The organism is Chiayiivirga flava (assembly GCF_014202825.1).
GTDB classification, from domain to species: domain Bacteria; phylum Pseudomonadota; class Gammaproteobacteria; order Xanthomonadales; family Xanthomonadaceae; genus Chiayiivirga; species Chiayiivirga flava.
This window is the reverse complement of the sequence record NZ_JACHHP010000004.1, coordinates 286,391-401,733: the sequence shown is the minus strand read 5'-3', so window position 1 is coordinate 401,733 and position 115,343 is coordinate 286,391. Positions and strand designations below refer to the sequence as shown.

Genomic DNA, 115,343 nt, shown 5'->3' with positions numbered 1-115,343 from the left:
GCCTTGCGACTACAACACTGTCCCAAGCGTTTGTGTGGACGAGCAAGCGATCGATCGTCCAACAGGCGTACGAAAACCGCCCACAGTCCCTTCGCGCCAGACAAGAGCGCGCTCTGTGGGCTCTGAGCGCTTATCGCGCGCCAGAAGCTCTGGAAATATTCGCCAACATCGCCAACAGTGAACGACCAAGAGAACGGCTGCTCGGCAGTCTCGATCAGTTCTCAGTGCAATGTGTGCTCGGGACGGGAGCGGACGCTCGCTTGCTTTCCACCGTGCGCCAACACGCTCCAGAGAGGCTTACCGTCGCAGAAGCCCAGAGCGCGATGATGCTGTACGACATGAGCGATGCGGGTCGTTGCCGTGTTCCGGACGAGGACTTGGCGGCGACCATCGACAGTCTCGTAGGCGCCGCAGCTAATCAGGACAACCGAGCCCCGCCAAAGAACGACATGCTGTTCCTTGCAAGCAAGTTCCACGCGCGTGCCGGACAATGGGATGCGGCCGCACCCCTCGCAGTGGCATCATACCGCTCAATTCCCCGATTGCCGGTAGGGCAGGCCGCAGTTCGCTACCTTGAACGGTCCGGTCAGATTGAGGCAGCGCAGGCATTGAGGAAAGAGATGCGGGAGCGCGGACCAGCATAGACGTCGCGCGCCCCACCACACTCCATCCGCCAGAGTCTCGAGGCGACAAACATTACCATCCGCAAATCACGGCAACGCTGGACGAACGAGTTGGGCCCAGTCTGGCCCGAGTCGGGCTGGATACCGATGCCACGATATCTTCTTCGCCGCGATCGAGTGATGCGGTATCTGAGCACAAAGCCATGCGGACGGCTGTTGGAGATAGGCTGTGGCGCAGCGGCGCTGTTGCATGAGCTCAGTCACCTCGGATACGACTGTGAGGGCTTTGACAGCTCCGCATCCGCAATGGAACTGGCTCGACGAATCGCGACCGCGAATCCTGAGACTGCCCCCCGACTCCTCAGTCGGACTCCACCGCGGTCAGCCACCGTCGATTACCTCCTGGCTCTCGAAGTGCTCGAACACATTGAAGATGACGCCGGGGCCGTTCGCGATTGGGCTCAATGGCTACGTCCCGGCGGAGAGCTGATTCTGTCGGTTCCAGCACATATGCGCAGATGGGGGCCTGCGGACGAATGGGCTGGACACGTGCGACGGTACGAGAAAAAGCAGATTGTGCAGGTGCTGCAAGCAGGCGGCTTCGCGGTGCATAACATCGAATGCTACGGTTTTCCAGCAGCCAATCTTATGGACCTGATGTCTCGTCATACATACTTTTCCTCGACCCTTCGCCGCGCAGATGGCACACCGGACCGGGAGGCGAACAATGAGCGAAGTGGCATCGATCGACGGGCTGGCACACGAGCGTTTGCCGTTATGAGCACAGCGTCCGGACGACTACTGCTAAAATTTGCAACGATAGGCCAAGTGCTATTCCTGCGGAGCAATCTAGGCACGGGTTTTTTGGTCGTGGCTCGCAAGAAGTGATTCCATACCGGACACTTCGACTTCTTGGTATCGCGCTAGCGACCTCCGCTTGCGTCTTCTTCGCACTTCAGCTGTGGGAGCAGTGGGATGCCATATGTTCACTGTTCTCGCGAAGGCCGTCAGTGCTGCCTGAGTTTCTCCTGAGTTCTGCGTGCTTTGCACTGATTTATCCGCTGACCGGAACTGTTCATGCCAGGATACTTGGAGATCTAGGCGCGAGGATCCCCGTCTCGATCTCGATCCACACGCTGTGTATCAGCCAGATTGCCCGCTACATACCAGGCAATCTCGCGCAGCACTTGCTCCGTGGTGGCATGCTTGTGCGAGCCGGAGTTCCTGGAAAAATTGCAACCACGAGTTTGCTAGCCGAAGCATGCATTGCGCTGGGGATCGCGGCAGCCATGTCCGCGCTGGCACTCTTGATCGATTTTTCGGATATCGGTGCTCGGTCAATCGTACCGCTGATTTTAATCTGTATTCTGTTGGCTGTACTCGCCGCACGCGTAAGGGCAAGGTTTGCGACGGATTCGCCCAACGCTGGCCTCGGGACATTGTGGACATTGATACGGCCCAGTACTGCCTTAGTGTGTGCGGCGGTCTACGCAATCAACTATATTGTTATTGGCATCGGGCTTTACGCGCTGGTCGGATCGGATTCGCGAAATCCGGGACTGCTATATTTAACCGGTAGTTTTTCCGTAGCGTGGACAGCTGGATTTCTTGCACCCGGCCTGCCCGCCGGAATCGGGGCCAGAGAAGGGGTTCTCTTACTATTGCTCTCCCCTTATCTAGGAATGCCCGCAGCGGTAACCCTGACCGCTGCGCACCGCCTATCCACTTTGGCGGGTGACGTATTTGCGTTAGTTCTCGGTCTGGCCCTGCAACGCATGATGAAGAATCGGTAACGAGTATGACTAATAGTATACAACTGGAGCCAACCAGCGAGCGCCTGATAGAAGAGGACTATCGGCGCTCTGACGCAGCATACGCAATATATATCTTTCATCTCGCCACGTATGCATTGGCTGAAGCACATGCCGCGTCAAAACTTGTTCTGGACTTAGGATGCGGAAGCGGTTATGGCAGCCGCCGCCTAGCTGATCGAGCCAAGCATGTCGTCGCGGTAGACGTCGCCGCGGACGCGATCTCCTACGCCAGAGAACGATATGGAGCGCCGAACCTAGACTTTTCCTGCATCGACCCGGAGAAGCCACTTCCCTTTGAAGATAATCATTTCGACCTTGTTTGTTCCTTCCAGGTCATCGAACACGTGAAAGATGTCGAGCGCTACCTGCGTGAAATGCGCCGAGTAATGCGACCTGATGGCCTTGCTGTGATCGTGACGCCCGACCGGCGGCATCGGCTGTTCAGGTTTCAGAAACCATGGAACCCATGGCATCTAACCGAATATTCCAAAGAGTCATTAGAGAAGGTTATTTCTCGAACGTTTGGACGCGTCGAAGTCCACACGATGGGCGGATCGTCAAAAATAATGGACCCTGAGCTCTCACGGTGCCGACGGATCCGCAATCTTACGCTTCCATTGACGCTCAAGTTCGTCCCCGAAAGGATTCGCATCTGGGCTCTTCGAAAAGCCATTGCTTGGCGTGCGTCGCGCGCCCGACCCAGCCCGACTTCCGCCACTCTTGAGCTTTCAGCCGCACTTGATGTTACCGTCGGGCCCAATACGGAGCCCGCAGTAAACCTCGTCGCGTACGTTCGGAAGTGACCATCCTAATCCACGTTACGGGATGTTAGGACGCGCTCCCAGCCGCGAAGGACAGCCTCATGCGATAGATACGCGTCAAAATATCGCCGCCCCTCCGCATGCAGCCAAAAGCGCTTATCAAGCGCTCCTCTCAATGTACGAATGGCTTCCGCCAGCGCCGAGGCTTCCGGCTGCACCGCGACCACTGGAGGTGCGGGAGCTCGCGCCGGCACGGAAAAGTCTCGCTGGGTGACAACTGGCACTCCGACCGCCAAGGCCATGTAAACCTTAAAGGGCAGAACTCGTGAAGCTTTTCCCTTCCCACCGAATACACCCAGACTTACATCCGCATCTGCCATCGCGACAGCGACCTTATCGGTATCTATCCACTCGCGATGCCACACAATGGACAGGTCGGGACGATCAGTTATCAGTTTCCTTAACGTGTGAGCCTCTTGGCCGTCTCCGACAAAAACAAACTCAAACGGCTCGCCAGACCTAAACAGGCGGATCGCTTCACAGATTACTTCTAGACCGTGCAAACGGATGAGAGTGCCAACAAACAACACTCGGAAACTGTTCCCAGCTTTGACGCTGTGTCTGACACCGCGCCAGGCCGACTCTTCTACAGCAAGGGGAATGCTCGTCACCGACTCACGCCCAACGCCCAACTGCTGAGCGACAAAATCTGCATTCGCTTCCGTGTCAACGATGACCCTCCATGCAGCACGGAGCGAGCGGGACTCCATATAACGCACGAGTTGCGCCCGAACACCCCGCCGTCCACGTCCGCGGTCGTTGAACATACTGTCCCAGACCGGGATGAATGCCTCCACGACACATCGCGGCCGGACTTTCCGGGGGAAAAGTGAAATAAAGGACATGAAGAAGACGGAAGGATATCTTACATAGACAAGATCCTGGACTCCCGGCTTGGCGACAGCCACGCGCAGCGCGCTTCTGGCGTTAAGGACAATGCACTGCACAACAAGGGAAAACGCATGCACTAGCCCTGCCTTTCCGATTTTCCACAACTCCAAGCCCTGGGACATCGGATATCCGAGATCGACGACTTCGAGCCCGGGGACAGCGGAGAGAATTGCTTGGGTCATCCTGCCGTTGGGATAGCCAGGACCGTTTGCATAAAAACCAGCGACCAGAAGACGCATGGTTCGGCTCAGGACTCACGGCGGTAGGTCAAGGCGGCGATTTGCTCGGACACCAGACCGACGAGAAAAATAATAACAGAGGCACTAAACAACAGCGCACTCATATTCGTGAATCGCCCTTGGCTGATAAACGTGTGTATATAATAACCAGAAGCCAAAAGAAAAAATCCAGCGGCGGCCGGAACAAATAGCTTCAAGGGAGAATATAGCGTCGCAACCTTGAAAATAATCAGAAGGAAGCGCAATCCGTCTCTTAGCGGACGCAAATGACTGCGACCAACCCGCCTTGCCACTGGCACATCATGATACGCAACAGCATAAGCGCTTCTAAAGAAGGCCATGGTGATGGTCGTGGGGTAAGAAAAACCGTTCGGCAGCAGGTGCAGGAACTCTCGGAATTTGTCGGCGCGTACGACGCGGAATCCGGAGGTCAGATCCCTGACTTCGAATCCGGTCATCCAGCTTGCCAAGCGATTGTAGAGGGCGTTCGCGAGACCTCGCGATCTGCTCGCCTGGCCAGCGGCGCTGCGCGCTCCAACAACCATGTCGTACCCTTCTTCCAGTTTCTCAACCAGTGTGGGGATCAAGGATGGATCATGCTGGCCATCCGCATCCATGAATGCGATGAGAGCGCCGGTCGCGGCACGCGCTCCGCGCTTGATAGCCGCACCATTCCCCATCGAGTACGGAGACGACAGCACCTTCGCCCCCATGCCGAGGGCGATCTCGGCGGTGCGGTCCGTCGATCCGTCATCGATCACCAGAATCTCCGCATCAGGCAGCAGTGCCCTTGCCTTCATCAGCACGGCAGCGATGCCCTGCTCCTCGTTCTTCGCGGGTAGCACGACGCTTAGCGTGCCCAAAGAACGATCCAACCCGCGCTTCTTCGCAACTGAGTTCGCCATGTGCTTTGGGTCCATGCCACGAGCATAAAGCGAGAAGCGGGCCGGCGCGAGAGTCTCGAAGCCCCGCCGTGAGCCTCAAGAGCTACGCACCGTGGGAGGTCACCATCCACATCGGCTAGCCGGACATGGGGATAGGTGCAACAGCCGGCGGCGCGGTTGATGCAACCTGTCAGAAGTTTGCTGTAAAGTTCCAGCGTCAAAGCGTAAGGGGAGTCCGGCAGATGAGTTCGCAACCATCGGCCAGCAATCTGATCGGCATCACTGGCATCGCACGGCGACTCGTGCTTGACGGTCAACTTGCGGAAGTCGACGCTCGCCGAGCCCTCGATGAGGCCGCGAAGGAGCGCAAGCCGATCTTCCAGTGGCTGCTGGACCGGAAACTTGCGACCTCTGCACAGATCGCTGCAGCCAATGCAGTCGAGTTCGGCATGCCCTTGCTCGACTTGAGCTGCCTCGATTTCGCCCAGCTACCTGTAAAGCTGGTAGACGAGGCATTGATCAACAAGCATCACGCGCTTCCATTGCTAAAGCGCGGGAACAGGCTGTGTGTAGCGATATCGGACCCTACCAACACGAGAGGTCTTGACGAAATCAAGTTCCACGCGAACTTGACGGTCGAGGCGATCCTTGCGGACGACGACCAGCTGCGTAGAGGCATTGAGAGCGCGCTCAGCGCGGCAGACGCCCTGGGCAGCAGCATGGGCGACGACGAGGGCTTAGAAAACCTCGAAGCTAGCGGAGGTGACGAGGAACTGGATACCGGCGGGGGAGTGGATGCAAAGGGCGACGACACGCCGGTTGTTAAGTTCATCAACAAGGTCCTTATCGACGCCATCAAACGCGGCGCATCCGACATCCACTTTGAACCATACGAAACGGAGTACCGCGTGCGTCTGCGCATGGACGGCATCCTGCGCACGGTGGCCAAGCCACCGGTCAAGCTGACCCCGCGCATTGCCTCGCGTCTGAAGGTGATGTCGGCGCTCGACATCGCCGAGCGCCGCGTGCCGCAGGATGGTCGCATCAAGCTCAACCTGTCCAAGACCAAGTCGATGGACTTCCGCGTCAGCACCTGCCCCACGCTGTTCGGGGAAAAGATCGTGCTGCGCATCCTCGACGGCAGCGCGGCCAAACTCGGCATCGACAAGCTCGGATACGAGGACGAGCAGAAGAAGCTCTTCCTCGACGCTATCGAGAAGCCGTACGGCATGGTGCTGGTCACCGGTCCGACCGGCTCGGGCAAGACAGTGTCACTCTACACCGCGCTCAACATCCTCAACACCGACGGCCGCAACATCTCCACAGCGGAAGACCCGGTCGAAATCCGCGTCCCAGGCATCAATCAGGTGCAACAGAACAACAAGCGCGGAATGACCTTCGCGGCCGCGCTGCGAAGCTTCCTGCGCCAAGACCCGGACGTGATCATGGTTGGCGAGATTCGCGACCTCGAGACGGCCGAGATCGCCGTGAAGGCCGCGCAGACGGGGCACATGGTGCTATCGACGCTGCACACCAACGATGCGCCGCAGACCATCGCGCGCTTGATGAACATGGGCATCGCGCCGTTCAACATCATCTCGTCGGTGACGCTGGTCATCGCCCAACGCCTGGCGCGACGGCTGCACGACTGCAAGAAGCCCATTTCTCTTCCCCGACACGCACTAGAAGCCGAGGGATTTACCGCTGACCAGATTGACACGATGACGATCTACGATGCCGTCGGCTGTAGCGACTGCAACGAGGGCTATAAGGGCCGGACTGGCATTTATCAAGTGATGCCAATGACAGAAGAGATCCAACGTATCGTGTTGCAGGGAGGTAACGCTATGCAGATCGCGGAGGAGGCGGCGCGTATCGGCATATCTGATCTGCGCAGATCGGCCTTGCGTAAAGCCGCGGCCGGCGTCATCAGCCTGTCCGAAATGAACCGCGTGACGAAGGATTGACCTTCGGGGAGATTTTCTCCGTAATGTGAGATAGTTGCAGTGTTTTCCTGTTGACTAACATGATACCGGCGCAGGGGGCTACGCCGGTGAGCCAAGCAGATGCCCTTCGCCTGGGCAACGATGCCAACCCGCAAGGACTAGAGAGTCGAGGGGAGTTCCGCCATGGCCGCCACCCGAGCCGCAGTCAAAACCGCTCCGCGCAATCCCAACCCGCTGCAACCGTTCGTCTGGAGCGGGCTGGACAAGCGTGGCACCAAGATGAAGGGAGAATCGTTGGCGAAGAACGCCAACCTGCTCAAGGCGGAGCTGCGCAAGCAGGGCATCACGCCGAACATGGTGAAGCCTAAGCCGAAGCCCCTTTTTGGTGCAGCGGGCAAGACCATTTCGGCTAAGGACATCGCTGTCTTTAGCCGCATGATTGCAACGATGATGCAATCCGGCGTACCGCTTGTCACGGCCTTCGAGATTATCTCTGGCGGACAAAAAAATCCTCGGATGAAGGTAATGCTGGATGACATCAAAGCCAGCATTGAAGGCGGATCGACGCTGCACGAAGCTATCGGAAAACACCCGGTCCAGTTCGACGAACTATATCGAAACCTGGTAAAAGCTGGTGAAGGCGCTGGCGTGCTCGATACGGTACTGCATACCATCGCAAACTACAAAGAAAATATCGAAACGTTAAAGGGAAAGATCAAAAAGGCGCTCTTCTATCCCGCGATGGTGATCGCAGTCGCTATTCTTGTAAGCGCCGTCCTTTTGATCTTTGTCGTTCCGCAGTTCCAGAATGTCTTTAAAAGTTTCGGCGCGGATCTGCCGGCCTTCACGCTCATGATCGTCGCCGCATCAGAGTTCATGGTCGCGTACTGGTGGTTGATACTGTTCGTCGTCGTAGGTGCTATATTCGCGTTTGTTCAAGCAAAAAAACGGTCTCCGGCCTTCGCGCACTTTCTTGACCGCATGATTCTCAAGCTCCCCGTTATTGGTCAGATCATGCATAATTCGGCAATCGCGCGCTTCGCTCGCACGCTTGCTGTGACGTTCAAGGCTGGTGTTCCGCTTGTTGAAGCGCTCGACACGGTCGCTGGTGCGACGGGCAATATTCTTTACGAAAAGGCAGTGTTACGCATCAAAGATGATGTTGCAGTAGGTTACCAGCTCAATATTGCGATGCGCCAAGTCGATCTTTTTCCACACATGGTTGTCCAAATGACCGCGATCGGCGAAGAAGCCGGCGCGCTCGACGTGATGCTGATCAAGGTGGCAGAGTTCTATGAGCAGGAAGTCAACAATGCGGTTGACGCACTTGCCAGTCTGATCGAGCCCTTCATTATGATATTTATTGGCATCGTGGTGGGCGGGATGGTGATTGGTATGTACTTGCCAATCTTCAAGATTGCTGCAACTTTTTGATTCCATGACACATCTTCTCGTTGCATACCCGGCGCTGGCGATTGCCAGCGCCGTTTTTTTTGGCGCCCTCGTCGGGAGTTTCCTCAATGTCGTGATCCTGCGGTTGCCGCTGCGGATGCAGTGGCATTGGGAGCGGGACAGTCGCGAGACGTTGGGGATCGAGCCGGGCGCGGACGTGGCGCCGGCGCCGCCGGGCATCGTGGTGGAGCGGTCGCATTGCCCCAAGTGCGGGCACAAACTCGCCGCGTGGGAGAACGTTCCGATCCTGAGTTTCGCGCTGCTGCGCGGGAGATGCCGCGCGTGCAAGGCACCGATCTCGTGGCAGTACCCGGCCGTGGAAGCGATCACGGCGCTGCTGTTCGGGCTGATCGTGTGGCGTTACGGTGTGACGATGCAGGCGGGGTGGATGCTGGTGGCCACGGGGTTTCTGGTGGCCATGTCCGGCATCGACATGCGCACCACGCTGCTGCCGGACAGCCTCACCCTGCCCTTGTTGTGGCTGGGTCTGCTGCTGAGCCTGGTGCCGGTGTTCGTGCCGCCGCCGCAGGCGATCCTCGGCGCGGCGGTGGGGTATCTGAGCCTGTGGTCGGTGTACTGGGCGTTCAAGCTGCTCACCGGCAAGGAAGGCATGGGCTACGGGGATTTCAAGCTGCTGGCGGCCGTCGGGGCGTTCTGCGGCTGGAAGGCGATCCTGCCGGTGCTGCTGATGTCGTCGCTGATCGGGGCGATCGTGGGTTCGATCATGCTGGCGGTGCAGGGGCGCGATCGCGCCACGCCGATTCCGTTCGGGCCGTATCTGGCCGCGGCCGGGTGGGTGCAGCTGTTCTGGGGCGAGGATCTGCTCGGGGTGTATCTGCGTTGGGCGGGGATGTAGCGCGGTCTCCTGCGGAGAGTTCGATGCGCCGACTGTTGGTGTTGCTGGCGCTGGTGGGCGTCGGGCTCGTGATCCACGGGGAGTGGGTGGAGCGGCAGGGGCGGTTGGTGATCCACAACGACAACGGCGCCGTGACGGTGGAGCGTGCTCGCGCATCTGCGCCGGTGTCTGCGCCTGAGTGGTATCCGCCTGCGCGTGCGGAGGCCGGGCGCGGTGTGCAGGCGACGGGACAATCGCTGTCTCAGTGCGACGGGCGGACGCGGTGTCCGCAGATGACGTCGTGTGATGAAGCGGTGTATTTCCTGCGGCACTGCCCCGGGGTGCAGATGGATGGCGACCATGATGGGGTGCCTTGCGAGGATCAGTGGTGTCGGTGAGAGTGGGTTGCTGATTGTCTTGGGGGTAGGCGCTTTCGCGGGGCTCAACCCCCTTCCGCCTGCCGGCACCTTCCCCCGCTTTGCGGGAGAAGGATTCCTTCGATGGAAGTGGTCGAGAGGCTGGCGCGGCCGGAGCTGCCGGGGCACCGGGATTGCACGGGTTCGCGTGTCGCGAACCGCAAGTGCTACACCACAAGCGAAAAGCCACAAGCGAAAAGCGAAAAGACGCGAGTTGCACGCCGCAAGGCCCAAGCCGTACGCCGCAAGGCGCAAGGCGCAAGGCGCAAGGCGCAAGCCGCAAGCCGCAAGCGCATCCACGAAGCATCCCTTCTCCCGCAGCGCGGGGGAAGGTGCCGGCAGGCGGAAGGGGGTCGCTTCTCGCCCACGCCGCCCCGCGCCGCCGCGATAGCACCCCGCCAGACCCGGGCGTTATCCTGCGGCATGCCTCCCACCCTCCCCCCGCCGCTCAGGATCGCCGTCACCGGCGGCATCGCGTCGGGCAAGACCGCCGTCACGCAGCGCTTCGAAGCGCTGGGCGTACGCGTGATCGATGCCGACATCGTCTCGCGCGAGTTGGTCGAACCCGGACAGGCCGCGCTGACAGACATCGAGGCGCGCTTCGGTGCGCACGTGCTGCAGGCCGACGGTCGACTCGACCGGCGCACGCTGCGCGAGATCGTCTTCTCCGATGCCCAGGCGCGGCGCGATCTCGAAGCCATCCTGCATTCGCGCGTCCGCGCCCGCCTGCGCGCCGACGCCGAGGCCGCCACGGGCCCGTACGTGCTGCTCGCGATCCCGCTGCTCGCCGAATCCACGTATCCGTACGACTGGCTCGACCGCGTGCTGGTGGTGGACGTGCCGCGCGAGGTGCAGATCGCGCGCGTGATGCGGCGCGACGGCGTGACGCGCGCCGAGGCCGAACTCTCGCTTGCGGCGCAGGCCTCGCGTGCCGCGCGGCTGGCGCTGGCGGACGATGTCATCATCAACGACGGGGCCGTCGACGCGCTAGACGCCATCGTCGCGCGCCTGCACCTGCACTATCTCGGCCTTGCCGCGCACGCTGCCGCGCCGGCGCCGGCGCCGGCGCCGCGCAGCTTGCGTTCGTGACGCGCGCGAGGCCCTTCAGCAGGCGTTGATGCATACTCCGGGCCCCGCGTGTATCCTACGCGGCCGCTTTTTGATCCTTTCATCCGAATCAAAGGATATTTCCCTCGATGAGCAACTACCTTTTCACCTCCGAGTCGGTGTCCGAAGGCCATCCGGACAAGGTTGCCGACCAGATTTCCGACGCGGTGCTCGATGCGATCCTCGCGCAGGACACCCGCGCGCGTGTCGCGTGCGAAACCATGGTGAAGACGGGCGTGGCCATCGTCGCGGGCGAGATCACCACCAGCGCGTGGATCGACCTGGAAGCGCTGACGCGCAAGGTGATCCTCGACATCGGTTACGACAGCAGCGAAGTCGGTTTCGACGGCGCCACCTGCGGCGTGCTGAACCTGATCGGCAAGCAGTCGCCGGACATCAACCAGGGCGTGGATCGCAAGAAGCCCGAGGAACAGGGCGCAGGCGACCAGGGCCTGATGTTCGGTTACGCGACGAACGAGACGAAGGATTACATGCCGGCGGCGATCCATCTGTCGCATCGCCTCGTCGAGCAGCAGGCCAAGGTGCGCAAGAAGGGCAAGCTCAAGTGGCTGCGTCCGGATGCGAAGTCGCAGGTGACGCTGCGCTACGAGAACGGTGTCGCCACCGCGATCGACGCCGTGGTGCTGTCGACGCAGCACGATCCGGGCGTGAAGCAGAAGGATCTGATCGAGGGCGTGCGCGAGCTGATCCTGAAACCTGTCTTGCCGGCCAAGTGGCTGCACAAGGGCACCAAGTTCCATATCAACCCGACCGGCAAGTTCGTCATCGGCGGGCCGGTGGGCGACTGCGGGCTCACGGGCCGCAAGATCATCGTCGACACCTACGGCGGCTGGGCGCGCCACGGCGGTGGTGCGTTCTCGGGCAAGGATCCGTCGAAGGTGGATCGCTCGGCGGCGTATGCGGCGCGTTACGTGGCGAAGAACATCGTGGCGGCGGGCCTGGCGGATCGCTGCGAGATCCAGGTGTCGTACGCCATCGGCGTGGCCGAGCCGACGTCGATTTCGGTGACCACGTTCGGCACCGGCAAGATCTCCGACGAGAAGATCGAGAAGCTGGTGCGCAAGCATTTCGACCTGCGTCCGTACGGCATCATCAAGATGCTGGACCTGATCCATCCGATGTACCAGCAGACCGCGGCCTACGGCCACTTCGGCCGCGTGCCGGAGACGGTGAAGGCGGCGGACGGTTCGACGTATTCCACGTTCTCGTGGGAGAAGACGGACCGGGCCGAGCAGCTGCGCAAGGATGCCGGGCTGAAGTGATGCATCGACCTCGCGCGTTGCATGCGCGGGGTTGATCGATCGCGATGCAGGGGAAACGGGCCGCTTGATGCGGCCCGTTTTCGTTTGCGGCGTGAGTGCGTGGCCGAATTCACGGCGAAGCCCGACGCTGCCCAGGGAAGGTCGGGCGCGACGCGCTTGCCTTGGTGCCGAAGCACTCGGACACCCGGCGAAGCGGGCAACCACCCGTCCCCGTCCGTCGCCCCGGCGAAAGCCGGGGCCCAGTGACGTTGCTTGGTGTTCCGCGCCTCTCAAGTCAAAAACAAGAAACGTCACTGGGTCCCGGCGTTCGCCGGGACGACGGTGGGGGATTTTCGGGAGCCCATTTGCGGCCGTTGCGTTGCGCGAAAGCGCGAAAGCTCGGCATCGTGCGTGCCCGCCGTCGCAGGTGTACTGTCCCCTGCCATGTGTTTTCCGCGTTGCTACCGGAAATCGTCCCGGGAGTTGCCATGACTGGTCGCCGTTTCGCGCTGTGCCTTGTGCTGCTGGTCGCCGCGCGCGTGCAGGCCGCGGATTTCGCCGCCACCCGCTTCGACGATCCGCTGCCGGACGGCTGCGCGCCGGCCGACTGCTCGCTGCGCGAAGCCGTGATCGCCGCGCAATCGGCACCGGGCACCGATCGCGTGCTGTTGCCGGCCGGCACCTTCCTGCTCGAATACGACGAAGACCTGCCGCTCGACAACAACAACACCGGGCCGCTGCTGATCGATACGCCGATGCAGATCGTCGGTGCCGGCCGCACGGCGACCACGATCACCGCCGCGATCAACCTGCCGCTGGTGATCGGCGTGAGTCTGGAGGGACCGGCGGCAACGCTGGAGTTGTCGGATCTGACCATTGCCGATGCGGCCGCCGCATCGCTGTTCGGTCCGGTGTTCGTGGGCGAAGTGGGCACGCTGGATGCGCGCCGCGTCGGCATGCGCGGCAACGCCGGTTCCGCGGGCGCCATCTTCGCCGCGGGACGACTGACCGTCGCCGACTCGGTGTTCGAACAGAACACCGCGACGGCCGGCGGCACCGGCGCCGTGGTGCTGGCAGCGCGTGGCCCGCTCTCGATCACCGGCACGCAGTTCATCGACAACACCAGCACCAACGGCGCGCTGGTGGTGGCGAATTATCTGGTCGAAGCGCCGCTCGGCGAGATCGTGCTGCGCAACAACGTGTATCGCGGCAACCTGGCGTCGGAATCCGCCGCCGCGCTCACCGTGCTGGTGGCGAACGGGCTCAATCGCATCGACGTGAGCGACAGCGTGTTCGAGGACAACCACACGGCCGCGAGCGGCGGCGCCGCACACTTCGGTTACATGGACGACGCGCTCGACACCACGCGCCTGGAGGTGACCGCCGACGGCACGCGCTTCAGCGGCAACAGCGCCGACGAGGCCTGCGGCGCGCTCAACCTGCAGTCCGATCTCGCGCTGAACCTGATCGAACAGCCGACGTTGACGATGGACCTGGCACGCTTCGACGGCAACACCGCCGACGCGTTCGGCGGGGCACTGTGCACCGCCGCCGACACCACGATCACGCGCACCACCTTCGCCGGCAACACCGCGGCATCGCAGGGCGGCGCCATCGTGTCGACCGGACCGACGCTGCGGATCGAACGCTCCACGCTGTCGGACAACGAGTCGGGTTCGGTCGGCGGTGCGATCTTCTCGTTCAGCGCGCTGACGCTCGACCACTCCACCGTGCACGGCAACCGCGCGGCCACCGGCGCCGGCGGCGTGCTGGTGTCCGGCACCGACGAAAGCACGATCCGGCGCAGCACCATTGCGGGCAACACCTCGGGCGGCGTCGCCAGTTCGGTGCGGCTGGCAAGCTCGGTGCAGTTCCCGGCCACGCTGCGGCTCTCGGCCAGCATCCTCCAGGGCGCGTGCACGTTTTCCGATCCGGCCGCACAGCCGACCAGCAGCTACACCATCGAATCCCCCGGCAACACCTGCCGGCTCGCGACGAGCCCCGGCGGCTTCAACCAGCGCAACGTGAGCAGCGCCGACCTGGCACTCGGCGCGCTGGCCGACAACGGCGGCCCCACGCTGACGCGCATGCCCGGCGACGACAGCGTGGCGCGCGATCCGGGCCTGTCGAGCGGCACGCCGTGTTCGCGCGTCGACCAGCGCGGCTACGTGTCCGTCGACACGCGCTGCGACGCGGGCTCGGTGGAGGTGGCCGGCATTCCGGCCGAACCGCTGCCGCCGGACGTCTTCGCGGACGGCTTCGAATAAGCCGTCCGCGGGCGCACGTCAGTCCTCGAAACCGTCGCCGAAGATGCGGTTCAGCAGGTCGGAATCCACCAGCAGGAAGATGTCGGTGCGCTCGTTCGTGTCGTCCGGATCCAGATTGGTCGCGTCGGATTCGAATGCCATCGACAGGCCCGAGGCATCCACCGCGAGCGAGTAGCCGGACTGGCCGTTGCCCGGCACGCTGCCGGGGCCCGTGCTCACCAGCAACGGGGAACCGGCGACGCCGGGAACGTGCAGGTACACATTGGTGGTCGGATTGGTCGAACACTCCATCAGCACCGTGCCGGCATCGGACACGTCGGACTGGTAGCAACTGCCCAGGCCGCTGACCGCGGGCGCCGGGATCGACACCGTCGTCTGCGTCGCGCGGTCGCGCATGTAGATGCCGCTGTGCGTGTCGGGATCGCCGCCGAGGCCGCCATACGTCGGGTTCTGGAACACCACGAAACGTCCACTCGGCGATATCGCGGCGCGATTGGAAAACGCCGTCGAGGGCGCGCCGTTGGCGCCGCTGGCGCGGCTGATCACTTCGGTGGTGTTCGCCACGAGGTCACGCACGTAGGTCTGCCATGTACCCGCACCCGGCACCAGCGCGTTGTTGCAGAGCAAGACGATGAAACGCCCGTCGTCGGAGAGGGCGTTCGGGTAGATTGCGCAGCCGTTCGGACTGGCACCTCCCGTGCTCGATTCCGACGCCAGTTCGACGGCACCCGTGTCCATGTCCTTGACGAAGATCTGCGTGCTCCCATCGGGCACGGGGTAACCGAAAATCTGCGCGGCCGATTCGAACGCGACGTAGCGGCCGTTGCCCGAGATCGACACGGTGTCGTCGTCGTTGCCGTTGCCGGTGACGGGATCGCCCGCCTGGTTCGCGGTGACGAGCGCGAGGACGCCCGTGAGGCGATCCTTGCGCACGACCTGCCAGTTCGACGTCGGAAACCCGAGATCGAGGTTCTGCGCATAGTTGAGGAAGGCGACGTAACGCCCGTCGCGCGACACCGCGGGGCTCTCCCCGCGCAGCACCGCACCAGCCGTGGTGCGCGACACGACCTCGATCAGGCCCGTGTCGAGGTCGACGGCGATGGCCTTGTTGTTGAGTTCGGTGTCCGGCAGCCAGTTCGTCGCCTCGCTGGAAAACACGACGGTCTTGCCGTCGTTGGAGACGTTCACGGAGCCGGAATGGCCATCGGCCTGGATGCTGGGTGCCTGCGGCATCAGGCGACCGTAGATCCATTCGGCGCGCGCCGGTGCGGCGACACAGAGGCCTGCGGCGAGCGCGCCGGCCAGGACGATCGGGGGACGGAGGAACACGGACATGGCAACTCCTGATTCGGGAACGAAATCGAAAGCGTCGCAGGCCCCTGTGCACTGCGCAGCGGAAGGACGGAGGGACATCCTTGCCCGCCGCCGCCGCCCGATCGCTCGGATCGGGTGGCGCACGGTCTGACGCAGTTCGCCCGTGCCGAATGTCATGGTCGGCGCGGAGCCGCTGCCGCCGGAACGCGTCGCGGACGGTGTCGAATGCACCGTCCGCGCGCGCCTCAGTCCTCGAACCCGTCGCGGAAGATGCCGTCGATGACGCTGGATTCGACCAGCAGGAACACATCGGCGCTGTTGTTGGTGTCGGCCGGATCGATGTTGCTCGCGATCGATTCGAACACCATCGACAGGCCCGAGGCGTCGATGCCGAGCGAGTTGCCGGAACTTGCATTGGCGGGGTTGCCGCCGGCGTCGGTGGACACGAGGAGCGGATCGGAGCCCGGCACCCACAGGAACACCTGTCCGGTTGAACCGCACTGGATCAGCACCGTGCCCGCGTCCGAGACATCGCCGCCGAAACACGACGAGCCGGCCGGCAACGCGCTCGGCGACGGAATCGACACCGTGGCGTGCGTGACGCGGTCGCGCAGAAAGGCACCGCTCGCGTTCGGGAAGCTGCCGAGGCCGCCGTACGCCTGGAACACGACGAAGCGCCCGCTCGGCGACAGCGCCGGCCGATTGGCGCCGGTGGTGCCGGGCTGGCCGTTGGCCCCGTCGCGGCGGCTGACCAGCTCGGTGGTGTTGGCCACCGTGTCGCGCACGTACACCTGCCCGGTGGCGGTCACGCCCGGCAGCAGCGGGCCGGGCGAGATGAAGGCGACATAGCGCCCGTCGTCGCTGACCGCATGCGAGTACATCACCGCATCGCCTGCCGCGCCGGGTGCGGCGCCGCTGGCGTCCACCGATACATGCTCCACGGTGCCGGTCTGCATGTCCTTGAGGAACACCTGGTCGGTGCTGACACCCAGGTCCGGCGAGCGCGACACGAACGCCACGTAACGGCCGTCGCCCGAGATGGCGGTGACGTCGTCCTGGTTGACGTTGGGGCCGAGCGGTGCCCCGGCGCCTGTGGCCGTGACAAGTTCCAGCGCACCGGTGACGCGGTCCTTGCGCAGCACCTGCCAGCCGGACAGGGTGCCGCCGTCGTACGGGCCGCCCAGAGCGAGGAAGGCCACATAGCGGCCATCGCGCGACACCGACGGGCTGACACCGCTGGTGAAGGTGTCGGTGGAAGTGATCGAGATCACTTCGACGAAGGCCGAGTCCAGGTCGTAGGCATAGACCTCGGCCGCCGGCGGCGTGCCGTCGACCCACTGGGTGGCCCCGCTCACGAAGACGACGGTCTTGCCGTCGTTGGACACGCTCACGTCGCCGGACGCGAACGTGGTCTGCTCGGCCGGCTGCAACCGGGCATAGATCCATTCGGCGCGCGCCGGTGCGGCGACACAGAGGCCTGCGGCGAGCGCACAGGCCAGGACGATCGGGGGACGGACGGACACGGGCATGGGCAACTCCTGATTCGGGAACGAAATCGAAAGCGTCGCAGGCCCCTGTGCACTGCGCAGCGGAAGGACGGAGGGACATCCTTGCCCGCCGCCGCCCACGCCCGATCGCTCGGATCGGGTGGGCGCACGGTCTAACGCAGTTCGCCCGTGCCGAATGTCATGGTCGGCGCAGTGGTGTTTCTGCCGTCCCGGCGTGCCCTGGGCGGCGCGGGGGGCGACCGCTAGTCGATGATGGCGATGGCGTCCGCGCCGCCGAGCACGGCATCGACATCGAGCCGGCGGTCGAAGGTCGCCAGCCGGCCACCGTGGGCCACCGCGAGACCGAGCAGGTAGATGTCGCTGGTCTGGTTCCAGGCCATGGCGCGCGCCACGCGGAAGTGCTGCGGATCGCGCAGGCTGATGCTGTCGGGCCAGAAGCGGTGCCCCGGCAGGTTGCACAGGCCGTCGAGCATGCCGGCGATGATGTTGCTTGTTCCGGGCGAATTCGGATAGCTCGGGTGGCTGCAGATGCGGATCACCGAGTTCTCGACCAGCGGGCAGGTGGCCCAGGCGATGGCGCCGTCGCCTTCGAACCAGCGATGCGCGGCGTCGTGCAGCGCATGGGCGGGATCGAGCAGCGCGAGCACCAGGTCCACCGACAGCAGGAACGGTTGGCGTGCGGGCGGACGGCCCCAGGCCGGACCCTGATCGCGCACCGCGGACGCCGACCGCGTCGGGCGCAGCGCGCTCACGGCATTTCCTCGGCCAGACGGCGCACCAGTTCCAGCGTCACGGGCCGGGCGTCGGGGCGCAGCGGGAACAGCGGCACGCCGTTGCGTGTCTGACCGCCGCCGTCGGGCACGGGGATCAGCGCCCGGCGACACAGCGTGGACACGATCTCGCCCACCGACCGGCCCTGCTGTTCGGCGAGCGCGCGGGCGGCGGCGAGGACATCGTCGTCGATGGCGAGCGTGGTGCGCATGAAAGTCTCCCGGCAATGGTCGCATCATCACGCATCATGCATCACGCATCAAGCAGCGTCGGCGGGGCGACGCTGCGGCCGCATGCGCACGCGGCCATCGATTCGTACAGGCCGGCCCATGCCCGGACCCGGGCCGATGCACTGCCACGCAGCACGGCAACACTCGGCGGCGCGGCGCGGTCGGACACCCGGGCATTCATCCCTTCATCCCCAACCAGCGATATACTGGCGAAGTCCCGTCGAGGGGCGCTGCGACCGTCGCCCCGAGCACGGCCAGGCTCGACGCGACCCCATCTCAACCGCGCCCGGACCGCGATTGCATCGCGGAAGCCCGCACCGTCCCGGTGCCGACTTCAACCACTCCGGAGCTACACACCATGAACGCTGTCGTCAAAACGCCCCCGCACGCCGATTACAAGGTCGCCGACCTCTCGCTCGCCGACTGGGGCCGCAAGGAACTGGACATCGCCGAGCACGAAATGCCGGGCCTGATGTCGATCCGCAAGAAATACGCCGCCGCCAAGCCGCTGAAGGGCGTGCGCGTCACCGGCTCGCTGCACATGACCATCCAGACCGCCGTGCTGATCGAAACGCTCAAGGACGTCGGCGCCGACGTGCGCTGGGCCTCGTGCAACATCTTCAGCACCCAGGACCACGCCGCCGCCGCGATCGCCGTCACCGGCACGCCGGTGTTCGCGTGGAAGGGCGAGACGCTGGAGGAGTACTGGGACTGCACGCTCGATGCCGTGACCTTCCCGGGCAAGGGCGCCGACACGTGGCTTGGCCCGGAACTGGTGGTCGACGACGGCGGCGACGTGACGCTGCTGATCCACAAGGGGTACGAACTCGAGAACGGCAGCGACTGGGTGAACTCGGCTTCGGGTTCGCACGAGGAACAGGTGATCAAGAATCTGCTCAAGCGCGTCGCGAAGGAGCGTCCGGGCTTCTGGACCACGGTCGTGCGCGACTGGCGCGGCGTGTCGGAAGAAACCACCACCGGCGTGCACCGCCTCTATCAGATGATGGAAGCGGGCAAGCTGCTGGTGCCGGCCATCAACGTCAACGACTCGGTCACCAAGAGCAAGTTCGACAACCTCTACGGCTGCCGCGAGTCGCTCGCCGACGGCCTCAAGCGCGCGATGGACGTGATGCTCGCGGGCAAGGTCGCCGTCGTCTGCGGTTACGGCGATGTCGGCAAGGGCTCGGCGCACTCGCTGCGTGCCTACGGCGCGCGCGTCGTGGTGACCGAGATCGACCCGATCAACGCGCTGCAGGCCGCGATGGAAGGCTTCGAGGTCAACACCGTTGAATCGACGCTCGGCCGCGGCGACATCTACGTCACCACCACCGGCAACAAGGACGTACTGACGCTCGACCACATGAAGGCGATGAAGGACCAGGCCATCGTCTGCAACATCGGCCACTTCGACAACGAGATCCAGGTCGATGCGCTCAACGCCATGGCCGGCGTGACGAAGATCAACATCAAGCCGCAGGTCGACAAGTATGTGTTCGCCGACGGCCGGGCCATCTTCCTTCTTGCAGAGGGTCGTCTGGTGAACCTCGGCTGCGCGACGGGCCACCCGAGCTTCGTGATGTCGAACTCGTTCTCGAACCAGACGCTCGCGCAGATCGACCTGTGGGCGAACAAGGACGTGTACGAGAAGACGGTCTACCGCCTGCCGAAGAAGCTCGACGAGGAAGTGGCGCGCCTGCATCTGGAGAAGATCGGCGTGAAGCTGACCGAGCTGACCACGGAACAGGCCGAGTACCTCGGCGTGCCGAAGGACGGTCCGTACAAGCCGGAGCACTACCGCTACTGAGGCGGCGCGGTCGCCGCGACGACCTCCGCTGCAACGACACGGGCGCCGAGCGGCGCCCGTGTTCGTTTGGTGACCCCGAAGAGCACGACATGCGCGCGCGACGCCATCGTCGCCCATTGCGACAACATCCGTTCTCCGCGCCGCCATCACGGCGCGGGTCCCTTGCTGTCCGGAAATCCCGGATTCCCCCCGCACCGTCGCCCCGGCGAACGCCGGGGCCCAGTGGCGTTGCCCGACGTTCCTTGCCTGATCGCGGCAACAAAGACACGCCGCTGGGCCCCGGCGTTCGCCGGGGCGACGGGCGTGTGAGGGCGTTTGTGCCCTGTCGTGCCGCACCGGTTCGATCCCGACCCATGTCGGCATGACGGCCCCGAGGGCGATGGCGAGGACATCGAGCAACCCTCTTTGCCGGGCCGTGATACGAACCGCCGCCGCGCCGCGTTACGCGCATCGCAGGGATTCCGCTTTCCGGACGGGGAGAGTTGCGATGCCGATCCACACCCATTGCCGCACTGCATTTGCAGCCGTGGCGCTCGCTGCCGCGGGCGTTGCCCATGCCGGCACGTACACGGTCACCACCACGGCCGACGGCGGCCCGGGCTCGCTGCGCCAGGTGATCGCCGATTTGCCGCCGGGCGAGGACAACGAAATCCGCTTCCAGCCCGGCGGCACCGGCATCATCGTGCTGAGCGTGGCGAGCGATCTGCCGCTGCTGCGCGGCACCAGCGTGCTGATCGAGGGCCAGTACAACCTCGGCGGCATCGTCGTCGACGGCCAGTCCACCAGCCGCCTGTTCTTCACCGGCAACGTGCCCACCACCGTGCGCAACCTCACCGTGCGCAACGGCGCCGGCACCTTCAACGCCGGCTGCGTGCAGGGCGGCGGCGCCGCGCTGACGCTGGACAATGTCGTGGTGGAAGGCTGCCGCGCCGGCATCGGCAGCGCCAACGCGTACGGCGGCGGCGTCAGCGGTTTCGGCAGTCTGACCGTGCGGCGCAGCATCTTCCGGGACAACCTCGCAATGGCCGGCACCGGCGGCGGCAACCAGTCCGGCGGCGCGATCTACTACCGCGGCCAGGTGCTGATCGAGGACTCGCTGTTCATCGGCAACCGCGTCGAGAACGGGCCCAATGCCTTCAGCGACGGCGGCGCGGCCTATTTCTTCGAGAGCGACGTCACCGTTCGCCGCTCCCGCTTCATCGACAACCGGGTCGTCGCGCCCGTTCCGGGCGGAAGCGCGGCCGGCGGGGCGATCGCGTGCCGGCGCGGCACGTGCACGGTCGAGGCGTCGTATTTCGGCGGCAACGACAGTGCGATGGTCGGCGGCGCCGTCGCACAGGAAGAGGGTGCGCTCGTGCTGCGCAACGTCGTGGTGCAGGACACGTTCGACGGCTACGGCGGCGCGGTGCGGGTCACCGGCGCGGGCGGCCAGCCGGCCACGCTGACGATCGACAACAGCACCTTCACCGACAACGCCATTCCCGCGTGGAGCGGCTACGGCGTTCATCTGGACGTGGGCGGCAACACCACCGTGCTGCGCATCGCCAACAGTGCGTTCGGCGCCATCGAGGGTTCGCCCGCCTGCCGGCTCGCCGGCGATGCCGCGGGCTACGCCGGCCCCGGCTTCAACCGCGCCATCGACGACTCCTGCGACGCGATGCTCGGCAGCGACAGCGAGCAGGCGACTGTGGACCAGTTCGGCCTCGGTGCACCGGTGTTCGGCGGCTACGTCGAGGCGCCGCAGCTCGCCGCCACGAGCGTGCTGATCGACGCCGGCAATCCGGCGGTCCCGATGCCCGGCGGCGACGCAGGCGCCTGCCTGACGCTCGACGCCAACGGCCATGCACGCCCGAGCGACGGCAATGGCGACGGCCTCGCGCGCTGCGACATCGGCGCGCAGGAGATCCGCTCGCCGCGCCTGTTCGGCAACGGCTTCGAGACCTGAACTCGCTTTATCGCGATGAAGCGATACAATGCAGGCCGACGCCCAGCCGCGATGCCTGCATGCTTCCGCTCAGTTTCGAGTTCTTTCCGCCCAAGACCGACGAGCAGCGCAACCAGCTCGACCGCACCGCGGCGAAGCTGAAGTCGCTGTCGCCCGAATACGTGTCGGTGACCTTCGGTGCCGGCGGTTCGACGCTGAGCTACACGCCGGAGACCGTCGGCGGCCTGCGTCGCAAGCACGCGTTGCAGGTCGCGCCTCATCTGTCGTGCGTCGGCGGGTCGCGCACCGAGATCGGCGCCCTGCTGGCGCAGTACCGCGCCAGCGGCTGTCGACGGCTCGTGGCACTGCGCGGCGACCTGCCCTCGGGCATGGCGACGCCCGGCGAGTTCCGTTACGCGAGCGATCTGGTCGGATTCATCCGCGCCGAACACGGCGATTTCTTCCACATCGAGGTGGGCGCCTATCCGGAAACGCATCCGCAGGCCGAGGATGCGCTGGCGGACCTGCGCCACTTCAAACGCAAGGTCGACGCCGGCGCCAACGGCGCGATCACGCAATACTTCTACAACCCGGACGCATATTTCCGCTTCGTCGACGATGCAAGCGCGCTGGGCATCGACATTCCGATCGTCCCGGGCATCATGCCGATCTCGAATTTCACCCAGATCCGGCGCTTTTCCGAGATGTGCGGCGCGGAGATCCCGCGCTGGATGGCGCGACGGATGCAGGCGTACGGCGACGATGTCGAATCGATCCGCAGCTTCGCGGCCGACGCGGTGGCGCAACTGTGCGAGCGACTGATCGCGCAGGGCGTGCCGGGGCTGCATTTCTACACGCTCAACCTGGCCAAGCCGACGGCGCTGGTGCTGGAGCGGCTGGGAGTGCGGTGACGATCGGGAATCGGGATTCGGGATTCGGGAATCGGGAATCGCAGAAGCTTGATGGGTGGGAATCCTTCTCCCGGCGGGAGAAGGGTGAGGCGGCTACCGCCGGCCGAACGCAGGCGGACGCGGGCGCTACGCGACGGGGGTGCTGAGACACGGGTTCGCTACAATCCCACCGACCGGCACAGCATCTGCGTCACGTGCCGGCGCTATGCTGCAGCGATGGCGTCGACGACTACTCCCGACCTGGCCCCCGCGCCGCTTCGGCCGAACCCGCTCCCCAGCCCCTCTCCCACGGGGAGAGGGGCTATCCCCGGCGTTGCGATGCTGCAACCGCACCGACGATGCGCATCGATCGCCGCCCTCGCGGCGTGCGCGATGTTCGCCGCACTCTCGCTCGCGCCGACCCAGCTCGCCGACGCCGCCGTCCGCCGCTGCATCGGCCCGGACGGCGGCACGATCTACACCGACCGGCCCTGCGACCAGTTCAACGCGCGCGAACAGGCCACCGCCCCGCCTTCTCTCTCGCCCGACGCCGTGGTCGATCTCGACAACCCCGGCCTCGTGCGCAGCGACTGCGCGCGTGGGGCCGACAGCCTGCTGTTCGACCTGCGGCGCGCGGTCGAAAGCGCCGACATCAACGCCATCGCCGGGCTCTACCACTGGCCCGGCATCGGCGGCCGCACCGCGGTCTTCGTGATGAACCGGCTGGAAGACGCGGTGGCCGATCCCGGCGCGACGGTCGAGCTGGTGTACCCCGAGTCCGCCTTCGTGATCGACGACCCCGCGGCCTATCCGGATCGGCCGGTGGAGAATCCCAGCGGCATCCGCATCACGCGCTACGTCGACGCGGCCAGCGCGCGCCAGCCCGAGCTGCTGCTCGGCCTGCGCCGGCACGCCGGCTGCTGGTGGATCCATTTCTGAGCGATGCCGGTCGCGCCGCAGCCGGCTCCTGCGCGCGGCGTCTGACGCTGCGCGTCCGGAACGGTAGAATGCCGGTTCATTTCTTCCGGCAGGTCCCGCGATGCGCTATCCCGAACACATCTGGCAGAACGGCGCGATCAAGCCCTGGGCCGAGGCCACAACGCATGTGATGGCACACGCGCTGCACTACGGCTCGTCGGTGTTCGAAGGCATCCGCTGCTACGAAACGCGCGATGGCCACGCCATCTTCCGCCTCACCGACCACATCAAGCGTCTGTTCGCGTCGGCCAAGATCTACGACATCGGGATTCCGTACACCGTCGAGCAGCTCAACGCCGCCTGCCGCGAGGTGATCCGCGCCAACGGCCTCGGACGCGCCTACCTGCGCCCGATCGCGTTCCGCGGCCTCGGCGGCTTCGGACTCTCGGCCGACTGTCCGACCGACGTCGCCGTGGCGGCCTGGGACATGGGTCCGTACCTGGGCCCCGACGTGCTCGAGGCGGGCATCGACGCCTGCGTGTCGAGCTGGCAGCGCTTCGCGCCGAACACGATTCCCGCCGGCGCGAAGGCCGGCGGCAACTATCTCTCGGGCCAGCTGGTCGCGCGCGAGGCGCGCCGCCTCGGCTTCGGCGAAGGCATCGCGCTGGCATCGACGGGTCTGCTGTCGGAAGGCGCGGGCGAAAACCTGTTCCTCGTGTTCGACGGCGCGCTGCACACCACCCCGGTGAGCGCGGCGCTGCTCAACGGCATCACGCGCAACTCGATCATCCGCCTCGCACGCGATGCCGGCATCGAGGTCGTGGAGCGCGACCTGCCGCGCGAGTACCTGTACCTGTGCGACGAGCTCTTCATGTGCGGCACCGCGGCCGAGATCACGCCGATCCGCTCGGTCGACGGCAAGCAGGTGGGCGAAGGCAAACCCGGTGCGCTCACGCGCCGGATGCAGGACCTGTTCTTCGGACTGTTCAGCGGCAAGACGCCGGACACCCACGGCTGGCTCGAGCCGCTGTAAACATCCGATTCCGACGGCGTCGTGCGCGATGCGCGGCGCCGTCGCGGCAAAAACCGCATGCTGCATCAACAACTTGCACGCGCCCTGAACAGGAAACGCGTCTCCCGGCCGATCCCCTGTCGGCTTTAGGCGCGACTCAGTTCCGCAGGGCCATCCTCCACGGGCGCCGTCAGAGCGCGCCACTGATCCGGGAGGAATTCCATGCACACCACGCTCCGTATTGCCATTGCCGCCGCCATCCTCATGCCGGCCGCCGCCGCGTTCGCCGGCATGGACAAGTTCGCCGAGATGGACACCGACAAGGACGGCCGCATCAGCCAAGCCGAGCACACGGTCGGTGCGGACAAGATGTTCGCCAAGCTCGACGCCGACAACAACGGCAGCGTCACCGCGGCCGAGATGGACGCCGCCCATGCCAAGTGGTCGGACAAGAACACCGCCAAGGCCGATCACGCCGGGCACGGCAAATCGATGTCGTCCGCCGACAAGATCGCCAAGATCGACAGCGACGGCGACGGCGAGCTGACCTCGGCCGAACACGCCGAAGGCGCCAAGGACATGTTCGCGAAGATGGACACCGACCGCGACGGCAACCTCACCAAGGACGAGCTCGAAGCCGGGCACAGGAAGGAAATGGCGGACCACCGCTGACTCCTGTCCGCACGGATGCGGACCGCGTCGGCCGGGCCATGCCCGGCCGATGTGCCTTTGGCCCGAGCGGCAGAGGCGCGCGTGTGACGTGCCGCAACGCAGGCGACGCACAGCGCCCGCGCGAACTTGACGCTAGCGTTTGCGGTAGGGCTCGAACTCGAGCGTCGCGATGGCGCCCGCCATGTCGTCGCGCGGCCGGATCGACGCACGCCAGCCGTACAGCTCGCACAGCCTGCGCACGATCGCAAGGCCGATCCCGGCGCCTTTGCTGCCTTCCGAGCTCGACCCGCGATAACCGCGCTCGAACAGACGTTCTGCATCCTCCACGCTGATCCCCGGCCCCGTGTCCGCCACCTCGACGCGATCGGCCAGCACGGTCACGACCACCTCGCCGCTGGGCGTGTACTTGCAGGCATTCCCGATCAGGTTGCCGAGCGCGACCGCGAGTACCGCTTCTGGCGCGTCGATGTGCACGTCGCTCTGTCCCTCGGCGCGGACGGTGACCGGCTTGTTCGCCAGGTGCAGCCGGTTCGCATCGACCTGCTGTTCCACCAACCGCCGGATGTCGGTATTGCCGCTGCCGCGTTCGTTGCGCGAGAGCATGAGCAGTGCAGTAGTGAGATCGGTGCATTGCTGGGTTGCTCGATCGATGCGCAGCAGCCGCTGCCGCATCTTCTCGCTGAGGTCGGGCGCTGCGAGCAGCAGCTCGGTGGCGCCACGGATCACCGCAAGCGGCGTGCGCAGTTCGTGGCTGACATCGGCGTTGAACTCGCGGTCGCGCGTGACGCGCTCGGTCAGCTGGTCGGCATAATCGTCGAGCGCACTGGCGAGCTGGCCGACTTCGTCGTCCTCGAAGTGCGGCGCAAGACGATCCGGGCGCGACTGGCCGCGGAAGCGGCCGACGCGCGCGGCAAGATCGGCCACCGGGCGGATCACGCGGCGCGACGACCACAGGCCGATCAACCACGCGAACAGCGTGAACAGCACCACGCTGCCGCCGAGCAGGACCAGCAGCTGCTGCAGGTCGAGCGTCTGGTTGCCGGTGTTGTAGCGCAGGAATCCGACCATGTCGGCCTGCCGCTCGACGGCGAGCTTGTAGTTGGCGTCGCGCCCGACCGCGTCGGGATCGCGCAGGTCGTACACGCCGGTCTTGAGCGCCGCCCATTCGAACGGGATGCTCGGGCTGGTCGGGCGCGCGATCAGCAGTTCGATCGCCTGCGCGGAGAGGGTGTAGTTCGCGCCGGGGTCGGGATTCTCGCGCTTGAAAGCGACGAAATTGCGCGCTTCCTGCTGCAGCCAGTCGTCGACGAGTCCGGCCTCGGCGCGCGCGCGCAAAACAAGGGTGGAGACGGCGAACAGCGTGGTGAGTCCGAACCCCAGCAGCAGGAACGACAGCACGATGCGGCTGCGGAGCCTGCGCCGGAAGCGCGCCTTGCGTAGGCGGCCGGATGCCGGCCCGGCGGACGCCACGGCGTGGCGGTCGCCGTCAGGCCGCGGCGTCGACATCCGCGATGCGGTAACCGATGCCGTGGCGGGTCTGAATCAGCGGCTTGCCGAACGGCTTGTCGACCGCGGCGCGCAGGCCGTGGATGTGCACGCGCAGGCTGTCCGAATCGGGCAGTTCCTCGCCCCAGACACGGGTTTCGAGCTCCTGGCGCGTCACGACCGCGGGCGAGGCTTCCATCAGCGCGCTGAGGATCTTGAGCGCGGTGGGGTTCAGATTGACCTGCTTGCCGCCGCGCACCACTTCGAGCGTGTCGAGGTTGTATTCCAGATCCCCGACGCTGAGCACGCGCGGCGCGTTGCCGCGACCGCGACGAAGCAGCACGGCGAGGCGGGCCTCGACTTCCTGCAGGGCGAACGGCTTGACCAGGTAATCGTCGGCGCCTGACTCGAAGCCCGCCAGCTTCTGTTCCAGCGCGTCGCGCGCGGTGAGCATCAGCACGGGCGTCTGCTTGCGCGCGTCCTGGCGCAGCTTGCGGCAGACCTCCAGGCCGTCCATGCCCGGCAGGTTGAGGTCGAGGATGATCGCATCGAAGTCGTCGACCACGGCGCGGTGCAGGCCGGTGACGCCGTCGCCGGCGAAGTCGACGGTGTGCCCGCGGTCTTCGAGGAAATCGCCGAGATTCGCGGCGATGTCCGAGTTGTCTTCGATCACGAGGATGCGCATGCGGGCTAGAGTAGCGCCTGTTCAGCAAGCAAGACCAGCCGCGTGCACGGGAAGTTCAGTGGCGGCTCAGACCCGGGCGCGGCCGGCGCGATGCCGGCCGCCGGACAGCTCACGGGGTCGGGCGGCAGAGGCGCGAACCGATCCGGATCGAGCAGCGTTCGGCCTCGGCATCGCCCGGGCCGTCGCCGCCTTCGAGGCGGAAGTCGAACTGCTGCAGGTAGTCGCCGGCGGCGCCGAATTCGGGCTCGAAGCGCCACTGCGCAAGCGCGCGCCGCGCCGCTTTCTCGAACACGCCGCTCGGCTCGGCGTCGATCAGACGCACGTCGCGTGCACGGCCGGTGCCGTCGACCCGGTAACGCAGCACGACGAAGCCTTCGACCGCCGCAAGCCGGGCATTGGACGGGTACTCGGGCGCCACCTGCTGCAGAGCGCGCGGCTCGCGCGGTGCGGCCGCTGCGGGCGGCGGCGCATCGACGGCCGCATCGCGCGCGGCGACCGGCTGGACGGGGGCGACTGGCACCGTGCTGTCCGACAGTGCGGCAGGCGCGAGCTCGGGCTGCAGGAGCGCCGGCATCGGCGCGAGCGGCGGTGTGGCGATCGGCGCCGGCGCGGCGTCGGGCGCGACGGCCGCCGGGAGGGGCTGCGCCGATCCGGCATCGACACCGCGCGGCGGTGCGCGCAGCACCAGCGGTTCCACGGCCGCCGCCATGTCCGCGACCGAGAACTGCAGGCCCGCGAGCGACGGCACGGCGGCGACGATGCCCGACGCCGCCAGCGGAGGCAGGCCCAGATCGTGCAGCACGTTCTCGTCGCCGGCGGGCTTGAGCAGCCACAACAGCGCGGCGAGCGCGAGCACGGTGCCCAGTGCGGGCATCTGCGTGCCCTGCCGCGCCGGAGGCACGTCGACGATGCGCTGCACGCGCTCCAGCAGCAGCCCGCCGGCCGCGCCGAGGGCCGGCGCCGGCGCATGCGCGTGGTGGTGGGCTTCGGCCATCGCCAGCAGGGTGCGCGCATACAGCATCGGATCGCCGCCGCGGGCCAGCACCAGCTGGTCGCAGCACAGCTCGCGGTCCTCGCGCACCTTGCGCGAGATCCAGTGCACCGCGGGATGGAAGAACAGCAGGGTGTCGAGGCAGGTCTGCAGCAGGTTGAACCAGGTGTCGAGACGGCGCAGATGCGCCAGCTCGTGGATCAGGATCAGTTCGACCTGCGCGCGCGGCAGCTGCAGCAGCAGGCTCGACGGCAGCAGGATCGTCGGACGCAGCACGCCGACGAGCATCGGCGTGGTGACCTGCACGCCGTGCAGCAGGCGAACGCGGGCCTTCACCCCCAGCCGGTTGCGCAGGCGCGCGAGGGTGTCGAGCCAGTCGGGATCGACGACGCTGCTCTGCGCGCACAGGCGACGCAACCCGCGCCACTGCCCGAACAGGCGCAGCGAATGCACGGCCACGCCGACCGCCCACGCGCCGACCAGCCACGGCAGCCATACATCGATGGACCACGCGGCCGCCGACGGTGCGCCGTCGACCGCCGCCGCGCCGCCGGCCAGCATCGCGCCGAGGGCGGCCTCGGGCAACGGCTGCGGCGCGTACAGGCGCCACAGCAGGCTCGCCAGCGGCAGCAGCGCGAGCGCGAGCAGCGCGAGATGGCCGATCGCCAGCCGCAGCCGCGCATCGCTGACGGCAAGACGCGCGCTGGCGTAGAGCGCGCCGACGAGTATCCCCTGCCACGCGGCGTCGATCAGGGCCCAGCCCACGGTCTGCACCACGCCGTCAATCATGGCCGCGCTCCCGCTCCAGGCGATCGAGCAGCGCACGGACCTGCGCGATTTCCTCGGATTTGGGCGCCGACTCGGTGCCGAGCAGGCTCAGCACCAGCTCCATCGGGCGGCCGCCGAACATCTGGTCCACGATGGTGCCGAGCATGCGGCTGCGCGTGGACTCGCGCGTGGGCACCGCGCGGAACACGTGCGCGCGCTGGCTGTCGTCGCGCTCGACAAGCCCCTTGGCGTGCATCACCTGCATCAGTTTCAGTGCCGTGGTGTAGCCGCCGCCGTCCTGCTGGTACAGCGCTTCGTACACATCGCGCACGGTGGCCGACCCGCGGTCCCAGAGCACATCGAGGATCGCGAGTTCGGATTCGGTGGGACGGGTGCTGGGGTGACGGGTCATTGGCAGGCGCTAAAACTTCCGTTGCTGTCGGCCGTGCAGGTCACCGAACGCTTGTTCATGTCCATCAGCTTGCGCGCCCGCTCGCGGCGCCGGTCCCATTCTGCCACCGTGTGGCACTCGGTGTTGCTGATGCGCGAATTGACGGTGCGGTTGCGCTTGCAGGTGATGCGGCTGTCGGCCTCAGCGTCGGTCAGCACGCCGTTGAGGTCGGACTGCTCGTTGAACAGCGCCACCTTTTCCTCCGCCGTGAGCTGGCCGATGTCGCGGCCGCCGAGCAGGGCCTGCATGCGCTCGAAACTGGCAAGCACGCTGCCGCGCCCGGCCTCGTCGAGTTCGGCGAAGCGTTCGCCCGGCTCGAAGGCGGCGACGACGGCCTCGCGCTGCGCTTCCAGCGACTGCGAGCCGCCCGCCTCGACGATCGGCTCGGCCACGGGCGTGCCCTTCGTCTGCGCGGCAAGCGCGGAGCCGGCACCCAGCAGGACGGCAACAACGGCGGCACTCAGCTTCGAACGATTCATGGCACGAATCCCCTCGATGACGCCGGCACGGCCGGCGGATTCAGCACGGCAGCGCAGCGGCGGTCATTTGCCCGCAGGGTCGGACACGTTGCCGCGCGCACGCTCGGCCATCTCGCGCGCCCGCTCGCGGCGGCGCTCCCACTCGGCCACGGTGTGGCATTCGCTGTTCTTCAGGCGCGAATTGACGGTGCGGTTGCGCTTGCACACCTCGCGGCTGGCTTCCTGCGCGTCGGTCAGGATGGTGTTGATCACCTCCTGATCGTTGTAGAGCGCCACTTTCGCCTCCGGCGACAGACGTTCGATCGAGCCGGCCGGTCCGAGTGTCTGTTCCATGCGGTCGAGCGCGGCGAGCACCTTGGTCTTCTGCTCGGGCTCGATTTCGGCATAGCGCTCGCCGTCCGCGAACCCTTCGACGATGGCGGCCCGCTGCTGGTCGAAGCCGGTGGCCTGGATTTCGCGCATCGGCATCTGGTCGGCGGCGAAGGCGGATGCGGCCAGAAAAAGGCCGGGAAACAGCAACAGCGAACACTTCACGCGGGAACTCCTCGTGTCATCGGGAATGGAGGGAAAGTGCAATCTGGACCCTTGCGGCGAACATACGGGTTCCTTCGTACTATGTCAACGAAGAAATTCGTATTGCCACTCGTTTCGGCGCATCGGCCGTGCGGCGACCTGCGGGCCGCAAACGCCGGGCAGAAAAAAGCCCACGGAAGGCGCAAGGGGGATTGCGACTGCCGTGGGCCTAAGCTACTGCCCCGATTACCGTCGTCTGCAAGTCACCGAAATCTGACTTAGGAGTGTCGAGCAGAAGATTGGTGGGGCGAGACTACGCACAGGGCAATTAAATTGCCGTTAAGGGGGTTGCAGGGTTTCGTTAAGGGCGGTGACGGCGCCCGCTGCGGCGCCCATGGTTCAGCCCGCGCGGGCCGCCGCCTGCGCCCTGCGCTGCCGCCGTGCGCGCATCGCCACGTAGTCGATGATCTTGCCCGCCACGTCCAGGCCGGTGGCGCCTTCGATGCCCTCAAGGCCGGGCGACGAGTTCACCTCCAGCACCAGCGGTCCGCGCCGCGAGCGCAGCAGGTCGACGCCGGCGATGTTCAGCCCCATCACCTTGGCCGCGCGGATCGCGGTTTCGCGTTCCACGTCGGTCAGCTCCACCGCCTTGGCGGTGCCGCCGCGGTGCAGGTTGGAGCGGAACTCGCCGCGCTTGGCCTGGCGTCGCATCGCAGCCACCACCTCGCTGCCGACCACGAAGCAGCGCACGTCCGCGCCCTTGGCCTCGCCGATGAATTCCTGCACGAGGAAGTTTGCGTACAGCCCGCGGAACGCCTCGATGACGCTGCGCGAGGCCTGCGGGGTTTCGGCGAGGATCACGCCGGTGCCCTGACTGCCTTCGTTGAGCTTGATCACGTGCGGCGGCTTGCCGAGCATGCGCAGCAGGTCCTGCGTGTCGTCGGGGTTGTCGCCGAAGACGGTGCGCGGCAGGCCGATGCCCTGGCGCGCCAGCATCTGGTGGCAGCGCAGCTTGTCGCGCGCGCGCAGGATCGCATCCGAGCCGTTCGGGGTGTACACGCCCATCATCTCGAACTGGCGCAGCACCGCGGTGCCGTAGAAGGTCACGGACGCACCGATGCGCGGCACGACGGCCGCGTAGTTGGCAAGGCCGCGCCCGCGGTAGTGCATCTCGAACGCGCCGGGCGCGATGCCCATGTAGCAGCGCAGCGGATCGAGCACGCGCGCGGTGTGGCCCTGCGCGCGCGCCGCCTCGAGCAGGCGCTGGGTCGAGTAGAGCTTGGAGTTGCGCGAGAGGATCGCGAGTTTCATGCAGGCCTTGTGCGTCAGGTGCGCGCGTGCGGCACGTCGCCGCCGCCGAGCAGGTAGGAGCGTCCCGGATCGATGACCCAGCGCCCCGCCATTGCGGTGCGGCCGAGCAGCATCGGAAACAGCATGTTGCGCCGATCCGTCAGGTTGATGTCGATCGCGTAACGCTTGTTGCCGAGCTGCAATGCGGTGCGGATGAACACGCGTTCGGTGACGTGGCCGCCCGAGTCGGTCACGAGCTTGCGATGCAGCACGCGCGCCTCGCAGTGCGTGATGGTGTCGTCGATGCCGGCACGCATGCCGAAGCGCACCCACTCGTGCCCGTCGACGGTATGCGTGGTGAGGTGCTCGACGTGCAAGGCGGACGAGCGCGCGCCGCTGTCGATCTTGGCGCGGATCGCGCCGATGCCAAGATCGGGCAGCGCGAGCCACTCGCGCCAGCCGAGCGCGGGCAACCGTTTCCGCCGTGGCGTGGAGACAGGCATCGTGTGGTCCGTGCGCTCGAAAAGGAAACGGCGGCCCGCTGGCCGCCGCTGTCGTGCACGGTGGAGGTCGTTGGCCGATCCGCGCACCGCCCGTTGTCGCCTGCGCTGCCCAGGTTCGGGACCTGCAGCGCCCCGGCGAACGGGCGGGCACGGTAGCACGCGGCAGGAGGGCTTTCCACACGCGCCACGCGCTCATGCAAAAAGTCCGCGCGGCCTGCAATTGTTACAGGCCGCGCGGACGTCGGCGGGACGCGGGAGGACGCCCCGACACCGGCAACCCGATCAGTACTTGTAGCGGAATCCGAGCATGTATTGCCGCCCGGTGTGGTGGTACACGTTGACCCGGTCGCCGGTCGAGCTGACCCACTGGTCGTTGTATTCGTCGGTGAGGTTCAGGCCTTCGAACGTGAGCTCGAAGTTGTCGTTGAGACGGTATGACGCGGACAGGTCGACGTTGAGCGTGTTCTTGGTCCCTTCCACATCGTTGTTGTTGCGGCCGGGCACGGTGGTGAGGTAGTCGTCGCGATAGGCCGCCGAGACACGCGCGCCGAAGCGCTCGTTCTCGTAGTAGAGCGTCGCGTTGTAGGCGTTCTTGGACAGGCCGACCAGATCGGTGTTGAGCGATGCGGCACCGGCCGCGGTGAGGTACTGGATCTTCGAATCCACCCAGGTGTAGTTGAGGATGGCGCCGAAGCCGTCGACCGGCAGGAAGGTGAACGGCGTCTGCCAGCTCGCCTCGAAGCCCTTGAGCTCGCCGCCGGGCGTGTTGAGCGGAATGTTGAACTGGAAGTCGTCGTTGACGGTGGCGCCGGTGCCTTCGAGCAGGCTCGCCGGCAGGCCCGAGCTGCTGAACGGGCGGGTCTCGCGCGAGGTCTGCACGAAGCTTTCGATGTCCTTGTAGAACAGCGCGATACCGAGCAACGCCTCGTCCGCGTAGTACCACTCGAACGCGAGGTCGGCGGTCTTGGCGCGGAACGGATCGAGTGCGGGATTGCCGCCGTTCACCGTGCGCGCGCCGCCGCTCACGTTGACCGTGACGCCGGGCGTGAGGTTGCCCAGCCCCGGACGCGCCATGACCTTGGCGGCGCCGAACCGGATCAGGAAGTCGTCGGTGATCTGCGCGGTGAGGTTGAGCGAAGGCAGCGTGTCGTCGTAGTCGCGTTCGATGGTGGTCAGCACCGGCGAACCTGCCACCAGCGCGAAGCCGGTCGAGGTCTGTTCGGTTTCCACCTGGCGCACGCCGATGTTTCCGGCGATCGGGATCGCGCCCAGGTCCATCTCGAAGTCGGCCTGCAGGAACAGGCCCATGCTTTCCTCGATCACGCTGCGGTTGTTGCCGCGCACGCTCGCCACCGCGTCGGACAGCGCGAACGCACCTTCGTTGCTGTAGATCCGCAGCAGATCGTTGAAGGCATCGATGTCCGGGATCACCCAGCCGGTGTCGGTGCCGGCCGGCACGTCGGTGCCGTAGAGCGACACGAAGCGGGTCAGATCCGCGAGTGTCATGCCGTCCGGCAGCCCGGGCACGGCGGTCTCCGACGCGCGGCGCCGCTCGGTGCTTTCGAACGTGTATTTCTTCCACAGCACGCCGCCCTTGAAGCGCAACGCATCGCTGAAGTCCCATTCGCCGTCGAACCCGGCGGTCTCGAACTTGTTGGTGGCGGTCTGCGGGCGCAGGCGGATTTCCGACAGGCCGTTGGCGAACTCCCAGTTGGCCGGGTTCGTCACATCGAAGCCGTAATCGATCAGCGGCAGTCGATCGTCCCCGCGGTAGTCCCAGATCACGCCGTCGGTGTCGGCGCGATCGAGCGTGATCGTGGTCTGGATCGGGTTGTCGAGTTCGGACTCGGACGCGCCGAAGAGCGCGTTGAGCCGGAACGTGTCGCTCATCTCCTGTTCGACATCCAGGCTGAACTGCTTGAACGTGGTGGCGAGTTCGTCGTAGCGCGACTCGGAGCGCACATCGACATTGTCGAACACACCGTAGACCAGATTGCCATTCGCATCGACAACGCCGTCGCGCACGACGGTGGCGGGCTTGCCGTTCGCGCCGGTGCGGCTGAAGGAAATCGCTTCGAGGAAATCCTCGCTGCGCGTGGCGTCGAAATCGGCGTAAAGGCCGTCGAAGGTGATCAGCGTGGTGTCGGTCGGTTCGAACTGCAGCGACGCAGTGACGCCGAGGCGCTCCTGTTCGTGGCCGAGGATGCCGTAGCGCGGAATGCGCGGATGGAACGTCGACGGCAGCAGCGCGTCGGCAAACGGCGAGTCGGGCGAGAAGCCGCCGCTGCTCGCACCGTTGTCCCAGCGCACCGTGCTGTGGCCTTCCTCGATCAGGTTGCGCTTGGTGTAGGCCACCGAGAGCAGCGCGCCGATGCGGCCGTCGGCGAAGGTGTTGCTGATCAGCATCGCGCCGCGCGGATCGGTGTCCTCGGACAGATCGTTGTAGCCGGCCTGGGCGGAGGTGACGAAGGTGAAACCGTCGTAGTCGAACGGGCGCGCGGTGTCGAGATCGACGGTGGCGCCGAGCGAGCCTTCCTCCACGTCCGCCGACGCGGTCTTGCGCACGGTGAGGCTGTTGAACAGGTCGGAGGCGAACACGTTGAAGTCGAAGCCGCGGCCGCGATTGGCGCCGCCGGAACTGTCGGTGCCGCCGGCCGTGGTCAGTGCCTCCATGCCGTTGATGCGCACGCGGGTGAAATCCGGACCCAGGCCGCGCACCGAGATGTTGCGGCCCTCGCCCGCGTCGCGCGAGATCGAGACGCCGGGAATGCGCTGCAGCGACTCGGCCAGGTTCAGGTCCGGGAACTTGCCGATGTCCTCGGCGATGATGGCGTCGATCTGGCCGATCGACTCGCGCTTCTTGTCGAGCGCGCGCTCCAGGCTGGCGCGGTAGGTGACCACCACCTCGTCGAGCGTTTCGGCGTCCTCGCGCTGCGGGGTGTTCGGATCATCCTCGACCTGCGCCGCGGCAGCCTGCGCCAGCGCGGCGGCATCCGGAGCCGGCGTGGACTGGGCGCGGAGAACGGATGGGCCGTACAGCGCAAACGCCACGGCAGTCGACAACAGGGCCGGCGCGATGGACCGACGATGGATGGATGTGCTCACTTGGTTCCCCTCCCGTGGACGGACGCCGCAGTGCATGCCACGACGCTCCGATGGTTATCATGACACCGGTAGCAATTCAGCCCCAGACAAAATGACACCGGTGGAATACGAGGCTAGCAAACAGCGCGTTGCAGCAACAAGACCGGATTGCCGGCACCCGCCTGCGCGTCCGGACGCGACGCAACACCCTGTTTTCGAAAGGCTATTCTCGCTGCCCTTCCCTGACGGCAGCGCTTGCAGCCGGCCGAATGGTGGCTGCTGCATCGCAGCACCGTTGCTCCACCCGCCTCGGTCGTGGTCTGCGACGATGGTCGACCATCCCGCTGCCGCTGCCGCTCCCGACTCCCGACTCCCGACTCCCGACTCCCGACTCCCGACTCCCGACCCCCGACTCCCGACCCCGGACCGCACTGATGACCCACACCCTCGTCTGCTTCGGCGAACTGCTCCTGCGCCTGGGCGCCCCCGACCGCGAACTGCTGCTGCAGTCGCCGCGCTTCGATGTCCACGTCGGCGGCGCGGAGGCCAACGTCGCGATCTCGCTCGCGCGCCTGGGACACTCGGTCCGCATGGCGACCGTGCTGCCCGACAATCCGCTCGGCGACCACGCTCTGGGCGAACTGCGCCGGCACGGCGTCGACACGCGCGCGGTGCAGCGCGGTGACGGCCGCATGGGGCTGTACTTCCTCGCCACCGGCGCCGGCGTGCGGCCGAGCGAGGTGCTGTACGACCGCACCGGATCGGCGTTCGCGCGTGCCGCGCCCGACGCGATCGACTGGCAACACGCCCTCGACGGCGCGGATTGGCTGCATCTGTCGGGCGTGACCCCGGCGCTTGGATCGAACGGCGCGAAGGCAGCGCAACGCGCCGCCGATGCCGCGCGCGCGCGCGGCATGCAGGTGGTGTTCGACGGCAACTACCGCAGCCGCCTCTGGCAGGCGTGGGACGGCGACGCGCCGACGATCCTGCGCGGATTGCTCGGCTGCGCGGATCTTGCGTTTGCGGATCATCGCGACATCGCGGTGGTATTGGGTCACGAAGCCCACGGCAACACGCCGCGCGAGCGCTTCGTCTCCGCTGCGGCCGCCGCATTCGCGGCGCTCCCGCAACTGCAACGCATCGCAAGCACGGTGCGCGAACAGCACAGCGTCGACCACCACACGCTTTCCGCGTTGCTGTGCACGCGCGATGGCGATCTGGTCACCGCGCCCGCCTGCACGCTGACGTCCATCGTCGACCGCATCGGCGGCGGCGACGCCTTCGCCGCCGGCGTGATCCACGGCCTGCGCCGCAACATGACCGACGCGGACAGCCTGCACTTCGGACTGGCTGCCGCGTGTCTGAAGCATTCCATTCCGGGCGATTTCAATCGCGTGGCCGAAGCGGATGTGGCCGCGTTCGTTGCGGACGGCCGGCTCGACGTGCGGCGATGATGCGGGGCTCGCGCGACGTGCGCGGCGGCTACCGCGCCGTCGGCGCTTCGGGACGCGTCGCCGGATGCGGATAGGCGAGCAGGATCACCAGATCCTCGTCGCCGACCTGCCGGATCGCGTGCGTGCTGCCCGGACGCGTGAGCAGTGCGTCGCCCGCGCCCACGTCGTGCAGCGCACCGTCGAGGATGTACAGTCCGCGACCGGAGACGATGTAGTAGACCTCGTCCTTGTCGTGCTGGTGCAGGCCGATGCCCGCGCCGGCGTGCAGCACGCGCTTGCGCAGCGCGAACGGCAGGCCAGAGTCGCGGAAGAATGGATGTGCGGTCGTGATGCCGGCGCCGCCATGCGGGCCGGGCTGCTCGATGGCGATGTCGCGTTCGTGCTCGATTGCAGACGGCGCACGCTGCGCATCGCGATCGGCACGTGCAGTCGCACGCGCGCCGCAATCGGTATCGCGGACGACATGCGGGGCGAGGTGCGGATCCAGACGCTTCCACTCGTCGACGACGAAACACGCCACCGCCACCGCACCGTGCCGCTGGAAATGCGTGTCGTCCGCCTGCTGCTGCGCCGGCACGTGCATGTAGAACGGTTTCGAGGCCGCGTCGCCGAGTGCGCGCAGCCAGTCCATGCTGCGCGCCTGCAGATCGATCAGCGCCACCTTCTCGCGCCGCGCCAGCGCACGCACCGCATCGCCGTAGACGCCGTGCGTGTCGAGCAGCTGGCCGTGATCGAACACGCGGCGCGCCACCGGCGTGACGAGGATCGGCGTGGCGCCGCGCTCGCGCGCGAGCGTCACGTAGCGCAGCAGCCAACGCGCGAATGCCTCGCGCGGCTCGGTGTAGCGGGCCGAATCCTCGATCTTTTCGTCGTTGTGGCCGAACTGGATCAGCAGCACGTCGCCGGCGCGCAGCTCGGCGTCGATGCCGTCGAGCCAGCCCTGCTCGATGAAGCTGCGCGAACTGCGGCCGCTTTGCGCGTGGTTGCGCACCTCGTACGCGGCCGGATCGAGGAAGGTCTGCAGCACCTGGCCCCAGCCGGTGCGCGGCGCGCGTTCGGGGCCGTAGGTGCTCGCAGTCGAGTCGCCGGCGATGAACACGCGTGCGGGCGTGGCGCCGGACACATCCCGGCTGCAGATCCCGAGCAGCGCAATGCACAGGCCGGCACGCAGCACCCGCATCGGCTCAGCGCGCCAGCCAGCCACCGTCGACCGGCAGAACTGCGCCATGCACGTAGTCCGAGGCGTTCGACGACAGGAACACCGCAGCGCCGCCCAGATCCGCGGGTCTGCCCCAGCGCGCCGCCGGGATGCGGTCGAGGATGGCGCGATTGCGCGCCTCGTCGCTGCGCAGCGCGGTGGTGTTGTTGGTTTCGAAGTACCCCGGCGCGATCGCATTGACGTTGATGCCGCGCGCCGCCCATTCGTTTGCGAGCAGCCGCGTGAGGCCGAGGATGCCGTGTTTGCTCGCTGTGTACGACGCCACGCGGATGCCGCCCTGGAACGACAGCATCGAGGCGATGTTGATGATCTTGCCGCCGCGATCGGCCTCCACCCACGTGCGCGCCACCGCCTGCGAGAGGAAAAACGCGGTCTTGAGGTTCACGCCCATGACCGCGTCCCAGTCGTCCTCGGTGAACTCCAGCGCATCGTTGCGGCGGATGGTGCCGGCGTTGTTGACGAGGATGTCGATGCCGCCGAACGCGCGTGCTGCCTCCGCGACGGCGGCGGACACGGGCGCTGTCGTGTCGAGCGCGGCGTCGACGAACGCGAAGCGGCGTCCGGCTGCCTGCACCGCAGCCTCGGTCTCCACCGGCACGCTGCGCCCCATCGCCACGATGTCGGCACCGGCCTGCGCCAGCGCCAGGGCGATGCCCTGCCCCAGCCCGGTGTTGGCGCCGGTGACCAGCGCCACGCGGCCGCCGAGATCGAACGGTGATGTCATGGCGGCAGGCCTACTTGAGCTGGCAGATGTCGAGCACGTGCATATCGGTGTAGTCGAGGTTCTCGCCACCCATCGCCCAGATGAAGCAGTAGTTGCTCGTGCCAGACCCCATGTGGATCGACCACGGCGGCGAGGCCACCGCTTCGTCGTTGGCAACGACGATGTGGCGCATGTCCTCGGGCTGCCCCATGAAATGCATCACGCGGTCGTTTTCGCCCAGATCGAAGTAGAAGTAGATCTCCGAACGCCGGTCGTGCAGATGCGGCGGCATCGTGTTCCAGACGCTGCCGGTCTTGAGGATCGTGAGGCCGAGCAGCAGCTGCGACGATTTGCACGTGGCCGGCACGATGTACTGGTAGATCGTGCGCTCGTTCGACGTTTCCAGGGCGCCGCGCTCCAGCGGCACGGCCTGTTCGATGGAAATGTGTTTCGCCTCGAAACGCGCGTGCGCCGGCGTGGAGGCGAGGTAGAACCTGGCGGGGCTGGCTGCGTCGTTCGATGCGAACCGCACCTGCGCGCTGCCCATCGGCACGTACAGCCCGTCCTTCGGCGCCAGCGTGTAGTCCGTGCCATCGACGGTCACCGTGCCGGCACCTGCACCGACGTTGACCACGCCGAGCTCGCGCCGCTCGAGGAACGGCTTGCCGGCAGCCGACGCGGGTTCGGTTTGCGTGGGCAGATCGACCGGTGCCGCCAACGGTGCCGCGCCGCCGATGACGAAGCGTTCGTAGTGCGTGTAGTTCAGCACCACGCGATCGGGCACGAACAGATCGCCGATCAGATAGCGATCGCGCAGCTGCGCGTTGCTGGCGCCGGCCATCATGTCGGGGTGGGTGGCGTGGTAGGTCTTGGCGTACACGGCAGTTCCTGTATTGGCGCGACGGCTGGCTGCATTCGCCGCTCGCGGTCCTGAATCATACCGCTCCGACGGCTAAATGGTAACCGGTGTCATGCGCACGCAGATTGTCGCCGCACACGCGCTGTCGCTCGGCGCCACCGTGGTCACCGACAACACGCGCGCGTTTGCCCGCGAGCCAGGCCTCGCGCTCGAAAACTGGCTGCAACGCTAGCGGCGTTCCGCCACCGGCGGCTGGCACGACTCCCGGATCACCAGATGCGGCGTCACCAGCGGCGGCGTCTGCTTGCGGTTTTCCTCGCGCTGCAGCAGCTGCGCGGCGAGCATGCCCATCTCGCGGATCGGCAGGCGCACGGTGGTGAGCGACGGCCACAGGCGCGAGGCGAGCGGGCTGTCGTCGAAGCCGACCACGGACAGATCTTCCGGAATGCGCAGGCCGAGCCTGAACGCGGCCTTGCACACGCCGGCCGCCATTTCATCGTTGAGCGCGAAGATGGCCGTGGGTCGCGGAGTCAGTGCGAGCAGTCGCTCGGCGCAGGCGACGCCGGATTCGAAGGTGTAGCCGCCTTCCACCACGTGATCGGCGCCGAGTTCGACGCCGCGCGCGCGCAGCGCTTCGAGAAAACCGCCGCCGCGTTCGCGTGCGGAGAGATACCGCGTCGGCCCGGTGATGAGGCCGATGTTGCGGTGGCCGAGCGAGTCGAGGTACTTGGCCACTTCCACCGCGCCGTCGCGATCGTTGGTGGTGATCATGCGCCACGGCTCGTCGAGCGACACCGCCGCGATGCGCGCGTAGCGGCAGCCGATCTCGCGCAGCATGTCCACCAGCGCCTCGTCCTCGGACACGCGCGGCACGAGGAACACGCCCGCCAGCCGATGCTGCAGCACGAAGCGCCGCACGCCGGCGATGTAGTCCGCGCTCTTGCTGTCGCACGGATGCACCACGAGCTCGTAGCCGCTGCCGCGCAGGCCGTCGAGTGCGCCGTTCTGCATGTTGACGATGTACTGCGCGTTCGGGTTGTCCGACACCATGCCGATCAGGAACGACTTGCGGAACGCGAGCCCGCGCGCCATCGGATCGGGCACGTAGCCGACCTTCTCCATCAGCGCCTCGACCTTCTCGCGCGTGTCCGGCCGCACCAGCGGCGAGCGGTTGATCACGCGCGACACGGTTTTCTTCGATACGCCCGCGAGGCGCGCGATGTCGTTGATGGTGGACGCGCCGCCATCCGCGGCGGGCGGGTCGGCGGTGTCGCTGGCGGCAGTGCGCGGTCGGCGGGTGGTCATGCGGCGGCGAATGGACGGACGGACAGGCAGTGTGCCGGATTCGACGCAATCTGACACCGGTGGCGCGACACCGCGGGCGCTATCTGAGGACCGCAGGCAACCACAGCGACAGCGCCGGGACAAACGCCACCAGCAGCAGCACCGCGAGCGCGGCAAGGTAGAACGGCCAGATGGTCCGCAGCGCCTGCGTGACCGGAATTCGGCCGATGGCCGCGCCGACGAACAGCACGGATCCGACCGGCGGCGTGATCAACCCGATGCCGCCGGTGAGGATCAGCACCACGCCGAAGTGGATCGGATCGATGCCGAACGCGCGCGCCACCGGCAGGAAGATCGGCGTGCAGATCAGGATCAGCGGTGCGAGGTCCATGAACGTGCCGAGCACCAGCAGGAACACCACGATCATCGCCAGCACGGCGTAACGGTCGTGCGCCACCGCGCGCAGCAGGTCCACCGCCGCGGCCGGCACTTCGAGATAGGCCAGCAGCCAGCCGAACGTGGAGGCGGTGGCGATCACGAACAGGATCACGCCGGTGGTGCGCGTGGCGCCGGCCACGGCGTGCAGGAACTCGCGCCAGGCCAGAGCGCGATACACGAGCGCGGTCACGAGCAGCGCGTACACCACCGCGATGGCGGCACTCTCCACCGCGGTGAAGATGCCGGCACGGATGCCGACGAAGATGAGGGCCACCAGCGCCAGGCCCGGTGCCGCGCCGACAAGCCGCACCAGCACCGCACGCACGCCCGGAAATGCCTCCACCGCGTAGCCGCGCCTGCGCGCGATGAGCCAGCCGGCCAGCATCAGCGTCACGGTCATGAGCAGCGCGGGCACCACGCCGGCGGCGAACAGATCGGCGATCGAGAGCCCGCCGCCGGCGGCCGCGGAATACAGGATCAGGTTGTGCGACGGCGGCACCAGCAGTGCCACCAGCGCGGCGGACACGCTCACGTTGACGGCAAAATCGCGATCGAATCCACGTTTGACCATCTGCGGGATCATCGCGCCGCCGACCGCCGACACGTCCGCGATGGCCGAGCCCGAGACGCCGCCGAAAAACAGGTTCGCCAGCACGTTCACCTGCCCCAGCCCGCCGCGCACATGCCCCACCAGCGCCGACGCGAGCCCGATCAGGCGTTCGGAAATCCCGCCGCGCAACATCAGCTCGCCGGTGAAGATGAAGAGCGGAATCGCGATGAGCGACACCGAGCCCGCGCCCGCGGCCGTTTGCAGCACCACCACGATCGACGGCAGATCGAGAAACAGCACGGTGACCAGCGACGCGGCGAACAACGCGAACGCGACGGGCACGCCGACCAGAAGCAGCAATGCGAACACGCCGAACAGCAGGGCGACGGCCACGCTCAGCCCTCCGCCGGCGCGCGCAGCACGGTGACGACGCGCTCCAGCGCGAACAGCGCCATCAGGCCGCCGCCGAGCGACAGCGGCACATACAGCATTCCCTGCGGCAGTTGCGTGCCCGGCATCGCCACGGTCCAGTCGCCTGCCGCCAGTTGCGCGCCGCACACCAGCAACAATCCGCCGATCCCCGCCGCGACCAGCGCCGCGAAGGCCTGCAGCACGCGCTGCGCCCGCGGCGGCAGCGCGTGCAGCAGCACGAAGAATCCGAAGTGCGCGTTGCCGCGCACGCCGGCGGCGGCGGCAAACATCATCGCCGTGCTCAGCAGCAGCAGCGTCACGGGCTCGGTCCAGCCGGGCGAATCGTTGAGGACGTAACGCGTGAACACCTGCCACAGCTGCACCAGCGCGATGCACAGCAGCGCGGTGCCGGCAATCACCGTGCAGGCCAGCGCCAGATGCGCCATGGCGCCACGCGGACGTTCGAAGTCTTCTTGCAACATGCCTGCCTCCAGACGGTGGCGACGCGCGGACGCGACGCGGAATGTGGTGGGTCTGCGCGCGTGTTGCGCGTCAGGCCAGAGCGCGGATCCGGCGGTGCAGTCGCAGAAGGTCCGGGTCGGCCAGCGCGCGCGTGCGCACCGGCTCGGCCGCGGCGTGGAAGGCCGGCAGGTCCACGTCGTTGAACGCAACGCCGCCCGCGGCCATGCGCTCGCGCGAGGTGGCTTCGGCCTCGTCCCACAGCCGACGCATGACCGCCACGGACGCCTGCGCCGTGGCAAGCAGCAGCTCGCGCTGCGACGCGGGCAAGCCCTCGAAGCTGCGCCGCGACATGAGCAGGGCTTCGGGCGAGAACGCATGCTGCGTGTTGGACCAATAACGCGCCACCTCGAACTGCCGACTCGAATCGAAGCCGCGGATGTTGTTTTCCGCGCCGTCGATCATGTGCGTCTGCATCGCGGAAAACGCTTCGCCGAACCCGAGCGGCGTCGGATTGGCGCCGAACGCACGCACCATCGCCATGAAGATGTCCGACGGCGGCACGCGCAGCTTGAGGCCGTGCATGTCGGCCGGCGTGTGGATCGGCCGACGCACGTTGTAGAACGAGCGCAGACCGGCGTCGTAGAACGCGAGCCCCACGAGATCGCGCGCGGCGAAGGCATCGAGAATTTCGCGCCCGGGTGCGCCGTCCACCGCGCGGCGCATGTGCGCCACGCTGTCGAATTCGTACGGCAGGCACAGGATGCGCGTGATCGGAAACGGATTGTTCAGCGTGCCCATGTTGACGCGCGTGATGTCGAGCGCGCCGTGGCGGGCGAGCGTCACCGTGTCGCTTTCGCGGCCGAGCTGACCGGCATGGTAGGTGCGGATGGACAACGCGCCGCCGGTCTGACGTTCGAGTTCGTCGGACATCCAGCGCACCGCCGCCACGGTGGGGTAGCCGGCCGGATGCATGTCGGCGGCGGTCAGCACGCGGCCGGGCGCCGCGGCACGCAGCGCGGCGCTGGCGGACATGCCGGCGGCGGCCGAGGTTTGCAGGAACGTGCGTCGGCTCAAGGTCATCGTGTCATCCCTCCGCGGGCGTGCGCGCCACCGCGTGGCAGTGCAGACGGCCGTCGATGCCGAAATCCACCCACGCCGATTGCCCCGCGACGATATCGTGGATGCCGGTGGCCGCCCCGGTGGTAACGAGATCGCCGGCGCGCAGCGGACGCCCGCGCCGCGCGTTGCGCGCCAGCGCGAACGCCAGCGCGCCCATCGGCCCGCCGGACAGCGTCATCGCACCGCCGCGGCCGACGATGCGATCGTCGATCGCGCAGTCGCACGCCATCGACGTCAGCGCGCGCGTGCGCCAGCCCTCGATCTCGGGCCCGAGGATCAGGCCCGCGTTGTTGCCAAAATCCGGCACCACCGCACGCGGCCCGATCACGTTGATGCTCGCCAGCGGACTGCCCGCGGTCTCGATGCCGGTGTGCAGGGCCGCGGTCAGTTCGGCCGCCTCGTCGGCGCTCCAGTGGAGCTTCTCGGGGGGGGCGTCGAATGCCAGGCGCGCAACGTACTCGGCCTCCACCGCCGCAAAGCCGCCGACGAAGACCGGAAACGCGGTGCTGTCCGAGGCCATCCACAGGCCGCCGGCGAACACCGGACCCACGATGCGCTCGTCGCCGGACGCATCGCGCCGCTCGGGCGCCACGTAGCCCACCTTCCATCCGACCACGCGATCGGGGAAGCGTGCGATCGCGGCATCCTGGATCCGGTAGGCACTCTCCAGATCATCTGGCAATTCACCGGGAAAATCGCTCAACGCGCGCGCTTCCAGCCTCGCCGCGACAAAACGCGCGGCGATCGCCGCCGCCGCATCCTTCCCCTGGATGGTGTCCGTGCTCACCCGTCTCCCGCCCTCTCGGCCGTTGTTCGCAGTCGCCGATGCGGCGCTGTCCCTTGGTCCGGACCGTGTCGACTGGTATAAGGGAAACCGGTGTCATTTACAATACGCAGCGCCGCAGAGAGCATGAAGACTCCGCGCGGGCGTCGCATCGAGGGAGGGAAAACCGCATGTCCGACTCCACGCACGCAGCGCCGTCGCCTGCCCGTCCACGGTGGCGCCTGGCCCTTGCCGCCGCGCTGCTGCTGTCCGCCACGAGCGCCGGTGCCGACGCCGAATCCGCCCCGCTCGCCTTCCCGGGCGCGCAGGGCTGGGCCGCGACCACGCCGGGCGGGCGCGGCGGCGCGGTGCTGCGCGTGACCACGCTTGCGCCCACGGGCCCCGGCTCGCTGCTCGACGCGCTGGCGACCCGCGGCCCACGCACCGTCGTGTTCGAGGTCGGCGGCGTCATCGATCTGGCCCAGACGCAGGTACGGATCACCGAGCCCTATCTCACCATCGCCGGCCAGACCGCGCCCTACCCCGGCATCACGCTCATCCGCGGCGGCATCGACATCGCCACGCACGACGTGGTGATCCGTCACCTGCGCGTGCGCCCGGGCGACTTGGGCCTGCCCAAACGCGCCGGCGTGGACTTCGATGCGATCTCGCTCGTCGGCGGCCGCGACATCGTCATCGACCACAACACGCTCACCTGGGCCACGGACGAAAACCTGTCCGCCTCCGGGCCGCGCTTCGTCGACGGCGGCCGCACGCCGGCGGACTACCGCGCCGGCACCTCGCACCGCGTGACCTTCAGCAACAACATCATCGCCGAGGGCCTGGCCGACTCGACGCACGGCAAGGGCGAGCATTCGAAAGGCTCGCTGATCCACGACAACGTGCGCGACATCCTCATCGTGGGCAACCTCTACGCGCACAACCACGAGCGCAACCCGCTGTTCAAGGGCGCGGTGCACGGGCACGTGATCAACAATCTCATCTACAACCCCGGCCAGCGCGCGGTGCACTACAACCTCATCGCCGAGGAGTGGCTCGGGCACGAGTACGACACCGGCCGCATGGTGCTGCGTGGCAACGTGCTGCGCGCCGGGCCGTCCACCGAAACCCTCGCACTGTTCATGATCGGCGGTTCCGGCGACATGGAGCTGTTTGCCGACGACAATCTTGCCGTCGACCGCATCGGCAACCCGCTGCCGCCGCTCGGCCGCTACACCACCACGCCGGTGCGCATCGTCGCACTGGCCCGGGCACCCGCGCTGCCGCCCGGCGTCACCCTGCTGCCCGCCACGGCGGTGCAGGACGCGGTGATCGCGAACGTCGGCGCGCGCACCTGGGATCGCGACGACATCGACCGGCGCATCGTCGCCGACACGATCGAAGGCCGCGGCGCGATCATCGACAGCCAGCAGCAGGTCGGCGGCTACCCGGCGTATCCCGAAACCCGCCAGCCGTTCGTGGAGGCGGACTGGGACATGGACACGATGGAACCGCGCAAACCGCTGCCACGGCGTGCGCCGTTGCGGTGAGCGTGCCTGCGCGGCGACCGGGCGCCGACGTGCACCGCGCGGGCCGCGCCCACGCCCGGGAGTCACGGCAGAAACCCGGTCGACCCAGTTCGCTCGACCTGGAGCGCCGCCCGGGCCGTGATGGTGTTACACCGCCTCTGCTCGGTAGCCTTGCACCGTGAGCTGGTCGCATTCCTCCTTCGTCAACGTCGTCGCTGCCCTGTGCGTGGGCCTGGCCGTGCTGTGCGCCATCACCGGCCCGGTGTTCGCGACGATGCAGGAGCTGCACGAGATGTCGCACGGGGTGCCGCATGGTGCCTCCGACGAGGCCATCGCCGAGGCAGTGGACTCGGCGGAACCGTCCGATGCCGGAATGGAAGGCGTGTACCACGCTCCCCATTGCTGCCTGCATGCGGTCCTGCTGCCCGAGCCCGTGTCGGTCGAAGGCCAGGCAATGCCCCAGGCGCCTCCCGGATTCGTGCCGCCCAGGGAGCACCTCACCTCGCTGTCGCGCGCCTTGCGCCCGCCCATCTCTGCCTGAGCTGACCCTCGTCGGGGCTTCGGCCCTTGGCCGTCATTTCAGTGGAGAACACCCATGCTTTTGCGTCCTACGACGCGGGCAGCCGTGTGGGCTGGCCTGCTCGCGTCCTGTGTTGCGTCGGCGCAGTCGCCGGCGACCTTGCGCCTTGAAGATGCCTTCGAGCGCACCCTGTCTTCCCATCCCTCCCTGCAACGCTTCGCGTTGCAGCAGGATGCCCTGCGCGCCGAAGCGCTGACCGCGGCTCAGCGCCCCCCGCTGGTGGTGGGCGCCAGCCTCGAAAATGCCCTCGGCACCGGCGACACCGGCGGCCTGGGGGGCGCCGAGCTGTCGGTCACGGTCGGATCCTCGTTCGAGCCCCGTGCCAGGCGCCAGGCGCGCGTGGCCGTGGTGGACGCCCGCGTGGCCGCCGTCGACGTCCAGATCGAGGCCGAGCGCCTGGATCTGCTGGCGGGGGTGGCTAGGCGGTTCGTGGAGGCTGCCGCGGCCCAAACCGAGGTGGAGGCACTGCGCACCCACGTCGCCCAGCGCCAGGCTACCGTCGAGGCGGCCGCCAGGCGCGTGCGCGCCGGGGCCTCGCCCCAGTCCGTCCAGCTGACGGCCGCAGCCGCGCTGGCGCGCGCCGAGCTTGAACTGGACCGCGCCCGGGTGACCGCCCGCGCGGCCCGCCGCACGCTGGCCCTGTCGTGGGGCGAGCGGGATCCGGGCTTCGATCGGGTGGCCACCGACCTGCTGCGATTGCCGGTCCTTCCGTCGTTCGCCGAGCTGGCTCGGTTGCTCGAACGCACGCCGGAGCTTCGCAAGTTCGCGTCCGAGACGCGGGTGCGCGAGGCACGCGTCCAGTTGGCCCGGACCCAGTCGCGGCCGGACGTCGCCTGGGAGGCGGGGGTGCGCCGGCTGCAGGACACCGGTGACACGGCCTTCCTGGGCAGCGTGTCGATTGCCCTGGGCAGCCAGGCACGGGCGGCCCCCGGGATTCGGTCGGCCGAGGCGGAACTCGAGGCCCTGGCCTTCGAGCGCGACGCAGGCGCGTTGATGCTGTACGCCACCCTGGCCGAGGCCTCGGGGCGTGCGGAAGTCGAGGCGCTGGCCGTGCAGCGGGCCGAGTCCACCATCCTGCCGGCGCTGTCGAAGGCCGAAGCCAGCGCCCGGTCGGCCTATCAGGCCGGCGCGCTCACCTACCTCGAATGGGCCCAACTGCAGGCCGACTGGCTCGCCGCCCGGCGCGACCAGATTGCCGCCGCCCGCTCCACCCACCTTGCCCTCATCGAAATCCAGCGTCTGACGGCCACGCCCGTCGGGGCCTGGCAGGAGTCCACCCCATGACCTTCCGGTTGATCCTTGCCCTGCTGCTCGCGTCGGGCCTGACGGCCTGCGGCGGCGACGCCAACCCGCCTGCGCCCCGGGCCGACCACCACGGCCATGAAGCGGCCGATGCGGATGATCCTGGCGAAGAAAACAACCACGGCGACGAGGACGCCGGGCACGCGCATGAGAAGGTCGGGGACGACCACGGCGACGAACACGGAGCGGACACCGAAGCCACCATCATCAAGGCCGACATCGCCCGGCGCTACGGCATCGTGGTCGCGCCGGCGGGCCCTGGCGTCATCCGCGACGAGCATGAGGTGCAAGGCTTGCTGACCACGGCCGAAGGTCGGCATGCGCGCGTCGTGGCCCGCTTTCCGGGCCCCGTCACCGCCGTGCGCGTGGGCGTGGGCGACACCGTCTCGCGTGGCCAGGCCCTGGCCACGGTCGAGAGCAACATCAGCCTGTCGGCGTACACCGTCACTGCGCCGATTGCAGGCACGGTGCTGTCGCGCTCGGCCAGCGTGGGCGATCTGGCCGGTGAGCAGCCGTTGTTCGAAGTCGCGGACCTGTCGACGCTGTGGGTGGACCTGCACCTGTTCGGCTCGGACGCCCAGCACATCACCCCGGGTCTTCCGGTCGAGGTCACGCGCCTGAGCGACGGCGTCGCGGTGCAGACCAGGCTCGACCGCGTGTTGCCCGGCACGGCGACGGCCAGCCAGAGCACCGTGGCGCGCGCCACGATCGCCAACACCGACGGCCGCTGGCGACCCGGGGCCGCCGTACGCGCTCGGGTGACGGTGGCCGAAACCCCGGTGGCGTTGCGCGTGCCGCTCACCGCATTGCAACGGGCCGACGGCCGCGATGTGGTGTACGTGCAGGAAGGCGAACGCTACGAACGCCGATCGGTGACCCCGGGAGCGCGCGATGGGACCCACGCGGAACTCACGCAGGGCGTGAGCGCCGGCGAGTCTGTCGTGGTCGAGCAAAGCTACCTGGTCAAGGCCGACATCGAAAAGTCGGCCGCGAGCCACGAGCACTGATGCCATGCTCGAACGACTGATACGCCTTGCCATCGCGCACCGCTGGCTGACGCTGCTCCTCACCCTCGCGCTGATGGCACTGGGAACATGGAGCTTCACGAAGCTGCCGATCGATGCGACCCCGGACATCACTAATGTCCAGGTTCAAATCAACACCGAAGCGCCCGGATACTCGCCGCTGGAGGCCGAGCAACGGGTGACGTTCCCCGTCGAGACGGCACTGGCCGGCCTGTCCGGGCTCGACCACACCCGGTCGCTGTCGCGCTACGGGTTGTCGCAGGTCACCGTCGTGTTCGAAGACGGCACCGACATCTACTTTGCCCGTCAACAGGTCGCCGAGCGGTTGCAGCAGGCCCGCGCACAACTGCCCGATGGACTCGAACCCGACATGGGTCCGGTCACCACGGGACTGGGCGAGATCTACATGTACACGGTCGACGCCGACGAGGGCGCGACGAAACCCGACGGCACGCCGTGGACCGCGACCGACCTGCGCACCTTGCAGGACTGGGTGGTGCGACCGCAGTTGCGCAACACGCCGGGCGTGACCGAGGTCAACACCATCGGCGGTTTCGAGCGACAGATCCACATCACGCCCGATCCCGCCATGCTGGTCGCCTACGGCTTCACCATGCACGATGTGGTCGCCGCCATCTCGCTCAACAACCAGAACCTGGGCGCGGGCTACATCGAGCGCAACGGCCAGCAATACCTGGTGCGCGTACCGGGCCAGATCGCCGACCTGGATGCCATCGGCCGCATCGTGCTGGACCGCCGTGACGGCGTGCCCATTCGCGTGCGCGACGTCGCCGGGATCGGGGAGGGTCCGGAACTGCGCACCGGTGCCGCCACCCAGAACGGCGAAGAAGTCGTGCTGGGCACCGTCTTCATGCTCATCGGCGAGAACAGCCGCGCCGTGTCCCGGGCCAGTGGCGCCAAGCTGGCCGACATCAACCGCAGCCTGCCCGAGGGCGTGCGCGCCACGCCGGTGTACGACCGCACCTTGCTCGTCGACCGCACCATCGCCACGGTGTCGAAGAACCTGATCGAAGGTGCGCTGCTCGTCATCGTGGTGCTGCTGGTGTTGCTGGGCAACTTCCGGGCCGCCCTCATCACTGCGGCCGTCATTCCGATCGCGATGCTGATGACCATCACCGGCATGCTGCGCGGCGGGGTGTCCGGCAACCTCATGAGCCTGGGCGCGCTCGACTTCGGGCTCATCGTCGACGGTGCCGTCATCATCATCGAGAACTGCCTGCGGCGTTTCGGCGAACGCCAGCATGCGCTGGGCCGCGTGCTCACGCGCGAGGAACGGTTCGAACTGACCGCCACGGCCACGGCCGAGGTCATCCGACCCAGCCTGTTCGGTGTGGCCATCATCACGGCCGTGTACCTGCCCGTGTTCGCCCTGACGGGCATCGAGGGCAAGATGTTCCACCCCATGGCCTTCACCGTGGTGCTGGCCTTGACGGCGGCGATGGTCTTGTCGCTGACCTTCGTGCCCGCCGCGATCGCGGTGTTTCTGGGCGGAAAGGTGCAGGAGAAGGACAGCGTGGTGGTGCGCGCGGCGCGGCGTGTCTACCAGCCCGCCCTGGCCACGGTGCTGCGCCTGCGGGTGCCGATCGTGCTGGCGGCTGCCGTGTTGGTGGTCGGCGTGGGAGTGCTGGCCACGCGCCTGGGGTCGGAGTTCATCCCCAGCCTCGACGAGGGCGACGTGGCAATGCACGCCATGCGCATTCCAGGCACCGGCCTTGCGCAATCGGTGGCGATGCAACAGGGCATCGAGACACGGCTGTCGGCATTGCCGCAGGTCGAGCGGGTGTTCTCGAAGATCGGCACGCCGGAGGTGGCGACGGACCCCATGCCGCCATCGGTGGCCGACACCTTCATCATGCTCAAACCGCGCGAGGACTGGCCCGAGCCGCGCAAGCCCAAGGCCGACCTGCTGGCCGAGATTGAAGCTGCCGCGCGCGAGGTGCCTGGCAACAACTACGAGTTCACCCAGCCCATCCAGATGCGCATGAACGAACTCATCTCGGGCGTGCGTGCCGACGTTGCCATCAAGCTCTACGGCGATGATCTGGATGTCTTGAACCGTGTCGGTTCGCGTATCGAGGCTGTGGCGAAGACCGTTGACGGAGCCGCCGATGTGCGGCTCGAAGAAACCACCGGCCTGCCCTGGCTCACCATCACGCCCAACCCCGCCGGGCTGGAACGCCACGGCTTGAACCAGGTGGCGGTGCAAGAAGCCATCGGGGTCGCCGTCGGTGGCGAGACCGCAGGCCAGTTGTACGAGGGCGACCGCCGGTTCGACCTGGTGGTGCGGCTGGGCGAAGAGGTGCGCAGCGACCCCGCGCGCCTGGCGGACCTGCCCATTCCATTGCCATCCTCGGCCACCGGCACGGACGAGACCAGCCGCGGTGCGAACTGGACCAGCGGCGCGCCGGCCGTCGTCCCATTGCGGGAATTGGCCACCATCGAGGCGGTCGAAGGCCCCAACCAGATCAACCGCGAGAACGGCAAGCGGCGCATCGTCATCACCGCCAACGTGCGCGACCGTGACCTGGGCTCCTTCGTCGCCGAGCTGCGCCGGGCAATCGAAACCCAAGTCGATGTGCCGGCCGGCTACTGGGTCGACTACGGCGGCACCTTCGAGCAGCTCATCAACGCCGGCCAACGGCTGTCGGTGGTGGTGCCGGTGACCTTGGTGGCCATCTTCGGCCTGCTCTTCATGGCGTTCGGTTCGGGCCGCGATGCGGTGGTGATTTTCAGCGGTGTGCCGTTGGCGTTGACGGGCGGCGTGCTGGCGCTGTGGTTGCGCGACATGCCCTTGTCGATCTCTGCGGGTGTCGGCTTCATCGCACTGTCGGGCGTGGCGGTGCTCAACGGCGTGGTGATGCTGGCCTTCATCCGGAAACTGCGCGAAGACGGCCTGGGAGTGGACGAGGCGATTCGCGGCGGCGCACTCGGCCGACTGCGTCCGGTGTTGATGACGGCGCTGGTGGCGTCCCTGGGCTTCGTGCCGATGGCGTTCAATGTCGGTGCGGGCGCCGAAGTGCAGCGGCCGCTGGCCACCGTCGTCATCGGCGGCATCGCCTCCTCCACCTTGCTCACGCTCCTGGTGCTGCCGGCGTTCTATCGCCTGCTGCATCGGGAGAACCCGTTACGACCGGAGGCCGTGTGATGGGTGGTGCGTGTTGCGGCAGGCCAAGCACCGGCCGTTGGACGCAGGTCGATGCCGGGCGCCGCTCATCGTCATGCTCATCGGCCTGAGCTGCGCGATGTCGTCGGCGGCGTTCCGACCAGCCGTTGTCGGCTATCTCCCGCGCGCACGCGCCTGTCGGGAAGGCGAAATCCCGGAACAGGACATCGAGATGGAGCGGGCGATGGGAATCGAACCCACGTCAGTAGCTTGGGAAGCTACAGCTCTACCATTGAGCTACGCCCGCGCGGGCATCGATCATAGCGGTGCCCCGCGCGGGCGGCAATGCGACGTGCGTCGTACCGGAGCGGCCCCGGTGCCGCCTGCAGGCATACAATCGCACGCTCTCGCGCATTCGAATCGCACGCATGACCATCCTCCTCAACGGCGAGCCGCACACCCTCGCCGACGGCACCACCATCGCCGCGCTGCTGGCAGAACTCGGCCACGGCGAGCGTCGCGTCGCCGTGGAAGTGAACCGGGAGATCGTGCCGCGCGGCCGCCACGCGACCCACGTGCTGGACGACGGCGACACCGTCGAGCTCGTGCATGCGATGGGCGGCGGCTGAATCGCCTCGGCGATCGATTTCCTTTCCCTGTGCCGGCTCGGCGATAATCGGAGCATGCACGCCAACACGCCTTCTGCCGATCCACTGATCATCGCCGGCCGCAGCTACACCTCGCGCCTGCTCACCGGCACCGGCAAGTTCCGCGATCTGGAGCAGACCCGCGCCGCCACCGACGCCGCCGGCGCCCAGATCGTCACCGTGGCGATCCGCCGCACCAACATCGGCCAGAGCGCGGACGAGCCGAACCTGCTCGACGTGCTGCCGCCCGACCGCTATACCATCCTGCCCAACACCGCCGGCTGCTACACCGCCGACGATGCCGTGCGCACCTGCCAGCTCGCACGCGAACTGCTCGACGGGCACACGCTCGTGAAACTCGAGGTACTCGGCGATGCGCGCACGCTGTACCCGGACGTGGTGGCCACGCTGGCCGCGGCCGAGCGACTGGTTGCCGACGGCTTCGATGTGATGGTCTACACCTCGGACGATCCGATCCTCGCCAAGCGCCTCGAACAGATCGGCTGCGTCGCCGTGATGCCGCTGGCCGCGCCGATCGGCTCCGGGCTCGGCGTGCAGAATCGCTACAACCTGCTGGAGATCGTCGAGAACGCCACCGTGCCGATCATCGTCGACGCCGGCGTCGGCACCGCGTCCGATGCCGCCATCGCGATGGAACTGGGTTGCCACGGCGTGCTGATGAACACCGCCATTGCGGGTGCGAAAAACCCGGTGCTGATGGCGAGTGCGATGCGCAAGGCGGTGGACGCCGGGCGCGAGGCCTTCCTCGCCGGGCGGATTCCGCGCAAGCGGTTTGCCAGCGCCTCGTCGCCGGTCGACGGCCTGATCGGATGAGCGAGGCCACGCCTGCGCCGGACGCCGCCTCGCCACGCCGGGCGATCCGCAGCTTCGTGCTGCGCCAGGGGCGCCTCACCGAGGCACAGGACCGCGCGTTCGAACTGCACTGGCCGCAGTACGGACTGGAACCGCTCGGCACCGCACGCGATTTCGACGCCGTGTTCGGCCGCCACGCCGACCGCGTGCTGGAGATCGGCTTCGGCAACGGCGAAGCGCTGCGGTTCGCCGCCGGCAACGAACCGGCGCGCGACTTCATCGGGATCGAGGTGCATCGTCCGGGCGTCGGGCGGCTGCTGAACGCACTGGCCGACGACGGCGCGAGCAACGTGCGCATCTACAACCACGATGCCGTGGATGTGCTCGAGCACGATATCGCCGATGCCAGCCTCGACGAGGTCCGCATCTGGTTCCCCGATCCGTGGCCGAAGAAGCGCCACCACAAGCGCCGTCTCGTTTCGTCCACGTTCGCACGCCTGCTCGCGCGCAAGCTGCGCGTCAGCGGCCTGCTGCACCTGGCCACCGACTGGCAGGCGTACGCCGAACACATGTGGGACGTGCTCGACGCCGACCCGCAGTTCGAGAACGAAGCCGGCCCGCGCGGCTGGTTCGCGCGCCCCGCATGGCGGCCGGAAACGCATTTCGAGGCACGCGGCCAGCGCCTGGGCCACGGCGTGTGGGATCTGCTCTACCGGAGACGGGATCCGGCGTGAACCGCATTGCCGCGCCCGCTTCGCCGAGCAACGCGCCGCGCGCGCAGGCGGCGTGATGGAGCTGGAGCTCGGCCAGCGCAGCCTGAGCCTCACCAACGACATGCTGTTCGTGCTGGGCCTGGTCGCCTTCACGATGGTGATGTTCGTCTGGGAGCGGGTCCGCAACGATGTGGTCGCGCTGCTGGTGCTGGTGGCGCTCGGCCTGCTGGATCTGGTGCCCGCCGAGCAGCTGTTCGACGGCTTCGCCGGCACCGCAGTGATCAGCGTCATCGCAACGATGATTCTCGGCGCCGGCCTCGACCGCACCGGCGTGCTCAACCGGCTCGCGGGCTGGCTGCTGCGTCGTTCGAAAGGCAACGAGGAACGCCTCGTGCTGTTCAATTCGGCCGCGGCCGGCCTGATTTCGTCGGTGATGCAGAACCCGGCCGTGACCGCGCTGTTCCTGCCGGTGACCTCGCGCCTGTCGGCGCGCAGCGGCGTCACCGTCGCGCGCCTGCTGATGCCGATGGTGGTGGCGGTCATCATGGGCGGCGCGCTGACGATGGTCGGCAATTCGCCGCTGATCATGCTCAACGACCTGCTCGCCTCGGCCAACCGCAACCTGCCCTCGGGCGTGGCCACGCTGCAGCCGCTGCCGATGTTCGCGCCGATGCCGGTGGGCATCGCGCTGCTGCTGCTGGGCCTGGTGTATTTCCGCCTCTTCGGCAAGCGCTTCTTCGGCAAGGCCGAGGACAAGGGCGTGGCGCCGGCCCGCACCGAGAGTTATTTCGCGCGCACCTACGGCATCGAGGGCGAGGTGTTCGAGCTCACCGTCACCGCCGAGAGCCCGCTCGTGGGCATGTCGATCGGCGAGGCCGAGGCGCAGAAGAACGCGCCGCTGCTGCTCGCGCTCAAGTCCGGCAACGAGTCGCGCCTGGCGCCGCCGGCGGACCAGATGATCTGGGTCGGCAGCGTGCTCGGCGTGATGGGCCGGCGCCAGACCATCGGGGACTATGCCCAGAACAATCTCATGCGCATGCAGACCCGCCTGCGCAACTTCGGCGACCTCTTCAACCCCAGCCGCGCTGGCATTTCCGAAGCGGTGATCCCGCCCAACTCGCGTTTCATCGGCCAGACGCTCGGCGACCTGCACCTGCGCAAGCGCCACGGCATCAGCGTGCTCGCCATCAACCGCGGCACCGAAGTGCTGCGCGAGGACATCCGCAGCGTGACCCTGCGCGCCGGCGACATGCTGGTGTTCCACAGCATCTGGCGCGATCTGGCGCTGGCGGCCGAATCGCGCGACTTCGTCGTCGTCACCGACTATCCGAAGGACGAGCAGCGGCCGCACAAGCTCTGGCACGCGCTCGTGATCTTCGGTGCGGCGCTGGCACTCGCGCTGTCGCACCAGGTCGCCGTGCCGATCGCGCTGATGGCCGGCGTGATCGGCATGCTGCTGACCGGCGTGCTGAACATGGACGAGGCATACGCGGCGATCAACTGGAAGACGGTGTTCCTCATGGCGAGCCTGATCCCGCTCGGCTGGGCGGTGGATTCGTCGGGCCTTGCGGCGTGGATCGCGCAGGGCACGCTCGAACGCCTCGGCGACGTGCCCGTGTGGACCCTGCAGGCCGCGGTCGCGCTGCTGACCATCGTGCTGGGCCTGGTGGTCAGCAACGTCGGCGCCACCGCCATCATGGTGCCGATGGCGATCAACATCGCCATTTCCTCGGGCGCGGCGCCACTGCCGTTCGCGCTGATCGTCGGACTGTCGGCGTCCACCAACCTCATCAGCGTCTCGAATCCGGTGCTGTCAATGGTCGCCGGCCCCGCCGGCTACCGCGGCTGGGACTTCCTGCGCGTGGGACTGCCGCTCACGGCGCTGTATGTGGTGGTGATGCTGGGTGTGGTGAACCTCATTTACTGAGGTGGTGGCGCAGAACGATGCTGGGTGGACTCCGTTCGCGCCGGATCTGCTGGCCAGACGCCATCGACTGCGACGAATCGGCGTTAACAACGAATCGATTCCCATAGATTCTTTTGTCGCATTCGTTAGACATCCGTATCGAACTGTTTGCCTGCGCGTAAACACGCAGCGCCGCAGCGAAGAACATCTTCCTTTCCGCACAACACCTTGGCCGTGCTTTCGGCACACCGCTGACACGAACGGCACGTCGCGCGTACGCGTGTTGCCTGGGAAGCGTCTGCGTTGACCACCCCGCAGCGACTGGTCGACGATCCCTGCACGTTGCCCGCCTGACCCTCGGCGATCCCCTCGGGATCGATCGAGACGCGTGCACGGTGCCGCGAGTTTCGACCGCACACGGACGGCGGATCGACCGCGCGGATGCAAGGCAGGGGTCAAACGGAAACGGAACCAGAACGCGGCCATCAGTGCCGCGCATCGACCTGACAAGGAATCCTGCACCATGAAACGATCCGGATTCGGCGGAACACCGCTGGCGCTCGCGCTGGCAGTGTTCCTGCTGCCCATCGGACTGTCGGCAGCGCCGACACGTCTTTCCACGCACGCGCCCGCAGCTGTTGCGAAACCGACCGCGGAACCCGCGGTCCGCGGCCTGCCGACGGTCTGGCATGGCGATCACTACAGCGTGAAGGGCGTGCGTTACGACCTCGTCCGACGTGCCGACCAGGTGGTCGTGCAGCTTCGGCCCGACGCGCCGTCGCAGACGGTCGAGGAGCTGACCCGCGCCGGCGGCGCGCTCGACGGGTTCGTGCCCGAAGGGCGCCTGCGTGCCGGGCTGACGGTGTTCGGCAACGCGTCGCTCGCAAGCATGGCGTCGCAGTCGCCGGCGCGCGCCTACGACAGCGTCAGTCAGGCCATGTCGCGCCTTGCGGCCGAGCCCGCGGTGGCGTGGAGCGCACCCGTGTTCGTCAATACGACGTTCGGCTCCTATGCGGTCGCCACAGATGAACTCCTCGTGCGGCTGCGTCCCGGCGTGTCCGAGCAGGCGTTCTTTGCCGATGCACGCTTTGCCGGCGCACAGCGTGCGGCGAGCTCGGACGCGTTCGTCGTGCGGGCGTCGGCCGGCGCCGGTACCGCAGTCCTCGCGCTGGCTGGCGAGTTGCAGAACGATCCGCGCATCCTCTGGGCCGAACCGAACTTCTTCCAGGAGCGCAAACGCCAGTTCACCCCGGACGATCCGCTGTTCGCCGACCAGTGGCATCTGGACAACACCGGCCAGGGCGGCGGCACGCCCGGCGCCGATGCACATCTCGAGGAGGCATGGGATCTGGTGCCGTCGGGCGCCTCGGACGTGGTGATCGCCATCGTCGACGACGGCCCGGACATGGACCACCCCGATCTTTCCGTGTTCCAGAACCCGGGCGAAATCGCCGCCAACGGCATCGACGACGACGGCAACGGCTACGTCGACGACACCATCGGCTGGGACTTCACCAGTGGCGGTCTGGGCGACAACAATCCGGGCGCGACGACGCCGACCGACTATCACTCGACGCCGGTCGCCGGCGTGGCCGCAGCGCGCGGCAACAACGCGCAGGGGGTCACCGGCGCTGCATTCGGCGCACGCATCTTCGCGTCGCGCATCTTCGGCGACGACGGCAATGCGACCGACGATGCCAACATCGGTTCCGCCCTCGCCTATGCGGCCGGTCGCGGCCGCATGCCGGGCGACAACCCATGGCACGGTGCCGACATCACCAACAACAGCTGGGGTGGTGGCGCGCCGGCCACGGCGATCGAGGACGCGTTGCAGTGGGCCGCGGACAACGGCCGTGATGGGCTCGGCACGAGCAACTTCTTCGCAACCGGCAATGCGGGCGTCGATGCAGTCAGCTATCCCGCGTCGCTGTCGCCGACGATGCCCAGCGTCATCGCGATCGGCGCGTCGAACAACCAGGACGAACGCTCGAGCTACAGCCAGTACGGACCGGAAATCGACCTCGTGGCGCCGAGCAACGGCGGCACGCTCGGCATCACCACCACCGATCGCCTCGGCGCCGACGGCCTCAACGGTCTGCCCGATCTCGACTACACCGACAGTTTCGGCGGCACCAGTTCTGCAACGCCGCTGGCAGCCGGCGTCGGCGCATTGCTGCTCGGCGCCGACCCGACGCTGACGGTGTCCGACATCCGCGCGCTGCTGCGCGGCACGGCCGACAAGATCGGTGCGCTGCCTTATACCAACGGCTTCAACGTGGAATACGGCTACGGCCGCATCAATGCTGCAGCCGCGGTCGCGGCGATCGGCAGCGCCCAGATTCGTGTGTTCCACGAGGGCGAGGAAGTGCAGCACTCGATCGAGTTGCCGCTGACCGCAGTGGCCGGCGACACCCTCCCGATCACGTTCAGCGTGGTGTCGGCGGGCAGCGAAACGCTGACGCTCGGCGGCCTCGCCCTCGCCGGCGCCCCGGAGTTCGCCCTCGAGCAGCCGCTCGGCGACACCGCGCTGGAGCTCGGCGAATCGACCGCGTTCTCGATCGGTTTCCTCGCCGGACAGGCGGGCAGCTACGACACGGTCGTCACGCTGCAGAGCAACGATCCGCAGACACCGGCTTTCTCGATTCCCATCCATGTCGACGTGCAGCCGGTCTCGATCGGCGGCCACGTGTTCGAGGACTGGAACGGCAACGGCATCGAGGACGCGGGCGATCCGGCGCGCGTCGGTGCGACCGTCTACCTCGACCTCAACGGCAACGGGACGCTGGAAGGTTCGACGCAGCAGGGCATCGACAGCGGCGGCCCGCTCGGACTCGGCTTCGGACAGGCGCCGGTGCAGGTCACCCACACCCTCCAGGTGGCCGGCATCGACGTGCCGCTCGACCGCGTGACGGTCACGCTCGACGTGACGCACTCGTGGATCGGCGACACCGTCGTTCGCCTGATCGGACCAAATGGCCAGGCCATTGTGCTTGCCGACCAGCCCGGCGGTCCGTTGAACGACGCCGACGACTATCCCGGCTCGACGTTCGACGATGACGCGTCGCTGCCGATCAACGGTGCCGCGCCGCCGTACACCCTGACCTACCGGCCGGTCGAGCCGCTGGCGACGTTCGCGGGTATCGACCCCAACGGCGACTGGACGCTCGAGATCACCGACATGTTCCCGGCCGAAGACGACGGCACGCTGAACCAATGGAGCCTGACACTGTTCACTGGCGCCGAACCGATCACCGTCACGGACGACGCAGGCGACTACCGCTTCCTCAACCTTGCGCCCGACACCTACCACGTTGCCGTCGACGCGCCCGGCTGGACCGTGACGGAACCGTTCGGCGGCAGCCACGAGGTGCAGGTGGTCGGCAGCGAGAACAACGTCGGCTTCGACTTCGGGCAGGTGCGCCAGCACGCCATCTACGGTCGCGTCTACGACGATGCGAACGCCAACGGCACGGCCGAGCCCGACGAAGCGCCGGTCGCTGACGCCGCCGTGTTCCTCGACGGCAACAGCGACGGCGTCATCGCAGACCCTGTGGCGGCGAGCTACACGCAGGCGCCGGGGCTCGCGATCCCGGATGCCGACCCGTTCGGCGTGTTCGACATGATGGCGGTCGACGAGCCGTTTCCGGTCGGGGCACTGGTCGACCTGCGCGTGGAGATCGACATCACCCACACCTATGTCGGCGACCTTGTCGTCTTCCTCGGGGCGCCCGACGGGCGCATCGTGCAACTGACTGCCAACAATGGCGGCGGTGGAAACGACTTCTCCGGCACCGTGTTCGATGACGATGCCGCGGCCAGCATTACGGAGGTCTCCGAGTTCGACGCACCGTTCACCGGGGAATTCCGGCCGGTCGAACCGTTGTCGACACTCAATGGCGTCAACGTCAACGGGCTTTGGACGCTGTTCGTCGGCGATCTCTACGGGTTCGACGTTGGCACCCTCGACAGCTGGACACTGGAGATGGAGTATCGGCCTGAGCCACAGGCGACGAGCAACACGTTCGGCAACTACCGCTTCGACGTGGTGCCTGGCGTCTACGACGTGCGCCTGATCGTGCCGGACGGCCTCGCGGTGACGCAGCCGGTCAGCGGCAACTATCTCGTACCCATCGCGCAGGACGGCGTTGCGGTGAACCGCGATTTCGGCCTCGGCACGGCGAACCTTGCGCCCGTCGCGACATCGTTGCCGGACGTGACCCTGCCGGTCGGCGCCGTCGCCGACATTGCGACAGCGCAGGGATTCAGCGACCCCGACGGCGACACGCTGACCTACTCCGCCGACGGCCTGCCCGGTGTCCTCGTCATCGATCCGGCCACCGGCGTCATTTCTGGCCCGGTGTCGGAAGCGGACCTGGGCGAACACGTGATCACGGTCACCGCCACCGATGTCCACGGGGCAAGCGTCGCTCTGGACTTCACCTTGCGCGTGGCCGCCGCGCCGATCTTCGCCGACGGTTTCGAAGACTGAACGCTTGCGCCAGCGATGCACGCTGGCGTGCATCGCTCTGACACAGGGGCGGCCGGCGACGGCCGCCCCTTTTTGTTTGTCTACAACGGCGCACGCGCAGAAATCGCGCAGAACCTGTCCACGGCACCGCCGCCCGTAGTCTCAAGCCACGCGCCGCCTATTCGGAGACCACGAATCGGCTCAAACTCCGGAGCGGTTTGTATTGAAAAAAATGTCGCGTCGGTATTGTTTTTTTGTCGACCTCGTTCGCACTACGCGTCGTACCGAGCGTTGGAGCCCCAGAAAATCAACTGCCTGAGGCACTTTGGCACCTTGCGCGCAGGTCGCTTCGGACACGTCTGCAATGCATCGGCCCTGCTCTTTCTGGGTTGACCGTCGACAGGCTGTGGTCGACGATTTGTTACTTGCGCGGACAGGGACGGACGACTCTTCTGCAGGGTCGTTTGAACCGAGGTGCGCGCGAGATTCGCAGCGGCTCGAACACACACGGAACGTGTGTCGACGTCGCGCGACTGCAACGCAGGGGTCAGTAGGAAACGGATACCCAGCGCGGCAATTTGTGCCGCAACTATAATCAGAATGGACCCTGCATCATGAAACGATCCGGATTCGGCGGAACACCGCTGGCGCTTGCGCTGGCGGTCTTCTTGCTGCCCATCGGACTGTCGGCTGCGCCGGCACGTCTTGCGGCACACGCCCCGTCTCAGCCCGACAAGCCGCCATCCGAGCCCGCCGTCCGCGGTCAGCCGACCCTCTGGCAGGGCGATCACTACAGCGTCAAGGGCGTGCGTTACGATCTGGTTAGGCGCGTCGACCAGATCGTCGTGCAGCTCAAGTCCGATGCACCCGCGCAGGCTGTGAACGAGCTCACCCGCGGCGCCGGACCGCTGGCCGGATTCGTGCCGGAGCGTCGCCTGCGTAGCGGACTTGCGGTGTTTGCCAGCACGTCGCTCGCCGACTCGGCAAAGCAGTCGCCGGCACGCGCATACGACAGCCTCGCTGCAGCGATGACTCGCCTTGCGGCAGAGCCGGTGGTGGCGTGGAGCGCGCCCGTGTTCATCAATACGAAGTACGCCAGTTATGCGATCGCCACCGACGAGCTTCTGGTGCGGTTGCGCCCGGGTGTGTCGGAACAGGATTTCTTCGCAGACGCACGCTTTGCCGGCGCGCAGCGCGTGGCGAGTTCGGACGCGTTCGTCGCCCGCGCCTCCGCCGGCGCGGGCGAGGCGGTACTGACACTGGCCGCAGCGCTGCAGGACGACCCGCGGATCCTCTGGGCCGAGCCCAACTTCTTCCAGGAGCGCAAACGCCAGTTCACTCCGGACGATCCGCTGTTTCCGGACCAATGGCACCTCGACAACACCGGCCAGAGCTTTGGCACGCCCGGTGCCGATGCGCATCTGAAAGAAGCGTGGGATCTGGTGCCCTCGGGCGCATCCGACATCGTGATCGCCATCGTCGACGACGGCCCGGACATGGGCCATCCGGACCTCGCCATCTTCCAGAACCCGGGCGAGATCCCCGCCAACGGCGTCGATGACGACAGCAATGGCTACATCGATGACACTATCGGCTGGGATTTCACCAGTGGCGGACTGGGCGACAACAATCCCGGTGCCACCACGCCCGATGACTTCCACGCAACACCGCTTGCCGGCGTTGCAGCCGGTCGCGGCAACAACGCGCAGGGCATTACCGGGGCTGCTTTCGGAGCGCGCATCTTCGCCGCGCGCATCTTCAGCGATGGTTCTGCGACAGATGACGCAAACATCGCCTCCGCGCTGGCGTATTCGGCTGGGCGCGGCCGAAATCCGGGCGACAACACTTGGCATGGTGCGGATATCGCCAACAGCAGCTGGGGCTACGGAGCGCCGACCAGCGTGGTCGAGGATGCACTGCAATGGGCTGCCGACCACGGCCGAAACGGACTGGGCACTGCGAATTTTTTCTCCAGCGGCAACTTCGCGAGTAGCGAAATCACCTACCCTGCATCGTTGGCTGGCACCATCGCGGGCGTAATCGCGGTCGGCGCATCAAACAGCCAGGATGTTCGCGCAACTTACAGTCAGTTCGGCCCTCAGCTTGACCTGGTCGCTCCCAGTGATGACATTGCTTCCTCGGGGATCACCTCCACGGACCGCCAAGGTGAAGACGGCCTCAACGGCCTTCCGGATCTCGACTACACCAACAATTTTGGCGGCACCAGCGCTGCATCCGCGCTTTCTGCGGGCGTTGGTGCGTTGCTGCTTGGCGTCGATCCAACGTTGAACAGCGCAGACGTACGCGCCCTGCTCATGCTCAATGCGGACAAGGTCGGTCCCGTTCCGTATAACGATGGGTTCAACGCCGAGTACGGGTTTGGTCGAATCAACGCCGCCTCGGCGGTTGCAGCTGTCGGCAACGCGAACGTCCGCGTCTTCGTCGAAGGCGCCGAAGTTCAGCATACCGGTGAACTGGAATTTTCCGCGGTAGCAAGCACGCTGTTGCCGATTACCTTCAACGTTGTCTCGACGGGCACCGAAGTCCTCAACCTCGGCGCGCTCTCGCTTGCCGGCGCGCCGGAGTTCGCTGTCGACGAGCCCGTTGGAGCAACGCAGCTCGCGCTTGGCGAATCCACGACGTTTACACTTGGATTCATCGGCGATCAGGCAGGCACGTATGAAGCCGAGCTGACACTGCAAACCAATGACCCGCAGGCGCCGGCCTTTTCATTCCCGATCAAGGTGACGGTGACATCGATTTCGATTGGCGGCAGCGTGTTCGAGGACTGGAATGGAAATGGCCTTGCCGACCCAGGGGATCCCTTTCGGCATGCCGCCACCGTTTACCTCGACAGCAACGCCAATGGTGTACGCGATCCCTCGACATTGCACACCATGAACAGCGAACCGAACCTCGGGCTGGTGTTCGGCCAGGACACGGCTCAGACGTCGCACTCGTTCGAAGTCATTGGCCTGCCGCAGCGTCTGGATGGGCTCACCGTCGCAATCGACGTCGATCACTCATGGATCGGGGATGTGCTCGTCCGGCTTGTTGCCCCCAACGGACAGAGCGTCACGCTGGCCGACCGGCCAGGGCTCGGCCCGTTGAACGGCGGTCAGAATTTCTCAGGCACAGTGTTCGACGATAACGCGGCCGTGCCGCTCGATTTTGCTCCCCCTCCTTACACCGGCGTATTCACACCCCGGGAACCGCTCGGAGCGCTGGCGGGAATCGATCCCAACGGCACGTGGACACTGGAGGCGGTCGATCTGTCGCCCGATTCGGACGACGGCGCCCTGCAACAGTGGTCGCTGACGCTGCAAACCGGTGCAGAGCCGCACATGCTCACCGACGAGCTCGGTGGCTACACCTTCGTCGACCTCGCTCCCGACATCTATCGCGTTGGAGTCGATGACCAAGATTGGCTCTCAACCGCGCCCGCACCCGGATTCCACGAAATCGACGTCACCGGTCTGGGAAACAACCTGGGAGTTGACTTTGCGCAGCTACGCCGTCGCAGCATCTACGGCACGGTTTACGCCGATGTCGACGAGAATGGTGACCTCGGCGAGCCAGACCTCCCGCTCGTCGGGGAAAACGTTTTCGTCGACGCAAATGCCAACGGAGTCCCCGACAGCCCCGCCGTGACGTCGGTGGAGAGCACTCCGGCACTTGTCATTCCCGACGCGGATCACGCCGGCGTTTCGGACGAGATCGAGATTGCGCTTGCTACTACGCATGTACTCGAAAAAGCCAGCGTCATGGTGCAGATCAGTCACGCATGGGTCGAACAACTCCACATCACACTGACTGCTCCCAACGGAAAATCGGTGAAGCTCACCTCTGGCAGTGCATATGGGGAGAATTTCCTTGGAACAGTCTTCGACGACGACGCATCGATCGGAATCGACGAAACCGGGGGCTCGGACGCGCCTCTCACCGGCAGTTTCAGGCCCGTCGAACCGTTGTCGAGATTGCGTGGGATCGACGTCAATGGCATCTGGAAGCTGCAGGTGACCGACTACTTCGGCGACCCTGTCGGCACCTTCGAAAGCTGGACGCTGAATCTTGAGACCACCGAGGAGCCTTCCGGCGTCTCCGACGGCTTCGGCAACTACCGCATCGACGCGGCGCCTGGACAATTCGATGTGCGCATGCTTCTGCCGGATGCAGTCACCCTGACCGAGCCGCCGTCAGGCAGCTACGCCGTCAGCATCGGAAACGGCACGGTTGCGCTCAACCGAGACTTTGGCTTCGGCCTCGGCACGGCGAACCTTGCGCCCGTCGCGACATCGTTGCCGGACGCTACCCTGCCGGTCGGCGCCGTCGCCGACATTGCGACAGCGCAGGGATTCAGCGACCCCGACGGCGACACGCTGACCTACTCCGCCGACGGCCTGCCCGGTGTCCTCGTCATCGATCCGGCCACCGGCGTCATTTCGGGCCCGGTGTCGGAAGCGGACCTGGGCGAACACGTGATCACGGTCACCGCTACCGATGTCCACGGGGCAAGCGTCGCTCTGGACTTCACCTTGCGCGTGGCCGCCGCGCCGATCTTCGCCGACGGTTTCGAAGACTGAACGCTTGCGCCAGCGATGCACGCTGGCGTGCATCGCTCTGACACAGGGGCGGCCGGCGACGGCCGCCCCTTTGCATTTTCCGCCCCGCGATACCCGGGCTTGCCCGCACCGTCGTGATCTGCAAGCCTGCAGCCCATCGTCCCGCCGGAGTACCAGCCATGATCGAACGCTTCGATGTCGGCCCGCGCATGTCGGAAATGGCGGTGCATGCCGGCGTGGCGTATCTCGCGGGGCAGATCGCCGACGACGGCACGCAGGATATTTCCGGGCAGACGCGGCAGGTGCTCGATGCGATCGATGCGCTGCTGGCGCGGGCCGGCAGCGACAAGTCGAAGATCCTGCGCGCGCAGATCTACCTCGCCGATCTCGTCGACTTCGACGCGATGAACGCGGTGTGGGAGGCGTGGGTGGTGCCGGGGCACGCGCCGCCACGCGCCACGGTGCAGGCGGCGCTGGCGCGTCCGGAGTGGAAGATCGAGATGGTGGTCACCGCAGCCGTCTGAGGCGCCCGCGGTCCGCCCGGGTCGCGTGCGGTCTGCCGTCCGGCGGCTCGACGCGGACGTCAGCCCGCTGCCGGCGTGCGCGGCGCCCGTGCGAGCGCCAACAACACGCCGAGCACGCACACCGCGGCCACGTAGTGTGCCGGCGCGAGTGCGCTGTGTTGCGCGAGCGTGGCAACGATGAGCGGCGTGAGTCCGCCGAACACGGCATAGGCGATGTTGTAGGAGAACGAGAGCCCGCTGTAGCGGATCGGCGCGGGGAACACCCGCACCATCGCGGCCGGCACCACGGCCACTACCCCGACGGCAAGTCCGGTGACCGCGTACGGCAGCACGGGATCGGTGCTGCCGGCAGCGAGCACCGCGTAGAGCCAGTACGACGACGCCGCAAGCAGCACGCAGCCGACACCGAGCGCGACGCGGATGCCGAAGCGGTCCGCTGCGAGCCCGTACGCAAGGCAGCCGACGCACAGACACAGCGTCGCGATGCTGTTGGCCGGCAACGCCACCGCTGCCGGCAGGCCGAAGCGCTGCTGCATCAGCACCGGCGTGAGCAGGATCATCACCACGATGGCGGCGGTCAGCAGCCACGTCAGACCGATCGAATACAGCACCGCCGCGCGGTGCGCGCGCAGCACGGTGACGAGCGGCATGCCCTGTGCGAGCGCGCGGCGTTCGCGCAGCGCCACGAACACCGGCGTCTCGTCCAGATACCGCCGCAACCACACCGCGACCACGCCGAGCGCGCCGCCCGCCAGGAACGGCAACCGCCACGCCCAGTCCTGCACCTGTGCCGGGGTGAACCGCAGGTTGATCGCCGACGCGCTCAGCGAGCCGAGCAGGATGCCGAACGTGAGTCCGGCCGTCAGCGTGGCGCAGGCGAATCCGACGCGGCGCTCGCTGACGTGCTCGGCGACGAACACCCATGCGCCTGGCACCTCGCCGCCGATCGCCGCGCCCTGCAGCAGGCGCAACAGCAACAGCGCGATCGGCGCGGCGATGCCCCACTGCGCGTAGGTCGGCAACAGTCCGATCGCGAGTGTCGGCAGCGCCATCAGCAGCACGCTCAGCATGAACATGCGCTTGCGTCCGATGCGGTCGCCCCAGTGCGCCATCAGCACGCCGCCGATCGGCCGCGCGAGGTAACCGGCGGCGAAGATGCCGAGCGTCTGCAGCTGCCGCAGCCACTCCGGCATGTCCGGCGGAAAGAACAGCGCGCCGAGCACGGTGGCGAAGTAGACGAACACGATGAAGTCGTAGAACTCCAGCGCGCCGCCGAGCGCGCCGAGCGCGAGCGTGCGGACCTCGTGCCGGCGCAGTCCCGGCGTGGCGCCGCTCATGCGCGCCATCTCACGCTGGCACGAGCCAGACGTGGCCGTCGCGCACCGCGCTGCGCACCTCGCGCAGGCGCTCGCCGCGGCACGGGCCCGCGATGCACGCACCGCCGGGAATCGCAAACGCCGCGCCGTGCGCGGCACACAGCAGCGTGTCGGCATCGAGCATGAAGCGGCCGGGCGCGAAATCCAGGCGCCGACCGGCGTGCGGGCACACGTTGAAGAACACGTGCACCTCGTCGCCGCGCCGCAGGATCAGCAGCGACTCGGGTTCGCCGTCGACCCGCGCGACGCGTTCGAGCACCCCGCCGCCGGGAATCTCGTGCAGTGCGCACAAGGGTTCGGCGGTCACATCGGTCGAGGAAGAGGCGTCGTGGGTCACTTGAGATGCCCGGGGTTGGCCCCGATACTGATTGCGAGATGGCCGCATTCTGCCATGCACACGGAAATCCACGATGCGCCCGATGTTCTTCGCCCTGCAACCGCCCCGCAATCCGCTGCTGCGCTTCGCGCTGGCGCTGATCGGCGTGGCGATCCTCGGGTTCTTCACCGTGTTCGGCGTGCTGGTGGCAGGTGCGGTGCTGGTCGGATTCGGCCTGCGGCGCGCGTGGCTGCACCTGCGCGGCGCGACACCGGGTGCGGCCCCGGTGCGTCCCGCCGATCCGGACGTGATCGAAGGCGAGTTCTCGGTCGTCGACAAGCCGCGCACGCCGCTGCACTGGCGCTGACGAACCCGCGCCGATGCACTGGCGCTGAATTGCGCGCGCCGCACTCGGCGCGTTGCCGCACTGCTGCTACGCTGCGCGCGCCGCTTCCGCCGACGCCGCCCATGACCGACTACGCCATCCCCGCCCCGCCCGTTCCGTCGCTCGCCATCCGCGGCATGTCCGCGCGGTTTCCCGTCCGCCGCATCTATTGCGTGGGGCGCAACTTCGCCGAGCATGCGAAGGAAATGGGTGCGAGCATCGATCGCGGCACGCCGGTGTTTTTCGCCAAGCCGGCCGACGCCATCGTCGCCGGCGGCGGGGCACAGCCGTATCCGAGCGCCACGCGGGACCTGCATCACGAGGTCGAGCTCGTCGTCGCGCTCGGGCGCGATGTCGACGGCACGATCGCGCCCGATGCCGCGCTCGCGCATGTGTTCGGCTACACCGTGGGCCTGGATCTCACGCGCCGCGACCTGCAGGCGCAGGCCAAGGCAAAAGGCCTGCCGTGGGACGTGGCGAAGGGCTTCGACCGCTCCGCCCCGGCCGGCGAGCTCGTGCCGGCCGCAGCCGCAGGCGATCTGGCCGCGCGCACGCTGTGGCTCGAGGTCAACGGCGAACGCCGCCAGTCCGCACCGCTGTCGGACATGGTGTGGAGCGTGGCCGACATCGTGCACGAACTCTCGCAGCGCTTCGAACTGCGCGCCGGCGACCTGATCTTCATGGGCACGCCGGCTGGCGTGGCCGCGCTCGCACCGGGCGACCGCTGGCATGCCGGCATCGAGGGCTTGGTCGAGCTGCAAGGCAGCATCGACGCCTGACATCGCGCCGCAGAAGCCCGCCGTTGTAAATTGGCGCGCGGCCGCGTCGGGGGCGTCGCCGCGTCCTTTCACATGCGGAGGCTGCCATGGGCATGATCCAGGAATTCAGGGAATTCGCGGTACGCGGCAATGTCGTCGATCTCGCCGTGGGCGTGGTGATCGGGGCGGCGTTCGGCAAGATCGTCACCGCGCTGGTCGACAAGATCATCATGCCGCCGATCGGCCTGCTGATCGGCGGGGTCGATTTTTCCCGCTGGGTGATCACGCTGCGCGAGGCGGTGACCGATGCGGCCGGCGTGGTGACGACCCCCGCGGTGGTCATCGGCATCGGCGATTTCATCAACACCATCATCCAGTTCACCATCGTCGCGTTCGCGATCTTCCTTGCGGTGAAGGTCGTCAACCGCATGCGCCGCAAGCAGGCCGAGCAGCCGGCGGCGCCGCCCGCGCCCACGGCCGAGGAAAAACTGCTCACCGAAATCCGCGATCTGCTGCGCGCGAAGTAGCGCGAATCGGCAAGCCGAGGGCGGAGATGCAGCGCTGCGGCACTATGATTCGGGCATGGCCGCGCGGCGTGGCGGCCCGCCGTCCATTCCTCCGAGGTGCCGCATGATCCGATCCGCGCTCGCGCTGTTGTTGCTCGTTCCGTTTGCGCTTCACGCGCAGCAGGCGTCGCCCGATCTGTCCGACGACGCGCTCGCCGTCGCCGCGCAGCTACGCGAGACCGCGCTCGCCGGCAGCGGCGCGTACGCGCTGGTGGAATCGCTGACCACCGAGGTCGGCCCGCGCATGGCCGGCACGCCCGGCGACGTCGCCGCCGTGGCGTGGGCGAAAGCCGCGTTCGAACGCAACGGCTTCGACACCGTGAGCACGCAGCCGGTGACGTTTCCGGCCTGGCGCCGCGGCGAGGAACGCGCCGCGGTGCTGTCGCCGTTCCCGCAGCCGCTGCACGTGACCGCGCTCGGTCTGAGCGACGGCACCGGCGGCACGCCGCTGCAGGCGGAGGTGGTGGAATTCGAATCGCTGCAGGCGCTGAAGGACGCGCCCGCCGATGCCGCGCGCGGACGCATCGCATACGTGAGCCTGCGCATGGAACGCAAGCGCGACGGTGGCGGTTACGGCATCGCGGGCCAGGCCCGCACGCACGGCGCCGGCGTCGCGGCTTCGAAGGGCGCGGTCGGCTACCTGCTGCGTTCCATCGGCACCGACAGCGACCGCCTCCCGCACACCGGCATGCAGCGGTACCCCGACGGCGTGGCGCGCATCCCGGCCGCGGCGCTGAGCAATCCCGACGCCGACCTGCTCTCCAACATGCTGCGTCGCGGCCAGCCGGTGACGGTGCAGCTGGAGCTCGACGTCGGCACGCAGGGCGAGGCCACGTCCTACAACGTGATCGGCGAGATCCGCGGGCGCGAGAAGCCCGACGAAGTCGTCATCATCGGCGGTCATCTGGATTCCTGGGATCTGGGCACCGGCGCGATCGACGACGCCGCAGGCGTCGCCATCACCATGCGCGCCGGCGCGCTGATCGGCGCTCTGCCGACGCCTCCCAAGCGCACCATCCGCGTCATCGCCTTCGCCAACGAGGAACAGGGCATCGTCGGTGCGAAAACCTACGCCGCGGCGCAGGACGATGCGGCCATCGTGCGGCATCGCATCGGCGCCGAAAGCGATTTCGGCGCGGGCCGCATCTACGGTTTCGCGACCAGCGCACTGCCTGCAGCAAGCGAAGCGACGGTGCAGCAGATCGCGGCGGCGCTGGCGCCGCTCGGCATCGACTACCTGCCGGGCAAGGGCGGCGCCGGTCCGGACATCGGCCCGATGGCGCAACGCGGCATGGCCTGGGGCTGGCTGGCGCAGGACGGCAGCGACTACTTCGACTACCACCACACCGCCAACGACACGCTCGACAAGGTCGACGCCGCGGCCCTCGATCAGCAGGTCGCGGCGTACGCGGTGTTCGCCTATCTCGCGGCCGAGTCCGACGCGGGGTTCGGCTCGACGCCGCAAACCCCACCCGCTGCCGACTGAGCCGCGGGATCGGCGCAGTCCGGCAGCAGGCCGCCGGTCGCGAGCAGGCGCCAGTCGTCGTCCTCGTACAGCACGGCCGGTCCGGGAAACTCCGACGCCGCCGCGACGAGTGCATCGATCGCGACGAACCCCGTCGGCGGCGGCACCGACCGCGGCAGCAGCAGCGCCACGGCACCGGTGCAGCCGAGGCGCTGCGCGAATGCGTCCGCGGGCACGTCGCCTGTGGCGTACAGCGCGTCGCGCAGGTTCTCGAAACGCGCCGGCAGGCGATTGCCGATGTGCGGCTGCATGCCGTGTCCGAGCACGCGCAACCGCCCGCCCTGCCCGTGCAGCCAGTGCGCGACGCCGTCGAGCCCTGCCGATGCCAGCGACTGCGCGACGGTGGCCGGCGAGTCGCGGTTGCTTCGCGACACATCCAGATCGAAGGCACGCGTGCCCAGGCCCCAACTGGCCGAGACGAAACACAGCATGGCGTGCAACGCGACAAAGCAGCCGAGCGCGAGCAGCAGCGGCCGCTGCAGCGTTGCCGCGGCCGGCCGGCGCAGAACGAGGTCGAGCCCCGCCACCGTCGCGAGCACGGCCGGCGCCATGAAGTAGTTGCCGTCGCCGCCCCGGTTGCTGAAGCGGATCAGCAGGAACATCGCCAGCGCGGCGGCAGGCAGTACCCACAGCAGCCAGCGTGGCGCAGGCGTCGCTGCCACCGCACCGCCTGCGCGGCGTGCGAGCAGCCACGCCAGCAGCGGCAGGAAGATCCAGACGTTGCCCGGCCAGGACGTGCGCAGATGCAGATCGCTCGGCGAGACCACCCAGCCGAACACGTTGCCCGGCACTTCCGACCACACCTGCGGCCGCGTCCACGTCAACGTGCCCACCGGCGAGATCAGTTCCATGCCCAGGCCGCGCCACAGCGCGACCAGCACATCCGGCCCGACGGTCGGCATGCCGGTGAGCAGGAACGTCCGCGCACACACGCACACCCCGACGCCGGTCGCGAGCACGAGCACGCCGATGCCGGCGCGGCGACCGCCCGCGTCGCCTGCGGGCGGCGCGCGCAGCCGCTGCCATGCAAGGCCGGCGAGGCACGCAAACCCGAGCACGCCGACGTACGACAACGCCAGCAGCTTGCTCGATACCGCGAGCCCGGCGCACGCAAACAGCCACGCAAGATCCGCGCGGCGCCCGTCCTGCAGCAGGTTCCAGCCGAACCACAGCATCGCGACGAGGCAGAACGCCGCAAACACGTCGGGCTTGGCGCTGATCGAGGTGTTCGCAAGCGTCGGCAGGCTCCACACCAGCACCGCACCGGCCAGCGCCGGCGTCCGCGCGTGGCCGAGGCGGCGCAGCAGGTCGAACGCGAGCCGCGCGATCGCCGCGCCGAAGACGATCGCGAGCCCCTGCACCGCGCTGTGTTCGCGCAGCGCGCTCAGCGGCAGGCACAGCACCTCGTAGAGCTTGGGAAAATAGTGCACCGGCGACACCATGCCGAGCGGTTCGAACACCGAGCGTTCGCCGACCAGCACCCGCTCCGGACGCAGGCCGTACCACGCTTCGTCGAAGCCGAACACGGCGTTGCTGCGCGCAAACAGCACCAGCGGCGTCGCGATCAGCGCCGCGGCCCAGACCCGCTCGAACGGCCGCTCCAGCGCAAACGCCGCGCGCAGCAACCCGGGCACCTGCAAATCGCGCCAGCGCCACGCCAGCAACGGCAACAACACCAACCCCGCCAGCAGACGTTGCGCGCGCGGCGTGCCGAGCCCGGCCGCCTGCCCGAGCCACAGCAGCAACGACAGGCCCGCGACGCCGGCGACGGTCGCGCGCAGCCACGCATCCGTGCGGCCCGGCGTCTCGCGCAGCAAACGCAGCACCAGCGCACCGAGCAGCACGATGCCCTCCGCATACAGCAGCACGATCGGCAGCACCGCGTCCACGTGATGCCGGCGCAGGTAAAGCGCGACCGGCACCAGCAGCAGTGCCGCGCGTGCGACGGGCGCGGCACGCCACTGCAGCGCGAGGAACACGAGGCCGGTCAGCAATGCCGCCTCGAGCGCACCCTGCCATGCGGCCGGCTGCTGCACGTGCCACAGGAACGGGCCACGCACCAGCAGCGTGGTGCCGACGCTCACGGTGAACAGCAGCGCGAGCAGCACGATCCAGACGCCGCGCGCGCGCACGGCAGGGGAGCCATGCGGTGCCGGCGTCGATGCGACTGTATCGACGTCGTGCGCCGCGGCGCGATGGCCGGCGTCGACCGGCGCGGGTGCCTGCGGCATCCGTGACACTCCCTGCAGCCCCTGTTCCGCGATCGGTCGATGGCGAGCGGCCGCGCGGCGGCCGCAAGAACTCAGTCTAGCAGCGGCGAATCCAGCGTCTTCGCCGGTGCGCCGATGGCGTCTTCGGCCGCATCGCGGACATCCTGCGTCGACACGCGGCCGCCTTTGGCGATCAGCGCACGCGCCACATCGTCGAGCGAACGCTTGCCGCCGCTCTCGCTGCGGATCTCGCGGTCCAGATCGGCGAACAGCGCCACCGCGCGCGCCGTGCGCGGCCCGGATGCGCTGCCGGCGTGCAGCGTCTTCACGCCGCGCCCGTGCGAACGCATCCACTGGATCGACTTGTCGACGCGCGCGTCGCTGAGCAGACCCGCGCGACGCATGAGCTCGATGCCGTAGAACTCCGCGAGACCCTCGGCAATCCAGTCGTCGCCGCGTCCGCCGCGGATGCGCGTCACCACGTGGACGGCCTCGTGCATCAGGGTCGAGGAACCGTTCTCGCTGATCAGCGGACGCTCGGAGTGCATCCACAGCGAACGCGGTCCGGACAGGCCGCCGCGCCACATCGGATCGCTGGCGCCGACGACCAGGATCTTCGGCGGCAGCGTGCCGAACGCATCGCGCATCGCGGGCGCGGTGGCGGTGAGCATCGACAGGATCTCCATGCGCGGCATCGGGTCGCCCTTCGGCGCGCCGACCGCGATTTCCATGTCCTCGACCACGTCGCGGCGGGTGCCGATGTCGCCGGCGAGGATCCAGCCCACCGGCCGATCGAAGCGTCGCTCCGCGTTGACCACCACGTACGCGCTGCCGTCCTTCGTCGGCAGCCAGCCGGTGTCGGCGTGGCTCCATCCGGGCGGCAGTTCGAGGTGCAGCCGCGCGCGCGAATCGGCGCCCTTGCTCGAGGTCACCCGAGCAGCGGGCACGAGGTCATCGCCGCGCACGATGACCCAGTCCTTCGTGATGCGCGCGTCGTAGGCGCCGTTGCCGCGCTTGCAGTCGACGGCATACAGATAGGTCAGCGTGCCGCCGTCCGCCGGCGGTTCCCAGCGCACGCTGTCGCCGTCCCGGGCCACGGTGCCGTCGCCGTCGATCTCGCTGTAGCGCGACGGATCCATGTCGAACACCAGGCGCGACACGTGTCCGGTGTCGGGTTCGATCGCGATGCTGACGCGCGCCTTGCCGGTGTCGGGCAGGAACTGGACGCGGTAGTCCACGTCGTAACTGCTGCGCGCGGCCAGCGCCGACGTTGCGCCGAACGCAAGGGCGCAGGCAAGACCGAGGATCGGGACAACACGCATGCAGGTCTCCGCAGGACAAAGCCGGTGCACGATACCGGCCGCGCGTGAACCGCGCCAATACGCTAGTGGCCGGCGTGGCGTCGCCAGTGCTCGGACAGCAGCACGCCGACGGCGTTGGCGATGTTGAGGCTCTCCACCCGACCGGTGCCCGGAATGGTGACGCGCAAGCCGCAGGCGTCGATCAGCGCCGCCTGCATGCCGTCGCCCTCGGCACCGAGCACGAACACGGTGCGCGGCGGGAGATCGGCGGCGTGGATCGACGTGGCCGCACGTGGCAACGTTGCGGCCAGCGTGAAGCCCGCCGCGTGCAGCGCCCGCATCGCGTCGGGCACGCTGTCGAGCCTGACCACGGGCACGGCCTCAGCGCCGCCCTCCGCCACCCGGTACGCGGCACCGGACAGGGTCAGCGTCGAACCCGGCGGCAACAGCACGCCGGCAACGCCGAAGTGCGCGGCCGAACGCAGCACCGCGCCGAAGTTGTGCGGATTGCCGACGCCGTCGAGCCACAGCAGGCACGCCGGCCGCGATGCCGGCAGCGTGGCGAGCAGCTGCGCCAGGTCGGGCTGGTCGCGACGCCTCATGTCGAAGCACAGACCTTCGTGATGCGTGGACCCGGCCAGTTTCGCGAGGTCCGCCTCCTCGACCACGCGGTAGCCGAGCCGATGCTGCACGCACCACGCCAGCACGTCGCGCAAGGCATGCAGCCGCGACTGCAGCAGATACACCTTGCGCAGATCGTGCGGCCGCGCGGCGAAGGCCGCGAGACACGCATTGAAGCCATGGATGCGGACTTCCACCGTGGTGGCGCCGGATCGCTGCGGTGTCGTAGGCACGGGTGACGCAGGTACGGGTGGCGCGGGGCCGTCCGGTGCCGCTTCGGCGCGCGCCGGCCGTGGCCGCCACGGCGATTCCGCTGTTGCAGGAGCGGCGTGCGACGCCTGCACGGGCGACTGCGGATCCGCCGCGCGGCCGGGCATCGCGGACGCGGCTTGCGCGCTCGCGCGTTCGTGCGCGTGATCGTGCGTGCGCGCAATCGCGGCGCGTTCGTCGCCGGCCTGCAGGCCACGGGCTGTCGCGTCGCGCTCGCGTCGTGCACGTGCCCACGGCGAATCGTCATCGCCGGCCTTTTGTGCGGGTGCGGGTGCGGGTGCGGGTGCGGGTGCGGGTGCGGGTGATTCTGCGGCTGGCGCGGTGGGCGCGGCTGGCGCGGCGGGCGCTGACGCAGCTGTCGAGCCCGCTGTGTCCGGACTTATCGTCCGCGCCTTCGTGGCGACCAGCGCCTCCTGCACGCGCTGGTAAACGCCCTCGAGGTTGCGCTCCACCTCGTTGTTCCAGAACCGCAGCACGCGGAAACCAGCCTCGGTGAACCAGCGATCGCGCGCGGCGTCGGTGGGCGTGCCGTGCTGGCCGCCATCGATTTCGATGACCAGGCGCGCCGCCGGACAGACGAAATCCGCGACGTAGCGGCCGATCGGCATCTGGCGGCGGAACCTGAACTGGTCGACCTGGCGGTCGCGCAGAACTGTCCAGAGCTTGCGCTCCGCATTGGTCATGTTCGCGCGCAATTCGCGCGCCCGTTTGGTTTGCCAATCGGGCATGGCGTGCTCGCTCTCGCTCTGGCGCTTGAGCCCTTCCCCCTCGACGGGGGACGGGTCGGGATGGGGGTGGCCCTTGATCTTACGGAGGTTGGTGTCGAATGTCCGGCGTGCCCGCCCCGTGGCTGCCAGCAGCGCCGCACGGAGACACTGGCAGCGGCAGCGGGAGCCGCCCCCATCCCAACCCTTCCCCCATCAAGAGGGAAAAGCTTTGAAACGCGGCAACGGGGAACAGATCTCAGCTGGCGATGGAACGCTCGGAACGTCGCCGTCGTCACGCATGACCGCCGACCGCCGGCGTCTCCTGCTCCAGGCGCTCGAGCTTCTTCGCGAGCGCCTCCGGCGAGCGCGTGTACGGGGCCAGCAGGCGATAGAACGCGGGCACGACATACAGCGACAGCAGCGTCGAGAACGCCACGCCGAAGATCACCACCACGCCGATGGTGGCGCGGCTCGCCGAGCCGGGACCACCGGCCACCACCAGCGGCACCGCGCCCATGATCGTGGCGATCGACGTCATCAGGATCGGCCGCAGTCGCACCGACGCCGATTCGACGATGGCCTCCTCGATGCTGCGCCCCTCGTCGCGCAACTGGTTGGCGAACTCCACGATCAGGATGCCGTTCTTCGCCGCCAGGCCCACCAGCATCACGATGCCGATCTGGCTGAAGAGATTGAGCGAGCCGCCGGTCACCCACAGCCCGATCAACGCGCCCAGCACCGCGAGCGGCACCGTCAGCATGATGACGAGCGGATGCACGAAGCTTTCGAACTGCGCCGCCAGCACCAGATACACGATCAGCAGCGCCATCGCGAAGGTGAAGATCACCGCACCGCCGGCCTGCTGGTATTCGCGCGATTCGCCCTTGTAGTCGATCTGCGCGTAGTCCGGCAGTTCCTCCTCGATGACCTGCTGCACCCACTGCAGTGCTTCGCCGAGCGGATACCCGGGCGCAAGGCCGGCCGAAATGGTGATCGCGCGCAGCCGGTTGAAGCGGTTGAGCGTGCCCGGCTCGGCCAGTTCCGACAGCGTGACCACGCTCGACAGCGGCACCAGGTCGCCCGAGCGTGCGCGCACGTAGAGGTTTTCCAGATCCGCCGGCTGCGCGCGATCGGTGGCCTGCGCCTGCAGGATCACATCGTATTCCTGGCCGTCCTCGACATACGTGGTGACGCGGCGCGATCCCATCATCGATTCGAGCGTGCGGCCGATGTCCTGCACCGAAATGCCGAGGTCGGCCGCGCGCGAGCGATCGATTTCCACGCGGATCTGCGGCCGCGTTTCCTTGTAGTCCGAATCGCCGGCATACAGACCGGGATTTTCTTCCATGCGCGCGAGGATGCGGTCGCGCCACTGCACGATCTCGTCGTAGTCCGGTCCGCCGAGCACCACGTTGAACGGCTGTCCGCGACTGCGCACCAGGCCCGTGCGCACCTGCGGCAGGGCACGCACCGCGGGCAGCTTGCCGAGTTCGGCGCGCAGCTCGTCGACGACCTCCGCCGTGCTCACCTCGCGCTTGTCCCAATCCTGCAGGAAGACGATCACCTGCCCGGTGTGCATTTCCTCGCCCGCACCGAAGCCGCCGGGCACGCGCGCGTTGGCGCGCTGCAGCGGTTTGCCGTCGCCGATGTAGCGCGACATGATCTCTTCCACCTTCTGGATCTGCTGCACGGTGTAGTCGTAGCCCGCACCCTCCGGCCCTTGCACCATCACGAAGAAGGCGCCGCGGTCCTCCGGCGGCGCGAGTTCGCTCGGCACCATGCGCACCATCAGGAAACTCACCACCACCGCGGCCACCATCACCAGGCCGAACAGCCACGGCTTGCCGCTGGTGTAGCGGATCTGGCGGCCGTAGCCGGCACTCAGGCGGTTGAAGCGCGTGTTGATCCAGCCGGTGATGCCGCGCGGCTCGCCGTGCGGGCGCACGAGCTTGGACGACATCATCGGCGTGAGCGTGAGCGCGACGAAGGCCGAGATCGCGATGGCGCCGGCGAGCGCCACCGACAGCTCGCGGAACAGTCGGCCGGTGTTGCCCTCCATGAAGCCCACCGGCAGGAACACCGCCACCAGCACCGCGGTGGTCGCGATCACGGCGAAGGCCACCTGCTTGGTGCCGCGCACGGCGGCGACCAGCGGCGGTTCGCCGAGGTCGGCGCGGCGCTGGATGTTCTCGAGCACCACGATGGCATCGTCCACCACGAGGCCAATGCACAGCACCAGCGCCAGCAGCGTCAGCAGGTTGATCGAGAAACCGAACGCGTACAGCGCGATGAACGCGGCGATCAGGCACACCGGCACGGTCACGGCCGGAATCAGCGCCGCACGCGCGCTGCCCAGGAACAGGAAGATCACCACGAGCACCAGCGCGATGGCTTCGAACAGCGTCGCGTACACGCGCTCCACCGCCGCCTCGATGAACACCGTGCTGTCGAACGCGACGAAGATGTTGGTGCCTTCGGGCAGCGACTGCTGGATGCGCTCGGCCTCGGCGCGCACCGCCAGCGCCACGTCCAGGCTGTTGGCGGTGGACGTCTTGACGATGCCCATGCCGATGTTGGCCTGGCCGTTGCTGCGGAAATACGCACGCCGCTCGGCCGAGGCGCGTTCCACCTTCGCCACGTCGCCCAGCCGGACGAGGTAGCCGTCGTCGCCCTTGCTCAGCACCAGCGCGGCGAAATCCTCGGGGCCGAGGTAGCCGCGCTGCACGCGCAGGGTGAAGTCGCGTTCTTCCGATTCGATGCGCCCGGCCGGCAATTCGACGTTTTCGCGCTCGAGCGCGTTTTCCACGTCGGCCACGGTGAGCCCGCGCGCGGCGAGCGCCTGGCGGTCGAGCCACACCCGCATCGAATACCTCTGCTCGCCACCGATGCGCACCTGCGCCACGCCGTCGAGCGCGGAGAGCTGGTCGACGATGTAGCGGTCGGCATAGTCGGAGATCTCCAGTGTGTCCATCCGCTCGGAGCTCATGTTGAGCCAGAGGATGGGGTCGGCGTCCGATTCCACCTTTTCGATTTCCGGCGGATCGGCCTCGTCCGGCATGCGGTCCATCACGCGGCTGATCGCATCGCGGATGTCGTTGGCGGCGGCCTCGATGTCGCGCGAGAGCGAGAACTCGATGCTGAGGCTGGAGCGACCGTTGACGCTGCGCGACTCCAGCGTCTCGATGCCTTCGATGCCGCTGACGGCATCTTCGAGAATCTGCGTGATGCGGGTTTCGACCACGGCGGCCGATGCGCCCGGATACGTCACGTCCACCGACACCACCGGCGGATCGATTGCCGGCAGCTCGCGCAGCGTGAGCCGCGTGAACGACATCACGCCGAGCGCGACGAGCAGCAGGCTCATCACGGTGGCGAACACCGGGCGCTTGATCGAGAGTTCGGAGATGTTCATGGCCGCGTCAGCCGGCCGTCGCGGACGGCGCCGCCGCCGGCGGTTCGGCTGCGGCCGGCGCGCGCGCCGCGTCCTGCACCGTGGCGCCGTCGCGCAGTTTGCCTGTGCCGTCGATCACGATCCGGTCGCCCACCGCCAGGCCTTCCACGATCTCGATCTCGCCGCGCCGCCGGGCGCCGACCCGCACGTTCACCTGGCTCGCCTTCGCCGCGTCGTCGATGCGGTACACGAACGCGTTGGTGCCGACCTGCACCAGCGCGATCTCGGGAATCACGATCGCCTGCCGCTCGGGGCGGAACAGGCGCACGGTGAGCAGCATGCCGGGCCGCAGCCGGGCCTCGGGATTGGGAATCTCCGCGCGCACCGTCACCGCGCGGGTGACCGGGTCCACGCGCGAATCGATCGCCGCGACCGTGCCGGCGAACTCGCGTTCCGGGTACGCGGGACTGTGCGCGGTGACCTGCTGCCCGACCTGGACGGCGCCGAGATAGGCCTCGGGGATCGAGAAATCGAGCTTGATCGTGCTCACGTCGTCGAGCGTGGCGATGACCGCACCGGGCGTCACGAGTGCGCCCTGGCTCACCTGCCGGAAGCCGAGCACGCCGGCGAACGGCGCGGTGATCACGCGATCGGACAGGGCCGCGCGGATCGCGTCGGCGCGCGCCTTGGCGGCGTCGCGCGTGGCGATCTGCGTGTCGAGCTGGCTGCGCGCGATGGTGCCCTTGGTCACCAGTTCGGACTGGCGCGCGTACTGCTGCTGCGCCTCGGTATACGCCGCCTGCGCCTCGCGCAGCTGCGCCACCTCGGCGCGCCCGGACAGATCCACCAGCACGCGGCCGGCCTCGACCAGGTCGCCGTCCTCGAAATTCACCGAGTTGACGGTCTCGGTGACCTTGGCCGTGAGCGTGACCGACTCCTTCGCCTGCGCCGTGCCCAGCGCCTCGATGGTGTCGCGCCAGGGTTTGGTTTCGACGAGCGCCGAGGTGACCACCACCGGCGGGCTCGTCGCGCCGCGCGGCGCCTCCTGCCTGCTGCAGCCGAACAACGTCGCCAGCGTGACGAATACCAGGGCGGGGACGTGGAATCGGCGGGATTGCGGCATGCGGCATGTTCCTTGGAAAGACACGAAGGGAAAGTCTGGACCCCGGCTATACGCGCCGGTTCACCGGTTCCGGCACCGGCCTGCGACGGGACGTTCGCGGGCCGGGCCAGGCCGATGACGGCGACCGCCGGCGGGCGCCGCGACCGCGCGACCGACAACCCGCACGATCCGACGCATGCCGCCGCGGCAGCGGGCAGGCGTGCATCGTCGCGGTCGCCCCGCCGACGCGCGTGCATCGGCGATGGCGGTGCGATCTGCACGAACCGGCGGCACCGATCGCGCGCCGCGCACTGCGGCGCATCGTCGGGCGCGCAAGTGTAGTGCACGGCGTCGTCGCCACCTATCCACCATAAGTCCCGTGCATGACCACATGGCGAGGCGTCCTTTTCGGACGCCGCCACGCGCGGCCTACGATGCCTGCCTGTCCCGATGGCGCCCCGCATGTCCGCCCAACCGCTGCCAACGCCGACCGTGCCGCCGTCTTTCGGCGGCGAGAAACCGGCGCTGCTTGCGCGGCTGGTGGACGGGCTCGACGCGTCCGGACTGTGGTGGCTGTCCGGCTATGCCGCCGGCCTCGCGCAACTGCCCGCGCCCCCCGCCCTCGCGCTGCTGCCCGGCGGCGCCGGCGCACCGCGCGCCACCGTGCTGTACGGCAGCCAGACCGGCAACGCGCGGCGCGCCGCCGAGCGGCTGGTGCACGACCTCGAAGGCGCCGGCCTCGCGGCGCGGCTGGTGCGCGCGGACGCCTTTCCGACACGCGACCTGGTGACCGAACGCCTGCTCTACATCGTCATCAGCACGCAGGGCGACGGCGATCCGCCGGACGATGCCATCGGCTTCGTCGAATTCCTGTGCGGCAAGCGCGCACCGGCGCTGTCGGGACTGAAGTTCGCCGTGCTCGGGCTCGGCGACTCGAGCTACGCGCAGTTCTGCGGCATCGCCCGGCGCATCGATGCGCGGCTGGCGGAACTGGGTGCGACGCGCCTGTTCGCTGCGGGTGAGGCCGACCTCGATGTCGACACGGTGGCGCAACCGTGGAGCGCCGCCGCCGTCGACCACGCGCGCGCGCTGCTTACCACCGCCGCAACGGCCCCCAACGTCACCGCGTTGCGTCCGCCGCCCGCGCCATCGGCCTGGACGCGCGAGCGTCCGTTCGCGGCCGGACTGCTCGCGAACCAGCGCCTGAGTGGGCGCAACAGTGCCAAGGACGTGCGCCACATCGAACTCTCGCTCGCCGGCAGCGGACTGCGCTACGAACCGGGCGACGCGCTCGGCGTGTGGCAGCACAACCCGCCCGCGGTGCGCGACGCGGTCCTCGATGTCCTGGGCCTGGACGGCGACGTCGTGGTGACGCACGACGGTATCGCCCTGCCGTTGTCGCACTGGCTGCAATCGCGGCGCGAACTCACCCGGCTCTCGCGCCCGTTCCTCGCGGCCCATGCGACGTTGTCCGCATCGGCCGAGCTCGATCGCCTGCTGGCGCCGGCGCAACAGGCGGACTGTGCCGCGCTGCTTGCCTCGCACCAGCTCATCGACGTGCTCCGGCGCTGGCCTGCGGCATGGAGCGCGGACGCACTCGTCGCGGCGCTGCGATCGGCCACGCCGCGGTTGTATTCGATCGCGTCGAGCCAGAAGGAGGTCGGCGACGAAGCGCATCTCACCGTCGACGTGCTCGGCTACGAAGCCTTCGGGCACGTCCACGTCGGTGCCGCGTCGCGCTTCCTCGCCGACCTGTGCGACGGCGACAGTGCCTCGGTATTCATCGAACCCAACGAACGCTTTCGCGTGCCGACCGACGCATCGCGCGACATCGTGATGATCGGCCCGGGCACGGGCGTGGCGCCGTTCCGCGGCTTCGTGCAGGAGCGCCGCGCAGCCGGCGCGCGCGGACGCGCGTGGCTGTTCTTCGGCGCGCAGCAATTCCGCGACGATTTCCTCTACCAGACCGAGTGGCAGGAGGCGCTCCGACGCGCAGACCTGCAGCGGCTCGATCTCGCGTTTTCGCGCGACCAAGCGGAAAGACTCTACGTGCAGCAGCGTTTGCGCGAGCGTGGACGCGACCTGTTCGACTGGCTCGACGGCGGCGCGCATCTCTACGTGTGCGGCTCCATCGCGATGGGTCGCGACGTGCATGCGGCGCTGCTGGACGTGATCGCCACCCAGCGCGGCGGCGATGCCGACTCCGCGCACGCGTACCTTGCCCAACTGCAATCGGAGGGCCGCTACAGCCGTGACGTCTACTGACGCCATCGCTGCCATTCCGCCATGAGCCACACCGCCACCCTCGTCGAAACGATCAAGGCCGACAGCCGACGCCTGCGCGGTTCGCTGCTCGACTCGCTGGCCGATCCGGTCACCGGCGCGCTGCGCGAGGACGACACCACGCTGATCAAGTACCACGGCAGCTACCAGCAGGACGACCGCGATCAACGCGACGAGCGCCGCCGCGCAAGGCTCGAACCCGACTACCAGTTCATGATCCGCACGCGCACGCCCGGCGGTGTCGTGACGCCCGCGCAGTGGCTGGGCCTGGACGCCATCGCCACGCGTTACGCCAATCGGTCGCTGCGCATCACCACGCGCCAGGCCTTCCAGTTCCACGGCGTGATCAAGCGTGAACTCAAGGCCACGATGCAGGCGATCAACGCCACGCTCATCGACACGCTCGCCGCCTGCGGCGACGTCAACCGCAACGTGATGGTGGCGGCCAATCCGCAGCTCTCCGGCGCACACGCCGCACTCTGGCACGACGCCGCACGCCTGTCCGAGCACCTGCTGCCCAACACGCGCGCCTACTACGAGATCTGGCTCGACGAGGAACGCGTCGCCGGTTCCGGCAGCGAGGACGAGCCGATCTACGGCGAGCGTTATCTGCCGCGCAAGTTCAAGATCGGCTTCGCGCTGCCACCGAACAACGATGTCGACGTGTTCGCCAACGACCTGGGGTTCATCGGCATCGTCGAGGGCGGCGTGCTGGTGGGTTACAACGTGACGGTCGGCGGCGGCATGGGTGCGACGCACGGCGACGCGGAGACGTATCCGCGCATCGCCGATAGCGTCGGGTTCGTCACGCCGCAACAGCTCATCGATGTCGCCACGGCCGTGGTGACGGCGCAGCGAGACTTCGGCAACCGCGAGGTGCGCAAGCGCGCGCGGCTCAAGTACACCATCGACGATCGCGGGATCGACTGGTTCGTGGCCGAGGTCGAACGTCGCGCCGGCTTTGCGCTCGCGCCCGCACGGCCGTTCGCGTTCTCGCACAATGGCGACCGCCTCGGCTGGAGCAAGGGCGAGGACGGGCGCTGGCACCGCGGGCTGCATTTTTTCGCCGGCCGCGTGGCCGATCGGGACGGACAGCCGCACCTCACCGGCCTGCGCGCGATCGCGACGCTCCTGCGCGACGCAGCCCCCGACGCGCAGTTCCGGCTCACGCCGAACCAGAACCTCGTCATCGCAGGTATTCCGGCGGGCGAACGCGCGCGCATCGATGCGCTGATCGACGCCCACGCGCTCGACGGCACCGCAAGCCAAAGCGCCCTCGCCCGCCATGCGCTCGCCTGCGTCGCACTGCCGACCTGCGGGCTCGCGATGGCGGAAGCCGAACGCTACCTGCCGGACTTCGTCGCAATGCTCGATCCGCTGCTGCAGCGCCACGGCCTGCGCGAGGCGCCGATCCTGCTGCGCATCTCCGGCTGCCCGAACGGCTGCTCGCGCCCGTACCTGGCCGAGATCGCGCTCGTGGGCAAGGCGCCCGGCCGCTACAACCTGATGCTGGGCGCGGACCACCGTGGCCAGCGGCTCAACGTGCTGTACCGCGAAAACATCGACGAGGCCCGGATCCTCGCCGAGCTCGATCCGCTGTTCGCGCGCTACGCCGCCGAACGCACACCCGACGAAGGCTTCGGCGATTTCCTCAAGCGCGCCGGCATCGTGACGATCCCGAACGACAAGTACGCCCCCATCCCACTGGAGTTGACCGCATGAGCCCCCCGGATCCCGTCGCCGCCGCCGAAGACGGCCGCGCCTTCGACGATCTGACCCGCTGGCTGGAGACCCGCAGCGCGCAGCAGCGCGTGGAATGGGCGCTGGCGAGCGGCGCCGCCAATCACGCGCTGTCGTCGAGTTTCGGCGCGCAGTCGGCCGTCGCCCTGCACCTGCTCACGCAGCAGAAGCCCGATATCCCGGTGATCCTGATCGACACCGGTTATCTGTTCCCCGAAACCTACAACTTCGCCGACCGGCTCACCGAACGGCTCAAGCTCAACCTCAAGGTGTATCGCCCGCTGGTGAGCCGCGCGTGGATGGAAGCGCGGCACGGCCGGCTGTGGGAGCAGGGCGTGGTCGGCATCGAGCGCTACAACGACCTGCGCAAGGTCGAGCCGATGCGGCGCGCGCTGGAGGAACTGGAGATCCGCACCTGGTTCACCGGCCTGCGCCGCAGCCAGGCGCGCAGCCGAAGCAACGCCTCGGTGCTCGAACTGCGCGGCACGCGCTGGAAGGTCAACCCGATCGTCGACTGGTCGGACAAGGACGTGTGGGACTACCTGAAAAAGCACGATCTGCCGTACCACCCGCTGTGGGAGCAGGGGTATGTCTCGATCGGCGATTTCCATACCACGCGACCATTGGCAAGCGGCATGAGCGAGGAGGACACACGCTTCTTCGGACTCAAGCGCGAGTGCGGGATCCACGTGGCGGTGTGACGCACGCCGCATCCGGTCGTGCGCGTCACGCCTGCACCCGGGACGAAATGGGATCAAATCGCTCGTCCTGCCCCGTTTCGGATTGAACCACCGCCGTGCATCTGTTGAACTCGACCCTGTCCCGCACCGGGACGGGGGCAGGGGCCACCACGATGCGTTACCCGTTGATCGGCAGCGTGCTGCTGCTGTGTCTTGCCGCGATCGCGCCGGCGAGTGCGTCCATCACGGTGCCGGCCGGGGCCACGCTCGATCTGCGCGGCGGCCGCATCGACGCCGCGGGCGGCGATGTCGTCACCTCGGGCACGGTGCGCTTGGGCGCCGGAGAGCTCCTGGGCGTCGGCGATTTCCGCGTGCTGGCCGGCACCGCCGACCTTGGCAGCGGCGCCATCACGCTCGTCGGCGACTGGGAGAACCGCGCCACCGTCATCGCCGGCAGCAGCGTGGTCGAATTCCGCGACGGACCCGCCGCGATCCGCGCCATCCTCGGCAGCACGCAGTTCGCGACGCTGAGCCTGGTCAGCGCCAACGGCACGCGATACCGGCTCGAATCGGGCTCGACGCAGCGTGTCTCGGCGCTGCTGGAGATTGTCGGCGAAGGCGTGCCGATCCAGATCGACGTCACCGCCGCCGGCATCGCCGCGGTGAACCTGCTGCCGGGCGGCACGCAGGACATCGCCAACGTCGGCGTTTCCAACGTGCACGCCACCGGCCAGCCGCTGGCACCGACCCTCACCAACCAGGGCGGCAGCGGCAACGCCACCGGCTGGTTCGGCGGCGGTGGCGGCGGCCCGACGGACCCGCCCGTGGTGGTGCAGCCGCTCGTGGTGCCCGCGCTGTCGGATCTCGGCCTGCTGCTGATGGTGCTGCTGTTCGGCGCCGTCACGTGGCGCCAGCGACGCCACCTGCCCTCGCGGCTGCGCGCCTGACCTGCCGCACCGTCGTCGGCGACGCGGCCACCCCTCCGTTGCCGGGTTCTTTCCACACCTTATCTTTTCCTGATCGGAGACAGTCCATGTCGTTCCGCTTTCCGCACCGAGCGCTGACCGCTGCAATCCTCGTGGCCGTGTCGGGTGCCGCACACGCCGCCGACGTCACCGTGACTCCACCCGTCGACGGCGGCTTCAGCGTGCGCGATCCGGCCGACAGCGCCGATCGGCTGCGCGTGGACGGCGACGGCAGCGTCGCGATTCCGGGCCTGCAGGCGGCCGACGAGCGCGGCAGCGTGTTGTGCTTCGACGCCGCGAGCGGTGCGCTGGGCCCGTGCGCGCCCGGTTCGATCACCGGCCCCACGGGCCCGGCCGGACCGGCCGGCGCACCGGGGCCCGCGGGGCCGGTCGGCGCGACCGGGCCGGCAGGACCGGCAGGACCGGAAGGCGATCCCGGCGCGATCGGTCCGGCCGGACCGGCGGGCGACGTCGGCCCGGCAGGCCCTGCCGGCGCGGACGGACTCGACGGGGCACCCGGGCCCGCGGGACCGGCCGGACCCGCAGGTCCGATCGGTCCGGCCGGGCCCGCGGGCGAGACAGGCGCCGCCGGACCGGCGGGACCGGCGGGACCGGCCGGTCCGACCGGCCCCACGGGCGACACGGGCCCCACCGGACCGGCGGGGCCGAGCGGACCTGCAGGGCCGACGGGACCGATCGGCCCGCAAGGCGATATCGGCCCGGTCGGCGCGACCGGCCCGATCGGTCCTCCCGGCCCCGAGGGCAGCGAAGGTCCGGCCGGCGCCCAGGGCGTGCCCGGCGCCGTCGGCCCCGCGGGCCCGCAGGGCGATCCCGGACCGGCCGGCGCCACCGGCGCCATCGGTGCAGCGGGCCCGCAAGGCCCCGCCGGCCCGATCGGTGCCACCGGCCCGGCGGGACCGCAAGGCGCTCCCGGACCGCAGGGCCCCGTCGGCCCCGCGGGTCCGGCGGGCGCCACCGGACCGGCCGGCCCGGTCGGACCCACCGGCCCTGTCGGTGCCACCGGACCTGCCGGCCCGGCCGGCGGTGCCAAGGCCAGCGTGTCGATCAACGGCACGCCCAGTACGGCGCTGGCGCGCCCGCTGCATTCGCTCGACATCCCGGGCTACGGCTACAACGTGAGCTTCATCACGCAGCAGGGCTACGTGGTCGCGATCACGCCGGATCGCACCGTCGCGGGCCAGGGCACGGTGTCGTATGCGGCCGCCGGCTGCGTCGGTCCGGCGCTGCTCTTCGCGGGCAGCACCTTCCGCGGCGCCATCGCCGGCATGGGACCGTCCAACACGCTCTATTACGTTCCCAAGAACGCCGCGCGCCTCACCAACCCGGCACGCCAGAGCCGCGCCAATTCGACCGGCTGCCTTGCGGACACGAGCGCGCTGACCGGCGACCACTACTCGGCGCCACCGAACGATCCCGCCGTCACCGGCTTCGACGAACCGGCGCGTCCGATCGAAATCTCGATCGACTACGTGCCGTGACCGCCACGGCGTCGCCGGCTCAGGCCGGCGGCGCCAACGCCAGCCAGCGCTCCAGCACCGCGCGCGCCTCCTCGACGCCGGTGCGGTCCTCGGCCGAGAACAGCTGCACCGTGGCATCGTCGCCGAGCGCGCGGCGCGTTTCGAGCAACGCCTTGGCCTGCTGCCCGCGCGGCAGCTTGTCGGCCTTGGTCAGCAGGCAGTGGCAGTGCAGCCCGCCGGCGCGGCCGTAGCCGAGCATCTGCAGGTCGAAATCGCGCAGCGGGTGGCGGATATCCATCACCACCACCAGGCCCTTGAGCGCCTCGCGCGTGCGGAAAAACGTGTCGATGAGCCCTTCCCAGTGCGCGCGCAGCGCAGGCGGCACCTTGGCGTAGCCGTAGCCGGGCAGGTCGACGAGGAATTTTTCCGGTGCCACCTCGAAGTAGTTGAGCTGCTGGGTGCGGCCCGGCGTCTTGCTGGTGCGCGCGAGGCGGTTCTGGTCGGTAATGGCGTTGATCGCGCTCGACTTGCCGGCGTTGGAGCGGCCGGCGATCGCGACTTCGCGGCCGACGTCGGGCGGCAGGTTCTTCAGTTCGTGCACGCTGCGCACGTAACGCGTCGCGCGCAGCGGGTGCGCCTCGGTGGCCGCGGACGGACGCGGCGGGCGGGAGTCGGTCATGGACTGGGCTTCTTGTTTCGTTGACCGGTCGGGAGCCGGCGGGGATAATTCACGGGTTTCTGCACGTGCGTCGGCGACAGCGCCCGCGATGCAGCCCGATCCGATCGTTCTGGTGGAGCAAGTGTATGAGTTTTCGGCGCTATTCTGGCACTGTCGGCGTCCTGACACTGGGCCTTGGCCTTGCGTTCGGCGCGCTGGCGCAGACCGAACCCGCGCCGGCGCAGGTGATCGCGCAGCCCGAGGCGGTTCCCGCCGAAGTGACGCAGCTCAGCGACGCGCACGGCCCCGCCCAGCCCGGCGACGCCGCCGCCGGTGCCGGCAAGGCGGCCGCCTGCGCCGCGTGCCACGGCGTGGACGGCAATTCGGTCGATCCGCAGTACCCGAAACTGGCCGGCCAGAACGAGCGCTACATCGCGCGCCAGCTCGCGCTGTACAAGAGCGGCGGGCGCGAGAACGCCATCATGGTCGGCTTCGCCAGCACGCTGTCGCCGCAGGACATGCGCGACCTGGGCGCGCACTTCGCAAGCCAGACCGTGCGTGCCGGCATCGCCGACGAAACGCCGATCGCCGACGGCCCCAACAAGGACCGCAAGTTCTACGAAGTGGGCCAGGCGCTGTACCGCGGCGGCGACGCCAAGCGCGGCATTCCCGCCTGCATGGCCTGCCACGGCCCGACCGGGCACGGCAACGCGGGCGCGGCGTATCCGGCGCTCGCCGGCCAGCACGCCGGCTACACGGCGCTGGCGCTGCAGCACTTCCGCGAAGGCAAGGTCTGGGGCAAGAACGAAACCCTCAACACGATCATGGGCGACGTCGCCAGGCCGCTGACCGACGAGGAAATCCAGGCGTTGTCCACGTACATCGAAGGCCTGCATCCGGTCGTCGACGCGGTGGCGACGCAGTGATGCGCGCCGGCCGTTCGATCCTCGCCACGGGCGTGCTGGCGCTGGCCCTGGCTGCCTGCGGCGGCGCATCCGACGATGCCACGCCTGCCGCGGCGCCGGCGCCGGCGCCGGCCGCTGCACCTGCTCCCGCCGCCGTCCCGGCGGACGCGCCTGCGCCTACGTCCACAGCTGAACCGACGCCGCCCGCCGCGGACGCGGCGCGCACCGACACGCCGGCCATCGACGCGGCACCTGCCCCTGCCGACACCGCGACGCCGCCGACGGCATCCAAGGCGGAGATGCCGACCGGGCCCGCGCCGCGCGAAGGCACCGACTACACGCTGATCGAACCGGCGCAGCCGTTCTCGAACACGCCGGGCAAGGTCGAGATCGCCGAGGTGTTTTCCTACACCTGCATCCACTGCGCGCGCCTGGACCCGCTGGTGCCGGCGTGGAAGGCCACGCTGCCGGCCAATATCGAATTCGTCTACCTGCCGATGTCCAACGGCAGCATGGAGCAGATCGCGCGGGCGTTTCACGCCGCGCAGGCGCTCGGCGCGTTCGACAGCACCCACGCCGCCATGTTCAAGGCCGTGGCCGAGGACCGTCGCCTGAAGACCGGATCGGCCGAGGAAGTGGCCGGCCTGTACGCGGATCTGGGCGTGGACGAGGAGCAGATGCTCGCGACGATGAAGTCGTTCGGCATCAACGCCATCATCGCACGCTCGCAGAAAGCCATCGTGCGCTGGGCGGTGGAGGCCACGCCGACGCTGGTGGTGGCCGGCAAGTACCGCGTGGTGGTGACGCAGGATCGCGGCCACCAGGGCATGCTCAACGCCGCGCGCTGGCTCGCGATGCGCGAACTGGCGCAGGGCGGAACCAACGCCGCGCCCTGACGGTCCGAGTCCGTTCCGCGGACGCAGCATGGCTGCGCGCCCGCCTGCCACTTCCGCCCCGTTTCCGGAGACACCGCCCATGACGTCGCGCCTTCGCTCCTTCGCAACGCCGCTGCTCCTCGCCGCCGCCGCGCTGCTGGCCCTGCCCGCGCTGGCGCAGACGCCCGCCGCCGCCGGCGCCGAGCCGTACCAGGCCGGACGCGACTACTTCCCGATCGAACCCGCGCAGCCCACCAGCAGCGGCGACCAGATCGAGGTGATCGAAGTCTTCGGCTATTCCTGCATCCACTGCGCGCACCTGGCGCCGCAGCTTGCCGCGTGGAAGAAGACCCTGCCTGCGGACGTGAAGCTCGACTACATGCCGGCCGTGTTCGGCGGCATCTGGGAGGTGTACGGCCGCGCCTACTACACCGCGCAGACGATGGGCGTGCTGGAAAAGACCCACGACCCGCTGTTCGAGGCGCTGCACACCGAGAAGCGCCGCATCGGCAGCCTCGACGACCTCGCCGCGTGGTACGGCGAACACGGCGTCGACAAGGCGCAGTTCCTCGCCACGATGGAAAGCTTCGCGGTGAACGCCAAGATCGCGCAGGCGCAGGCGCAGGTGCCGCGCTACGGCGTCGACGGCACGCCGTCGATCATCGTCGCGGGCAAGTACCGCGTGGTGGCACCGCGCGAAGGCAGTTTCACCAAGATGCTGCAGATCACCGACTGGCTGATCGAGAAGGAACGCGCCGCGAAGAAGGCCGGCTGACGCCGACCGCGGCGCGCATGCCCGGCGCAACGCTCCGCCGCACCCGCTTGCGGCGCCGCGTGCGTGCCCGCATCCTGATCCGATGACCGACCCTTCGCCGCCGCCGGCCGAGCGCCGCCGCATCAGCCTGCTGAGCGCCAACATCCAGGCCGGCGCCAGCACGCGCGGCTACGGCGATTACGTGACCCGCTCGTGGAGCAACGTGCTCCCGCACCGCGAGAAGCGCAGCAACCTCGATGCCCTCGCCGACCTGGCCGCCGCGTTCGACGTGGTCGGCCTGCAGGAAACCGATCCGGGCTCGCTGCGCTCGGGCTTCCTCAACCAGACGCACTATCTCGCCGAACGCGCCGGGTTTCCGTTCTGGAGCCACCAGCCGAACCGGCGCGTGGGGCGCATCGCATCGAGCGCCAACGGCCTGCTCTCGCGCCACGAACCGGACGAGGTGCTCGACTACGCCCTGCCCAGCCGCATTCCCGGCCGCGGCGTGCTGCTTGCGCGCTACGGCCGCGACGAGGACGCGCTCACCGTGGCGATCGCGCACCTGTCGCTGAGTCCGCGCGCGCGCGCGGCGCAGATCGCGTTCCTGTCCGAGCTGCTCGCGGGCCCCGGCCATGCGGTGCTGATGGGCGACTTCAACTGCGAATGCGACGCGGCCGAGATGCACGGCCTCTACCGCCACACCTCGCTGCGCCCGCCCGAGGAACGCGTGCTGACCTTCCCGAGCTGGCAACCCAAGCGCGCGATCGACCACATCCTGGTGTCGGAGGGCATCGACGTGCACCGGCGCTGGGTGCTGCCGGGACTGCTGTCCGATCATCTGGCGCTGGCAGCGGAGCTCGAATTGCCGGCGGCGCGAGGCGCTGCGACGCAATGAGTGCTCTTGGGCCCTTCCCCCTTGACGGGGAAGGGCTGGGATGAGGTGGCTCTTGCATTGGCTGGTCGTTTGCGCAGATCGTGACGGGATGACTGTCCGGCCCCGCGGTGCTGGTCCGAGCGTGTGAGCCGAGCGGGGAAATCGACACAGGCAGGATCAAGGTCAGCAGCCCCCATCCCAACCCTTCCCCGTCAAGAGGGAAGGGCTGATGCCGCTCCGCGCGCAATCTGCACCCACCCCGCACCCACCCCGGCACCGCAGTCCATGCCTCTCACCGACACCGCCCGCGCCCAGTTCCAGATCCATGTCTGCGTGCTGTTGTGGGGCTTCACCGCCATCCTCGGCAAGCTCATCTCGCTGCCGGCGCTGGCGCTGGTCTGGTGGCGCATGCTGATCGTCGCGGCGGTGCTGCTGGCGCTGCCGCGCGTCTGGCGCGGCCTGCGCGCGCTGCCGCCGCGGCTGCATCTGGCGTATGCCGGCGTCGGCGTGCTCGTGGCCCTGCACTGGCTCACGTTCTACGGCGCGATCAAGCTTGCGAACGCCTCGGTCGCGGTCACCTGCATCGCGCTTGCACCGGTGTTCCTCGCGCTGGTCGAACCGCTGGTGACGCGCCGCCGCTTCGAACCGCGCGAGCTGCTGCTCGGCATCGCGGTCGTGCCGGGCGTGGCGCTGGTGGTCGGCGGCATTCCGGCGCACATGCGCGTCGGCGTCGCGGTCGGCGCGTTGTCGGCGCTGCTGGTCGCCATCTTCGGCGCGTACAACAAGCGTCTGGTCACCCGCGCCGATCCGCTGACCGTCACGTGCCTGGAAATCGGCGCCGGCGCGCTGTTCCTCACCGCGCTCGCGCCGCTGTTTCCGCATGCCGGCAGCGCCTTTCCGCTGCCCGACGCCCGCGACGCGTGGCTGCTGCTGCTGCTTGCGCTGGCCTGTACGCTGCTGCCGTTCACGCTCTCGCTGGTGGCGCTGCGGCACCTGAGCGCGTATGCGGCGCAGCTTGCGATCAATCTCGAACCGATCTACGCGATCGCGCTCGCGATCGTGCTGCTGGGCGAACAGCGCGAACTCGGGCCGGCGTTTTATGTCGGCGTCGCCATCGTGGTCGGCGCGGTGGTGCTGCACCCGCTGCTGATGCGGCCGCGCGGCAGGCCGCTGCCGCCGCATCCGGGCGGGTGACGGATCGGAATCCCGATGCACCGGGTGGCCAACGAACTTCGATTACCATCCCAACCGGCCGATCGCTCGCCCATACCAGCCATCGACACCGATCCTTCCCGTGTGAGGAGAGTCCGATGCCATGCCGTCCGTTCGTCGTCGCCGTGGTGTGCTCCGCGATGTTCGTATTCGCCCACGCGGCGCAAGCCGATGCGTTTTTCATCGAGCGCGCCTTCGATCCGAAGATCACGCTCGAGACCGGCAAGTCCGATCGCGCAGTTCTTGAGCTCAACCTCGGCGGCCAGCGGCAGCGCGTCCTGCTGCAGCCCAACACCGTGCTGGAGCGGCGCATCGCCCGTCTGGTGCCCGGTGTCGCGGCCAAGAGGCAGCGCCTTTACCTCGGCGAGATCGCGGGCCAGGCGGGCAGCTGGGTGCGCCTGAGCCGGACCGACGGGCTTTGGGAAGGCGCGCTGTGGGACGGGCACGACATGTGGAATCTCACCGCCGCGCGCGAGTTGCCCGAGGCCGCGGCAACGGCCGGCGTGTCGACCGGCAGCATCGTCTATCGCGGGCGGCACGCCTGGGATCGCATGGACATGCGCGACGACGTGCGCCGCACACCGCTCGCACCGTCCGCGCCCGCTCGGCACGCCGCGGCCAAGGGCGGTGGTTTCGAGCTTGGCCTGAGCATCGTCGTGGACACGCAGTTCCAGGCGCTGTACGGCGACGAAGCGGCACGCGTGGCGTCCATCGTCAACATCATCGACGGCTATTACGCGGCCGCAAACACCGATGTCTACCTGCACGCCCTGCGGCTGCTGCCGGCGGGCAACGCCGGTATCGTGGGCACCGACACCGGCGCGCTGCTCGATCAGCTGCAGGACTACGTCCTCACGCCGGCCGCGCCGGCGTTCCGCGCGGCCACGCACCTCATCTCCGGCAAGCCGGGCATCGGTGGCGGTCTTGCCTACTTCGATATTCTCTGCAACCAGGAATTCAGCATCGGAGTCAGCGGCGGCGATGTCGACATCGGCACCACGGCGGCCATCGTCGCGCACGAGCTCGGGCACAACTACGGCGCCGAACACGACGGCGAGCCCGACACCCACGCGGCGGGGTGCCCGAACAACGGCTTCGTGATGGAACCGGTCATCACCATCGGCGACCCCGCGGACAGCTTCTCCACGTGCAGCCTGTCGCGCTTCGCCGCGCGTGCGCCGACGTACGCCTGCCTCGCCGGCACCGGTGGTCCGGACGACCTGTTCTCCGACAGTTTCGAGAACTGATCGCCACGCGCGGCCCGGAGCACCGGACCGCGCGTGGCGGCGTCAACCGATCAGAACTTCATTTCCGCCCGCACGTAGGCGAAGCGGCCGGCCGGCAGATCGTACGCCGATGCGTCGTAGCCGTTGAGCGAGCACGACAGGCAGATCGGCGGATCCTTCGAGAACACGTTGTTGACGCCGAGCGTGAACTGCGTGCCCTGGAACCACGGCGCCTTCCAGCCCAGCTGCAGGTCGTGGTACGTGGTGGAGCCGAGGTGATTGGTGCCTGCGATGATGTCGTCGCCGGTGTCCGGATCCTGCCCAGCCACGAACGAATCGCTGCAGACCGGGAACGATGCCGCATCGCCGCAGTCCTCGGTCAGATCGCTGGTGTGGCGCAGCGTCCAGCGCGCGCTGAAGTCGCCGTAGGCCCAGTCGAGGCCAAGGTTCGAGCTCCACTCCGGGATCGAGCTGTTGTTGACTTCCACGCCCACGCCGTTCGGCTGCCGCGTGCCGAGTGCGTCGACGGCGTCGTACTCTTCCACGAACGTGTTCTGCCAGTTGATGCGGAAGCTGCCCATGTCGCTCGACGGCAGCGTCCACACGATGTCGAAATCGTAACCGTCGGTTTCGATGCTGCCGAAGTTCTGCAGGCGGTTGTTGAAGCTGTTGATGCCGCCGGTGGACGCACGCGTGATGCCTTCGCAGAACGGCGAGCCGGGGCCGGCGCTGGTGCACAGGTCGAGCTGGGTCTGCGCGTCGATGGCCTGCACCGCGCCGTCGATCTCGTGGCGGTAGTACGTGAACTCGAAGTCCAGGCGCTCGGACCACGAGGTATCGCTCGCGAACGCCGGGCTGAAGACGAAGCCCAGCGTCGTGCTGTCGGCCTCTTCCGGCTCCAGGTTCGGATTGCCGCCGGTGGTGACCGAGATCTGCGGGTTGGACTGCTCCGCGCCGACCGGCACGCCGAGCGCGGCGCAGATGTCGGCCGGCGCGGTCGGGGCGGAACCGTCGAGGCCGATCAGGCACGGATCGCGCAGCGTGGCGTCGAAGCGCGCGGCCGAGCCGAACAGCTCGCCGATCGACGGCGCGCGGAAGCCCTCCGCGTAGGTGCCGCGCAGCAGGAACTGGTCGGAGAACTGCCAGCGGAATCCGGCCTTGCCGGTGGTCTCGCCGCCGAAGGTGGAATAGTCCGAATAGCGGCCGGCGACGCTGATGTCGAGCTGCGAATCGCCGGTGGCGTACACCGGAATGTTGAGCTCGGTGTAGAACTCGTCCACGTCGTACTCGCCCTGCGTCGGCAGCGACGGCACGCCGTTGTACTCGCCGGCCACGGTGAGCGCGTCGGGACGATACAGGCCATCGAGCTTGCGGTGCTCCACGCCCGCGGCGAACGCCAGCGGACCGGCCGGCATGTCGAACAGGTCGCCGGAAATGTTGCCCGAGAACAGCTGCAGGTTGTTCTCGCTGTAGTCGCGCACCACGGGCTGGACGTAGTCGAGCATCTCCTGCGTGATGGAACCGACGCCGCTGAACAGGTCCAGCGGCACGCACTGCGGATCGGCCTGGCACGCGGCGAGCGGGCCGAGCGCGAGGTTGATGCGGCGGATGTTGTAGCTGCCGTAGTTGGTCTGCTCGGCCTCGTTCGAGCTGCGCGCGTAGTTGAGGTCCCAGAAGAAGGCACGCTCGCCGAGGTCGAAGCTGCCTTCCAGGCCGGTGCCGAAGTACCAGGTGTCCACGTCCTGGTAGAAACGGCGCGCGCCGCCTTCGACCGGGCGGCGTGCGAGCAGGATCAGGTTCGCGCCTTCGCCGCTGGAAATGAGATCGAAGCCGAACGGGTTGTAGGGGTTGTCGGCCGAGATGAAGATGTCGTCCGCGTACGGATTGCCGGTGCCGGCGTCCGGACCGAGGAAGATCGGCTCGGGCGCGGCCTGGTTCAGCGATTCGCGCTGGTTGAACAGGGTACGCACGTACCAGCTGGTGTTTTCGGTGAAATCGAAGCGCGCCTGGCCGAACACGCCCTTGCGCTCATTCGGCGTCAGCAGCAGGTTGTATTCGGAAAAGTTGAAGCGGTTGGCGGTGCCGAAGCCGATGAAGTCGTCCGGATAGTTCGGGCCGTTCGGGAAGAACGAGCCGTTGGGCGTGGTGATGCTGACCGTTTCGCCGGTGTCGGGATCGGTGAAGACGAACCGCCCGTTGGGCGTTGCCGAGGAACCGAATGTGAGGCCGGTGCCGGGCACGGGCACGGCCGCCGGCCCGTACTTGGTCGAGCTGATGCCGTCCTGCTCGGTGTAGCTCGCGCCGAGGAAGAAGGTGAAATTGTCGCCGCTGCCGCCGAACGACACGTCGCCGGACTTGGTTTCGCCGCCCTCGTCGAACTCGCCGTAGTACGCCGTGGCGGACGCGCCGTCGAAATTGCGCCGCGTGATGATGTTGACCACGCCGGCCACCGCGTCGGAGCCGTAGATGGCCGACGCGCCGTCCTCGAGGATTTCGATGCGCTCGATGATCGAGACCGGGATGGTGTTGAGGTCGGTGGATGCCGACACGCCTGAGGCCGAGGCCTCGTTGACCCAGCGGATGCCGTCGACGAGCACCAGCACGCGCTTGGAGCCGAGGTGGCGCAGATCGACCGTCGCGGAGCCCGCGCCGACGCCGCTGCCGTCCGACGGGAAACCGAAGTTGCCGCTGGAATTGAACTTGGTGTTGAGCGAGGAGCCCGCACCGGTGAGCTGCTGCACGATGTCGGCGACGGACGTGAGGCCGGTGCGCGCGATTTCCTCGCGCGTGAGCGTGAGCACGGGGGTCTGGCCTTCGATCTCGGCCTTCTTGATGCGCGAGCCGGTCACTTCGATGCGATCGAGCGCGCGCGGCTCGTCCTGCGCCTGCGCCGCGGCGGGCAGCAGCGCGGTGGCAAGGGCGAGTTGCAGGGCGAGTCCCAGCGGCTTGCGGGACGGGCGGACGACGGTAGGACGGGTCATGGATGCAACGCTCCGGTGGGTGTGGGTCCGCGAACACAGCCCCCTGCGGCGGACGGCCTGTTGTAAATAAAATGTAAATTCTGTGCAAGCGGAATGTGACGAGCGGCGTGCCGCGTGCGTATCGAACCGGCGCCGAACGTCCGTGAAAACGTTTACTTCGTGCCGTGACGTACGCAAAGACGCGCCCGACGGCGCAGCGCCCCGGTGCGGCCGGTCACTTGAGCAGCAGCGAGAGCGCGACCGCGAGCAGAAAGGCCGCGAACACCCGCTTCAGCGTCTGCGGGCGGATGTGGTGCGCCAGGCGCGTGCCGTACGGCGCGGCGAGGATCGACGTGAGCGCGATGCCGACCGCCGCCGGCACGTACACGTAACCGACACTGCCTGCCGGCAGCACCCCGGGCGCCGGCCCCAGGCCCATGTAGCCGATGGCGCTGGCGACGGCGATCGCCACGCCGCACGCGCTGGAGGTGCCCACCGCGCGCACCGGCGCCACGCCCAGCCACACCAGCAGCGGCACGGTCATGCTGCCGCCGCCGATGCCGACCACGGCGGAGACCGCGCCGATGCCGACCCCGGCTGCGGTGAGTCCGGGCGACGCAGGGGCATCGGTCCGATCACCGCCCGCGCGCGGCTGGCCGAACAGCAGCTGCAGCGCCGCCAGCACGCAGAATCCGCAGACGAACCAGCGCAGCGCCTCGCCCGACAGCGCGGTGGCGACCGCCGCCCCGAGCAGACCGCCGAGCAGCATGCCCGGGACCAGCCACGCCACGCTGCGCCACAGCACACTGCCGCGCGCGTGGTGCGCGCGCGCCGACGACAGCCCGGTCAGCACGATGCTCGCGAGCGAGGTCGCGAGCGCGACATGCATCGCATCGCCCGCCGGCACGCCCTGCGTCGGCAGCAGCCACACCAGCGCCACCACCAGGATCAGTCCGCCGCCGATGCCGAGCAGGCCGGCCATGATGCCCGCGGCCACGCCCAGCACCAGGTAGATGCCCCACGCGATCAGCACGGCAGCGCCGCGCGGTTCGGCCGGCGCGGTCGAGCCGCTACACTGCGCCGCATGATAAGGATCGTCATCTGCCTGCTGTCCCTGTGGTTGTGCACCGACGCGTGCGCCGCCGACCTGTCGTCGCAGCGCGCCGCGTTCAAGCGTGCGCTGGAGACCGCCGAACGCGGTCCGTTGTCGGAGTACCGCGCCGCGGCGTTGCCGTTCGCGAAGCATCCGCTCGCGCCATACCTCGAATACGCCACGCTGCGTCGCCAGCTTTCCACCACCGGCGCGGAACCGGTGCGGACCTTCCTCGCGCGCAACGCGGGGCTGCCCATCGCAACCACGCTGCGCGACGCCTGGCTCGGCACGCTCGTCCAGCGGCGCGACTGGGCCACGTTCCGGCAATTCTACGTCGAGCGCGAGGACGCCACGCTGCGCTGTGCATCGCTGCAGTCGCGGCTGGTGGCCGGCGGCGATGCCACGCTGATGGACGAGGCGCAGGCGATGTGGCTGAGCGCCGACTCGGTGCCGGCGCTGTGCGACCCGGTGTTTGCCGCGCTGAAGCTCGCCGGGCGCATCACGCCTGCGCTGGTGTGGCAGCGCATCGATCTTGCCGCCGAAGCCGGCAACGTCGCGCTGATCCGCTTCCTCGCAAAAAGCCTGCCGGCGGCCGAGGCGACGCGCGCGTTGTCCTATGCCAACTATCTGGCCGCGCCCACGCAGGCGCCGAGCGCGACGTGGCCGGCGGATGCGCGCAGCCGCCGCATCGCCGTTTTGGGCATGACGCGGTTGGCGAAGAACAATCCCGGCGTTGCGGAGGGCCTGCTCGCGGCGCTGACGCCGCGGCTGAAACTCGCCGAACGCGAACGCGGCGAGGTGCTGTACCAGGTGGCGCTGTGGACGGCGGCGTCGTACCTGCCCGAGAGCGCCCGCCGCTTCGCCGCGGTGCCGGCCGCAAGCTACGACGAACGCCTGCACGAGTGGCGCGCACGCGAGGCGCTCGCGCGCAACGACCGCCCCGCAGCGCGAAAGGCCATCGCCGCGATGGGCGAGGCGCAGCGCGCCGACCCGCGCTGGCGCTACCTCGATGCACGCCTGCGCGAGCTCGACGGCGACACCACCGCGCGCGCCGACTACGCCGCCATCGCGCGCGAGCCGAACTACTTCGGTTTCCTCGCCGCCGACCGCATCGATGCACCGTACGCGCTGTGCCCGCTCGACCCGCCGAACGACGCCGCGCTGCACAAGCGCGTCGACGCCCTGCCGGCGCTGGTGCGTGCGCGCGAACTGCACGCCATCGGCCGAGAAGCGTGGGCCCGGCGCGAATGGGACGTGCTGATGCCGACGCTGTCGGTGGACGAACGCCGCGTCGCCGTGGCGCTGGCCGACGATGCCGGCTGGTTCGATCGCGCGGTGTTCACGCTCAACAGCGGCGACGATCTGCGCCTGTACGCGCTGCGCTTCCCGCTGCCGCACGAAAAGCACGTGCGCGCGGAATCGAAAACCAATGGCCTGGATCCGGCGTGGGTGGCGGCGCTGATCCGTGCCGAAAGCGCCTGGATCGCCGATGCGCGTTCGCACGCCAACGCGCTGGGCCTGATGCAGCTGCTGCCGGGCACGGCGAAGATGGAAGCGAAGAAACTCGGCCTGGGCTGGAGCGGCGACCAGCTGCTGTACCAGCCACTGACCAACATCACGCTCGGCACCACGCATCTTGCCTCGATGCTGCGCAAGCACGGCGGCCGGCCGTACCTCGCCACCGCCGCGTACAACGCCGGCGCCGGCGCGGTGGCGCGCTGGCTGTCGCAGCGCACGCCGACGGACGTCGATCTGTGGATCGAGACCATCCCGTACCGCGAAACGCGCGAATACGTCGCGCGCATCCTCGCCTTCAGCGTCATCTACGACTGGCGCTTCGACGGCGACGCGGTGCCGGTGTCGCGCCGCATGGTCGGCGACCCGGGCGCGCAGCGCGTGACGCGGCGCAAGTTCGTCTGTCCGGCCGCCGCGCCGGCCGTCGCATCGCTTCCCGCCGCCGCGAGCACGCCATGAATCCGCAGCACATCGTCATCCTCGGCGGCACCGGTTTCGTCGGCCAGCACCTGGTGCCGCGCCTTGCGCGCGACGGCCACCGCATCACCGTGCTCAGCCGCAACCGCACCAGCCTGCGCCAGCTCTACGTGCTGCCGAACGTACGCATAGAAACCGCCAACGTGTTCTCGCAAGGTGCGCTGGTGGAGCGATTCGCCGGCGCGGATGCCGTCGTCAACTTGGTCGGCATCCTCAACGAACGCGGCTTTTCCGGCAGCGGGTTCCGGCGTGCGCACGTCGAACTCACGCAGACCGTCATCGATGCCTGCCGCGTCGCCGGTGTGCCGCGCCTGCTGCAGATGAGCGCGCTCAACGCCGGCCGCGGCCGCAGCCACTACCTGCGCACGCGTGGCGAGGCCGAGGCGGCAGTGAAGGCGTCCGCGCTCGACTGGACGATCTTCCAGCCCTCGGTGATCTTCGGCCGCGGCGACGGCCTGTTCCGGCGCTTCGCGTTCCTGCTCGGGCTGACGCCGGTGCTGCCGCTGGCGCGTGCCGGCACCAAGTTCGCGCCGGTCTACGTGGGCGACGTGGCCGAGGCCTTCGCGCGCGCGCTGCGCGATCCCGGCACCGTGCGCCAGACCTACGAACTGTACGGCCCTGCCGTGCTCACGCTCGCGGACATCGTGCGCTACACCGCGCGCCACCGCGGCCTGCGCCGGCTCGTGATTCCGCTGCCGGATGCGCTCGGGCGGCTGCAGGCCACCGTCATGGATTTCGTGCCGGGCAAGCCGTTTTCGACCGACAACTATCTCTCGCTCGCGCTCGATTCGGTCGGCGGGATCGACGGCCTGTTCCGCCTCGGCATCGAGAAGACGCCGATCGATGCCGTGGTGCCGGATCTGCTGACGCAAAGCCCGCGCCAGGCGCAGCTGGACCGCAACCGCGCGCTGCGATGACGGGGGTCGCCGTTCCCGGCCGGGTCTATCTCGTCGGCGGCGCGGTGCGCGATGCGCTGCTGCAGCGCAGCGGCGGCGATCGCGATTTCGTCGTGGTCGGCGCCACGCCCGACGCGATGACTGCCGCGGGGTTCCGCCCCGTCGGCAAGGATTTTCCGGTGTTCCTGCACCCGCGGACGCACGAGGAATACGCGCTCGCGCGCACCGAACGCAAATCCGGCCACGGCTACCGCGGCTTCACCGTGTTCGCATCGCCCGACGTGACGCTGGAGGAGGATCTCGCACGCCGCGACTTCACCATCAATGCCATCGCGCAGGCCGACGACGGCACGCTCGTCGATCCGTTCGGCGGCGTCGCGGACATCGAAACGCGCCTACTGCGCCACGTGTCGCCCGCGTTCGCCGAGGACCCGGTGCGCATCCTGCGCGCGGCGCGCTTCATGGCACGGTTTGCGCCGCTCGGGTTTTCCGTCGCGCCGGACACCGGCGCACTGATGCGCGGCATGGTCGACAGCGGCGAAGCCGATCACCTCGTGCCCGAGCGCGTCTGGCAGGAACTGCGGCGCGCGCTGGAGGAGCCCCGTCCGTCGGCCTTCCTGCAGACGCTGCGCGACTGCGGCGCACTGGCACGCGTGCTGCCCGAGGTGGCCGCGCTCGACGGCGTGCCGCAGCGCGCCGAATACCATCCGGAAGTCGACACCGGCGTGCACACCGGCATGGTCTGCGACATGGCCGCGCAGCTCGCGCCCGGCGACAGCGTGATCGGCTTCGCCGCGCTCACGCACGATCTGGGCAAGGCGTTGACACCGGCCGATGTGCTGCCCAAGCACATCGGCCACGAACACGGCGGCCTCGCGCCGCTGCGCGCGCTGTGCGAACGCCTGCGCGTTCCCGCCGAGCACGCACAGCTGGCGCAGATCGCCTGCCGCGAACACCTCAACGTGCACCGTCTCGACGAGCTGCGCGCGGACACCGTGCACGACCTCATCGCTCGCTGCGACGGCTTCCGCAAACCCGAACGCATCGCGCAGCTTGGCATCGTCTGCGAAGCCGACAAACGCGGGCGGCTCGGCCTGCAGGACGCTCCGTATCCGCAGCGCGAACGCCTGGCCACGCTGCACCGCGCGGCGCGCTCGGTGAGCGTGCGCGATCTCGACGTGACGGGCCTGAGCGGCGAACAGATCGGCGAACGCCTGCGGCGCGCGCGCATCGCCGCGATCGCGACGGCCCGAGCGACGCTGCGCGACCCGCCGGCCGACTGAGCTAGCCTCCGCGGCGCAGCAGCAGCGTCGCCCACCGCGTGCGCAGCGGCGCCACGCCCAGCAGCACGCCGAGCATGTTCGCCACCGCGTCGAGCCAGTCCATGCGGCGCACCGCCGGCACCAGCGTGCCCTGCGCAAGTTCCAGCCCCACGCCCAGCGCCACGAGCCCGACGGCCATCCACGCCAGCGCCGCGCGCGATCCGAACAGCTGCAGGCCCGCGAACGCGAGTGCCGCGTATGCGAGCAGGTGTTCGATCTTGTCCGCATGGTCCGGCAACGGCACCTGCAAATCCGGAGGCGGCACCAGCGACAACACGATCACCATCGCCAGCATCGCGATCCACAGCCCCAGCCACAGCCGCGGCCGGCGCAGCGGCCGCATCACAGGCGCCAGCTCATGTCGCCGCCGAGGAATGCATGGCCGAACTGCACGTCGCGCACGAACCCCATCGCCTGGAAGCGTTCGCCCATCTCGCCCGGCAGGGTCAGACGCTTGACCTGCTGCGCCAGCGCATAACGCACCGCTTCGTCCGGCGCCTGTTCGTGCAGCGCCTCGAACCGCTGCATCAGACCGTTGCCGAGCAGGAAGCTCGCTTGCGAGCAGTACCCGGCCATATCGAAGCCGGCGTTGGTGCCGGCCTCGGCCAGGGCAGTGAAATCGACCGACGCGGTGATGTCCTGCAGCCCCGGATGCAGCAGCGGGTCGGCATGCATGCGCTGGCGGTAGAACGCGCGCAGCGTGCCGTCCGTGCGCGCGCTGTCGTAGTACTCGCGGCGCGCATAGCCGTAGTCGACGAACAACATCGCGCCCTGGCGCATCAGCCCGCCGACGGCCTGGATCCAGTACGGCAGCTGCGGCAGCAGCTCGGAGCGATAGCCTTCGGGCAGCGGAGCACCGAGATACTCCTCCACGTGGCGCACCGCCGCGCGCAGCAGCGCGTCGGCCGGTCGGTCGACCCGCACGAGCGCGCCGCCGGCATCGACGACGACGTGTTCTTCCCAGATTTCGCCGTCGCGGCGAGCGAAGCGTGGTGTCGGCAGCGCGTCGAGCACCTCGTTGGCGAACAGCACGCCGCTCCACGCGCGCTCGGGCGGGCCATCGAGCCAGTCGATGCGCTCGAACAGCCGGATCGGCAGGCGCTCGCGCAGCAGCGCCTGCTGGCGTTCGCGCAGGTCGGCGCTCGGCTCCAGGATGCCGTACCGCACCGGCAACGCGCCGCGTTCGGCCAGCTGCCACAACACATCGGCCGCGAACGCGCCGCTGCCGCCGCCCAGCTCGAAGAATCCGCCGCCGTCGATCTGCCGCAGCACCGGCGCCACCGCCTCGGCCACGCACTGCGCGAACAGCGGACCGAGTTCGGGCGCGGTGACGAAGTCGCCGCCGGCCCCGAACTTGTGCGAGCCGGCCGAGTAGTAGCCGAGCCCGGGCGCGTACAGCGCCAGTTCCATGAAGCGCGAAAACGGGATCGAGCCGCCGTTCGCGGCGATGTCGGCCGCGATGGCCGCACGCAGCCGCGCGCTGTGCGCGAGCGCGTCGGTATCGGGAGGCGGCAGGTCGATGCGCACGCGATGGCGTCCGTCGGAGGGGAACGGGTATGTTAGCGGCATGACCTCGCAACGACCTGTCGCCCTCGTCACCGGCGCCGCGCGGCGCATCGGCGCCGCCATCGCCGACGGCCTGCACAGCGCCGGCTACGATCTGGCGCTGCACTACCGCGAAAGCGCCGATGCCGCGGCACTGCTGCAGAACCGGCTCGAAGGCCGGCGCCGCAACAGCACCGTGCTGCTGCGCGCAGAACTGGCCGACACCGCGCGCCTGCCCGACCTCGTGGCGCGCTGCGTGACGCGGTTCGGTCGCCTCGATGCGCTGGTGAACAATGCCTCGGGCTTTTTCCCCTCGCCGATCGGCAGCACCAGCGAGGCGATGTGGGATGCGCTGTTCGCCTCGAACGCGAAGGCCCCGTTCTTCCTCGCGCAGGCGGCCGCGCCGCACCTGCGCGAAACGCGCGGCGGCATCGTCAATCTCGTCGACATCTACGCCGAGCGTCCTCTCGAAGGCCACACCGTCTACTGCATGGCCAAGGCCTCGCTGCAGATGCTCACGTACTCGCTTGCGCGCGAACTCGGGCCGGAGGTGCGCGTCAACGGTATCGCGCCGGGCGCCATCCTGTGGCCGGACAGCGGCAAGGCCTACACCGACCAGGAGGCGCTGATCGCCGGCACCGCGCTCAAGCGCGTCGGCGCCCCGCACAACATTGCCGACGCGGTGCTGTTCCTGCTGCGCGAGGCGAGCTACACCACCGGCCAGGTGCTGCGCATCGACGGCGGCCGCAGCTTGGGGCTGTGATCTGCGGCAGCGGCGGCTCGCGCCGCGCGCGGACTCCACGTGCGGCACCAGCGTCGTCCGGTCCGCGGTCAGAGCACGATCGCGGTCGCCTGCAGCTCGTCCGCGCCGTCGCCCGGTGGCAGCGTCGCGAGCGTCCGGCCGGACAGCGGGTCGACGAATCCCGGGGCGATATCCACCAGCGGCTGCAGCACGAACGCATGCCGCAGCTCCGGCCGCGGCAGCTGCAGATTGCCCGGACCGCGCAGGACCAAGCCGTCGTAGAACACGATATCGATGTCCAGCGTGCGCGACGAAAAGCGCGGCACGTCGCGGCGGCGCCCGTGCGCATCCTCCAGCGCGTGCAGCCACGCGTCGAGCGCGACCGCGTCCAGATCGCTCGCGAAGCGTGCGCCCGCGTTGAGGAAATCGTCGCCATCGAATCCGACCGCGCGCGTGCGGTACACCGCCGAAAACACCACATCCGGAAAGCGCGCGCGCAGGGCCGTCGCCGCCAGCCGCAGGTGGCGTTCGGGCTCGACATTGCTGCCGAGGCTGAGCAGCGCCACGCCCACGCCTCAGCGGCTGCGTTCGATCGACACGCCCACGCTGCGCGCGCCGCGCACCGCGCCGGGCTTGCTCAGCTTGAGCCGCACGCGCGACACGCCGAACTCGTCGATGACGATGGCCGCCACGCGCTCGGCCAGCGTTTCGACCAGGCCGAACTCCGACGCGGTGACGTACTCGACGATGCGATGGCTCACCGCCTTGTAGTCGAGCGTATCGGCGATGGCATCGGTTGCGGCCGGGATGCGGTTGTCGAACGCCATTTCCAGATCGAACACCAGCGGCTGGCGGATCCGGCGTTCCCAGTCGTAGATGCCGATGACGGTGTCGATCTGCAGGCCTTCGATGAAGACGTGGTCCATGCGCGCGCCGGGTGGAGAGTGGATTGGATCGGGAATCGGGAATCGGGAATCGGGAATCGGGAATCGGGAATCGGGAATCGGGAATCGGGAATCGGGAGAGAGCTTAGCGCGGGTGGCAATGTTTGCGTGGCCGGGCGTTCGCTCGGCCGCGTGGAGAGAAGCGATAAAACAGAGTGCGCGTGTTGCGGGCGGCTCGGGAAGGATCCGTTGGCCGTTCACTCATTTTTCGCCCCTGCCCGCTCTCGACCCGCTTCGCGCACTGGCACGAGCCCGGCCATGTCCCAGCGCGGCATCACGCGCACGGCGGTGTCCTCGTGCTGCCCCGCCTGCAGGCGGATCGCGCCGGCCAGCGCGATCATCGCGCCGTTGTCGGTGCAGAAGATCGGGCGCGGGAAACACACGCGCACACCGCTTCTGCGCGACAGCGCGGCCAGCTGTTCGCGCAGACGCAGATTGGCGCCCACGCCGCCGGCGATCACCAGGGTGCGGCGGCCGGTCTGCTGCAGGGCGCGTTCGCATTTGATCACGAGCGTGTCGATCACCGCCTCCTCGAACGCGCGTGCGACATCAGCGCGGGTCTGGTCGCCCTGATCGGACTGCTGCCACGCGAGCAACACCTGCGTCTTGAGGCCGGAAAAACTGAAATCCAGCCCCGGACGGTCGGTCATCGGGCGGGAGAAGCGGAATGCGCCGTCGCGTCCGGACGCGGCGAGCTTCGCCAGGTGCGGGCCGCCGGGGTACGGCAGACCCATCATCTTCGCGGTCTTGTCGAAGGCCTCGCCGGCGGCGTCGTCGAGGGTTTCGCCCAGCAGCGCGTAGTCGCCGATGGCACGCACGTCGACCAGCTGCGAGTGGCCTCCGGACACCAGCAGGGCCACGAACGGCGGCTGCGGCGGATCGGCCTCCAGCAGCGGCGCCAGCAGGTGTCCTTCCATGTGGTGCACCCCGATGGCGGGCTTGCCGAGCGCCCAGGCCAGCGCGCGCCCGGTGGCGGCACCGACGAGCAGGGCGCCGACGAGCCCCGGTCCGGCGGTGTAGGCCACGCCGTCCAGATCGTCCACCGACAACCCGGCCTCGGCCAGCACCTGCCGCGCCAGCGGCAGCAACTTGCGCACGTGATCGCGACTGGCCAGCTCCGGCACCACGCCGCCGTACTGGGCATGCAGCGCGACTTGGCTGTAGAGCGCGTGCGCCCGCAGTCCTGTCTCGGTGTCGTAGAGGGCGACTCCGGTCTCGTCGCAGCTGGTTTCGATGCCTAGGATGCGCATTGGGGGTCGACGGCAGATGCGGGCTGACTAGGATAGGTGATGGCGCGGCGGCGGGACGCAAGCGGGCTGTCAGCGGGAAGCGGGTGAAGAGGCGCGAGAGGTGAGTGAGAAGCCGCCCCGGCGGCGCCCTTCACGCATTTGCCGCTCCTCTTCACCCCCTTGCCCCCCGCCCTTGCACCACTCCGGCGCCGCCCGTACAATACGCGGCTCGCCCGTCATGACGGGTTGAACTCTGTCATCCGAGAGCGTCCATGCCCAACGTCAAAGTCCGCGAAAACGAACCGTTCGAATTTGCCCTGCGCCGCTTCAAGCGCACCTGCGAGAAGGCCGGCGTGCTGGCCGAGACCCGCAAGCGCGAGTTCTACGAGAAGCCCACGCAGGAGCGCAAGCGCAAGGCGGCGGCCGCGGTGAAGCGTCACCTGCGTCGCGTCGGGCGCGACATCACCAAGAAGCAGCGCATGTACTGAGCGCGTTGCGCTCCCCGAAAGCCGGCCGCGCGCCCGCGCCGCCGGCTTTTTGCGTTTTTGTCGCCGCGGTTTCCGGGCCGCCCGTCGCGCACGGCGTCCAGCACGCATCTCCATTCCGTCCGAGGATCCACCCATGACGCTCAAGCAGCAGCTCACCGACGACATGAAGGCCGCGATGAAGGGCGGCGACAAGGATCGCCTCGGCGTGATCCGGCTGGTGCTCGCGGCGATCAAGCAGCGCGAGGTGGACGAACGCATCGAGCTCGATGACGCCGCCGTGCTGGCCGTGCTGGAAAAGATGGTCAAGCAGCGTCGCGACTCGGTGAGCCAGTACGAGGCTGCCGCACGCGAAGACCTCGCCGCCGTCGAGCGCTACGAGATCGGCGTCATCGACGCCTACCTGCCGGCCAAGCTCGACGAGTCCGCAATCCTGGCCCATATCGATGCCGCCATCGCCAGCACCGGTGCCACCGGTCCGGCCGACATGGGCAAGCTGATGGGCGTGCTGAAGCCGGCACTCGCCGGCCAGGCCGACATGGGTCAGGTCTCGGCGCTGATCAGGAAGCGGCTGGCGGGCTGACGCCCGCGCGGCGGTGCCGGCAGGCGCCGCGCCGGGCGCCTGCAGCGGATGGCGGAATGTGTCCGGTATTGGTCGGCTGCCGGCCTCCCGTCGCGATGCGCCGCCACGTATCGTGCTCCGCACCCAGCCACCGGAGCGCCGCATGCACGCAGCCCAGACCGCCCTGATCGTCATCGACGCGCAGGAATCCTTCCGCCACCGCGACTACTGGTCGGGCGACGACACGGTGGCGTATTTCGACCGCCAGCAGGCGCTGATCGACGGCGCCCGGGCCGGCGGCATCCCCGTGGTGCAGATCTTCCACGTCGAACCCGACGGCGCCTTCTCATTGGCGTCGGGCCACGTGCGGACGCTGGCGCCGCTCGCCTTTACACCGGACGCGGTGTTCCACAAGACGCGCCACAGCGCGCTCGCCGGCAGCGGGCTCGGCATCTGGCTGACCGAACGCGGCATCCGGCGCCTGCTGGTCTCGGGCATCCGCACCGAGCAGTGCTGCGAAACGACAGCGCGGCATGCATCCGACAGCGGCTACGCGGTGGACTTCGTGTCGGAAGCGACGCTGACCTTCGCGATGACCGCGCGCGACGGCCGGCGCTGGAGCGCGGCGGAGATCCGCGCGCGTACCGAACTGGTGCTCGACGGACGCTTCGCGCGCATCGTGGACGTGGGCGAGGCGCTGGCGCTGCCGCGCGCATGACGGCGCACGCGCCGCGCGCGATCCCGGTGACGGTGGTGCTGCCGCCGCGCACCCTGCTGCTCGACGTGGCCGGTCCGATCGAGGTGCTGCGCGTGGCGAACCGCCTGCAGCACGCGGTGCGATTCGACATCGCATGGGTGGGTCCGGCCGCCCGCGTCACCAGTTCGATCGGCCTGGTGCTCGACGGGATCGCGCCGCTGCCCGCCGCCTTGCCGGACGGCGCCCTCGTGGTCGTCTCCGGCGCGGTGGACGACGTGGCGTTTGCGTCGTCCACCGCGGACGCCGCGCGCGACGCGGCCGACGAGGCGCGAATCGTGGCGTGGCTGCACAACAGCGTGCGCGCCGGCCACACGCTCGCCTCGATCTGCTCGGGGGCGCTGCTGGCCGCGCGCGCCGGCCTGCTCGACGGGATCGCGTGCACCACCCACCACGCCTGCATCGACGCACTGGCGGCGCTGGCGCCGGCCGCCAAGGTGCTCGACAACCGCCTGTACGTCGGAGAAAACGAGCGCTGGAGCAGCGCGGGCGTCACCTCCGGCGTCGATCTCATGCTGCACCTCGTCGCACGGCAGGCCGGGCCCGCGTGCGCGGCGGCGGTCGCGCGCCACCTCGTGGTGTACGCGCGCCGCGGCGGCAGCGATCCGCAGCACTCGCACTGGCTCGACGGCCGCAACCACCTGCACCCGGCGGTGCACCGCGTGCAGGATGCCATCGCGCAGGCGCCGGCGCGACCGTGGACGCTGACGGCGCTGGCGCATGTGGCCGGCGCCAGTCCGCGGCACCTGTCGCGCCTGTTCAACGAGCACGCCGGCATGGGGCTGCCGGACTACATCAACCGCCTGCGCGTGGCGCTGGCGCGCGAACTCATCGCGCAGACGCGGCTGGACATGGATCGCGTGGCCGAGCGCTGCGGGTTCGGCTCCGCGCGCCAGCTGCGGCGCGCCTGGAAGCGGCTGCACGACGAGGCCCCGCACGCGGCACGCACGCGCAACTGAGCGCGCCGCACAGCCGCACGGGGGGCCACACGCGCGCCGGCACGCAGTCGCGGCACGGGGACGCTTCGGCGACACTAGGCGCCTTTCCGCCGCAGGCCCGCCGATGAAGCGCAAGGACTACGAAGCCGCCCTCGACCCGATGCGCGAGGAGCTGGTGCAGATGCACCGCTGGCTGCAGCACACCGGGCGCCGCCTGGTGGTGCTGTTCGAAGGCCGCGACACGGCCGGCAAGGGTGGCGTCATCGGCGCCATCGCCGACGGGCTGAACCCGCGTACCTGCCATATCGTGGCGTTGCCGCGGCCGTCGGAACGGCAGCAGACGCAGTGGTACTTCCAGCGCTACGTCCCGCACCTGCCTGCGGCCGGCGAGATCTCGCTGTTCGACCGCAGCTGGTACAACCGCGCAGGGGTCGAAAAGGTGATGGGCTACTGCACCCAGGCGCAGTACGAAGCCTTCCTCAAGCAGGTGCCGACGTTCGAACGCATGCTGATCGACGACGGCATCCTGCTGTTCAAGTACTGGCTGACCGTGGACCAGGCGGAGCAGGAAGAACGCTTTGCCGAGCGCGCGCAGGACCCGCTCAAGCGCTGGAAACTGTCGCCGGTGGACCTCAAATCGCGCGAGAAGTATGCCGAGTACGGCGTCGCGCGCGATGCGATGCTGGAGGCCACCCACTCCCGCCATGCGCCGTGGACGCTGGTGAACTTCAACGACCAGAAACGCGGTCGCCTCACCCTCATCCGCAACCTGCTCGACCGCCTGCCCGACTGCTCGGTGCCGGAGACCCCGGTGGTGCTGCCGCCGCTGCCGGCGCGACCGAGGAAGGAGAAATTCGCCGTGCTCAAACCGATTCCGGACTTTCCGGCCGCAGGCAAGCGATGAGCGAGACGGCAAGCAACGACGCTGTTTCGCAGGCCCAGCGGCGCGTGCTGCGGGCACTGCAGTCCGGCGCGTTCGACGATGCGCGCAATGCACTCGCACTGCTCGACGGCATCGCAGCACAGGCCCCGCACACGCTGTACCTCCACGGTCTGCTCGCGCTCGCCGAGGACGACGCGTCCGCCGCACGCGAGCCGCTGCAGCGCGCGGCCGCCCGGCTTCCGTCCGACGCGGGGGTGCAGGCGAACTGGTCGCTCTGCCTGCAGCGGCTGGGCGACCACGAGGCCGCGCTCGCCGCGGCCGACCGCGCGCTCGCGCTCGCCCCGCAGCATGCCGACGGCCACTACAACCGCGCCCTGATCCTGCTCGCCCTGAACCGCCACGCCGAGGCCGCCGCGGCGCTCAACCGCTGTGTTGCGCTGGCGCCTGCGCAGGCCCAGGCGTGGCTGCGCCTGGGCCAGGTGGAACACGCGCGCGGCCAGTTGCTGGCAGCCGAAATCGCATTGCGCCGCGCACGCGCGCTGCGGCCGGACGATGCTGCCACCGCCGTCGCATTGGCAGCGCAGCTGTATGACGCCGGCGCGTTTCCCGAGGCGCTGGAGCAGGCCGACGCGGCATGCCGTCTGCAGCCCGACCGGATCGAGGCGCACCTGCAGCGCGCACACGCCCTGCGCCGGCTCGGCCGGCTCGACGAATCCGCTGACGCCTGCGAACACGCGCTCGCCCTGGACCCGCATCACGCCGACACGCGCAAGGCGCGCGGCCTGCTGCACCAGATGCAGAACCGCCTCGCCGAGGCGGCCGTCGATCTTGCCGCGGCCGCCACGGTGCGCTTCGCGCCGGGGATCGACAATCCGCACGCAGGCATGCGCGAACTGCGCCGCACCTCGCGTGCCAAGCTGCGTCACGATATCGAACAGTTCGCCCACCTCGAACGCGGCAAGGTGCTGGCGCAGGCCGCCGCCCTGCGCGCAGCGCACGAGGATGCCCTCGCGCGCCTGCCGCCGACGGCGCGTGCGCCGGACACCGTCGACCTGCCCGCGCCGCTGCTGCGCGATCTGGCCGGACGCTACAACCGCCTGCACCATCTCGCCCCCGCACCGGCGTTGCCCGGCGGCGCGCTCGATCCCGGGCTCGACGGCGCCGCGATCGAACGCGATTATTTCGATCGCGCCCCCGGCATCACGTGGATCGACAACCTGCTGCGCCCCGAGGCGCTCGCCGCGCTGCGCCGCTATTGCATGGAGTCGACGTTCTGGTTCGATTTCCATCACGCTAACGGCTATCTCGGCGCGTTTTTCGAGGACGGCTTCGCCGCGCCGCTGCTGCTGCAGATCGCCGAGGATCTGCGCCGCGCGCTGCCGAACATCTTCAAGGACTATCCGCTCACGCAGCTGTGGGCGTTCAAGTACGACAGCACGCTCGACGGCATCGAACTGCATGCCGACATCGCCGCGGTGAATCTCAACTTCTGGCTCACGCCCGACGATGCCAATCTCGATCCGGCGAGCGGCGGCCTCGTGGTGTGGGACATGGCCGCGCCGCCGGAGTGGAGCTTCGACGAATTCAACACCTCCAGCGCAGCCGGCCAGGCCCGCATCCAGCAATTCCTGCAGCGCAGCGGCGCGCAGGCCGTGCGCGTGCCGTACCGCCAAAACCGCGCCGTGCTGTTCGACTCGGACCTGTTCCATCGCACCGACACGATCCGCTTCCGCGACGGCTACGAGAACCGCCGCATCAACGTGACGATGCTGTTCGGGCAGCGCAAGGGACGCATCCGCTGAGGCGGTGCCGCGTGCGCGAGGAGCCGTCGGCGGCGCCTCGGACGGTGCGCCCGTGCCTGCCCGCCCCGCCAGCCAGCCGGGCCGAACGCGGCCGTCGCTAGTGCGTGGCTGCCAGCGCCGCCGGCGGCGGATCGACGCGGACCCGCTGCCCGGCCTGCAGGCGCTCGCCGCCGCGTACCACGAGGCGGTCGCCTGGCGCGATGTCGCCGCGGACCTCGACCAGATCGCCGAGCGTGTCGCCGCTTTCCACCACCACGCGCTGCGCGGTGTCGTCGGCGGCGATACGCATGACGTAGGTCTCGTCCGCGCGCAGGATCAGCGCATCGCGCGGCACCGCCACCACCTCGCGCGCGTCCGCGCTCGGCAGCCCCACCTGCAGCGCCGAACCGACCGGCCAGCGCGCCTCCGCGAGCGCGATGCGCAGCTCGAACTGGCGCGAACTTTCGTCGCCCACCGGCACCACCGCGACGATCGCCTCGCGCGCCTCGCCGTCCGCGTGCCGCAGCGTCACGCGCTGGCCCGGCACGAGCCGGCCGGCGAGGTTCACCGGCGCACGCGCGCGCACCTCGAGGGTGCGGGTGTCGACCAGACGCACCACCGGCGCACCGGGCACGAGGTATTCGCCCGGCTGCACGAAACGTTCCGCCACGGTGCCGGCGAATGGCGCGCGCACCGTGCTGTTGCGCAGGCGCAGACGGGTCTCGTCGCGTTCCACACGCGCGCTCGCGAGCTGTTGCTCGAGCACGCCGCGTTGCGCGCGTGCCTCGTCGAGCTGCGCACCGGCGATGCTGGCGCGCTGCACCAGGGTGGCCAGGCGCGTCTCCTGGCTGCGGGCGTACTCGAGCTGCGCTTCGATGCGTGCGATGTCGGCCGCGTTGCGGCGTTCCTGCAGCCGCAGCAGGCTGTCGTCCAGCCGCGCCAGGGCGCCGCCGCGCTCGACCCAGTCGCCGATCGGCGCGACCGAGATCACGCGGCCGTCCTGCTCGCTCGCCACGCGCGCATCGTCGTGCCCGACGACGCTCGCCGGCACCCACAGCTGCGGCGCAAACGTCGCGCGCTCGGCCAGCGCCACGCCGACCGGCGCGGGCGGCGTGGCGTCGGCGGCCGCCGCCGGCGCCTGCGCGACGGCGTCGATGCCCGCCAGCGCCACGCCACCGGCCACCAGCGTTGCCGTCAACCACCATCCGTAGCGCATCGTGCGGCTCATGTCAGTGCTCCTGCAGCGGTCGAGGAAAGGGAGGAACGGCGTGGCTGCATGCGCAGGCGCAGCAGCGCCGGCATCAGCACGAGCGTGAAGATCAGGCTGAGTCCGACACCACCGACGGTGACGGCCGCAAGGCCACGGTAGATCGCGGCTCCGGGGCCCGGACTCACCGCCATCGGCAGCGCGCCGACCACGCCGGTGAGGGCGCCGACCAGGATCGGCCGCAGCCGCTGCGACAGCGCCTGCTCGACCGCCGCGTCGATCTCCAGGCCGTCGGACTGTGCGAGCCGGGTCTGCGCGATGAGCAGGATGGCGTTGTTGATGACCATGCCCAGCAGCATCACGAAGCCGATCATCGACAGCAGATCCAGCGGCTGCGGCGCGAACAGGTCGAGCGCGCGCAGGCCCAGCACGCCGCCGCACACCGCCATCGGCAGCGCCAGCATCACGTACGCGCTGTCGCGCAGCGACTTGAACAACGCCGTCATCAGCAGGAACAGCACCAGCAGCGCGAGCAGGAAGTTGGTTCCCATCGTGGTGCTGACCTCGTCCAGGCGGTCGGCGCTGCCGGCAAGGCGGATGTTGGCATCGGCCGGCAGCAGCGAGCGCAGCTCGGGCACGATCTCGTCGTCGAGGATGGCGAGCGCCTCCTCCAGCGAGATCGTGTCGGGCGGGTCGACGGTCAGCGTGACCGAGCGCCGCTGGTCGATGCGGCGCAGCTGCGACGGCGCCAGCGTGGTCGCAAGCGTCGCCAGCTCCGCCAGCGGCAGCACGCCGGCACGCGGCGTCGCGAGCGGCACCGCGCCCAGTTGCTCGGGCGCGTCCCAGCCGCCGGCGCGCAGGATGATCGGCAGGCGATTCTCGCCGTCGAAGTGTTCGCCCAGCCACTGCCCGTCGCCGAGCGTACGGACGATGCCGCCGATGTCGCCGCGATTCCAGCCCGCCTCGGCGAGGCGGCGGTCGTTCGGCGTCACCCGCAGTTCGGGCCCGGCGCCGTCGGGATTGGGCACGGCCTGCACGTTGGCGCCGGGGAAGCGCCGCTGCAGGTGCGCGCGGCCGGTTTCGGCGGCCAGTGCGAGCGCATCGAGATCGGTGCTCTGCAGATGGATCGCGATGGCACGTGCGGATCCGCCGAACCCGCCGAACAGCGTGCCCTCGGCGGCGAAGGCGCGCGTGTCCGGGAAGCCGACGATGATCTCGTCGCGCAGGATGCGTTCGAGTTCGCCGATGCGCGATTCGTCCTCGACCCGCGCGCCGATGGTGCCGCCGCCCGGCCACAGCTGCAGGTACCAGTTCTTGAGCTGCGGCTGCCTGTCGCCACGCATGTACGGCGCCATGCGCTCGAGCAGGACGCTGCCGATCTCCCGATCGACCGTGGCAGGTCCCATGCTCGGCGGAAAATTGAAGAACACATCGATCGCCGCGCGCTTGACCGACGGCAGGTAGTCCAGGCGCGGCAGCGCGAGCCACGCCACCGCGCACGGCAGAACCACGAGCGCGGCGATCCAGC

The 115,343-nt window shown here is 68.5% G+C and carries 95 protein-coding genes, 1 tRNA gene and 1 riboswitch (2 of these 97 running past the window's edge); of the genes, 55 read left to right on the top strand and 41 right to left on the bottom strand.

Going from position 1 to position 115,343, the window contains the following annotated elements:
* The 4 genes from HNQ52_RS12560 to HNQ52_RS12545 all read left to right on the top strand — a co-directional run.
* Positions 1–644: the 3' end of a hypothetical protein gene (locus HNQ52_RS12560; protein ID WP_183961514.1), read on the top strand. 1,183 nt of this gene lie to the left of the window's left edge; 644 of the gene's 1,827 nt are visible here — the last part of the coding sequence; its start codon lies off the left edge, out of view; it ends in the stop codon at positions 642–644.
* Between the two features lie 126 nt (positions 645–770).
* The gene (locus HNQ52_RS17670) at positions 771–1,511 is read left to right on the top strand and encodes a class I SAM-dependent methyltransferase (RefSeq protein WP_425486497.1); all 741 of its coding nucleotides are present in this window, start codon (positions 771–773) and stop codon (positions 1,509–1,511) included.
* 122 nt (positions 1,512–1,633) lie between these two features.
* Positions 1,634–2,416, top strand: a complete 783-nt coding sequence (locus HNQ52_RS12550) for a hypothetical protein (protein WP_221282061.1) — start codon at positions 1,634–1,636, stop codon at positions 2,414–2,416.
* A gap of 5 nt (positions 2,417–2,421) precedes the next feature.
* Entirely contained in the window at positions 2,422–3,240 is an 819-nt protein-coding gene (locus HNQ52_RS12545; RefSeq protein WP_183961511.1) for a class I SAM-dependent methyltransferase, read from the top strand.
* Between the two features lie 5 nt (positions 3,241–3,245).
* Here HNQ52_RS12545 and HNQ52_RS12540 read toward each other — a convergent pair whose 3' ends face one another.
* Both HNQ52_RS12540 and HNQ52_RS12535 read right to left on the bottom strand, forming a co-directional pair.
* Entirely contained in the window at positions 3,246–4,388 is a 1,143-nt protein-coding gene (locus tag HNQ52_RS12540) for a glycosyltransferase (RefSeq protein WP_183961510.1), read from the bottom strand.
* Between the two features lie 8 nt (positions 4,389–4,396).
* On the bottom strand, positions 4,397–5,293 hold the full coding sequence (locus HNQ52_RS12535) for a glycosyltransferase family 2 protein (RefSeq protein ID WP_183961509.1): 897 nt from the start codon (positions 5,291–5,293) through the stop codon (positions 4,397–4,399).
* 221 nt (positions 5,294–5,514) lie between these two features.
* On the opposite strand from HNQ52_RS12535, the gene pilB reads away from it, so the two are divergent.
* From pilB to HNQ52_RS12500, 7 genes are all read left to right on the top strand, one after another.
* The gene (gene pilB, locus HNQ52_RS12530) at positions 5,515–7,239 is read left to right on the top strand and encodes a type IV-A pilus assembly ATPase PilB (protein ID WP_183961508.1); all 1,725 of its coding nucleotides are present in this window, start codon (positions 5,515–5,517) and stop codon (positions 7,237–7,239) included.
* A 162-nt stretch (positions 7,240–7,401) separates the two neighbouring features.
* Positions 7,402–8,652, top strand: a complete 1,251-nt coding sequence (locus HNQ52_RS12525) for a type II secretion system F family protein (RefSeq protein WP_183961507.1) — start codon at positions 7,402–7,404, stop codon at positions 8,650–8,652.
* A 4-nt stretch (positions 8,653–8,656) separates the two neighbouring features.
* On the top strand, positions 8,657–9,526 hold the full coding sequence (locus HNQ52_RS12520; RefSeq protein ID WP_183961506.1) for a prepilin peptidase: 870 nt from the start codon (positions 8,657–8,659) through the stop codon (positions 9,524–9,526).
* Positions 9,527–9,549: 23 nt separating this feature from the next.
* Complete coding sequence (locus tag HNQ52_RS17665; protein ID WP_425486496.1) at positions 9,550–9,903, top strand: excalibur calcium-binding domain-containing protein; 354 nt, start codon at positions 9,550–9,552, stop codon at positions 9,901–9,903.
* A 441-nt stretch (positions 9,904–10,344) separates the two neighbouring features.
* Positions 10,345–11,010 (top strand): dephospho-CoA kinase, encoded by a 666-nt coding sequence (gene coaE / locus HNQ52_RS12510; protein ID WP_183961505.1) that lies wholly within the window; start codon positions 10,345–10,347, stop codon positions 11,008–11,010.
* Between the two features lie 107 nt (positions 11,011–11,117).
* Positions 11,118–12,311 carry a methionine adenosyltransferase gene (metK, locus tag HNQ52_RS12505; protein WP_183961504.1) on the top strand — a complete coding sequence of 398 codons (1,194 nt, stop codon included), beginning with the start codon at positions 11,118–11,120 and terminating at the stop codon, positions 12,309–12,311.
* Between the two features lie 467 nt (positions 12,312–12,778).
* The gene (locus tag HNQ52_RS12500) at positions 12,779–14,557 is read left to right on the top strand and encodes a right-handed parallel beta-helix repeat-containing protein (RefSeq protein ID WP_183961503.1); all 1,779 of its coding nucleotides are present in this window, start codon (positions 12,779–12,781) and stop codon (positions 14,555–14,557) included.
* Between the two features lie 18 nt (positions 14,558–14,575).
* Here the strand turns inward: HNQ52_RS12500 and HNQ52_RS12495 are convergent, their stop codons facing one another.
* The 4 genes from HNQ52_RS12495 to HNQ52_RS12480 all read right to left on the bottom strand — a co-directional run bounded on the left by HNQ52_RS12495 (position 14,576) and on the right by HNQ52_RS12480 (position 18,361).
* On the bottom strand, positions 14,576–15,892 hold the full coding sequence (locus HNQ52_RS12495) for a TolB family protein (protein WP_183961502.1): 1,317 nt from the start codon (positions 15,890–15,892) through the stop codon (positions 14,576–14,578).
* 224 nt (positions 15,893–16,116) lie between these two features.
* Entirely contained in the window at positions 16,117–17,400 is a 1,284-nt protein-coding gene (locus tag HNQ52_RS12490) for a TolB family protein (RefSeq protein WP_183961501.1), read from the bottom strand.
* Positions 17,401–17,621: 221 nt separating this feature from the next.
* Positions 17,622–18,131, bottom strand: a complete 510-nt coding sequence (locus HNQ52_RS12485) for a PIN domain-containing protein (RefSeq protein ID WP_221282060.1) — start codon at positions 18,129–18,131, stop codon at positions 17,622–17,624.
* Complete coding sequence (locus HNQ52_RS12480; protein ID WP_183961500.1) at positions 18,128–18,361, bottom strand: CopG family transcriptional regulator; 234 nt, start codon at positions 18,359–18,361, stop codon at positions 18,128–18,130. The genes HNQ52_RS12485 and HNQ52_RS12480 overlap by 4 nt, the downstream gene beginning before the upstream one ends.
* A 235-nt stretch (positions 18,362–18,596) precedes the next feature.
* Positions 18,597–18,675, top strand: a riboswitch (S-adenosyl-L-homocysteine riboswitch).
* A 63-nt stretch (positions 18,676–18,738) separates the two neighbouring features.
* Here HNQ52_RS12480 and ahcY point away from each other — a divergent pair.
* From ahcY to HNQ52_RS12450, 6 genes are all read left to right on the top strand, one after another.
* Positions 18,739–20,184 carry an adenosylhomocysteinase gene (gene ahcY / locus HNQ52_RS12475; protein ID WP_183961499.1) on the top strand — a complete coding sequence of 482 codons (1,446 nt, stop codon included), beginning with the start codon at positions 18,739–18,741 and terminating at the stop codon, positions 20,182–20,184.
* A gap of 487 nt (positions 20,185–20,671) precedes the next feature.
* The gene (locus HNQ52_RS12470) at positions 20,672–22,129 is read left to right on the top strand and encodes a choice-of-anchor Q domain-containing protein (protein ID WP_183961498.1); all 1,458 of its coding nucleotides are present in this window, start codon (positions 20,672–20,674) and stop codon (positions 22,127–22,129) included.
* Positions 22,130–22,188: 59 nt separating this feature from the next.
* Positions 22,189–23,019, top strand: a complete 831-nt coding sequence (gene metF, locus HNQ52_RS12465; RefSeq protein WP_183961497.1) for a methylenetetrahydrofolate reductase [NAD(P)H] — start codon at positions 22,189–22,191, stop codon at positions 23,017–23,019.
* Between the two features lie 372 nt (positions 23,020–23,391).
* The gene (locus tag HNQ52_RS12460; protein WP_183961496.1) at positions 23,392–23,937 is read left to right on the top strand and encodes a DUF4124 domain-containing protein; all 546 of its coding nucleotides are present in this window, start codon (positions 23,392–23,394) and stop codon (positions 23,935–23,937) included.
* 100 nt (positions 23,938–24,037) lie between these two features.
* Positions 24,038–24,949: a branched-chain amino acid transaminase gene (locus tag HNQ52_RS12455; RefSeq protein ID WP_183961495.1), complete on the top strand. Its 912-nt coding sequence runs from the start codon at positions 24,038–24,040 to the stop codon at positions 24,947–24,949.
* 201 nt (positions 24,950–25,150) lie between these two features.
* Complete coding sequence (locus HNQ52_RS12450; protein WP_183961494.1) at positions 25,151–25,600, top strand: penta-EF hand family protein; 450 nt, start codon at positions 25,151–25,153, stop codon at positions 25,598–25,600.
* Positions 25,601–25,732: 132 nt separating this feature from the next.
* Here the strand turns inward: HNQ52_RS12450 and HNQ52_RS12445 are convergent, their stop codons facing one another.
* The 9 genes from HNQ52_RS12445 to HNQ52_RS12405 form a co-directional block, all read right to left on the bottom strand.
* On the bottom strand, positions 25,733–27,106 hold the full coding sequence (locus HNQ52_RS12445) for a HAMP domain-containing sensor histidine kinase (protein ID WP_183961493.1): 1,374 nt from the start codon (positions 27,104–27,106) through the stop codon (positions 25,733–25,735).
* Positions 27,087–27,770, bottom strand: a complete 684-nt coding sequence (locus tag HNQ52_RS12440; RefSeq protein WP_183961492.1) for a response regulator transcription factor — start codon at positions 27,768–27,770, stop codon at positions 27,087–27,089. Before HNQ52_RS12440 ends, HNQ52_RS12445 begins: the two co-directional genes overlap by 20 nt.
* A gap of 109 nt (positions 27,771–27,879) precedes the next feature.
* Positions 27,880–29,550, bottom strand: a complete 1,671-nt coding sequence (locus tag HNQ52_RS12435; RefSeq protein WP_183961491.1) for a M56 family metallopeptidase — start codon at positions 29,548–29,550, stop codon at positions 27,880–27,882.
* A complete protein-coding gene (locus HNQ52_RS12430; RefSeq protein WP_183961490.1) occupies positions 29,543–29,941 on the bottom strand; it encodes a BlaI/MecI/CopY family transcriptional regulator in 399 nt (132 codons plus the stop codon). Before HNQ52_RS12430 ends, HNQ52_RS12435 begins: the two co-directional genes overlap by 8 nt.
* Entirely contained in the window at positions 29,938–30,459 is a 522-nt protein-coding gene (locus HNQ52_RS12425) for a hypothetical protein (RefSeq protein WP_183961489.1), read from the bottom strand. The genes HNQ52_RS12430 and HNQ52_RS12425 overlap by 4 nt, the downstream gene beginning before the upstream one ends.
* A 63-nt stretch (positions 30,460–30,522) precedes the next feature.
* A complete protein-coding gene (locus HNQ52_RS12420; protein ID WP_183961488.1) occupies positions 30,523–30,993 on the bottom strand; it encodes a hypothetical protein in 471 nt (156 codons plus the stop codon).
* Positions 30,994–31,371: 378 nt separating this feature from the next.
* The gene (gene rimK, locus HNQ52_RS12415; RefSeq protein WP_183961487.1) at positions 31,372–32,283 is read right to left on the bottom strand and encodes a 30S ribosomal protein S6--L-glutamate ligase; all 912 of its coding nucleotides are present in this window, start codon (positions 32,281–32,283) and stop codon (positions 31,372–31,374) included.
* A 14-nt stretch (positions 32,284–32,297) separates the two neighbouring features.
* Positions 32,298–32,765, bottom strand: coding sequence for an ATP-dependent zinc protease family protein (locus tag HNQ52_RS12410; RefSeq protein WP_183961486.1), 468 nt, complete (start codon positions 32,763–32,765; stop codon positions 32,298–32,300).
* Positions 32,766–33,047: 282 nt separating this feature from the next.
* Entirely contained in the window at positions 33,048–35,870 is a 2,823-nt protein-coding gene (locus HNQ52_RS12405) for a TonB-dependent receptor (RefSeq protein WP_343059356.1), read from the bottom strand.
* Positions 35,871–36,283: 413 nt separating this feature from the next.
* Here HNQ52_RS12405 and HNQ52_RS12400 point away from each other — a divergent pair, with 413 nt between their 5' ends.
* On the top strand, positions 36,284–37,303 hold the full coding sequence (locus HNQ52_RS12400; RefSeq protein WP_183961484.1) for a sugar kinase: 1,020 nt from the start codon (positions 36,284–36,286) through the stop codon (positions 37,301–37,303).
* Between the two features lie 28 nt (positions 37,304–37,331).
* Here the strand turns inward: HNQ52_RS12400 and HNQ52_RS12395 are convergent, their stop codons facing one another.
* The 8 genes from HNQ52_RS12395 to HNQ52_RS12355 all read right to left on the bottom strand — a co-directional run bounded on the left by HNQ52_RS12395 (position 37,332) and on the right by HNQ52_RS12355 (position 45,135).
* Positions 37,332–38,483, bottom strand: coding sequence for a cupin domain-containing protein (locus tag HNQ52_RS12395; RefSeq protein ID WP_183961629.1), 1,152 nt, complete (start codon positions 38,481–38,483; stop codon positions 37,332–37,334).
* 4 nt (positions 38,484–38,487) lie between these two features.
* Positions 38,488–39,246: a 2-dehydro-3-deoxy-D-gluconate 5-dehydrogenase KduD gene (gene kduD / locus HNQ52_RS12390; protein ID WP_183961483.1), complete on the bottom strand. Its 759-nt coding sequence runs from the start codon at positions 39,244–39,246 to the stop codon at positions 38,488–38,490.
* Positions 39,247–39,256: 10 nt separating this feature from the next.
* Positions 39,257–40,069, bottom strand: a complete 813-nt coding sequence (gene kduI, locus HNQ52_RS12385; RefSeq protein ID WP_221282081.1) for a 5-dehydro-4-deoxy-D-glucuronate isomerase — start codon at positions 40,067–40,069, stop codon at positions 39,257–39,259.
* Positions 40,070–40,312: 243 nt separating this feature from the next.
* A complete protein-coding gene (locus tag HNQ52_RS12375; RefSeq protein WP_183961481.1) occupies positions 40,313–41,389 on the bottom strand; it encodes a LacI family DNA-binding transcriptional regulator in 1,077 nt (358 codons plus the stop codon).
* 79 nt (positions 41,390–41,468) lie between these two features.
* Positions 41,469–42,749, bottom strand: a complete 1,281-nt coding sequence (locus HNQ52_RS12370) for a TRAP transporter large permease subunit (RefSeq protein WP_183961480.1) — start codon at positions 42,747–42,749, stop codon at positions 41,469–41,471.
* A 2-nt stretch (positions 42,750–42,751) separates the two neighbouring features.
* Positions 42,752–43,249, bottom strand: a complete 498-nt coding sequence (locus HNQ52_RS12365) for a TRAP transporter small permease (RefSeq protein WP_221282059.1) — start codon at positions 43,247–43,249, stop codon at positions 42,752–42,754.
* Between the two features lie 70 nt (positions 43,250–43,319).
* Positions 43,320–44,309: a TRAP transporter substrate-binding protein gene (locus HNQ52_RS12360; RefSeq protein WP_183961479.1), complete on the bottom strand. Its 990-nt coding sequence runs from the start codon at positions 44,307–44,309 to the stop codon at positions 43,320–43,322.
* Between the two features lie 4 nt (positions 44,310–44,313).
* Positions 44,314–45,135: a 2-keto-4-pentenoate hydratase gene (locus tag HNQ52_RS12355; RefSeq protein WP_183961478.1), complete on the bottom strand. Its 822-nt coding sequence runs from the start codon at positions 45,133–45,135 to the stop codon at positions 44,314–44,316.
* Between the two features lie 167 nt (positions 45,136–45,302).
* Here HNQ52_RS12355 and HNQ52_RS12350 point away from each other — a divergent pair, with 167 nt between their 5' ends.
* The 5 genes from HNQ52_RS12350 (at position 45,303) to HNQ52_RS12330 (ending at position 52,713) form a co-directional block, all read left to right on the top strand.
* The gene (locus tag HNQ52_RS12350) at positions 45,303–46,661 is read left to right on the top strand and encodes a pectate lyase family protein (protein WP_183961477.1); all 1,359 of its coding nucleotides are present in this window, start codon (positions 45,303–45,305) and stop codon (positions 46,659–46,661) included.
* Positions 46,662–46,818: 157 nt separating this feature from the next.
* A complete protein-coding gene (locus HNQ52_RS12345; protein WP_183961476.1) occupies positions 46,819–47,181 on the top strand; it encodes a hypothetical protein in 363 nt (120 codons plus the stop codon).
* Positions 47,182–47,235: 54 nt separating this feature from the next.
* The gene (locus HNQ52_RS12340) at positions 47,236–48,504 is read left to right on the top strand and encodes a TolC family protein (protein ID WP_183961475.1); all 1,269 of its coding nucleotides are present in this window, start codon (positions 47,236–47,238) and stop codon (positions 48,502–48,504) included.
* Complete coding sequence (locus HNQ52_RS12335) at positions 48,501–49,529, top strand: efflux RND transporter periplasmic adaptor subunit (RefSeq protein WP_183961641.1); 1,029 nt, start codon at positions 48,501–48,503, stop codon at positions 49,527–49,529. Before HNQ52_RS12340 ends, HNQ52_RS12335 begins: the two co-directional genes overlap by 4 nt.
* A gap of 4 nt (positions 49,530–49,533) precedes the next feature.
* Complete coding sequence (locus tag HNQ52_RS12330; protein WP_183961474.1) at positions 49,534–52,713, top strand: efflux RND transporter permease subunit; 3,180 nt, start codon at positions 49,534–49,536, stop codon at positions 52,711–52,713.
* Positions 52,714–52,904: 191 nt separating this feature from the next.
* On the opposite strand, the gene HNQ52_RS12325 is transcribed toward HNQ52_RS12330, so the two are convergent.
* Positions 52,905–52,978: transfer RNA gene (locus HNQ52_RS12325), tRNA-Gly, on the bottom strand.
* Between the two features lie 121 nt (positions 52,979–53,099).
* On the opposite strand from HNQ52_RS12325, the gene thiS reads away from it, so the two are divergent.
* The 7 genes from thiS (at position 53,100) to HNQ52_RS12290 (ending at position 66,304) form a co-directional block, all read left to right on the top strand.
* Complete coding sequence (gene thiS / locus HNQ52_RS12320; RefSeq protein WP_183961473.1) at positions 53,100–53,300, top strand: sulfur carrier protein ThiS; 201 nt, start codon at positions 53,100–53,102, stop codon at positions 53,298–53,300.
* A gap of 54 nt (positions 53,301–53,354) precedes the next feature.
* On the top strand, positions 53,355–54,152 hold the full coding sequence (locus HNQ52_RS12315; RefSeq protein ID WP_183961472.1) for a thiazole synthase: 798 nt from the start codon (positions 53,355–53,357) through the stop codon (positions 54,150–54,152).
* The gene (trmB, locus tag HNQ52_RS12310) at positions 54,149–54,865 is read left to right on the top strand and encodes a tRNA (guanosine(46)-N7)-methyltransferase TrmB (RefSeq protein WP_183961471.1); all 717 of its coding nucleotides are present in this window, start codon (positions 54,149–54,151) and stop codon (positions 54,863–54,865) included. Before HNQ52_RS12315 ends, trmB begins: the two co-directional genes overlap by 4 nt.
* Before the next feature lie 55 nt (positions 54,866–54,920).
* The gene (locus HNQ52_RS12305) at positions 54,921–56,771 is read left to right on the top strand and encodes an SLC13 family permease (protein WP_183961470.1); all 1,851 of its coding nucleotides are present in this window, start codon (positions 54,921–54,923) and stop codon (positions 56,769–56,771) included.
* Between the two features lie 502 nt (positions 56,772–57,273).
* On the top strand, positions 57,274–61,239 hold the full coding sequence (locus HNQ52_RS12300) for a S8 family serine peptidase (protein ID WP_183961469.1): 3,966 nt from the start codon (positions 57,274–57,276) through the stop codon (positions 61,237–61,239).
* Positions 61,240–61,832: 593 nt separating this feature from the next.
* The gene (locus tag HNQ52_RS12295; protein ID WP_183961468.1) at positions 61,833–65,801 is read left to right on the top strand and encodes a S8 family serine peptidase; all 3,969 of its coding nucleotides are present in this window, start codon (positions 61,833–61,835) and stop codon (positions 65,799–65,801) included.
* Between the two features lie 158 nt (positions 65,802–65,959).
* Positions 65,960–66,304 (top strand): RidA family protein, encoded by a 345-nt coding sequence (locus HNQ52_RS12290; protein WP_183961467.1) that lies wholly within the window; start codon positions 65,960–65,962, stop codon positions 66,302–66,304.
* A gap of 59 nt (positions 66,305–66,363) precedes the next feature.
* Here HNQ52_RS12290 and HNQ52_RS12285 read toward each other — a convergent pair whose 3' ends face one another.
* Both HNQ52_RS12285 and HNQ52_RS12280 read right to left on the bottom strand, forming a co-directional pair.
* Positions 66,364–67,641 carry an MFS transporter gene (locus HNQ52_RS12285; protein ID WP_183961466.1) on the bottom strand — a complete coding sequence of 426 codons (1,278 nt, stop codon included), beginning with the start codon at positions 67,639–67,641 and terminating at the stop codon, positions 66,364–66,366.
* A gap of 10 nt (positions 67,642–67,651) precedes the next feature.
* Positions 67,652–68,017: a Rieske (2Fe-2S) protein gene (locus HNQ52_RS12280; protein WP_343059353.1), complete on the bottom strand. Its 366-nt coding sequence runs from the start codon at positions 68,015–68,017 to the stop codon at positions 67,652–67,654.
* A 73-nt stretch (positions 68,018–68,090) separates the two neighbouring features.
* On the opposite strand from HNQ52_RS12280, the gene HNQ52_RS12275 reads away from it, so the two are divergent.
* The 4 genes from HNQ52_RS12275 (at position 68,091) to HNQ52_RS12260 (ending at position 71,191) form a co-directional block, all read left to right on the top strand.
* Positions 68,091–68,363, top strand: a complete 273-nt coding sequence (locus HNQ52_RS12275; protein WP_246387802.1) for a hypothetical protein — start codon at positions 68,091–68,093, stop codon at positions 68,361–68,363.
* 101 nt (positions 68,364–68,464) lie between these two features.
* Positions 68,465–69,160: a fumarylacetoacetate hydrolase family protein gene (locus HNQ52_RS12270; RefSeq protein ID WP_183961464.1), complete on the top strand. Its 696-nt coding sequence runs from the start codon at positions 68,465–68,467 to the stop codon at positions 69,158–69,160.
* An 86-nt stretch (positions 69,161–69,246) separates the two neighbouring features.
* A complete protein-coding gene (mscL, locus tag HNQ52_RS12265; RefSeq protein WP_221282057.1) occupies positions 69,247–69,666 on the top strand; it encodes a large-conductance mechanosensitive channel protein MscL in 420 nt (139 codons plus the stop codon).
* Positions 69,667–69,721: 55 nt separating this feature from the next.
* Positions 69,722–71,191, top strand: a complete 1,470-nt coding sequence (locus tag HNQ52_RS12260; RefSeq protein WP_425486495.1) for a M28 family peptidase — start codon at positions 69,722–69,724, stop codon at positions 71,189–71,191.
* Here the strand turns inward: HNQ52_RS12260 and HNQ52_RS12255 are convergent.
* From HNQ52_RS12255 to HNQ52_RS12235, 5 genes are all read right to left on the bottom strand, one after another.
* The gene (locus tag HNQ52_RS12255) at positions 71,125–73,461 is read right to left on the bottom strand and encodes a glycosyltransferase family 39 protein (protein WP_183961462.1); all 2,337 of its coding nucleotides are present in this window, start codon (positions 73,459–73,461) and stop codon (positions 71,125–71,127) included. The genes HNQ52_RS12260 and HNQ52_RS12255 overlap by 67 nt on opposite strands.
* A 71-nt stretch (positions 73,462–73,532) precedes the next feature.
* The gene (locus HNQ52_RS12250; protein WP_183961461.1) at positions 73,533–74,762 is read right to left on the bottom strand and encodes a M61 metallopeptidase family protein; all 1,230 of its coding nucleotides are present in this window, start codon (positions 74,760–74,762) and stop codon (positions 73,533–73,535) included.
* Positions 74,763–74,824: 62 nt separating this feature from the next.
* Positions 74,825–76,360, bottom strand: coding sequence for a DUF559 domain-containing protein (locus HNQ52_RS12245; protein ID WP_183961460.1), 1,536 nt, complete (start codon positions 76,358–76,360; stop codon positions 74,825–74,827).
* Positions 76,361–76,631: 271 nt separating this feature from the next.
* The gene (locus HNQ52_RS12240; protein WP_183961459.1) at positions 76,632–79,751 is read right to left on the bottom strand and encodes an efflux RND transporter permease subunit; all 3,120 of its coding nucleotides are present in this window, start codon (positions 79,749–79,751) and stop codon (positions 76,632–76,634) included.
* Between the two features lie 7 nt (positions 79,752–79,758).
* Positions 79,759–80,853: an efflux RND transporter periplasmic adaptor subunit gene (locus HNQ52_RS12235; protein ID WP_183961458.1), complete on the bottom strand. Its 1,095-nt coding sequence runs from the start codon at positions 80,851–80,853 to the stop codon at positions 79,759–79,761.
* Between the two features lie 441 nt (positions 80,854–81,294).
* Here HNQ52_RS12235 and HNQ52_RS12230 point away from each other — a divergent pair, with 441 nt between their 5' ends.
* From HNQ52_RS12230 to HNQ52_RS12210, 5 genes are all read left to right on the top strand, one after another.
* Complete coding sequence (locus HNQ52_RS12230) at positions 81,295–83,097, top strand: assimilatory sulfite reductase (NADPH) flavoprotein subunit (protein WP_183961457.1); 1,803 nt, start codon at positions 81,295–81,297, stop codon at positions 83,095–83,097.
* 21 nt (positions 83,098–83,118) lie between these two features.
* Entirely contained in the window at positions 83,119–84,837 is a 1,719-nt protein-coding gene (gene cysI, locus HNQ52_RS12225; RefSeq protein ID WP_183961456.1) for an assimilatory sulfite reductase (NADPH) hemoprotein subunit, read from the top strand.
* Positions 84,834–85,556 (top strand): phosphoadenylyl-sulfate reductase, encoded by a 723-nt coding sequence (locus tag HNQ52_RS12220; protein ID WP_183961455.1) that lies wholly within the window; start codon positions 84,834–84,836, stop codon positions 85,554–85,556. The genes cysI and HNQ52_RS12220 overlap by 4 nt, the downstream gene beginning before the upstream one ends.
* Positions 85,557–85,708: 152 nt before the next feature.
* A complete protein-coding gene (locus HNQ52_RS12215; RefSeq protein WP_183961454.1) occupies positions 85,709–86,482 on the top strand; it encodes an IPTL-CTERM sorting domain-containing protein in 774 nt (257 codons plus the stop codon).
* 86 nt (positions 86,483–86,568) lie between these two features.
* A complete protein-coding gene (locus HNQ52_RS12210; protein ID WP_183961453.1) occupies positions 86,569–87,999 on the top strand; it encodes a collagen-like domain-containing protein in 1,431 nt (476 codons plus the stop codon).
* A gap of 19 nt (positions 88,000–88,018) precedes the next feature.
* Here the strand turns inward: HNQ52_RS12210 and yihA are convergent, their stop codons facing one another.
* Positions 88,019–88,657: a ribosome biogenesis GTP-binding protein YihA/YsxC gene (gene yihA, locus HNQ52_RS12205; protein ID WP_183961452.1), complete on the bottom strand. Its 639-nt coding sequence runs from the start codon at positions 88,655–88,657 to the stop codon at positions 88,019–88,021.
* A 125-nt stretch (positions 88,658–88,782) separates the two neighbouring features.
* Between yihA and HNQ52_RS12200 the strand changes: the two genes are divergently transcribed.
* The 6 genes from HNQ52_RS12200 (at position 88,783) to HNQ52_RS12175 (ending at position 94,503) form a co-directional block, all read left to right on the top strand.
* Complete coding sequence (locus HNQ52_RS12200; protein WP_183961451.1) at positions 88,783–89,562, top strand: c-type cytochrome; 780 nt, start codon at positions 88,783–88,785, stop codon at positions 89,560–89,562.
* On the top strand, positions 89,562–90,437 hold the full coding sequence (locus HNQ52_RS12195; RefSeq protein ID WP_183961450.1) for a thiol:disulfide interchange protein DsbA/DsbL: 876 nt from the start codon (positions 89,562–89,564) through the stop codon (positions 90,435–90,437). The genes HNQ52_RS12200 and HNQ52_RS12195 overlap by 1 nt, the downstream gene beginning before the upstream one ends.
* A gap of 79 nt (positions 90,438–90,516) precedes the next feature.
* Positions 90,517–91,191, top strand: a complete 675-nt coding sequence (locus HNQ52_RS12190) for a thiol:disulfide interchange protein DsbA/DsbL (RefSeq protein WP_183961449.1) — start codon at positions 90,517–90,519, stop codon at positions 91,189–91,191.
* An 82-nt stretch (positions 91,192–91,273) separates the two neighbouring features.
* Positions 91,274–92,065 (top strand): endonuclease/exonuclease/phosphatase family protein, encoded by a 792-nt coding sequence (locus HNQ52_RS12185; RefSeq protein ID WP_183961448.1) that lies wholly within the window; start codon positions 91,274–91,276, stop codon positions 92,063–92,065.
* 264 nt (positions 92,066–92,329) lie between these two features.
* Positions 92,330–93,238, top strand: coding sequence for a DMT family transporter (locus tag HNQ52_RS12180; RefSeq protein WP_183961447.1), 909 nt, complete (start codon positions 92,330–92,332; stop codon positions 93,236–93,238).
* A gap of 116 nt (positions 93,239–93,354) precedes the next feature.
* A complete protein-coding gene (locus tag HNQ52_RS12175) occupies positions 93,355–94,503 on the top strand; it encodes a M12 family metallo-peptidase (protein WP_183961446.1) in 1,149 nt (382 codons plus the stop codon).
* 50 nt (positions 94,504–94,553) lie between these two features.
* Here the strand turns inward: HNQ52_RS12175 and HNQ52_RS12170 are convergent, their stop codons facing one another.
* Both HNQ52_RS12170 and HNQ52_RS12165 read right to left on the bottom strand, forming a co-directional pair.
* Complete coding sequence (locus tag HNQ52_RS12170; protein WP_183961445.1) at positions 94,554–97,463, bottom strand: TonB-dependent receptor plug domain-containing protein; 2,910 nt, start codon at positions 97,461–97,463, stop codon at positions 94,554–94,556.
* Positions 97,464–97,677: 214 nt separating this feature from the next.
* Positions 97,678–98,475 (bottom strand): sulfite exporter TauE/SafE family protein, encoded by a 798-nt coding sequence (locus HNQ52_RS12165; protein ID WP_343059351.1) that lies wholly within the window; start codon positions 98,473–98,475, stop codon positions 97,678–97,680.
* Between the two features lie 51 nt (positions 98,476–98,526).
* On the opposite strand from HNQ52_RS12165, the gene HNQ52_RS12160 reads away from it, so the two are divergent.
* The 3 genes from HNQ52_RS12160 to HNQ52_RS12150 are packed head-to-tail and all read left to right on the top strand — an operon-like array spanning position 98,527 to position 102,706.
* A complete protein-coding gene (locus HNQ52_RS12160) occupies positions 98,527–100,509 on the top strand; it encodes a lytic transglycosylase domain-containing protein (protein ID WP_183961444.1) in 1,983 nt (660 codons plus the stop codon).
* Positions 100,506–101,444, top strand: a complete 939-nt coding sequence (locus HNQ52_RS12155; RefSeq protein ID WP_183961443.1) for a complex I NDUFA9 subunit family protein — start codon at positions 100,506–100,508, stop codon at positions 101,442–101,444. Before HNQ52_RS12160 ends, HNQ52_RS12155 begins: the two co-directional genes overlap by 4 nt.
* A complete protein-coding gene (locus HNQ52_RS12150; RefSeq protein ID WP_183961442.1) occupies positions 101,441–102,706 on the top strand; it encodes a multifunctional CCA addition/repair protein in 1,266 nt (421 codons plus the stop codon). Before HNQ52_RS12155 ends, HNQ52_RS12150 begins: the two co-directional genes overlap by 4 nt.
* A 1-nt stretch (position 102,707) precedes the next feature.
* Here the strand turns inward: HNQ52_RS12150 and HNQ52_RS12145 are convergent, their stop codons facing one another.
* Both HNQ52_RS12145 and HNQ52_RS12140 read right to left on the bottom strand, forming a co-directional pair.
* The gene (locus tag HNQ52_RS12145; RefSeq protein ID WP_183961441.1) at positions 102,708–103,088 is read right to left on the bottom strand and encodes a VanZ family protein; all 381 of its coding nucleotides are present in this window, start codon (positions 103,086–103,088) and stop codon (positions 102,708–102,710) included.
* Positions 103,088–104,272, bottom strand: coding sequence for a class I SAM-dependent methyltransferase (locus HNQ52_RS12140; protein WP_343059349.1), 1,185 nt, complete (start codon positions 104,270–104,272; stop codon positions 103,088–103,090). Before HNQ52_RS12140 ends, HNQ52_RS12145 begins: the two co-directional genes overlap by 1 nt.
* A 40-nt stretch (positions 104,273–104,312) precedes the next feature.
* Between HNQ52_RS12140 and HNQ52_RS12135 the strand changes: the two genes are divergently transcribed.
* Positions 104,313–105,053: a pteridine reductase gene (locus tag HNQ52_RS12135; RefSeq protein WP_183961439.1), complete on the top strand. Its 741-nt coding sequence runs from the start codon at positions 104,313–104,315 to the stop codon at positions 105,051–105,053.
* Between the two features lie 68 nt (positions 105,054–105,121).
* Here the strand turns inward: HNQ52_RS12135 and folK are convergent, their stop codons facing one another.
* The 3 genes from folK to tsaD form a co-directional block, all read right to left on the bottom strand.
* A complete protein-coding gene (folK, locus tag HNQ52_RS12130; protein ID WP_183961438.1) occupies positions 105,122–105,604 on the bottom strand; it encodes a 2-amino-4-hydroxy-6-hydroxymethyldihydropteridine diphosphokinase in 483 nt (160 codons plus the stop codon).
* 3 nt (positions 105,605–105,607) lie between these two features.
* Positions 105,608–105,958, bottom strand: a complete 351-nt coding sequence (gene folB / locus HNQ52_RS12125; RefSeq protein ID WP_183961437.1) for a dihydroneopterin aldolase — start codon at positions 105,956–105,958, stop codon at positions 105,608–105,610.
* Between the two features lie 215 nt (positions 105,959–106,173).
* A complete protein-coding gene (gene tsaD / locus HNQ52_RS12120) occupies positions 106,174–107,226 on the bottom strand; it encodes a tRNA (adenosine(37)-N6)-threonylcarbamoyltransferase complex transferase subunit TsaD (protein WP_183961436.1) in 1,053 nt (350 codons plus the stop codon).
* Between the two features lie 251 nt (positions 107,227–107,477).
* Here tsaD and rpsU point away from each other — a divergent pair, with 251 nt between their 5' ends.
* The 6 genes from rpsU (at position 107,478) to HNQ52_RS12090 (ending at position 112,629) form a co-directional block, all read left to right on the top strand.
* The gene (rpsU, locus tag HNQ52_RS12115; protein ID WP_183961435.1) at positions 107,478–107,693 is read left to right on the top strand and encodes a 30S ribosomal protein S21; all 216 of its coding nucleotides are present in this window, start codon (positions 107,478–107,480) and stop codon (positions 107,691–107,693) included.
* Positions 107,694–107,826: 133 nt separating this feature from the next.
* The gene (locus tag HNQ52_RS12110; RefSeq protein ID WP_183961434.1) at positions 107,827–108,273 is read left to right on the top strand and encodes a GatB/YqeY domain-containing protein; all 447 of its coding nucleotides are present in this window, start codon (positions 107,827–107,829) and stop codon (positions 108,271–108,273) included.
* A gap of 142 nt (positions 108,274–108,415) precedes the next feature.
* Positions 108,416–108,970: an isochorismatase family protein gene (locus tag HNQ52_RS12105; RefSeq protein WP_183961433.1), complete on the top strand. Its 555-nt coding sequence runs from the start codon at positions 108,416–108,418 to the stop codon at positions 108,968–108,970.
* Entirely contained in the window at positions 108,967–109,965 is a 999-nt protein-coding gene (locus tag HNQ52_RS12100; protein WP_183961432.1) for a GlxA family transcriptional regulator, read from the top strand. Before HNQ52_RS12105 ends, HNQ52_RS12100 begins: the two co-directional genes overlap by 4 nt.
* A gap of 103 nt (positions 109,966–110,068) precedes the next feature.
* On the top strand, positions 110,069–110,848 hold the full coding sequence (ppk2, locus tag HNQ52_RS12095; protein ID WP_183961431.1) for a polyphosphate kinase 2: 780 nt from the start codon (positions 110,069–110,071) through the stop codon (positions 110,846–110,848).
* On the top strand, positions 110,845–112,629 hold the full coding sequence (locus tag HNQ52_RS12090) for a tetratricopeptide repeat protein (RefSeq protein ID WP_183961430.1): 1,785 nt from the start codon (positions 110,845–110,847) through the stop codon (positions 112,627–112,629). The genes ppk2 and HNQ52_RS12090 overlap by 4 nt, the downstream gene beginning before the upstream one ends.
* 97 nt (positions 112,630–112,726) lie before the next feature.
* On the opposite strand, the gene HNQ52_RS12085 is transcribed toward HNQ52_RS12090, so the two are convergent.
* Positions 112,727–113,836: an efflux RND transporter periplasmic adaptor subunit gene (locus tag HNQ52_RS12085; RefSeq protein WP_183961429.1), complete on the bottom strand. Its 1,110-nt coding sequence runs from the start codon at positions 113,834–113,836 to the stop codon at positions 112,727–112,729.
* A protein-coding gene (locus tag HNQ52_RS12080; protein ID WP_183961428.1) for an efflux RND transporter permease subunit crosses the window boundary here: on the bottom strand, positions 113,833–115,343 show its end. 1,567 nt of this gene lie beyond the right edge of the window; 1,511 of the gene's 3,078 nt are visible here — the last part of the coding sequence; its start codon lies beyond the right edge, outside the window; it ends in the stop codon at positions 113,833–113,835. The genes HNQ52_RS12085 and HNQ52_RS12080 overlap by 4 nt, the downstream gene beginning before the upstream one ends.

What these genes read in the sequence shown, in the direction of transcription:
- HNQ52_RS17670 (WP_425486497.1), top strand. Translation starts at nt 771, where the DNA reads ATGCCACGATATCTTCTTCGCCGCGATCGAGTGATGCGGTATCTGAGC.
- HNQ52_RS12545 (WP_183961511.1), top strand. Translation starts at nt 2,422, where the DNA reads ATGACTAATAGTATACAACTGGAGCCAACCAGCGAGCGCCTGATAGAA.
- HNQ52_RS12540 (WP_183961510.1), bottom strand. Translation starts at nt 4,388, where the DNA reads ATGCGTCTTCTGGTCGCTGGTTTTTATGCAAACGGTCCTGGCTATCCC.
- HNQ52_RS12535 (WP_183961509.1), bottom strand. Translation starts at nt 5,293, where the DNA reads ATGGCGAACTCAGTTGCGAAGAAGCGCGGGTTGGATCGTTCTTTGGGC.
- pilB (WP_183961508.1), top strand. Translation starts at nt 5,515, where the DNA reads ATGAGTTCGCAACCATCGGCCAGCAATCTGATCGGCATCACTGGCATC.
- HNQ52_RS12525 (WP_183961507.1), top strand. Translation starts at nt 7,402, where the DNA reads ATGGCCGCCACCCGAGCCGCAGTCAAAACCGCTCCGCGCAATCCCAAC.
- HNQ52_RS12520 (WP_183961506.1), top strand. Translation starts at nt 8,657, where the DNA reads ATGACACATCTTCTCGTTGCATACCCGGCGCTGGCGATTGCCAGCGCC.
- HNQ52_RS17665 (WP_425486496.1), top strand. Translation starts at nt 9,550, where the DNA reads ATGCGCCGACTGTTGGTGTTGCTGGCGCTGGTGGGCGTCGGGCTCGTG.
- coaE (WP_183961505.1), top strand. Translation starts at nt 10,345, where the DNA reads ATGCCTCCCACCCTCCCCCCGCCGCTCAGGATCGCCGTCACCGGCGGC.
- metK (WP_183961504.1), top strand. Translation starts at nt 11,118, where the DNA reads ATGAGCAACTACCTTTTCACCTCCGAGTCGGTGTCCGAAGGCCATCCG.
- HNQ52_RS12500 (WP_183961503.1), top strand. Translation starts at nt 12,779, where the DNA reads ATGACTGGTCGCCGTTTCGCGCTGTGCCTTGTGCTGCTGGTCGCCGCG.
- HNQ52_RS12495 (WP_183961502.1), bottom strand. Translation starts at nt 15,892, where the DNA reads ATGTCCGTGTTCCTCCGTCCCCCGATCGTCCTGGCCGGCGCGCTCGCC.
- HNQ52_RS12490 (WP_183961501.1), bottom strand. Translation starts at nt 17,400, where the DNA reads ATGCCCGTGTCCGTCCGTCCCCCGATCGTCCTGGCCTGTGCGCTCGCC.
- HNQ52_RS12480 (WP_183961500.1), bottom strand. Translation starts at nt 18,361, where the DNA reads ATGCGCACCACGCTCGCCATCGACGACGATGTCCTCGCCGCCGCCCGC.
- ahcY (WP_183961499.1), top strand. Translation starts at nt 18,739, where the DNA reads ATGAACGCTGTCGTCAAAACGCCCCCGCACGCCGATTACAAGGTCGCC.
- HNQ52_RS12470 (WP_183961498.1), top strand. Translation starts at nt 20,672, where the DNA reads ATGCCGATCCACACCCATTGCCGCACTGCATTTGCAGCCGTGGCGCTC.
- metF (WP_183961497.1), top strand. Translation starts at nt 22,189, where the DNA reads ATGCTTCCGCTCAGTTTCGAGTTCTTTCCGCCCAAGACCGACGAGCAG.
- HNQ52_RS12460 (WP_183961496.1), top strand. Translation starts at nt 23,392, where the DNA reads ATGTTCGCCGCACTCTCGCTCGCGCCGACCCAGCTCGCCGACGCCGCC.
- HNQ52_RS12455 (WP_183961495.1), top strand. Translation starts at nt 24,038, where the DNA reads ATGCGCTATCCCGAACACATCTGGCAGAACGGCGCGATCAAGCCCTGG.
- HNQ52_RS12450 (WP_183961494.1), top strand. Translation starts at nt 25,151, where the DNA reads ATGCACACCACGCTCCGTATTGCCATTGCCGCCGCCATCCTCATGCCG.
- HNQ52_RS12445 (WP_183961493.1), bottom strand. Translation starts at nt 27,106, where the DNA reads ATGTCGACGCCGCGGCCTGACGGCGACCGCCACGCCGTGGCGTCCGCC.
- HNQ52_RS12440 (WP_183961492.1), bottom strand. Translation starts at nt 27,770, where the DNA reads ATGCGCATCCTCGTGATCGAAGACAACTCGGACATCGCCGCGAATCTC.
- HNQ52_RS12435 (WP_183961491.1), bottom strand. Translation starts at nt 29,550, where the DNA reads ATGATTGACGGCGTGGTGCAGACCGTGGGCTGGGCCCTGATCGACGCC.
- HNQ52_RS12430 (WP_183961490.1), bottom strand. Translation starts at nt 29,941, where the DNA reads ATGACCCGTCACCCCAGCACCCGTCCCACCGAATCCGAACTCGCGATC.
- HNQ52_RS12425 (WP_183961489.1), bottom strand. Translation starts at nt 30,459, where the DNA reads ATGAATCGTTCGAAGCTGAGTGCCGCCGTTGTTGCCGTCCTGCTGGGT.
- rimK (WP_183961487.1), bottom strand. Translation starts at nt 32,283, where the DNA reads ATGAAACTCGCGATCCTCTCGCGCAACTCCAAGCTCTACTCGACCCAG.
- HNQ52_RS12410 (WP_183961486.1), bottom strand. Translation starts at nt 32,765, where the DNA reads ATGCCTGTCTCCACGCCACGGCGGAAACGGTTGCCCGCGCTCGGCTGG.
- HNQ52_RS12400 (WP_183961484.1), top strand. Translation starts at nt 36,284, where the DNA reads ATGACCCACACCCTCGTCTGCTTCGGCGAACTGCTCCTGCGCCTGGGC.
- HNQ52_RS12395 (WP_183961629.1), bottom strand. Translation starts at nt 38,483, where the DNA reads ATGCGGGTGCTGCGTGCCGGCCTGTGCATTGCGCTGCTCGGGATCTGC.
- kduD (WP_183961483.1), bottom strand. Translation starts at nt 39,246, where the DNA reads ATGACATCACCGTTCGATCTCGGCGGCCGCGTGGCGCTGGTCACCGGC.
- kduI (WP_221282081.1), bottom strand. Translation starts at nt 40,069, where the DNA reads ATGATGGCCGGCGCCAGCAACGCGCAGCTGCGCGATCGCTATCTGATC.
- HNQ52_RS12375 (WP_183961481.1), bottom strand. Translation starts at nt 41,389, where the DNA reads ATGACCACCCGCCGACCGCGCACTGCCGCCAGCGACACCGCCGACCCG.
- HNQ52_RS12365 (WP_221282059.1), bottom strand. Translation starts at nt 43,249, where the DNA reads ATGTTGCAAGAAGACTTCGAACGTCCGCGTGGCGCCATGGCGCATCTG.
- HNQ52_RS12360 (WP_183961479.1), bottom strand. Translation starts at nt 44,309, where the DNA reads ATGACCTTGAGCCGACGCACGTTCCTGCAAACCTCGGCCGCCGCCGGC.
- HNQ52_RS12350 (WP_183961477.1), top strand. Translation starts at nt 45,303, where the DNA reads ATGTCCGACTCCACGCACGCAGCGCCGTCGCCTGCCCGTCCACGGTGG.
- HNQ52_RS12340 (WP_183961475.1), top strand. Translation starts at nt 47,236, where the DNA reads ATGCTTTTGCGTCCTACGACGCGGGCAGCCGTGTGGGCTGGCCTGCTC.
- HNQ52_RS12335 (WP_183961641.1), top strand. Translation starts at nt 48,501, where the DNA reads ATGACCTTCCGGTTGATCCTTGCCCTGCTGCTCGCGTCGGGCCTGACG.
- HNQ52_RS12330 (WP_183961474.1), top strand. Translation starts at nt 49,534, where the DNA reads ATGCTCGAACGACTGATACGCCTTGCCATCGCGCACCGCTGGCTGACG.
- thiS (WP_183961473.1), top strand. Translation starts at nt 53,100, where the DNA reads ATGACCATCCTCCTCAACGGCGAGCCGCACACCCTCGCCGACGGCACC.
- HNQ52_RS12315 (WP_183961472.1), top strand. Translation starts at nt 53,355, where the DNA reads ATGCACGCCAACACGCCTTCTGCCGATCCACTGATCATCGCCGGCCGC.
- trmB (WP_183961471.1), top strand. Translation starts at nt 54,149, where the DNA reads ATGAGCGAGGCCACGCCTGCGCCGGACGCCGCCTCGCCACGCCGGGCG.
- HNQ52_RS12305 (WP_183961470.1), top strand. Translation starts at nt 54,921, where the DNA reads ATGGAGCTGGAGCTCGGCCAGCGCAGCCTGAGCCTCACCAACGACATG.
- HNQ52_RS12300 (WP_183961469.1), top strand. Translation starts at nt 57,274, where the DNA reads ATGAAACGATCCGGATTCGGCGGAACACCGCTGGCGCTCGCGCTGGCA.
- HNQ52_RS12295 (WP_183961468.1), top strand. Translation starts at nt 61,833, where the DNA reads ATGAAACGATCCGGATTCGGCGGAACACCGCTGGCGCTTGCGCTGGCG.
- HNQ52_RS12290 (WP_183961467.1), top strand. Translation starts at nt 65,960, where the DNA reads ATGATCGAACGCTTCGATGTCGGCCCGCGCATGTCGGAAATGGCGGTG.
- HNQ52_RS12285 (WP_183961466.1), bottom strand. Translation starts at nt 67,641, where the DNA reads ATGAGCGGCGCCACGCCGGGACTGCGCCGGCACGAGGTCCGCACGCTC.
- HNQ52_RS12275 (WP_246387802.1), top strand. Translation starts at nt 68,091, where the DNA reads ATGCGCCCGATGTTCTTCGCCCTGCAACCGCCCCGCAATCCGCTGCTG.
- HNQ52_RS12270 (WP_183961464.1), top strand. Translation starts at nt 68,465, where the DNA reads ATGACCGACTACGCCATCCCCGCCCCGCCCGTTCCGTCGCTCGCCATC.
- mscL (WP_221282057.1), top strand. Translation starts at nt 69,247, where the DNA reads ATGGGCATGATCCAGGAATTCAGGGAATTCGCGGTACGCGGCAATGTC.
- HNQ52_RS12260 (WP_425486495.1), top strand. Translation starts at nt 69,722, where the DNA reads ATGGCCGCGCGGCGTGGCGGCCCGCCGTCCATTCCTCCGAGGTGCCGC.
- HNQ52_RS12255 (WP_183961462.1), bottom strand. Translation starts at nt 73,461, where the DNA reads ATGCCGCAGGCACCCGCGCCGGTCGACGCCGGCCATCGCGCCGCGGCG.
- HNQ52_RS12250 (WP_183961461.1), bottom strand. Translation starts at nt 74,762, where the DNA reads ATGCGTGTTGTCCCGATCCTCGGTCTTGCCTGCGCCCTTGCGTTCGGC.
- HNQ52_RS12245 (WP_183961460.1), bottom strand. Translation starts at nt 76,360, where the DNA reads ATGCCCGATTGGCAAACCAAACGGGCGCGCGAATTGCGCGCGAACATG.
- HNQ52_RS12240 (WP_183961459.1), bottom strand. Translation starts at nt 79,751, where the DNA reads ATGAACATCTCCGAACTCTCGATCAAGCGCCCGGTGTTCGCCACCGTG.
- HNQ52_RS12235 (WP_183961458.1), bottom strand. Translation starts at nt 80,853, where the DNA reads ATGCCGCAATCCCGCCGATTCCACGTCCCCGCCCTGGTATTCGTCACG.
- HNQ52_RS12230 (WP_183961457.1), top strand. Translation starts at nt 81,295, where the DNA reads ATGTCCGCCCAACCGCTGCCAACGCCGACCGTGCCGCCGTCTTTCGGC.
- cysI (WP_183961456.1), top strand. Translation starts at nt 83,119, where the DNA reads ATGAGCCACACCGCCACCCTCGTCGAAACGATCAAGGCCGACAGCCGA.
- HNQ52_RS12220 (WP_183961455.1), top strand. Translation starts at nt 84,834, where the DNA reads ATGAGCCCCCCGGATCCCGTCGCCGCCGCCGAAGACGGCCGCGCCTTC.
- HNQ52_RS12215 (WP_183961454.1), top strand. Translation starts at nt 85,709, where the DNA reads ATGCGTTACCCGTTGATCGGCAGCGTGCTGCTGCTGTGTCTTGCCGCG.
- HNQ52_RS12210 (WP_183961453.1), top strand. Translation starts at nt 86,569, where the DNA reads ATGTCGTTCCGCTTTCCGCACCGAGCGCTGACCGCTGCAATCCTCGTG.
- yihA (WP_183961452.1), bottom strand. Translation starts at nt 88,657, where the DNA reads ATGACCGACTCCCGCCCGCCGCGTCCGTCCGCGGCCACCGAGGCGCAC.
- HNQ52_RS12200 (WP_183961451.1), top strand. Translation starts at nt 88,783, where the DNA reads ATGAGTTTTCGGCGCTATTCTGGCACTGTCGGCGTCCTGACACTGGGC.
- HNQ52_RS12195 (WP_183961450.1), top strand. Translation starts at nt 89,562, where the DNA reads ATGCGCGCCGGCCGTTCGATCCTCGCCACGGGCGTGCTGGCGCTGGCC.
- HNQ52_RS12190 (WP_183961449.1), top strand. Translation starts at nt 90,517, where the DNA reads ATGACGTCGCGCCTTCGCTCCTTCGCAACGCCGCTGCTCCTCGCCGCC.
- HNQ52_RS12185 (WP_183961448.1), top strand. Translation starts at nt 91,274, where the DNA reads ATGACCGACCCTTCGCCGCCGCCGGCCGAGCGCCGCCGCATCAGCCTG.
- HNQ52_RS12180 (WP_183961447.1), top strand. Translation starts at nt 92,330, where the DNA reads ATGCCTCTCACCGACACCGCCCGCGCCCAGTTCCAGATCCATGTCTGC.
- HNQ52_RS12175 (WP_183961446.1), top strand. Translation starts at nt 93,355, where the DNA reads ATGCCATGCCGTCCGTTCGTCGTCGCCGTGGTGTGCTCCGCGATGTTC.
- HNQ52_RS12170 (WP_183961445.1), bottom strand. Translation starts at nt 97,463, where the DNA reads ATGACCCGTCCTACCGTCGTCCGCCCGTCCCGCAAGCCGCTGGGACTC.
- HNQ52_RS12160 (WP_183961444.1), top strand. Translation starts at nt 98,527, where the DNA reads ATGATAAGGATCGTCATCTGCCTGCTGTCCCTGTGGTTGTGCACCGAC.
- HNQ52_RS12155 (WP_183961443.1), top strand. Translation starts at nt 100,506, where the DNA reads ATGAATCCGCAGCACATCGTCATCCTCGGCGGCACCGGTTTCGTCGGC.
- HNQ52_RS12150 (WP_183961442.1), top strand. Translation starts at nt 101,441, where the DNA reads ATGACGGGGGTCGCCGTTCCCGGCCGGGTCTATCTCGTCGGCGGCGCG.
- HNQ52_RS12145 (WP_183961441.1), bottom strand. Translation starts at nt 103,088, where the DNA reads ATGCGGCCGCTGCGCCGGCCGCGGCTGTGGCTGGGGCTGTGGATCGCG.
- HNQ52_RS12135 (WP_183961439.1), top strand. Translation starts at nt 104,313, where the DNA reads ATGACCTCGCAACGACCTGTCGCCCTCGTCACCGGCGCCGCGCGGCGC.
- folB (WP_183961437.1), bottom strand. Translation starts at nt 105,958, where the DNA reads ATGGACCACGTCTTCATCGAAGGCCTGCAGATCGACACCGTCATCGGC.
- tsaD (WP_183961436.1), bottom strand. Translation starts at nt 107,226, where the DNA reads ATGCGCATCCTAGGCATCGAAACCAGCTGCGACGAGACCGGAGTCGCC.
- rpsU (WP_183961435.1), top strand. Translation starts at nt 107,478, where the DNA reads ATGCCCAACGTCAAAGTCCGCGAAAACGAACCGTTCGAATTTGCCCTG.
- HNQ52_RS12110 (WP_183961434.1), top strand. Translation starts at nt 107,827, where the DNA reads ATGACGCTCAAGCAGCAGCTCACCGACGACATGAAGGCCGCGATGAAG.
- HNQ52_RS12105 (WP_183961433.1), top strand. Translation starts at nt 108,416, where the DNA reads ATGCACGCAGCCCAGACCGCCCTGATCGTCATCGACGCGCAGGAATCC.
- HNQ52_RS12100 (WP_183961432.1), top strand. Translation starts at nt 108,967, where the DNA reads ATGACGGCGCACGCGCCGCGCGCGATCCCGGTGACGGTGGTGCTGCCG.
- ppk2 (WP_183961431.1), top strand. Translation starts at nt 110,069, where the DNA reads ATGAAGCGCAAGGACTACGAAGCCGCCCTCGACCCGATGCGCGAGGAG.
- HNQ52_RS12090 (WP_183961430.1), top strand. Translation starts at nt 110,845, where the DNA reads ATGAGCGAGACGGCAAGCAACGACGCTGTTTCGCAGGCCCAGCGGCGC.
- HNQ52_RS12085 (WP_183961429.1), bottom strand. Translation starts at nt 113,836, where the DNA reads ATGAGCCGCACGATGCGCTACGGATGGTGGTTGACGGCAACGCTGGTG.